Annotated in this window: 71 protein-coding genes (1 of these 71 only partly in view); 27 read left to right on the top strand and 44 right to left on the bottom strand. The window is 69.7% G+C overall.

What is annotated here, in order from left to right; genetic code table 11:
- A protein-coding gene (locus ACSVC7_RS12605) for a Calx-beta domain-containing protein (RefSeq protein WP_483508339.1) crosses the window boundary here: on the top strand, positions 1-7410 show its 3' portion. The gene continues 4011 nt to the left of window position 1, outside the view; the window shows 7410 of its 11421 coding nt (coding positions 4012-11421); its start codon lies beyond the left edge, outside the window; it ends in the stop codon at positions 7408-7410.
- Between the two features lie 155 nt (positions 7411-7565).
- On the opposite strand, the gene ACSVC7_RS12600 is transcribed toward ACSVC7_RS12605, so the two are convergent.
- Together ACSVC7_RS12600 and ACSVC7_RS12595 are read right to left on the bottom strand one after the other, a co-directional pair.
- A complete protein-coding gene (locus ACSVC7_RS12600; protein WP_448205882.1) occupies positions 7566-8345 on the bottom strand; it encodes an anti-sigma factor family protein in 780 nt (259 codons plus the stop codon).
- Positions 8335-8907: a sigma-70 family RNA polymerase sigma factor gene (locus ACSVC7_RS12595; protein ID WP_448205881.1), complete on the bottom strand. Its 573-nt coding sequence runs from the start codon at positions 8905-8907 to the stop codon at positions 8335-8337. The genes ACSVC7_RS12600 and ACSVC7_RS12595 overlap by 11 nt, the downstream gene beginning before the upstream one ends.
- A gap of 186 nt (positions 8908-9093) precedes the next feature.
- Here ACSVC7_RS12595 and ACSVC7_RS12590 point away from each other — a divergent pair, with 186 nt between their 5' ends.
- Entirely contained in the window at positions 9094-10053 is a 960-nt protein-coding gene (locus ACSVC7_RS12590; protein ID WP_448205880.1) for a metallophosphoesterase family protein, read from the top strand.
- A 16-nt stretch (positions 10054-10069) separates the two neighbouring features.
- Positions 10070-10429, top strand: a complete 360-nt coding sequence (locus ACSVC7_RS12585; protein ID WP_448205879.1) for a cupredoxin domain-containing protein — start codon at positions 10070-10072, stop codon at positions 10427-10429.
- Positions 10430-10473: 44 nt separating this feature from the next.
- On the opposite strand, the gene ACSVC7_RS12580 is transcribed toward ACSVC7_RS12585, so the two are convergent.
- Positions 10474-13023, bottom strand: a complete 2550-nt coding sequence (locus ACSVC7_RS12580; RefSeq protein WP_448205878.1) for a methyl-accepting chemotaxis protein — start codon at positions 13021-13023, stop codon at positions 10474-10476.
- 232 nt (positions 13024-13255) lie between these two features.
- Here ACSVC7_RS12580 and ACSVC7_RS12575 point away from each other — a divergent pair, with 232 nt between their 5' ends.
- Together ACSVC7_RS12575 and ACSVC7_RS12570 are read left to right on the top strand one after the other, a co-directional pair.
- Entirely contained in the window at positions 13256-16615 is a 3360-nt protein-coding gene (locus ACSVC7_RS12575) for an ABC transporter substrate-binding protein (RefSeq protein WP_448205877.1), read from the top strand.
- A gap of 257 nt (positions 16616-16872) precedes the next feature.
- Positions 16873-17076 carry a YgaP family membrane protein gene (locus tag ACSVC7_RS12570; RefSeq protein ID WP_448205876.1) on the top strand — a complete coding sequence of 68 codons (204 nt, stop codon included), beginning with the start codon at positions 16873-16875 and terminating at the stop codon, positions 17074-17076.
- 156 nt (positions 17077-17232) lie between these two features.
- On the opposite strand, the gene ACSVC7_RS12565 is transcribed toward ACSVC7_RS12570, so the two are convergent.
- On the bottom strand, positions 17233-18159 hold the full coding sequence (locus ACSVC7_RS12565) for a LysR family transcriptional regulator (RefSeq protein ID WP_448205875.1): 927 nt from the start codon (positions 18157-18159) through the stop codon (positions 17233-17235).
- Between ACSVC7_RS12565 and ACSVC7_RS12560 the strand changes: the two genes are divergently transcribed.
- Entirely contained in the window at positions 18137-19081 is a 945-nt protein-coding gene (locus ACSVC7_RS12560; protein WP_448205874.1) for an NAD(P)H-dependent oxidoreductase, read from the top strand. The two genes, ACSVC7_RS12565 and ACSVC7_RS12560, sit on opposite strands and share 23 nt — an antisense overlap.
- Before the next feature lie 104 nt (positions 19082-19185).
- On the opposite strand, the gene ACSVC7_RS12555 is transcribed toward ACSVC7_RS12560, so the two are convergent.
- The 12 genes from ACSVC7_RS12555 to ACSVC7_RS12500 all read right to left on the bottom strand — a co-directional run bounded on the left by ACSVC7_RS12555 (position 19186) and on the right by ACSVC7_RS12500 (position 31689).
- The gene (locus ACSVC7_RS12555; protein WP_448205873.1) at positions 19186-20289 is read right to left on the bottom strand and encodes a branched-chain amino acid ABC transporter substrate-binding protein; all 1104 of its coding nucleotides are present in this window, start codon (positions 20287-20289) and stop codon (positions 19186-19188) included.
- A gap of 118 nt (positions 20290-20407) precedes the next feature.
- Positions 20408-20767: a DUF6867 family protein gene (locus tag ACSVC7_RS12550; RefSeq protein ID WP_448205872.1), complete on the bottom strand. Its 360-nt coding sequence runs from the start codon at positions 20765-20767 to the stop codon at positions 20408-20410.
- Complete coding sequence (locus ACSVC7_RS12545; RefSeq protein ID WP_448205871.1) at positions 20767-21477, bottom strand: ABC transporter ATP-binding protein; 711 nt, start codon at positions 21475-21477, stop codon at positions 20767-20769. Before ACSVC7_RS12545 ends, ACSVC7_RS12550 begins: the two co-directional genes overlap by 1 nt.
- Before the next feature lie 4 nt (positions 21478-21481).
- Positions 21482-22369 (bottom strand): ABC transporter ATP-binding protein, encoded by an 888-nt coding sequence (locus tag ACSVC7_RS12540; RefSeq protein WP_448205894.1) that lies wholly within the window; start codon positions 22367-22369, stop codon positions 21482-21484.
- Between the two features lie 11 nt (positions 22370-22380).
- A complete protein-coding gene (gene livM, locus ACSVC7_RS12535; protein ID WP_448205870.1) occupies positions 22381-23871 on the bottom strand; it encodes a high-affinity branched-chain amino acid ABC transporter permease LivM in 1491 nt (496 codons plus the stop codon).
- Positions 23872-23875: 4 nt separating this feature from the next.
- Positions 23876-24781, bottom strand: a complete 906-nt coding sequence (locus tag ACSVC7_RS12530; protein WP_448205869.1) for a branched-chain amino acid ABC transporter permease — start codon at positions 24779-24781, stop codon at positions 23876-23878.
- Positions 24782-24889: 108 nt separating this feature from the next.
- Entirely contained in the window at positions 24890-26158 is a 1269-nt protein-coding gene (locus ACSVC7_RS12525) for an NAD(P)/FAD-dependent oxidoreductase (RefSeq protein WP_448205868.1), read from the bottom strand.
- Positions 26155-27084 carry a bifunctional Delta(1)-pyrroline-2-carboxylate/Delta(1)-piperideine-2-carboxylate reductase gene (lhpI, locus tag ACSVC7_RS12520; RefSeq protein WP_448205867.1) on the bottom strand — a complete coding sequence of 310 codons (930 nt, stop codon included), beginning with the start codon at positions 27082-27084 and terminating at the stop codon, positions 26155-26157. Before lhpI ends, ACSVC7_RS12525 begins: the two co-directional genes overlap by 4 nt.
- A gap of 54 nt (positions 27085-27138) precedes the next feature.
- Entirely contained in the window at positions 27139-28485 is a 1347-nt protein-coding gene (locus ACSVC7_RS12515) for a DUF3422 family protein (RefSeq protein ID WP_448205866.1), read from the bottom strand.
- Between the two features lie 34 nt (positions 28486-28519).
- Positions 28520-29515: a pyrroline-5-carboxylate reductase gene (proC, locus tag ACSVC7_RS12510; protein WP_448205865.1), complete on the bottom strand. Its 996-nt coding sequence runs from the start codon at positions 29513-29515 to the stop codon at positions 28520-28522.
- A 97-nt stretch (positions 29516-29612) separates the two neighbouring features.
- Positions 29613-30872 carry a Glu/Leu/Phe/Val family dehydrogenase gene (locus tag ACSVC7_RS12505; protein WP_448205864.1) on the bottom strand — a complete coding sequence of 420 codons (1260 nt, stop codon included), beginning with the start codon at positions 30870-30872 and terminating at the stop codon, positions 29613-29615.
- Between the two features lie 415 nt (positions 30873-31287).
- A complete protein-coding gene (locus tag ACSVC7_RS12500; protein ID WP_448205863.1) occupies positions 31288-31689 on the bottom strand; it encodes a 6,7-dimethyl-8-ribityllumazine synthase in 402 nt (133 codons plus the stop codon).
- Positions 31690-31930: 241 nt separating this feature from the next.
- Here ACSVC7_RS12500 and ACSVC7_RS12495 point away from each other — a divergent pair, with 241 nt between their 5' ends.
- The 5 genes from ACSVC7_RS12495 (at position 31931) to ACSVC7_RS12475 (ending at position 41335) form a co-directional block, all read left to right on the top strand.
- Complete coding sequence (locus tag ACSVC7_RS12495) at positions 31931-32914, top strand: LysR family transcriptional regulator (protein WP_448205862.1); 984 nt, start codon at positions 31931-31933, stop codon at positions 32912-32914.
- A 131-nt stretch (positions 32915-33045) separates the two neighbouring features.
- Positions 33046-33822 (top strand): alpha/beta hydrolase, encoded by a 777-nt coding sequence (locus ACSVC7_RS12490; protein ID WP_448205861.1) that lies wholly within the window; start codon positions 33046-33048, stop codon positions 33820-33822.
- Positions 33823-33826: 4 nt separating this feature from the next.
- Positions 33827-35026, top strand: a complete 1200-nt coding sequence (locus tag ACSVC7_RS12485; protein ID WP_448205860.1) for an efflux RND transporter periplasmic adaptor subunit — start codon at positions 33827-33829, stop codon at positions 35024-35026.
- A 143-nt stretch (positions 35027-35169) separates the two neighbouring features.
- Positions 35170-38349: an efflux RND transporter permease subunit gene (locus tag ACSVC7_RS12480; protein WP_448205859.1), complete on the top strand. Its 3180-nt coding sequence runs from the start codon at positions 35170-35172 to the stop codon at positions 38347-38349.
- A 145-nt stretch (positions 38350-38494) separates the two neighbouring features.
- Complete coding sequence (locus ACSVC7_RS12475; RefSeq protein WP_448205858.1) at positions 38495-41335, top strand: S8 family serine peptidase; 2841 nt, start codon at positions 38495-38497, stop codon at positions 41333-41335.
- A gap of 51 nt (positions 41336-41386) precedes the next feature.
- Here the strand turns inward: ACSVC7_RS12475 and ACSVC7_RS12470 are convergent, their stop codons facing one another.
- Positions 41387-42967 (bottom strand): patatin-like phospholipase family protein, encoded by a 1581-nt coding sequence (locus ACSVC7_RS12470; RefSeq protein ID WP_448205857.1) that lies wholly within the window; start codon positions 42965-42967, stop codon positions 41387-41389.
- Positions 42968-42997: 30 nt separating this feature from the next.
- The gene (locus tag ACSVC7_RS12465) at positions 42998-44203 is read right to left on the bottom strand and encodes a hypothetical protein (RefSeq protein WP_448205856.1); all 1206 of its coding nucleotides are present in this window, start codon (positions 44201-44203) and stop codon (positions 42998-43000) included.
- A gap of 1037 nt (positions 44204-45240) precedes the next feature.
- Here ACSVC7_RS12465 and ACSVC7_RS12460 point away from each other — a divergent pair.
- Together ACSVC7_RS12460 and ACSVC7_RS12455 are read left to right on the top strand one after the other, a co-directional pair.
- Positions 45241-45597 (top strand): hypothetical protein, encoded by a 357-nt coding sequence (locus ACSVC7_RS12460; RefSeq protein ID WP_448205855.1) that lies wholly within the window; start codon positions 45241-45243, stop codon positions 45595-45597.
- Positions 45598-45651: 54 nt separating this feature from the next.
- Entirely contained in the window at positions 45652-46164 is a 513-nt protein-coding gene (locus ACSVC7_RS12455) for a tetratricopeptide repeat protein (RefSeq protein ID WP_448205854.1), read from the top strand.
- A gap of 46 nt (positions 46165-46210) precedes the next feature.
- Here ACSVC7_RS12455 and ACSVC7_RS12450 read toward each other — a convergent pair whose 3' ends face one another.
- Together ACSVC7_RS12450 and ACSVC7_RS12445 are read right to left on the bottom strand one after the other, a co-directional pair.
- Positions 46211-46831: a response regulator transcription factor gene (locus ACSVC7_RS12450; RefSeq protein ID WP_448205853.1), complete on the bottom strand. Its 621-nt coding sequence runs from the start codon at positions 46829-46831 to the stop codon at positions 46211-46213.
- A 4-nt stretch (positions 46832-46835) separates the two neighbouring features.
- A complete protein-coding gene (locus ACSVC7_RS12445) occupies positions 46836-48269 on the bottom strand; it encodes a histidine kinase (protein WP_448205852.1) in 1434 nt (477 codons plus the stop codon).
- Between the two features lie 308 nt (positions 48270-48577).
- Here ACSVC7_RS12445 and ACSVC7_RS12440 point away from each other — a divergent pair, with 308 nt between their 5' ends.
- Positions 48578-50896 carry a TonB-dependent receptor gene (locus ACSVC7_RS12440; protein ID WP_448205851.1) on the top strand — a complete coding sequence of 773 codons (2319 nt, stop codon included), beginning with the start codon at positions 48578-48580 and terminating at the stop codon, positions 50894-50896.
- Positions 50897-50944: 48 nt separating this feature from the next.
- Positions 50945-51697, top strand: coding sequence for an energy transducer TonB (locus ACSVC7_RS12435; RefSeq protein ID WP_448205850.1), 753 nt, complete (start codon positions 50945-50947; stop codon positions 51695-51697).
- Positions 51698-51812: 115 nt separating this feature from the next.
- Here the strand turns inward: ACSVC7_RS12435 and ACSVC7_RS12430 are convergent, their stop codons facing one another.
- From ACSVC7_RS12430 to ACSVC7_RS12385, 10 genes are all read right to left on the bottom strand, one after another.
- Positions 51813-52670 carry a ParB/RepB/Spo0J family partition protein gene (locus tag ACSVC7_RS12430; RefSeq protein WP_448205849.1) on the bottom strand — a complete coding sequence of 286 codons (858 nt, stop codon included), beginning with the start codon at positions 52668-52670 and terminating at the stop codon, positions 51813-51815.
- Positions 52660-53724, bottom strand: coding sequence for an AAA family ATPase (locus ACSVC7_RS12425; protein WP_448205848.1), 1065 nt, complete (start codon positions 53722-53724; stop codon positions 52660-52662). The genes ACSVC7_RS12430 and ACSVC7_RS12425 overlap by 11 nt, the downstream gene beginning before the upstream one ends.
- A gap of 6 nt (positions 53725-53730) precedes the next feature.
- Positions 53731-54627 (bottom strand): ParB/RepB/Spo0J family partition protein, encoded by an 897-nt coding sequence (locus ACSVC7_RS12420; RefSeq protein ID WP_448205847.1) that lies wholly within the window; start codon positions 54625-54627, stop codon positions 53731-53733.
- Between the two features lie 179 nt (positions 54628-54806).
- A complete protein-coding gene (locus ACSVC7_RS12415; RefSeq protein WP_448205846.1) occupies positions 54807-56165 on the bottom strand; it encodes a replication initiation protein in 1359 nt (452 codons plus the stop codon).
- Positions 56166-56889: 724 nt separating this feature from the next.
- Positions 56890-58980, bottom strand: a complete 2091-nt coding sequence (locus ACSVC7_RS12410; protein WP_448205845.1) for a beta strand repeat-containing protein — start codon at positions 58978-58980, stop codon at positions 56890-56892.
- Positions 58981-59599: 619 nt separating this feature from the next.
- Positions 59600-60937: a TRAP transporter large permease gene (locus ACSVC7_RS12405; RefSeq protein WP_448205844.1), complete on the bottom strand. Its 1338-nt coding sequence runs from the start codon at positions 60935-60937 to the stop codon at positions 59600-59602.
- A complete protein-coding gene (locus tag ACSVC7_RS12400) occupies positions 60937-61512 on the bottom strand; it encodes a TRAP transporter small permease (protein ID WP_448205843.1) in 576 nt (191 codons plus the stop codon). Before ACSVC7_RS12400 ends, ACSVC7_RS12405 begins: the two co-directional genes overlap by 1 nt.
- 13 nt (positions 61513-61525) lie before the next feature.
- Entirely contained in the window at positions 61526-62548 is a 1023-nt protein-coding gene (gene dctP / locus ACSVC7_RS12395; RefSeq protein ID WP_448205842.1) for a TRAP transporter substrate-binding protein DctP, read from the bottom strand.
- Between the two features lie 366 nt (positions 62549-62914).
- Positions 62915-63091 carry a hypothetical protein gene (locus ACSVC7_RS12390; protein WP_448205841.1) on the bottom strand — a complete coding sequence of 59 codons (177 nt, stop codon included), beginning with the start codon at positions 63089-63091 and terminating at the stop codon, positions 62915-62917.
- Between the two features lie 232 nt (positions 63092-63323).
- The gene (locus ACSVC7_RS12385) at positions 63324-64412 is read right to left on the bottom strand and encodes a CBS domain-containing protein (protein WP_448205840.1); all 1089 of its coding nucleotides are present in this window, start codon (positions 64410-64412) and stop codon (positions 63324-63326) included.
- A 484-nt stretch (positions 64413-64896) separates the two neighbouring features.
- On the opposite strand from ACSVC7_RS12385, the gene ACSVC7_RS12380 reads away from it, so the two are divergent.
- The 4 genes from ACSVC7_RS12380 (at position 64897) to ACSVC7_RS12365 (ending at position 71738) form a co-directional block, all read left to right on the top strand.
- Positions 64897-65130, top strand: coding sequence for a hypothetical protein (locus tag ACSVC7_RS12380; protein ID WP_448205839.1), 234 nt, complete (start codon positions 64897-64899; stop codon positions 65128-65130).
- 411 nt (positions 65131-65541) lie between these two features.
- Complete coding sequence (locus ACSVC7_RS12375; protein WP_483508331.1) at positions 65542-70539, top strand: Calx-beta domain-containing protein; 4998 nt, start codon at positions 65542-65544, stop codon at positions 70537-70539.
- Positions 70540-70673: 134 nt separating this feature from the next.
- Positions 70674-71192: a hemerythrin domain-containing protein gene (locus ACSVC7_RS12370; RefSeq protein ID WP_448205837.1), complete on the top strand. Its 519-nt coding sequence runs from the start codon at positions 70674-70676 to the stop codon at positions 71190-71192.
- 42 nt (positions 71193-71234) lie between these two features.
- The gene (locus ACSVC7_RS12365) at positions 71235-71738 is read left to right on the top strand and encodes a DUF2249 domain-containing protein (protein WP_448205836.1); all 504 of its coding nucleotides are present in this window, start codon (positions 71235-71237) and stop codon (positions 71736-71738) included.
- Between the two features lie 69 nt (positions 71739-71807).
- Here the strand turns inward: ACSVC7_RS12365 and ACSVC7_RS12360 are convergent, their stop codons facing one another.
- Together ACSVC7_RS12360 and ACSVC7_RS12355 are read right to left on the bottom strand one after the other, a co-directional pair.
- Positions 71808-72914, bottom strand: a complete 1107-nt coding sequence (locus ACSVC7_RS12360; RefSeq protein ID WP_448205835.1) for a ferritin-like domain-containing protein — start codon at positions 72912-72914, stop codon at positions 71808-71810.
- A 45-nt stretch (positions 72915-72959) separates the two neighbouring features.
- Positions 72960-74741 carry a hypothetical protein gene (locus ACSVC7_RS12355; RefSeq protein WP_448205834.1) on the bottom strand — a complete coding sequence of 594 codons (1782 nt, stop codon included), beginning with the start codon at positions 74739-74741 and terminating at the stop codon, positions 72960-72962.
- Between the two features lie 323 nt (positions 74742-75064).
- Here ACSVC7_RS12355 and ACSVC7_RS12350 point away from each other — a divergent pair, with 323 nt between their 5' ends.
- On the top strand, positions 75065-76258 hold the full coding sequence (locus ACSVC7_RS12350) for a 3-dehydroquinate synthase (RefSeq protein WP_448205833.1): 1194 nt from the start codon (positions 75065-75067) through the stop codon (positions 76256-76258).
- Between the two features lie 399 nt (positions 76259-76657).
- On the opposite strand, the gene ACSVC7_RS12345 is transcribed toward ACSVC7_RS12350, so the two are convergent.
- From ACSVC7_RS12345 to ACSVC7_RS12315, 7 genes are read right to left on the bottom strand one after another with little or no spacing between them, the layout of a single operon-like run.
- On the bottom strand, positions 76658-77755 hold the full coding sequence (locus ACSVC7_RS12345; RefSeq protein ID WP_448205832.1) for an ABC transporter substrate-binding protein: 1098 nt from the start codon (positions 77753-77755) through the stop codon (positions 76658-76660).
- 44 nt (positions 77756-77799) lie between these two features.
- Positions 77800-78951, bottom strand: coding sequence for an NAD(P)/FAD-dependent oxidoreductase (locus ACSVC7_RS12340; RefSeq protein ID WP_448205831.1), 1152 nt, complete (start codon positions 78949-78951; stop codon positions 77800-77802).
- Positions 78948-80330: an FAD/NAD(P)-dependent oxidoreductase gene (locus ACSVC7_RS12335; protein ID WP_448205830.1), complete on the bottom strand. Its 1383-nt coding sequence runs from the start codon at positions 80328-80330 to the stop codon at positions 78948-78950. The genes ACSVC7_RS12340 and ACSVC7_RS12335 overlap by 4 nt, the downstream gene beginning before the upstream one ends.
- Positions 80327-80635 (bottom strand): (2Fe-2S)-binding protein, encoded by a 309-nt coding sequence (locus ACSVC7_RS12330; protein WP_448205829.1) that lies wholly within the window; start codon positions 80633-80635, stop codon positions 80327-80329. The genes ACSVC7_RS12335 and ACSVC7_RS12330 overlap by 4 nt, the downstream gene beginning before the upstream one ends.
- 28 nt (positions 80636-80663) lie before the next feature.
- Positions 80664-81458, bottom strand: coding sequence for an ABC transporter permease (locus ACSVC7_RS12325; RefSeq protein WP_448205828.1), 795 nt, complete (start codon positions 81456-81458; stop codon positions 80664-80666).
- Between the two features lie 7 nt (positions 81459-81465).
- Positions 81466-82386 (bottom strand): ABC transporter permease, encoded by a 921-nt coding sequence (locus tag ACSVC7_RS12320; protein WP_448205827.1) that lies wholly within the window; start codon positions 82384-82386, stop codon positions 81466-81468.
- The gene (locus ACSVC7_RS12315) at positions 82383-83471 is read right to left on the bottom strand and encodes an ABC transporter ATP-binding protein (protein ID WP_448205826.1); all 1089 of its coding nucleotides are present in this window, start codon (positions 83469-83471) and stop codon (positions 82383-82385) included. Before ACSVC7_RS12315 ends, ACSVC7_RS12320 begins: the two co-directional genes overlap by 4 nt.
- Before the next feature lie 201 nt (positions 83472-83672).
- Here ACSVC7_RS12315 and ACSVC7_RS12310 point away from each other — a divergent pair, with 201 nt between their 5' ends.
- Entirely contained in the window at positions 83673-84458 is a 786-nt protein-coding gene (locus tag ACSVC7_RS12310) for an IclR family transcriptional regulator (RefSeq protein ID WP_448205825.1), read from the top strand.
- A 153-nt stretch (positions 84459-84611) separates the two neighbouring features.
- Here ACSVC7_RS12310 and ACSVC7_RS12305 read toward each other — a convergent pair whose 3' ends face one another.
- From ACSVC7_RS12305 to ACSVC7_RS12290, 4 genes are all read right to left on the bottom strand, one after another.
- Positions 84612-85295 carry a hypothetical protein gene (locus ACSVC7_RS12305; RefSeq protein ID WP_448205824.1) on the bottom strand — a complete coding sequence of 228 codons (684 nt, stop codon included), beginning with the start codon at positions 85293-85295 and terminating at the stop codon, positions 84612-84614.
- Positions 85288-85932 (bottom strand): ParA family protein, encoded by a 645-nt coding sequence (locus ACSVC7_RS12300; protein ID WP_448205823.1) that lies wholly within the window; start codon positions 85930-85932, stop codon positions 85288-85290. The genes ACSVC7_RS12305 and ACSVC7_RS12300 overlap by 8 nt, the downstream gene beginning before the upstream one ends.
- Before the next feature lie 183 nt (positions 85933-86115).
- Entirely contained in the window at positions 86116-87912 is a 1797-nt protein-coding gene (locus ACSVC7_RS12295) for a tetratricopeptide repeat protein (protein ID WP_448205822.1), read from the bottom strand.
- A complete protein-coding gene (locus ACSVC7_RS12290) occupies positions 87909-89078 on the bottom strand; it encodes a glycosyltransferase family 4 protein (protein WP_448205821.1) in 1170 nt (389 codons plus the stop codon). Before ACSVC7_RS12290 ends, ACSVC7_RS12295 begins: the two co-directional genes overlap by 4 nt.
- Positions 89079-89372: 294 nt before the next feature.
- Here ACSVC7_RS12290 and ACSVC7_RS12285 point away from each other — a divergent pair, with 294 nt between their 5' ends.
- Positions 89373-91166, top strand: a complete 1794-nt coding sequence (locus ACSVC7_RS12285) for a tetratricopeptide repeat protein (protein WP_448205820.1) — start codon at positions 89373-89375, stop codon at positions 91164-91166.
- On the top strand, positions 91163-93085 hold the full coding sequence (locus ACSVC7_RS12280; RefSeq protein ID WP_448205819.1) for an O-linked N-acetylglucosamine transferase, SPINDLY family protein: 1923 nt from the start codon (positions 91163-91165) through the stop codon (positions 93083-93085). Before ACSVC7_RS12285 ends, ACSVC7_RS12280 begins: the two co-directional genes overlap by 4 nt.
- On the opposite strand, the gene ACSVC7_RS12275 is transcribed toward ACSVC7_RS12280, so the two are convergent.
- Complete coding sequence (locus ACSVC7_RS12275) at positions 93063-94466, bottom strand: tetratricopeptide repeat protein (protein ID WP_448205818.1); 1404 nt, start codon at positions 94464-94466, stop codon at positions 93063-93065. The two genes, ACSVC7_RS12280 and ACSVC7_RS12275, sit on opposite strands and share 23 nt — an antisense overlap.
- Before the next feature lie 408 nt (positions 94467-94874).
- Between ACSVC7_RS12275 and ACSVC7_RS12270 the strand changes: the two genes are divergently transcribed.
- The 4 genes from ACSVC7_RS12270 (at position 94875) to ACSVC7_RS12255 (ending at position 114927) form a co-directional block, all read left to right on the top strand.
- A complete protein-coding gene (locus tag ACSVC7_RS12270; protein ID WP_483508325.1) occupies positions 94875-109541 on the top strand; it encodes an Ig-like domain-containing protein in 14667 nt (4888 codons plus the stop codon).
- Positions 109542-110121: 580 nt separating this feature from the next.
- On the top strand, positions 110122-111405 hold the full coding sequence (locus tag ACSVC7_RS12265; RefSeq protein WP_448208344.1) for an ABC transporter substrate-binding protein: 1284 nt from the start codon (positions 110122-110124) through the stop codon (positions 111403-111405).
- A 3-nt stretch (positions 111406-111408) separates the two neighbouring features.
- Complete coding sequence (locus ACSVC7_RS12260; RefSeq protein WP_448208345.1) at positions 111409-112836, top strand: di-heme oxidoreductase family protein; 1428 nt, start codon at positions 111409-111411, stop codon at positions 112834-112836.
- Between the two features lie 45 nt (positions 112837-112881).
- The gene (locus ACSVC7_RS12255; protein ID WP_448208346.1) at positions 112882-114927 is read left to right on the top strand and encodes a TonB-dependent receptor plug domain-containing protein; all 2046 of its coding nucleotides are present in this window, start codon (positions 112882-112884) and stop codon (positions 114925-114927) included.
- Positions 114928-115343: the final 416 nt, after the last annotated feature.

Below are 115343 nucleotides of genomic sequence, written 5' to 3'. Positions count from 1 at the left end.
GCCGGGAACGACACGCTCGACGGCGGCGACGGCGACGACGCGGGCATCCCGGCCAACGGCTACCAGGGCGGCCTCTACGGCGGAGCGGGCGACGACAGCATCCTGGGCGGCGCCGGCAACGACGACATCTACGGCGGCGACTCCTCCGGCGACGAGGCGGACGGGAACGACACCATCGACGCGGGCGACGGCCAGGATCAGGTCTATGCCGGCGGCGGGGCGGACCTCGTCCGTGGCGGAGCCGGAAGCGACGTCCTCTACGGCGAGGCGGGCGACGACCGGCTGGAGGGCGGCGACGGTGCCGACAACCTCTACGGCGGCCTTGGCAACGACACGCTCGACGGCGGCGACGGCGATGATCAGTACCTGTCGGGCGAGGACGGCAACGACCTCGTCCTCGGCGGCGCCGGCAACGACCGCCTCTACGGCGAGGCAGGCGACGACCGGCTGGAGGGCGGCTCCGGAAACGACACGCTGGACGGGGCCGCCGGAAGCGACACCCTGCTGGGCGGCGATGGCGACGACGACCTGTCGGGCGACGGCGCCTATGCCGACGCCAGCGGCACCGCCAAGGGCAACGTCCTGGACGGCGGGGCCGGCAACGACACGCTGCGCCTGCAAAGCGCCGGAGCGACCGTCGGCGACACGCTGACCGGTGGGACCGGCGACGACCTGTTTGTGATCGAGACTCGATCCGGCCTGTCTGTTTCCGGTCTGTCCGTCTCCGGTCTTGGCGCGCCAAGCCTCATCACCGATTTCGAAGGGGCCGGGGTTGCCGGCGGCGATCGCCTGAAGATTTCGGTCTACCAGAACTATTCCAACATTCCCGTCGCCCAGCCGCTGGTCTGGGCCGGCGAGTCCTCCTTCGGGGCGGACGGACGGACGCTCGGCAACGGCGGCGACGGTCTGATCGACGTCCTGTACGAGCACCGCGACGGGCAGACGCTGCTCGCCGTGGACGTGGATGACGACGGCACGCTCGGGGCCGGCGACCTGCTGGTCCGGCTCGACGGCATGCTCACGCTGGCCGCCGACGACTTCACCGACAGCTTCACCGCCCAGCGCGGGGGTGCCGGCGACGACAGTCTGGTCGGCACCGCCGAACCCGACATCCTGTATGGCGTCGGTGGCGACGACACGCTGGTCGGCGGCGCCGGCAACGACACGCTGAACGGCGGGGCCGGCAACGACAGCCTGGACGGTGGCGACGGGCGCGACCGGCTCGACGGCGGCAGCGGCAGCGACAGCCTGTCGGGCGGCGCGGACCACGACACGCTGAACGGCGGGGACGGCAACGACAGCCTGGATGGCGGCGACGGCATCGACGACCTGCACGGCGGGGACGGCGACGACCTCCTCAACGGCGGCGACGGGGACGATTACGCCTACGACTACGCGTACCAGCCCATCGGCCTGCACGGCGAGGCCGGCAACGACACGCTGAGCGGCGGCGGCGGCAACGACTGGCTGGACGGCGGGACCGGCGACGACCGCCTCAACGGCGACGACGGCAACGACTGGCTGGTCGGCGGCGAGGGGCGCGACACGCTGGACGGCGGCGCGGGGGCCGACCTCCTGTCGGCCGGGGACGGCGACGATCTCCTCACCGGCGGGTCCGGGAACGACGACCTCAACGGCGGGTCCGGCAACGATACCCTCCACGGTGGGGACGGCGACGACGACCTGTCCGGCGACGAGGGCGACGACGCCGTCTATGGCGAGGCGGGCAACGACGTGCTGCGGACCGGCGGGGGCCGGGACAGCCTGGACGGCGGGGACGGCAACGACACGCTGGAAGGCACCGGGACCGGCGGCGGCCGTCTGACCGGCGGTGCGGGCAGCGACCTGTTCCGCATCAGCGACTACGGCGCACCCTACGACCCGTCCACCGGCAACGCCTCGCTGGTCATCACCGATTTCGACGAGTCCGCGGGCGGCGACGCCCTCACGCTGACCGTCTCGTCGGCGGCGAAGCTGGCCTTCGCCGGCGAGGGGACGATCGACGCGGGCTACGCCAACGACGGGCTCGTGGACGTCGCCTATCACATCGTGGGCGGCAACACGCGGGTCGAGGTGGACCTCAACGACGACGGCGTGATCGGCAGCGCCGACGCGGTCTTCGAGCTGGAGGGGGTTCACACCCTCACCGAAGCGAACTTCCGCGACACCTTCGTCGTCCGGCGCGGCACGGCCGGCGCCGACAGCCTCGTCGGCACCGGCGGCGGCGACATCATCTACGGCGTCGGCGGCGACGACACCCTCGTGGGGGCCGACGGCTCCGATACGTTGATGGGCGGGGCCGGGAACGACAGCCTGGACGGCGGCAACGACGTGGACCTGCTGGAAGGCGGCGACGGCGACGACGTCATCGACGGCGGCGCGGGCGCCGATCAGTCCTACTGGTCGAACATCCAGCACCGCTACGGCCTGTATGGCGGGGCCGGCAACGACACCCTGCTGGGCGGGGCGGGCGACGATCAGCTGGACGGCGGGACGGGCGACGACAGCCTCGACGGCGGCACGGAGAACGACCACCTCGACGGCGGGGCCGGCAACGATACCCTGCTGGGCGGCGACGGACGGGACCTCCTGTCCGGCGGGGCCGGGGACGACAGCCTGGACGGCGGTGACGGCGCCGACAACCTGTCCGGCGACACCGGCGCCGACCTCGTATCCGGCGGCACCGGCAACGACACGCTCTACGGTGACGAGGGCAACGACACCCTGCTGGGCGGGGACGGCGCCGACCGCCTCGACGCCGGCGTCGGTGACGACAGCCTGGACGGCGGGGCGGAGAACGACAGCCTGGACGGCGGGGCCGGGGCGGACGTTCTGCTCGGCGGGGCCGGCAACGACACGCTCGATGGTGGCGCGCACCAGGGCTACTACGGGACCGACGGCGCGGACACCCTCGACGGCGGCGACGGCGACGACCTGCTGCTGGTGTCCAATTCCGGCGGCGGCGACCGGCTGACCGGCGGGGCCGGGGCGGACGTCTTCCTTTTCCGCGAGCCCCGGTCCCTGGCGGAGGTCAAGGCCTCCACGGCGATGCAGGCGGTGTCGCCGGCGGGCAACCCGGCGACCATCACCGACTTCACCTCCGGCACGGACACGCTGAAGATCGCCGTCACCGGCGGCAACCTTGCCTTCGCCGGGCGCATTCCCTTCGACATTCCCGTGGGCGGGGCCAGCACCGGCCTGCCCACCGCGGACGACGGGCTGGTCGATGTCTTCTACGACTGGTTCACCGCGGACGGCGCCGCCATGACCCGCATCGGCGTGGACATGGACGACGACGGCGTGATCGCCGCGGGCGACATGGTGATCCAGCTGCAAGGCCAGCACAGCCTGACCGCCGCGGATTTCACCGAGACCTTCTACGCCCAGCGCGGAACGGCGGGCGACGACTCGCTGCGCGGCACGACGGCGGCGGAAACCGTCTATGGTGTCGGCGGCAACGACACGATCGACGGTCTGGCCGGGAACGACACGCTGTTCGGCGGCGCCGGCAACGACAGCCTTCTCGGCGGTGAAGGCAGCGACGCGCTGGACGGCGGCGCCGGCGACGACACGCTGGACGGCGGCGAGGGCAACGACGCCCCGGCCTACTATTACGGCGAGCGCTCCGCCGGGCTGTTCGGCGGCGCCGGCAACGACCTTCTGCGCGGCGGTGCGGGCGACGACGCACTGTTCGGCGACGCGGACAACGACACGCTGAAGGGCGAGGACGGCGACGACGCCCTGGACGGCGGCGACGGGGCGGACCGCCTGGAAGGCGGCTTCGGCCTTGACCGGCTGGACGGCGGCGCCGGCAACGACAGCCTGGACGGCGGGGCCGACAACGACGCGCTGAGCGGCGGATTCGGCGACGACTCCCTGTTCGGCTCGGTGGGTGACGACCGGCTGTCGGGCGATGCCGGCAACGACACGCTCGACGGCGGGCTCGGCCGCGACAGCCTCTACGGCGGCGACGGCATGGATGTTTTCGTCTACCGGTCGCCCGACGACGGCGGTGACGAGATCACGTCCTTCGACACCGGCATCTTCGGCGACACCATCGACCTGATGCCCCTGCTGGCGGGACTGGGCTACGGCGGCACCGATCCGCTGGGCGACGGCACGATCCGCCTGACCGACGCCGGCCCGGGCACCGTGTCGGTCGAGGTTCTGTCGAACGGAAGCTATGTGCAGCTCGCCTCCGTCATCAGCTATGGCGGCGGGTTCTCCGCGCAGACGCTGAAGGGGAACCTGCGCTTCACCGCCAACCAGGCGCCGCAGGCGGAGGCCGACCGCAAGGTCACGGTGGTCGAGGATTCCGCGGCGGTCGCGCTGAACATCGCCGGCCCGACCGACGCGGACGGCGACGAGCTGGCGGTGCTGATCACCGGGCTTCCCGGCTACGGCCGCGGAACCGTCCGGCTCGCGTCCGGGGAGGAGGTCTCCTACAACGACGTGCTGACGCCGGCACAGCTGGCCGGCCTGACCTTCACGCCGTCGCCGAACATGAACGGCGCCGCCGGTGCCCTGACCTACTTGGTCGGCGACGGCAAGGGGGGAGCGGCCACCCAGACCATCACCCTCGACATCCAGCCGGTCAACGACCTGCCGGTGACCGCGGGCGACACGGAGCTGACCGTCTCCCCTGACCAGCCGGTGGTCTGGATGGGCATCGGCTATCCGAGCGACGCGGACGGCGACGAGCTGACGGTCAAGGTCACCGGCGTGCCGACCGCCGGGACGGTGCAGCTGTCCGACCGCGTCCTGGCGGTCGACGACCTGCTGACGACCTCGGAGCTGGGCGCGCTGACTTTCAAGGTCGGGGAGAAGACCGGGCGCGCGGCCGGGCGCTTCACCTACGACGTGCAGGACGGCCATGGCGGCCAAGCCACCGGCTCCGTGGCCATCACGGTGGACATCCCCCTGCCGACGCTGGACATCGCCGCCACCGACGCCGTCCGGAGCGAAGGCACCGGGGCTGCGACGACCTTCACCTTCCGGGTCACGCGCAGCGGCGACGTCTCGGACGAATCGTCGGTGGACTGGTCGGTCGCCGGCTTCGGCCTCGACAGCGCGAACGCGGAGGACTTCGGCGGCACCGTTCCGTCCGGCACGGTCCGCTTCGCCGCCGGGGAGACCGCGAAGACCATCTCCATCACCGTGACCGGCGACAGCGACGTGGAGCCGGACGAGAATTTCGTGGTCGACCTCGCCAACCCGGTCGGCGCAACCATCGCCGGCTGGACGGCCACCGGCACGATTTCCAACGACGACGCCCCCACCGGCGACGGTTCCACTGGCGACGCGGCGACGACGCTGGGCATCGCTCCGGAAACAGGCACGGTGGCGCGCGGTGACGAGGGCACGACGCTGACCTTCCTCGTCACGCGCTCCGGTGACCTCAGCGGGTCGACGACCGTCGCCTATGCGGTGGCCGGCACGGGTCCGGCGCCGGCCACCGCCGGCGACTTCGCCGGCGGCACCCTGCCCCAGGGTACGGTGACCTTCGCGCCGGGCGAGGAAACGGCCCGCATCACCGTCGCCGTCCCGGCGGACGGCGCGGTCGAGAGCGACGAGATGTTCACCGTCACCCTGACGGACGTAACGGGCGGAACGATCCGCATGCCCTACGCCGTCGGCATCATCCGCGACACCGACACCGCGCCCGCGGTCCCGACGACGGTCGCCATCGCGGCGGAGGCGGGCGGGGTGGCCTTTGAAGGCAACCAGGGCACGGTGCCCTTCACCTTCCTCGTCACCCGCTCCGGTGACCTAAGCGGTGTTGCAATCGTCGCCTACGCGGTGGCGGGCGCCGGCCCCACGCCGGCCGCGGCCGACGACTTTGCCGGCAACACCCTGCCGCACGGCACGGTGACCTTCGCGCCGGGACAGGAGACGGCCCGCATCATCGTGGCGGTCCAGAGCGACACCGTCGTCGAAAGCGACGAGACCTTCACCGTCACCCTGACCGACGCGTCCGGTGCGACGATCCACACGCCGTCCGCCACGGGCACGATCCGCAACGAGGACATCCCCACAACTGGCCCCACAGGCAACTCCACCGGCAGCCCCACCGGCGGCGGCAGCCAGCCGATCGGCGTCGAGACGATCGGCACTGTCGTCGTCAACACCCGCCAGGAAACGGCGCCCAGCGGGATCGACCTGCCCTTCGTCGCGACGGCCATCGACCAGGACGTGCCGAGCGACGGCAACGGCGTCACGGTCGCGCTGATGCGGGACGGCGGGAACGCGCCGCTATTGCAGGCCACGGTGTCGACGGGCAGCCGCATCACCGCCTATGGTCCGCAGTCGACGGTGGACAGCGCCCAGCTGACCGGCATCGTCGACGGCATGCTGGCGGCCTACCTCCCCGCCGAACAGAGCGCGGCGATCAAGGATACCATCCAGGGCTTCGCCGCCGGGGCCGGCAACGGCGTTCCGATGACCGTGCGTGCCCTGACGCCGACCGGATCGGGGACGATCACCGTCACCGGGTCTTCCGGCAGCGGGGCGCCGCGCGAAGCGCTGATCTTCAACATGGGCAGCGCCCCCGGCGGTTCGGTCGTCCTGAACGAGGTGGATGTGGTGGTGGTGGTCGGCAGCGGGTCCTTCACAGGCGGGGCCGGCAACAGCCTGACCATCGGTGATTCCTCGTCGCAGTACATCAATCTCGGGCCGGGCGACGACACGACCCGCGGCGGCGGCGGCGACGACGTGGTGGCCAGCACCACCGGCCGCGACCTGCTGTCGGGTGACGAGGGCAACGACACCGTCAATGGCGGTGCCGACGAGGACACCCTGCTCGGTGGCGACGGCAACGACGTCGTGGGCGGCGGGACCGGCGACGACCTGATCAGCGGCGATGCCGGCAACGACATCCTGATCGGGGAGGACGGCAACGACACGGCCATCGGCGGTCTCGGCGACGACGTCCTGTTCGGGATGAGCGGGGCCGACCTGCTGACCGGAGATGCGGGCGCCGACACCCTGCTCGGCGGGGACGGCAACGACTCCGTCCTCGGCGGAGCGGGCAACGACATGATCGGCGGTGGCGACGGGGACGACCTGATCGACGGCGGCGAGGGCAACGATGCGCTGATCGGCGAAGCGGGCAATGACACGCTGTTCGGCGGCGCCGGGGACGACGTGCTGTGGGGCTTCGGTGGCGACGACTGGCTCATCGGCGGCGATGGCCGTGACACCTTCGCCTTCACGCTCGGCGGCGGGAACGACCTCGTGTTCGGCTTCAATCCGGACGACGACCTGCTGGGCTTCGCCGTCCCGGGCCTGGATCTCGCGCGGTTGGCGGCGGACGCGCGGACCGTCAACGGCAACACGGTGTTCACGCTGTCCGACAAGAGCACCGTCACCGTCGTGGGCGTCACCGGCGTGACCAACGCCTGGTTCAGCTGAGGCAACAACAGGAGACGTTGGCGCAAAAAGCCGGACCGGGACGTAAAACCGGCGGTGGCGGGGTTATGGGACGGCATGACGCCGCCCCCGATCCCCGCCACGCCGGCTGCCGCCATGCCGCCGCGAGCATTGCGATGGCGGATTGTCTGCCTGATCTAAGGAGTGGACCGGCTCGCCTGGGACCACAGCCGCTGGAAGTCCTCCAGTTCCCCGCGGTTGAGGTCTGAAACCGCCCACGCGTCCAGGTCGGGGCTGGTCCAGTGCAGCACGTTGAAACCATGCTCATCGCGGTGGCGGGGCGTGTCGGGCGCCCACATCGGTCCGGGCCAGACGAACAGGTTGATCACATGCCGGGCTCGCCGGTAGACCAGCACCGCCACCGGACGCCCTGCCACATAGTCCAGCCGGCCACCGACCAAGGGGAAGCCCTGTTCGGCCAGATCCGGCACCGGCGGGGACAGGTCGACCCGGCCGTTGAACCATGGCTTGACCGTGTGGCGGTCGGACGACGCGACGTCGGTCAGGTGGTCGGCCATCAGGGACCGCACATGCGAGGCGACGAGGTCCCGCTCCAGCGCCTCGTCACGGCCGGGCTGCGCGATGATCAGGGTCAGGACGACAGCCAGCGCCGCCGACGCCAGCGACAGGCCGCCGGTCACCCAGCCCCACCACCGGCGCCGGACAACCGTCGGTGCCCGGCTTTCCATCGGTGTCGCCTCCGGCAGCGCGGCAAGCAGGCGGAAGGCCAGATCGTCCGGCGTGGTGAAACGGTCGGCCCCGGCGCGCACGCGGCGGACCAGCGCCCGGCGTTGGGCGTGCGCCTCCCGGCAGGCGGCGCAGCCGGCCATGTGGGCCTCCAGCGCCAACTGGGTCGGGAGGTCCAGTTCCCCGTCGATGGCGGCGTCGATCAGGTGCCGGGTGTCGTTACAGTCCACGAGGACCCTCCGTTGTGTTCGCCGCGGCCCAGCCCGCCTGAAGCATGTGCCTTGCCCGCGACAGGCGCGACATGACGGTGCCCAGCGGCACCCCGGCGATCTCCGCGATCTCGCGGTAGGACAGGTCGTCCAGTTCGCGCAGGACGACCACCTCGCGGTAGGCGACCGGCAGGTCGGCGATCAGGCGGTTGAGGAGACGACGCTCCGCCTCCTTCATGGCGACCGTCTCGGGATCGTCGGGCGGATCGTGGAAGACGTCGGCCGTGCAGGCCTCGCCGAAGGAACCGCCCCCCGGCGGCTGGTCGTCCAGGCTGCTCAGCTCCGCCGGACGGTTGGCGCGCAACCAGTCGTAGGCCGCGTTGCGCACGATGCGCAGGAGCCAGGGCCGGGCGTCGCCTGGACGGCAGCCGGCGAAGAACCGGTAGGCGCGCAGGAAGGCGTCCTGCATCACGTCCTCCGCGTCGTGATGGTTGCGGGTCAGCCAGCGCGCCAGATTGTACGCGGCGTCGAGATGCGGCAGGACCGCCTCCTCGAAGCGCGTGGCTTGGCTGCGGTTCGGCAAGGGCGGGTTCCTCGGTCTGTGCGCGGGCGGGTCGTCCTGTCCTACCGGCGGCGCCTCGCGCTTATTCCCTCGCGGCCACCCTACCGCGGGCCGACAGGCCGTCCCAACGGCCCAAGCGGGGAATATTCCCGCGGCGACGCCGGTAGGACCGGGTGCGATGTCCGCAACCCGGAGGGAGGACCGATCATGTCCCGCGACGACGATCATTCGAAAGCCGAACAGGCACAGGGCCTCAGCCGCCGCACCGCGCTGACCTGCATGGCTTGGGCGGGCACGGGGGTGCTGTGGACGGTGACCGGCGGCGTGCCGCGCTCCGTCGGCCTGATTGGCGAGGCCATGGCCGCTGCGCCCGAAGGCTTCCGCTTCGTGCAGATCAGCGACAGCCACATCGGCTTCAACAAGGAGGCCAACCCGGACGTCGGGGCGACGTTGCGCGCGGCGATCGACGGGATCAACGCGCTGCCCGTTCCGCCGGCCTTCGCGGTCCACACCGGCGACGTCACGCACCTGTCGAAGCCGGAGGAATTCGACACCGCCGCCCAGCTCCTGACCGGGATGAAGGCCGGCCCGCTCCACGCCGTGCCGGGGGAGCACGACGTGCTGGACGACACCGGCGCGGCCTTCCGCCAGCGCTATGCCCCCCGCGACGCGCGCGGCCACGGCTGGTACAGCTTCGATGAGGGCGGCGTGCATTTCGTGGCGCTGGTCAACGTCATGGACCTGAAGGCCGGCGGCCTCGGCAACCTCGGCGAAGACCAGCTCGCCTGGCTGGCGGATGACCTGCGCGGGCGCACCGACAGCACGCCCATCGTGGCGCTGGCGCACATCCCGCTCTGGTCGGTCTATCCGGAGTGGGGATGGGGCACGGCGGATGCCGGGCGCGCGCTGACCATGCTCCGGCGCTTCGGATCGGTGACGGTGCTCAACGGCCATATCCATCAGGTGATGCAGAAGGTCGAAGGCAACGTCGCCTTCCACACCGCCATGTCCACAGCCTTTCCGCAGCCGGCCCCCGGCACCGCCGCCTCGCCGGGACCGATGAAGGTGCCGGCGGACAGGCTGCGCCGGATGCTGGGCATCAGCCATGTCGAGTACGTACCCGGCAAGGCGCCGCTGGCCCTCGTCGACCGGCCGCTGGCCGGCTGAGACGGAGGGCGCGACCATGTCCTTCCGTCATGTCCCGGAGAGGGCGCCGCCCGGCGTCGCCCTCTTCCCGGCCCTCGTCCTGGCGCTCGCCGTCATCGTCCCGTGCGGGGCCGGCGCGGCCGACCCCGTTCAGGTGCGGATCGACAACTTCACCTTCAATCCGCCGGTCATCACGGTTCCGAAGGGAACCGAGGTGACGTGGCTGAACGCCGACGATATTCCGCACAAGCTCGCCGGCAGCGGCCGGCCTTGGAAATCCCCCGTGCTCGACACCGACCAGCGCTTTTCATTCACCTTCACGGAGCCCGGAAGCTACCCATATTTCTGCTCGCTGCACCCGCACATGACCGGGACGGTGGTGGTGACCGGGGAGTGATGGGCGAAACCTCCGGGCGCTCTCCACGGCGAGCAAGGTCCCCGTCAGCGCCGGAAAAACGCAACGAGCTGGCGCAGGTCGTGCGCCTGTCCGGCGAGCGACTGGGCGGTCGCCGTGGTTTCCTCGACGAGCGCCGCGTTCTTCTGGGTCATCTCGTCCATCTGCGCCACGGCCGTGTTGATCTCGTCCAAGGCCGAAGCCTGTTCGCCGGAGGCCGAGGCCATTTCGGAGATGAGTTGCGCGACCTGCTGCACCCCCGACACGATGCCACCGAGCGCGCTTCCGGCTTCCTGGACCAGCTCCACCCCCTGGCGCACCTGACCATCGCTGTCCAGGATCAGCGATTTGATCTCCTTGGACGACTGCGCGGAGCGTTGCGCCAGTTGGCGCACCTCCTGCGCCACCACCGCGAAGCCACGGCCCGCGTCGCCGGCCCGCGCCGCCTCCACCGCGGCGTTCAACGCCAGCAGGTTGGTCTGGAAGGCGATCTCGTCGATCACCCCGATGATGTCGGTGATCTTGCGGCTGGATCCCTCGATGCGGCGCATCGCCTCGACCGCCGAACCGGCAACGGCGCCGCCGCTGTCGGCCGCCTTCTGGGCTTCGATGGCCATCCTGTTGGCGCGTTGGGCGTTCTCGGCGCTGGAACGCACGGTGGCCGCCAGCTCTTCCATGGCGGCCGCCGTTTCCTCCAGGCTCGATGCCTGTTGCTCGGTGCGCTCGGCCAGGTCGGTCGAACCCAGCGAGATTTCCGAGGAGGCGGTGCCGATGGTGTCGGACGTCTGGACGATGCGGGCGACGATGTCGCTCAGCCGTTCGGCGGTCCGGTTGGCGTCCTCCTGGATGCGGCCGAACATGCCGCGATGGTCGCCGGTTATGCGCTTCGACAGGTCGCCCCGCGCGAGCGCCTCCAGGAAGTCGACCACGTCCTGCAGCGAATGGGCCGAGGTCTCCGAAAGCGCGTTCATGCTCCGCGCCAGCTCCAGCATGAAGCCATCCTTGCCCGCCACGTCGACGCGGCGGGTGAAGTCGCCGGCGGCGGCGGCCTGCACCATGGTGCCGACCTCGTCCTGGATCCTCAGTTCGGCGGTGGCGTCGTGCCACTCGATCACGGTGCCGTGCTTCTCCCCCTGTTCGTCGATCACCGGGGTGGCGATCAGGTTGAAGGTGCGCGCCCCGACCTTGATCCGTGCCCGGTGCGGCGCGGCCAGCCGGGCCAGCATCTCGCGCTGGGTGGCCGGGTTGCCGTGCCACAGGTCGATGCTGGAGCCGAGCAGGCGGTCGGGCGAAAAGTGCGGAATCTGCTGGCGGATGTCGCTCTCGGCGCGCCGGAACATCTCCATGACCGCGCGGTTCGCGTAGATGATCCTGCCCTCCGTGTCCGCCATCAGCGTGTTGGCCGACACGTTGTCCAACGCCGTCTTGATCCGCATGGCCGCGACGCCGGCGGTGCGGATGTGGTGGATGGCGCGGGCGAGCGCGCCCACCTCGTCGCCCCGGTCCTCGCCGGGGATCGGCACCCGCACTTCGCCGGCGGCGATGCGCTCGGTCGCCTTGGTCAGGCCACTGATCGCCCCGGTGATCGAGCGCACGACGAGCAGCCCCGCGACCAGCGCCAGCGCCGAGCCGACGACCGCGACCACCAACACGATCGCGAAGCCCGTGGCCGCGCCATTGGCCTTGCTCTTGCCGAGCGACAGCAGGGCCGACGCGAGCGAATCCTCGACCGTCTTCATCTGGTCGATGCGTTCGGTGGTCTGGCGAAACCAGACGGGAGCGGAGGAGCCCTTGAGGTCGCCGCCGATGCCGGCATCAAGCGCCACCTTGCGCAACGCGGTCACGTTCTCCAGCACGCGCCCCTCGACCCGGTCGCGGAAGGCGGCCACGATCTCGGCCGGCGCGATGCCCCGGAAGACGGAAAAGAAGGTGTCCTGCGCGGCGATCAGCCCGGCCAGCCGCTGGTATTGCGCGGTGTCGAAGCGACCCGCCGCGAAGCCGGCGGAGCCGGTGGCACGTTCCTGCCCGGCACGCTCCTTGCCCTGCGCGAAGGCGCCGTAGGCGAACACGAGGTTCTTCAGGTCGGCGTCGTTGGTGATGCGGCTGACGACGTAGGTGGTGTCGAGCAGCCCGGCGATCACGCGCGTGTAGAAGGCGAAGGACTCCGGTCCCTTCAGGCCGAGCCGGTCGATCTCGCCACGCCGGCCGGACAGAGTGGCGAGCTGCCCCTCGGCGTCGGCGACGGCGGACAGGAACTCCTGGTACGCGTCCTTGCCGCGCAGGGGGGAGAGCACCTCGCCCAGCGCCTTCGCAGCGGCGTCGGACGCGTGGCGCTGTTCGTCCAGCTCGCGGCGGAACTCCTTGCCGCCGGAGCCGAGGAACAGGGCGCTCGCCCCGCGCTCCTTCTGCAACTCGTGCGCCAGCGAGCCGACGGCCGTGGTGGCGTTGATCAGCGTGTGCAGATGGGAGATGGCCGTCATCTCGCGCCAACGGTCGACGACGACGGCGGTCGACAGCGCGACGAGCGCCACGATGGCGACGGTCAGCGCGGCGAGGACCTGTCGGCTGATTGGCCAATGAGAAAGACGGATTGCCATGTTACCCCCCCAACAACGCACCTGCCCGGATTGGATGCGTTTTGATTAATATTTGAGCGACGAATGTTAATGTACGGTTGATAATTTCAGGACGAAAGAACCTTTCCAGCCTCGTTCCCACCCGCGCTTCGCGCTGCCGGACGGGGGGAAGCGATCACGAAAGCGATCACGGGGGGGTATTTTAGGATCTTTCGGGGTATGCTCGGCCATTCGACCTGTGGGAGCGTACCCGATGAAACGGTTCCTGATCGCCCTGGTGCTGGCGCTGGTCATCGGCGACGTGGCGGCGCGCCTGGTGGCGCAGTTCAACACCCGCGAGCCGACCTTCACCGGAAGCGTGCGGATCGCCTACGTCGGCCGGCAGGCCGGTGCCACCAACCGCAACGCCGGCGAGATGGCCGCCGCGGCGGGTGACCTCATCGAGCAGGTCAACGCCAAGGGCGGCATCGGCGGCCTGAAGGTCGAGCTGGTCTCCTTCGACGACGGCAACGACGCCGACCGCGCCCGCGCCGTGGCGCAGCAGATCGCCGCCGACCCGCGCATCGTCGCCGTCATCGGCCACAGCTCCTCCAACGGGTCGCAGGCGGCCGGGCCGATCTACGCCCAGGCCGGGATTCCCGCCATCACCCCGCGCTCCACCGCGCCGGACGTGACCGAGGGCAACCCCTGGTACTTCCGCACCATCTTCTCCGACGACCGCGAGGGCGAGTTCCTCACCTCCTACGCCCGCGACGTGCTCGGCGCTTCGGGCATCGCCCTGGTGCGCACGCCGAACCGCTACGCCGAGCGCATGGCCGGGGTGATGCACCGCGAGGCCGGGGAGATGGGCCTGCCGATCCTGGCCGACTGGGGCGGCGACCCGCTGGCCGCCGACGCTGCGGGCCGGCTGGAAGCGCTGACGCGAAGCCTGGCCGAACTGCCGCCGGACACGGTGGTCCTGCTGCTCGCCTACCAGCGCACGGCCGTGCCGCTCATCAAGGCGATCCGCGACGCCGGGATCAAGCTGCGCATCCTCGGCCCCGACCCGCTGGGCACCATCGAGCTGGCCAACGCCTTCGCCCGTATGCCGCGCGAACAGACGTCGCCCGGCTTCTACACCACCGGCCTGTTCGTCTCCGCCCCGTTCCTCGCCGACACGGCCAACGTCGAGGCGCGCCAGCTCATCCAGCGGATGGCGCAGAAGGTCGGCGCGATGGACAGCTGGAGCGCGCCCTACGCCTACGACGCCGCCAAGGTGCTGGTGGAGGCCATGCAGCGCGCCGGCTTCGGGCCGGAGATTCCGGCCGACGGACGGCGCGCGGTGCGCGACCAGCTGGCGCAGATGCGCAGCCCCGGGCTCGGCGTGCCGGGCGCCACCGGCGTCACCTGGTTCGACGAGCACGGCAACGCCATGAAGCCGGTGACCATCGGCCAGTTCTCGAACCTGCTGATGTCGTCGCTGATGCAGTTGCACCAGAACGTCCAGAACGACGAGCTGACGCGCGTGCCGGTGGTCTACAGCGGCCTGTCGCCGCGCCGGATCGAGCGGGTCGCCGACGCCCCCAATCAGGTGGACGTCGATTTCGACCTGTGGTTCCGCTTCCAGGGCGACGTCCCGGTGACCGACATCGGCTTTCTCGGCGCGGTCAGGCCCATAGCGCTGGGCGAGCCGGTGAAGTCCTCGTCCGTCGGTGGGATCGAGTACCGGCGCTTCCACGTCGTCGGCCGCTTCCAGATGGCGGCGGAGGGTGCGCAGGCGGCGCAGGGGCGCATCGCCGTGCCGATCGTCTTCCATCACCGCTCCCTGTCGCAGAACCAGCTGATCTACGTGCCGGACTCCACGGCGCTGCCGGCGCTGTCCGGCCCGCCGCTGGCGCGGCTGCTGTCGCGCACGGCCGTGCTGCCCGACGGCTTCACGGTCACCGGGGCGACGCTGTACGCCGACACGCTGGAGCGCTCCACCCTCGGCGACCCGACGCTGACCGTCGGGGCCGTCCCGGTGACCAGCGCCCCCGGCGTGGCGCTCACCGTCGAGCTGGGCCGCAGCGACCCAAGCCTGCGCCGGCAGTGGCTGACACCGGAAGCCGAGGCGGCGGCGCTGGCCCTGGCGCTCGCCTTCGCGCTGCTGCTGTGGCTGAGCGACACCGACTGGGCGAAGCGGCGGCCGCGTGGTGTGCTGCTGCTGCTGGCGGCGGCCACCGGCGGCGTGCTGCTGACCGGCGAATGCGCGGCCTTGCGGCTGCTCATCGACCTCGGGCTCGAACGCGCCATCGGCGAGGCGATCCGCTTCTTCGACCTGCTGTGGTGGCTGGCGTCCGGCGCGCTGCTGCTGGCCGCGACCGAGAAGCTGGTGTGGACCCCGCTGGAGGCGGCGACCGCCCGGCCGGTGCCGCGCGTCATCAAGACCTTCGTCGCCGGGGTTGTCCTGGTGCTGACGCTGTTCGGCATCGTCAGCAACGTCTTCGCCCGCGACGTCACCGGGCTGATGGCCGGCTCCGGCCTGGTCGCGATGATCGTCGGCCTGGCGGTGCAGAGCAACCTGTCCAACGTCTTCTCCGGCATCGCACTGAACATCGAGCGGCCGATCCGGCCGGGCGACTGGATCAAGATCGGCGACAACCCGGTGGCCCAGGTGGTCGACATCTCCTGGCGCGCGACGAAGGTGCGCACCTTCGCCAACACCATGCTGAACATCCCGAACTCGGTCGTGACCGGGGCGCGGCTGGAGAACTTCTCCTATCCCGAGCCGCATTTCCTGATCGAGCGCGCGCAGTACGTCCCCGCCGACCTCGACCCCGCCCGGGTGATCGAGCTGCTGACCGACGCGCTGCGCCTCGCCCGCCCGGTGGACGGCCGCCGCCACCTGGACGTGACCCGGGTCATGTACACCGGCGTGGACGCGATGGGCGCGCGCTACCTGCTCAAGTTCGACTGCACCGACCGCAGCAAGGCCGGCTCGCAGGAGCAGGCGGTGCTGTTGAGCGTCCACCGCGCGCTGGCGCGCGCCGGCATTCCGATGATGCCCCAGATGATCCCCGCGGCCGAACCGGAGATCGCACAGCCGTTGCGGCAGCCGGCGCCGGCGGTGCTGGAGGTGCCCGCCGACGCACTGCTGGCCGAGATGGAGCCCTTCGCCACGCTGCGGTCCGAGGAACGCCAGCGGCTGGCGGCGGCGGCACAGCGGCGCACCGTCGCCGCCGGCACCACGCTGTTCCGCGAGGGGGACGCGGCGGACGCGCTGTTCCTGGTGGCCTCCGGCGTTCTGGTCGCCGTGCACCGCGGGGCGGGCGGGGAGCGGGAGGTCGGCCGCTTCGGGCCGGGGGCGCTGGTCGGCATCGAGGCCCTGCTGGAGGGCGAGCGGCGCCTGACCACCGTCAGCGCGCTGGGCCGCGCCGTCGTGTACGCGCTGGCGCGCGATTCCGCCGCGCACACGCTGGAACCCCACCCGGAGCTGATGGACTGCGTCAGCGAGCTGATGACCCGCAACCAGTTGGCCGCGCAGGAGGTCGAGGCAGCGTCGGCCGCGGACGCGGGCGCGGCGGTGACGATCCGCAGCCGCATCCTGTCCCGCCTGGGCGGGCTGTTCTTCGCGACAAGGAACGAGCGGGTGTGACCACCGGACGGGGTGTCGGTGCCGGGAGAGCTTTCTCCGGAAGCCGGCAAGTGAGGCCATGTGAATCTAAAGCGAACGAAAATTCGCTTTAAGACCGCCGGAACCGGTGAGCGCGTCCCGCGTGGCGCCCGCCATTCCTTGACCAATATATAAGAATAAGCTAATTTATAGGCCGCGAAAAGATGCCGGCCGGAAATGCGCTGGCCGCGCCGCCCTTGCCAATTCAGCCCCCACACACCTGCCGGAGGACGTCCCCAATGACCCTTGATCGTGTCGTGCTCGCCTTTGCCGGAACCGTCGTTCTGGCGAGCCTCGCGCTGGCGCATCTCCACAATCCGGCCTGGCTCTGGCTGACGGCCTTTGTCGGGGCGAACATGCTCCAGGCCGCCTTCACCGGGTTCTGCCCGCTGGCGATCATCCTCAAGCGCCTCGGCGTTCCGCCCGGTCAAGCCTTCGCCTGACCGCAGGCGCATCGACCGGCCGCAAGCGCCGCAGCCCTCTGCGTCGAGCGGGGCTGATCCACGTTCGGCAGGTGCATCCTCCACCTCCGAAAGTGCGGTGTTCTTGTGTGCCGAGCCGGCGCGAGGATCAACTGGCGCGCGCGCGACGGCCCCCATTCAGCCCTCGCCGCGGGCCGCGCCTTTCTCGATTCCCGGTATTTGGCCGATCCTTTCGGTGAGAAAGTCCGCCAGCAGCCGGACGCGCGCGATGCCCGACCGTTCCGGCACGATCAGCATGTTGAGCGGGACCGGGGGCGGCGCATAGTCCGGCAACACCGCCACGAGCCGGCCGGCGGCGAGAAGATCCTCCACGAGCCAGAGGTGCGCGGGAGCGATGCCGCGGCCGGCGGCGAGCGCCTCGCGCGCGGCAAGTCCATGGTCGGTCTGCAACCGCCCGCCGAAGGGCACGACGTGGCGCTCGCCCCGGCCTTCGAGCACGAGCATGTCGCTTCCCGCGATGTTTGTCATTCGGATGCCTTCACGGGCGATCAGATCCCGCGGGTGCGCCGGCGTTCCGCCCACGGCGAGGTACTGCGGCGCCGCCGCCAGCAGGCGCCTCGATTGCCCAAGCGGCCTCAGCTTCATCGAGCTGTCGGTGAGCGGTCCCAGACGCAGCGCGATATCGACACCGTCGCGGACAAGGTCGATGCGCTCGTCACTGAGGCTGAGATCGATCGCGACGTCCGGGTAGAGATTCTGGAATTCGAAGATCAGCCGGCAGACGTGCAGCACACCGAGCGCGGCCGTGCAGGAAAGGCGGATCATGCCGGCCGGCGCGCCGCGGGTGCTGCGCGCTTCCTCGCCCGCCAAATCCACCAGCCGCAGGATCTGCACGCAGTGTGCGTAGTACCGGCTGCCCTCGTCCGTCATCGTCACCCGCCGCGTCGTCCGGCTCAGCAGCGGCACGCCGACGGCGGTCTCCAGCTTCCGCAGATGGCGCGTCACGGTCGATTGGCCGACCCCGAGTTCGCGCGCGACCGCCGACAGGTTTCCCCGTTCCGCGACGCGCACGAAAGTCCGCATGCGCTCGATCGTGACGTCCAATTTATCCGTTTCCCGGCATAATCCTATTCATTCCCTACATGTAGCGGATGACGGCTCCGGGTGCTACCTGCTGGACGGAATCGCCGACCAGTGGGAGCAAACCATGAAAGTCCTGCCAGCCATGAGAGTCTTGATCGTCTTCGCTCATCCCGAACCGCGCTCGCTCAGCGCATCGCTGCGCGATGTCGCCGTCCGGGAACTCGAATCGCAGGGCCACGAGGTGCGGGTGTCCGACCTCTATGCCATGGGCTGGAAATCCGAGGTCGATCGCGCCGACTTCCCGCCGCTCCCGGCCGATGCACCGTTGAAAGTGCCCGGCGCGTCCCGCGACGCCTTCGAAGCCGCCGCATTGACCCAGGACGTCAAGGCCGAGATCGAGAAGCTGCTCTGGGCCGACGCGCTGATCCTCCAGTTTCCGCTCTGGTGGTTCTCCATGCCCGCGATCCTCAAGGGCTGGGTCGACCGGGTCTTCGCCAACGGCTTTGCCTACGGCGTCGGTGAACACAGCGAACAGCGCTGGGGCGACCGCTATGGCGAGGGCATCCTGGCCGGCCGGCGTGCCATGCTGATCTTGACCGCCGGTGGGTGGGAGGACCATTACGCACCGCGTGGGATCAACGGGCCGATCGACGACCTGCTGTTCCCGATCAACCACGGGATCCTCTATTACCCCGGCTACGACGTCCTTCCGCCGTTCGTGGTCTACCGTGCGGACCGCCTTGATGAGGCCGGCTTCGAACCGGTCGCGGAGCGCCTGCGCGGGCGGATGCGGACGCTCATGGCGACACCGCCCCTCCCCTATCGGCGTCAGAATGGCGGCGATTACCGGATCCCGAGCATGCAGCTTCGGCCCGGCGTCGAAGATCCGGGCGCGACCGGCTTTGCGCTTCACCTGACGCGCGGATCAGTTGCGAAGTCCTGACGGAAACAAAGTTGGCGCGGCTTTGTGGGACCGGTGGGGGGACTGGAAAGGAGCCCGGTGGTCGACCACCGGGTCCTTCTCATCGTCGAACGAACCGGTGCGTCCTACTTCACCTGGGCGTACTGGCCGTTGCTCCAGCGGTACCAGACATAGGCCGGGGTGGTCACGTCGCCCTTGGCGTCGAAGCCGATCGAGCCGATCACGGTCTTGTGGGCGCCGCCCTTGTGCAGCGCCGCGGCGACCTTGGCCGTATCGGTCGACCCGGCGTCCTTGACCGCCTCGGCCCAGACCTGCAGGGCGGCGTAGGTGTAGAGGGTGTAGCCCTCCGGCTCGTAGCCGGCCTTGCGGAACTTTTCCACGGTTTCCTTGGCGTCCGGCACTTCGCGCGGATCCGGGCCGAAGGTCATCAGGGTGCCTTCGCCGGCCTGACCGGTGATGGCCCAGTACTCGTTGGTGACCAGCGCGTCGCCGGACACGATCGGGGCGTTCAGGCCCTGGTCCTTCATCTGGCGGGCCAGCAGGCCGGCCTCGGTGTGGTAGCCGCCGACATAGACGACGTCGACCGCTTCCTGCTTCAGCTTCGACACCAGCGCCGAGTAGTCCTTCTCGCCCGCGGTGTAGGCCTCGTAGATCTTCTCCTTCTGGCCGCCGGCGTTCAGCGCCTTCTGCGTCTCGTCGGCCAGGCCCTTACCGTAGGCCGACTTGTCGTGCAGGATGGCGATGTTCTTGCCCTTGTAGGTGTCCAGCAGGTACTTGCCGGCGAACTTGCCTTGCTGGTCGTCACGGCCGCAGATGCGGAAGATGTTCTTCAGGCCCTGCTCGGTCAACTTCGGGTTGGTCGCCGCCGGGGTGATGTTCAGGATGCCTTCCTCGGCATAGACCGCCGAAGCCGGGATCGACGAGCCCGAGCAGTAGTGGCCGTTGACGAACTTCACGCCCTTCCTGGCGAGGTCGTTGGCGACCGCCACGGCCTGCTTCGGATCGCAGGCGTCGTCGCCCACCTCCAGCTTCAGCTTCTGGCCCAGCACACCGCCGGCGGCGTTGATGTCCGCCACCGCCTGCTCCATGCCCTTCCTCATCTGCTCGCCGAAGGCGGCGTACTGGCCGGTCATCGGACCGGCGACGGCCACCGAAATGTCGGCCTTGGCGGCCGTGGCGGACAGGGCGGTCGCCGCAACGGCGGCCAGAAGGGTCAACTTGTGCGTCATGATGCCTTTTTTCTCCCAATTTTGCGTGATGTTGGCCTTGGACCGCCGCGTTGCGCGGCGGTCTTCCCTGATCGGCCGTCCTTCGTGGACGAGCGATTCCGTTGTTACCGATGCTGTTTTATGAAGCTCGAGCCGCCCCCACGCGCTCCCGCCAGCCGAAGGGGCCGGAGCGTTCGTAGAGCCACGGGTACTGGGTGACCATCCCGCGGACCACGGCCATGCGGTAGGCGGTCAGGGTGATCGCGCCGATCACGACCGTGTGCACCAGGAACCCGTGGAGCGACAGAAGCTGCCCGCCGAACAGGCCCCAGACCAGGAACCGGTCGCCCAGCCCCAGCAGCAGCGTGTAGGCCAGCGCCATCGGCAGCGGCTTCCACCCCTCCGCCAGCGTCTGGCCGGTCAGCACGCCGCAGCCGCCGAACACCAGCACCGTCAGCCCCAGGAAGACGGGCAGCGAGGACCCGAGAACGCCGTCCATCAGTGACCTCCCTCCAGATAGGCCGCGCGCACTTCCTCGTCGGCCAGCAGGTCCGCGCCGGTGCCGGACATGGTCACCTTGCCGTTCACCATCACATAGCCTCGGTGCGCCAGCTTCAGCGCGTGGTAGGCGTTCTGCTCCACCATGAAGACGGTCATGCCCTGTTCCCGGTTGATCTCCCGGATCGCCTGGAAGATCTGCTTGACCACCAGGGGCGCGAGGCCGAGCGACGGCTCGTCCAGCAGCAGCAGGCGCGGCTGGCTCATCAGCGCGCGGCCGATGGCGAGCATCTGCTGCTCACCGCCGGACATGGTGCCGGCGCGCTGGCCGATGCGCTCCTTCAGGCGGGGGAACAGCGTCAGCACCCGTTCCAGCTCGTGGGCGAAGCTGCCCGGCTTGGCGGTGATGGAGCCCATTTGCAGGTTCTCCAGCACGCTCATGCGCGGGAAGATGCGCCGCCCTTCCGGAGACTGCGCGATGCCCAGCCGCACGATCTCGTGCGTCGGCATCTGCGTGATGTCCTCCCCGTCGAAGAGGATGCGGCCCATGCGGGCGCGCAGGCCCCCGCAGATGGTCATCAGCAGCGTGGACTTGCCGGCGCCGTTGGCGCCGATCAGCGAGACGATCTCGCCCGCGTCGATGGTGATGTCGATGCCCTTCAGCGCCTCGATGGCGCCGTAGAAGGTGTGGACACCCGATACGGTCAGCATGGGTTCAGGCCCCTTCCCTTGCGCGCGCCGCCCCGGCGGGATCGTTGTGTTTGCGCAGATCGGCGGCGACCTCCGGCGGCAGGTCCTCGTCCTCCTCCTCGCCCAGGTAGGCGCGGATCACCGCCGGGTCGTTCTTCACGAACTCCGGAACGCCGTCAGAGATCTTGCGCCCGTAGTCGAGCACCACGACATGGTCGGAGATGCGCATGACCACGCCCATGTCGTGCTCGATCAGCAGCAGGCCGATGCGGTGTTCGTCGCGGATGAAGCTCAGCAGTTCGGCCAGTTCGGCGGACTCGCGCGGGTTCAGGCCGGCGGCCGGCTCGTCCAGGCAGAGCAGCACCGGTTCGGTGCACATGGCCCGCGCGATCTCCAGCCGGCGCTGGGCGCCATAGGGCAGGTTGCCGGCCTGCCAGTCGGCCAGTTCGGTCAGGCCGACGCGGTCGAGCCAGTATTTCGCCAGATCGATCGCCTGCCCTTCCGCCCTGGTGTAGCTGGGCAGGCCGAACAGGCCGGCGATGGAAAAGCCCGACGCCGCGATCAGCTTGTTGTGCTGGGCGACGACGAGGTTCTCCAGCACGCTCATGCCGCCGAACAGGCGGATGTTCTGGAAGGTGCGCGCGACGCGGGCCTTCTGCGAGATGCGGTAGCCCGGCATCCGCTCCAGCAGGAATTCCTTGCCGTCGGGGTGGCGCAGGGTCAGCCGCCCCTCGGTGGGGGAATAGAAGCCGGTCACGCAGTTGAACAGCGTCGTCTTGCCGGCGCCGTTCGGGCCGATCAGGGCGGTGATCTCCCCCGCCCGCGCGGTGAAGGACACGTCGTTGTTCGCCACCAGACCGCCGAAGCGCATGGTCAGGTGTTCGACCGTCAGCAGGGGCTTCTTGTCGTTCATCGTCTTGGCACTCATCGGGAAGCTCCCGCCGCGGCGGTCTTCTTGCCGTGGAGCAGGATCGTCGGGTCGCGGTGGGCGAGCAGGCCGCGCGGACGCCAGAGCATGATGACCACCATGCCGAGCCCGAAGGCCAGCATGCGGTAGTCGGCCAGTTCTCGGAACGCCTCCGGCAGGCCGATGACCAGCAGGGTCGCCACGACCACGCCGATCTGGCTGCCCATGCCGCCCAGCACGACGATGGCGAGGATGATCGCCGACTCGATGAAGGTGAAGCTCTCCGGGCTGATGAAGCCCTGGCGCGTGGCGAAGAAGGAGCCGGCGAAGCCGCCGAACATCGCCGCGATGGCGAAGGCGGCCAGCTTCATGTTGGTGCGGTTGATGCCCAGCGACGCGCAGGCGATGTCGTCCTCGCGCAACGCCTCCCAGGCCCGGCCCAGCGGCAGCTTGCGGATACGCAGCGTGAACAGGTTCACGACCAGCGCCAGCGCCAGGATCAGGTAGTAGAGGAAGACGATCCGGTGCAGCCCGCTGAACTCCAGCCCGAACAGCTCATGGAAGGCCAGCGTGCCCTCCGGCGGGGTGCGCACGAAGTCGGCGATGCCGAAGAAGCTGGGGCGCGGGATGCCGGAGATGCCGTTGGGGCCGCCGGTGAACTGGTACCAGTTGACCAGGATGATGCGGATGATCTCGCCGAAGCCCAGCGTCACGATGGCGAAATAGTCGCCGCGCAGGCGCAGCACCGGGAAGCCCAGCAGCACGCCGGAGCAAGCCGCCAGCAAGCCGGCCAGCGGCAGGCAAAGCCAGAAGCTGAGGCCGAAATAGTGGGCCAGCAGCGCGTAGCTGTAGGCGCCCACCGCGTAGAAGGCCACGTAGCCGAGGTCGAGCAGGCCGGCGAGGCCGACCACGATGTTCAGCCCCCAGCCCAGCATGATGTAGGTCAGCAGCAGAATGCCGATGTCCAGCATCTGGCGGTCGGCCAAGGGCGTCAGCGGGAAGCCCAGCGCCACCACCACCGCGATCGGACCCAGCCAGCGGGACGCGTGCTGCACCTTGGCGCCGATGCGGTCCATGCGCTGGTCACGCTCGGCCTGCGTCAGCTTGGAGCGGTGGGTGGTCGCGGCGATCAGCGCGCGCAAGGCGAGGACGCCGCCGCCGGTCATCAGCACGATGCCCAGCATCGGCGTCGGCAGCGGCACCAGGACGCCGGCCGCTACGGCGGCGAGGCTCAGCGCCAGAACCGGCAGGGCGAGCCCGGCGGCGATCATGCCCAGGCCGAGGCGGCCGAGGAAGACCAGCCCCACGGCGGCCAGCACCTCGCTCCAGCGGGTCTCCAGGCCGAGGCCGGTCGGACGGTCCACGGTGCGCAGGCCGACCATCGGCACGGTCAGCAGCAGCGCCACGAAGGCGGCCAGCGCCGCTTCCTTCACCAGGGCCGGCCAATCGACCGTGGCGGGCCGCATCCCGGCGGGGCGCGCCGAGGCGAGAACGGACGAGTTGCTCATGGGCTCACACCTTCTCGATTTCCGGACGGCCGAGCAGGCCGGTGGGGCGGAAGATCAGGACGAGGACGAGGATGGAGAAGGTGGCGACGTCCTTCCATTCGCTGCCCATGTAGCCCGACCAGAAGGACTCGATCAGCCCGATCACCACACCGCCGAGCATGGCGCCCGGCAGCGAGCCGATGCCGCCCAGCACGGCCGCGGTGAAGGCCTTCACCCCGGCCAGGAAGCCGATGTAGAAGTCGATCACGCCGTAGATCAGCAGCACCATCATGCCGGCCACGGCGGCCAGCGCGGCACCCATGACGAAGGTCAGGGAGATCACGCGGTCGACGTTCACGCCCAGCAGGCCCGCCATGGTCTTGTCCTGCTCGCACGCGCGCTGGGCACGGCCGAGCGAGGTGCGGTTGATGATCATGGTGAAGCCCACCATCAGCAGCAGCGTGATGACGATGGTCGCGATGCGGACGTAGCTGACCGACACCGCCCCATCCAGCAGCGTCAGGTTGCCCGGCAGAATCGGTTGCAGCGGCTTGCTGCGGGCGCCCTGAAGGATCTGCACGTAGTTCTGCAGGAAGATCGAGATGCCGATGGCCGAGATCAGCGGCGCCAGCTTGGGCGAGCTGCGCAGCGGCCGGTAGGCAACGCGCTCCACCGTCCAGCCGTAGACGCTGGTGAACAGCATCGACGCGGCCAGCATGATGACCAGGGCCAGCGGCACCCAGGTGATCCCCAGCGCCCCGATGGCCAGGAAGGTGATCAGCGCCACGAAGGAGCCGATCATGTAAATCTCGCCGTGGGCGAAGTTGATCATGCCGATGATGCCGTACACCATCGTGTAGCCGATCGCGATGAGGCCGTAGATGGCCCCAAGCGATAGCCCGTTTATGAGCTGCTGAGCGAAATACTCCATACTACCCTTTCCCGTGCTCCCGAGACGCACAACCCGTGAATGCCGCCCGCGAGGGCGGGTGATTGCCGTGAAGATTCCTCTGACTGTTTTCTTGCTTTTGTTGACCGGTCAGTAGCGCGAGGGACGAAGCGCCTCCGGTATGTCCGCCACGCCGGTGAGGTGGTCGCGCAGCAGCGCGCCGGTGGTCGCCGCCAGCGTCAGGCCGAGGTGTCCGTGGCCGGTGGCGAAGAACAGGTTGCGGCGGCGGGCCGAGGGGCCGATCACCGGGACCGTGTCCGGCACCGACGGCCGGTTGCCCATCCAGGCCGTCATGCCGGAGGTGTCGAGCGGACCCAGCATGGCCTGCGCCTTGTCCAGAAGGATGTGCGACCGCCGGTAGTCGGGTGCGGCGTCGCGGGTCGCCAGCTCCACGGTCCCGGCCAGCCGCAGGCCGCCGTCGGCCATGGGCAGGATCACGAAGCTCTCGGTCGCGTTCAGCAGATAGCGGCGAAGCGTCAGACCGGCCTTGGGCAGGGTCAGGTGGTAGCCGCGCTCGCTTTCCAGCGGCAGGGGCTGCCGGACCTGACGGGCGTAAAGATCGCTCCACACGCCGGCGGTGACGATGACGGCGCCGGCCTTCACCCGATCGCCCGAGGTCAGGCGCACACCGTCCACCGCGTCGCCCGGCCCGGTCAGTTCGGCCACGGCGTCCCGCCGGAACCGCCCGCCGGCGGCGACGAACCGCTCGAACAGGCCGAGGCTGAAGAGGTACGGGTCGTCCACGTGGGACCAGTCGGGAATGGCGACCGCGTGCTGCCACGGGGCGCGCAGCGCCGGCTCCTCCGTCGCCACGCGGGCGGGATCGCAGGCCTCCCAGCGCACGCCGAGTTCGCCCCGCTCCCGCCAGCGGGGCAGGTCGCGCGTCAGGGCCTCGCCGCTGGGATAGACGGCCAGCGCACCCCGGCGACGCCACATCGACGCCGGGGCGGCGTCCCCCAGCAGGGTTTCGACGTCGCGGTTGACGCGGCCCAGCAGCTCCGCCAGTTGCCGCGACAGCGCCTTAACCCGCGAGGGGCGGCTGGCCGCGACGAAGCGGGTCAGCCAGGGCAGAAGCGTCGGCAGATGCCGCCACCGCACCGCCAGCGGCCCCAGCGGATCCAGCATCCAGCCGGGCACCTTCATCAGCACGCCCGGTTCGGCGAGCGGAAGCACCTCGCTGACCGCGAAGGCCCCGGCGTTGCCGGAGGACGCGCCGGCGGCCGGCGGGTCCGGGTCGAGCAGAAGCACATCCAGCCCGGCCAGCCTCAAGTGCAGGGCGGTGGCGATGCCCACCACCCCGGCGCCGACGACGATGGCGTCGTTGCCCGTCGCCTCCTGACTCATGGAAATGTGGGTCATGGCTGGGCACCCAAGCCGAGGGTCGCCAGCGCGCAGCGGGCGGCGGCGAGGTCCCAGGCCGCGCAGCCGACGCTCTTGAACAGGCGGGGCGTGTCCATGGACGCGCGGCCCTCCAGCGCGTCGGCCAGGGAGCGGCCCTTGGCCCAGTCGAAGCCGGCCTGGATCAGGTCGCCGGCCTCGTGCCGCGCGCCGGCCGGGTCGTCCAGGAACACCTCGCTGCCAAGGACGGAGGTCGGGCCGTATTCCGCCATCTCCGGCTTGAAGGCGCCAACGCCGATCAGCAGGCGGTCCGGGCGGGGGGATTCGTCGTACACCGGCCGCTTGCTGGTGGTCAGGGTGATGACGACGGTGGCCGCCGGATCGACCGCACCGGGCGCCGGACGCAGGTCCAGCCCCACCCCCTCATGCGCGCGGCAGAAGGCCTCCGCCTCCTCGCGGTTCAGGGCGTGAATGTCCACGCGGACGCCGGGATAGAGCGCGGCCAGCGCCTTGGCGTGTTCGGAGGCCTGCTTGCCCGCACCGATCAGCGCGACGTGGCGCGGCGCCGGACGGGCGAGCGTGCGGATGGCCAGCATGGAGACGGCGGCGGTGCGGCGGCCGGTGACGGTCGGGCCGTCGAGGATCGCCAGCGGCACGCCGGTTGCGGCGTCGTAGGCGGCGACCACGCCATGGATGGTCGGCAGTCCACGCGCCGCGTTGTCCGGGCAGACGTTGACCAGCTTGTGAATCCCGATGTCCGGCGCCGTGGCCGGCATCGACAGCAGCACCCCGTCCCCGGCCAGCGGCAGCACCTGCCGTTCCGGGCTGGTGATGCGCCCGACGGCGTAGTCACGGGCGGCGCTCGCCACCGCGTCGCAGAGCGGGCTGAAAGGAAGACACTCGGCCGTCTGGTCGGCGGTCAGCATGGACAGGGTGGGCGCGGTCATCGCGGGGGCTCTCTCCTCAAACGAAACTTCCGGGATTAGCGGGGGTGGGGTCGATCACGCGGGATGCGGGTGGCCGGCCTCCCGTCGCATAAGCTTCCGGCGGAGCGACCGCCCCGCGACCCACACCACCAGCACCGTGGGCAGGACGAGCATGCCCTTCGCCGAATGCAGGTCCCGGTGCAGCACCGCGTCCCCCAGCCATTCCGCGAACTGGCCGAGCAGGCCGACGAGGTAGTAGGAGAGAACGATGGTCGAGAGCCCCTCGACGGTCTCCTGCAAGCGCAGTTGCAGCTGCGTGCGCCTGTCCATCGAATGCAGCAGGTCGCGGTTTTGCCGCTCCAGCGACACGTCCACCCGCGTGCGCAGCAGCTCCGTCGCGCGCATGACGCGCTGCGACAGGTCGGATTGCTGCGCGGCGATGGACCGGCAGAACTGCATGGCCGGGGCCAGCCGGCGTTCCATGAACTCGCCGATGGTGGGCACGCCCTCGATGCGGGACTCGCGCAGTTCGGCGATCCGGCTCTCGACGATGGCGTGGTAGGCGCGCGTGGCGTTGAAGCGGTAGCTGCCGGCGGCGATCAGCCGCTCGACGCGGGCGGCCAGTTCGGTGAGGTTCGGCAGCAGTTCGTGCTCGATCTCCCCGTGCGGGGCGTGGAGCATCCGCTCCGTCACCTGCGCCGTGCCCGCTTCCGCCGCCGCCACGTCGGCCACGGCGCGCCGCGCCATCGGCAGGGCCAGCAGCGCCATCATGCTGTAGGCCTCGATCTCCAGAATCCGCTGCACCAGCCGCCCGGCCTGCTGCTCGCGCAGGTTCGTGTCCCACAGCAGATAGCGGGAAAAGCCGTCGGGATAGATGCGGAAGTCGCTCCAGGCCATGGCCCCGTCGCCCAGCACGCGCGAGCCCGCCACGGGAACGCCGGAGAAGTGACGGGACATCGCCGCGACCGGGTCACCCTCCACCGGTCCCGTCCCGATGGCGACCTGCGCCGCCACCAGCACCCGCCCGCGCAGCCGCTTCCACCACGGCATCGGCACCCGCTGAAGCAGCCTGTTGTCGAAGGGCGTGTCGAACGGCCCCTCGCAGGACAGGGTGAAGGTCGTGAACTCGGTGTGGCGTTCCCACTTCAGCCGGACCCCGTCCGCCTGGGCGCTGAAATGGGCGCTGTCGGCGGGCGGCATCGGGACGTTCCACAGGCGGCACAGCTCGACCAGCATCGTGTGGCCGGTGGGCTCCCCGTCCGCGGTCTCCAGCAGGGCGATGTGGAGCACCCGCGCGGGGGCCTCCACCGACAGGAACGGGCGGGCGTGCAGTTCCTGGTTCAGGAGCCCGCGCAGGGGGTGGCTCTGCTCCCCGGCGGCGTTGGCGGCGGAATTGCTGCCCGCCAGATGGACGTCCGTCATCACCCGCCTCCCTCGGTGCTGCCTTGTCCCGCCGTCACTCGGCGGCGAGGCGGGGAATGATCGACGGCGCAGGCGGGAGATCCTGCCAAAGGATCGCCCCGCCGGCCCCGGCGCCGCAGGCCGCGCCGATGAAGGCGGCGGAGGCTTCCGGCGCGTTCCGAGAAACGGTGGTGGCTTGCAGGCCGCCCAGTTCGCGCGCGCGCAGCGCGGCCGCCCGCAGTGTGGCGTTCAGCAGCGATTGCAGGTGTCCGTCCGCCATCAGCGTCGAAAGCCCCGCCTGGGTCGTTCCTCCCGGCGACGTGACGCCGGCGCGCAGGTCCGCGGCGGATTGCCCGGTCACCCGCAGCAGCTCCCCCGCGCCCTCGACGGTGGCGCGCGCCAGACGCTCCGCCACGTCCGGCGGCAGCCCCACCTCAAGCCCGGCGCGGGTGAGGCATTCCACGAGGTAGAAGACGTAAGCCGGTCCGGAGCCGGACAGGGCGGTTGCCGCATCCACCTGCGCCTCATCGGTCAGCCACTCAAGGCTGCCGATTCCGGTCAGCAGTTGGATCGCCTGTTCCAGCTGCGGAGGCGGGCAGTTCGGGTCCGGGATGGCGACCGTGGCGCCCCGGCCGACCGCCGCCGCCAGATTCGGCATGGCGCGAACGAAGGAGCCGGCCTTTGGAAACAGCGCGCGCAGATCGGCCAGCGTCTTGCCCGCCATGATCGACACGACTAGGCTGTCCCGCGAAAGACGCGCTTGGATGCCCCGCGCCGCCGCCTCCACCATCTGCGGCTTCACCGCGACGACGAGCACATCCACCGCCCCGTTTGCCACCGGCCCGGTCGCGGCCGTATCGAGGCGCACACCCGTCTCAGCCGCCACGCTCAGAAGCTCGGGCGATGGGTGCGGGTCGACGACGGTGATCTCGTCGGCCGACACCCCGGTGGACAGCCAGCCGCGCAGCAGGGCCAAGCCCATGCGCCCGGCGCCGAGAAGGAGGATTGCGTGACGGCGGGGCGTCGCCCCCGCGGACATCGTGCTGGCCATCGCACACCTCGACAAAATCGTTGGGGGGACAAAATCGTTGGGGGGACAAAAGCGCTGAGGGAAAGGGGCGCGCCCGCAGCGCGCCCCACCGGTTCGATTACGGGAAGAGGCCGCGCGTCCGTTTGGCGTCGCGCACCTTGGCCACGCCGATGGCCATCGCCGCGTCGCGGTTCGAAATGCGCTGGCGGGCGGCGCGCTCCGTCACCTGCTGGAAGACGCGGTCGAGGTGGGTGTAGAGGCGGTCGATCACCTCGTCCCGGCCCCAGAAGAACTGCTGGAGGTCCTGAACCCACTCGAAGTAGCTGACGATCACGCCGCCCGAATTGCACAGGATGTCGGGGATCACGATCAGGTCATCGCGACGCTCGGCCAGCACCTTGTCGGCTTCCGGCGTGGTCGGGCCGTTGGCGCCCTCGGCCAGGATGCGGCATTGCAGGCGATGCGCGTTCTCGCCGGTGATGACCTGCTCCATGGCCGCCGGCACGAGGATGTCGCAGGGCTGGAACAGCAGCTCGTCCGGATCGGTGGCGAGTTCGGTCGAGAAGCCGGCCAGCACCCCGTGCTGCGCGGTGTGGCGCAGCAGGGCCGGAATGTTCAGGCCCTTGGGATCGAAATAGGCGGCGGTGTGGTCGCTGACGCCCAGCACGCGGACGCCGCGCTCGTACAGCGCCTCGGCCGCGACGCCGCCGACGTTGCCGAAGCCCTGCACGATGGCCGTGGCCCGCGCCGCCGGAAGGCCGATTTGTTCGAGCGCCCGGCCGACCAGATGCACCACGCCCAGACCCGTCGCCTCGCGCCGCCCCTCGGTGCCGCCGACCGCGACCGGCTTGCCGGTGACGATCTCGGTCACCGTGCGGCCCTGCTTCATGGAATAGGTGTCCATGAACCAGGCCATGACCTGCTCGTTGGTGCCCATATCCGGCGCCATCACGTCGGTGTGGGAGCCGACGAAGGGGATCATCTCCTGCATGTAGCGGCGCGACAGGCTTTCCAGCTCGCGCCGGGAGAGCGACGCCGGGTCCACCGTCACGCCGCCCTTGGCGCCGCCGTAGGGCAACCCGGCGAGCGCGCATTTCCAGCTCATCCACACGGCCAGAGCCGCGACCTCGCCGATGTCCACGCTCTTGGAAAAGCGCGTGCCGCCCTTGGTCGGACCCAGCGTCAGGTGGTGCTGCACCCGGTAGCCCTGGAAGACGGCGATCGACCCGTCGTCGCGGTGGATCGGGCAGGATACCGTAACCGAACGCTTCGGATAAAGTATACGGTCGCGCTCATCTTCCGGAATGTCGAGATGGTCCGCGATCTTCGCGAACTGCTGCCGACACATTTCGAACACAGGCCCGGTATAGATCGTCACTTTCCCTACCGCTCGACTTGTTTCTTGAAAGCTCTTCCGCACCGATACCTTCTGGCGTCTTTCCGTGCGTGGCAAAACAAGCTTAGCGGCAAACCTTCCGGGCTTCCATAGTTGCTTTTGGAGTTTTTCCGTTATAAATCCGGCTTTTAATACTATAGATCGGAAAAATCACGGACCTCAACCAGACGTACCGGCGGATCCTCTCGATCCTCGGGGCGGATGCCGCACATCCGCCGTCGCCGTGTTCGCCAACGGCACCCACCAGCCGATCGTCCGGAAATGGAAGCCGGAGGCCAACGCCATCGACGGCGTGACGTTGAACGATGAATTCGTGAACTGACGGAGTTTTGACCTGGAGGACCGGGCGACCGCCGCCGTTGCGGCAGCGGTCGCCTTTCCCGCGATGCGGCGATGCCTATTCGGCCAGCATCGTCGCGACCGCGTCCACGGCCGCCGCGGCGTAGGGGCGGACCCGGCTGGGAATCTGCGACGGATGAATGTCCGGCCCAAGAATGCCGACGCCGACCGGCTTCATGAACTCCAGCTGAAGGTCGATCAGGCTTTTGATCACCGCCTGACCCATGACCAGCCCGTGGGAGGTCTCGCCGCGCTCGATGATGCCGAGGGCCGCCACGCCGGCGATGTCGTTCCGCTGCAGCAGGCGCTTCACCGCCAGCGGCGTTTCCATCGAGCCCGGCACCCAAATTTCGGCAACGATCTGGAGCTTGGCACGGGCCGCCGCATCGCGCGCCTCCGCCAGCATCGCCTCGGCTTCTTCCCGGTGGAACCGTCCGAGCACCAGCCCAATCTGCGCCATACTCTTCCCCTCGAAAACCCATGTGATCCGAACGCCGCCACTGTAGGCAAGCGCGAGCGATCCGAAAAGCGCCGAACGCTCCGCCTGCCGGCCTCCGCGTTCCGACCGCGGTGTACCGCACACGAAGCATTCCCTTCGACGCCGCGAATGGTTAGCCTGTGGCGCGATTTGCATGACTTGGTTCGGGCTTGGTTCGGGCGTGTTCCCGCTACAGGCCCGTCACAGGAAGGTGGAGTCCGCGATGGACAAGCTTCACGCGATGCGCGTCTTCGTCCGCGTCGTCGAGGCGAACAGCTTCTCGAAGGCCGCCGAGACGCTCGGCCTGCCGCGCGCCTCGGTCACCACGACGATCCAGAACCTGGAGGCGTCGCTGGGCGTGCGGCTGCTGCAACGGACCACGCGGCGGCTCAACCTGACATTGGATGGTGCCGCCTACCTGGAGGGCGCCACCCGCATCCTGTCGGACATCGACGAGATCGAATCCACCTTCACCAGCGCCCGCAAGACGCCGCGCGGCCGGCTGCGGGTGGACATGCCCGGCTCCATCGGGCGGCTGGTCATCATCCCCTCGATCCACGAATTCCACGCCAAATACCCGGACATCGACATCATGATCGGGCTGAGCGACCGGCCCATCGACCTGGTGCAGGAGGGGGTGGACTGCGTCATCCGCGTCGGCGTGCTGGCGGATTCCAGCCTGGTGGCGCGCCGCATCGGCGCCATGCAGCCGACCACCTGCGCCAGCCCGGCCTACCTCGCCAAGCACGGCGAGCCCGCGTCCATCGAGGATCTCGATCGGCATGTGGCGGTGAACTACTTCGGCAGCCGCTCCGGCCGCAGCGTCGAGATGTGCTTCCAGCGCGACGGCGACGTGGAGGAGGTCGCCATGAAAGGCGTGATCTCCGTCAACGACGCCGACGCCTACGTGACCTGCGGCCTGGAAGGTCTGGGCATTCTCCAGCCCGGCCGCTTCATGGTGCTGCCGCACCTGCGCAGTGGCGCCCTGCGCGAAATCCTGCGGGACTGGCGGCCGCCGCGCATCCCGATTTCCGCCGTCTACCCGCACAACCGCCACCTGTCGCCCAAGGTCCGCGTGTTCGTGGACTGGGTCGCCGAACTGTTCGAACGCTGCCCCCTGCTTCAGGGCGAGGACATCCCCGGCGACGTGTGCACGGAAAGTGCTGCCCCCGCCGAGCGCGAGACGACCTGCGACTGTGTGGTGTGAGGCCCCTCCGGATCCCGATTGTTCATTCCAGATGAATTCTGTTCCCGAAAGGGGCGTATTTATCCCAACACGGCGCTCGGTCACCATCCCCAGCATCGCACTGCGGGAGGGGCGCTTGGCGCCGGCCTGGGATGGATCGTTCGCACGCATCACTGAAGGTTGAGGACCGCGAGGTCCGGCTGCGGCTCTTCCGGCCGGCGGTGGATGGTCCCCTGCCCGGCGTGCTGTACTTCCACGGCGGCGGCTTCACCACCGGCTCGCTCGACGAGGCGGAGGTGCCGGCCGCGGCGCTGGCCGAGGGCATTCCGGCGCTGGTGGTGGCCGTGGGCTACGCGCTCGCCCCCACCCACCCCTTCCCCGCCGCCGTCGAGGACGCGCACGCCGCCGCGCGGTGGTTGGCGGATCAGGTCAGCGCGCTGGGCGTCGCCGGTCACGATGCCGGCGGGCACGTCGCCGCCTCCCTCACCTTTCTCGCCCGCGACCGCGGCGGGCCGGACATCGCCGCGCAGGCGCTGCTCGGCCCGATGCTGGATCCCAGCCTGACGCGGGCGGGGGATGAACGGGCGCTCGGCTCCGACGTCACGGTGGCGGAGTGCGCCCGGTGCTACCGCGCCTACCTGCCCGAGGCGGCGTTGCGCCTGCATCCCTACGCCGCCCCGCTGGAATCGCGCCGGCTCGGCCGGCTGCCGCCGATCCTCATCGCCACGGCGCAGAAAGACGTGCTGCGGCCCGAGGCCGAGAACTACGCCGCCCGGTTGATCGACGCCGGGGTGCCGACCGAGGTCACGCGCTTCGCCGGCGTTTCCCACGCGGCGCTTGCCCGCCACCCGCCGGCCCTCGCGGCCGTCTCCGACTTCTTCCGGCGCCGCTTGTCCGGCGCCCGCTCCCTCCATCCGAGCCACAGGTAAAGTCATGTCCAGGTCCCGCAAGACACTCGCTCTTCTTCTCGCGGCCGGCGTGTCGGTGGCCGCCGTTGCCGGCGTCGTCACCACGCGCAGCCCGGCCGAGGCCCAGACGGCCCAGGCTCAGACCGCCGCCGCCGCGCCGCCGCCGGCCGAGGTGGACGTCGCCACCGTGCTCGCCCGCCCGGTCGTCGACTGGCAGTCCTACTCCGGCCGGCTGGAGGCGGTGGACCGCGTGGACATCCGCCCGCAGGTCCCCGGGACCATCGTCGCCGTCCATTTCCGCAACGGCGCCCTGGTCCGCCAGGGCGACGTGCTGTTCACCATCGACCCGCGCCCCTACGAGGCCGAGGTGGCGCGCGCCGAGGCGCAGGTGGCCGCCGCGCAGGCGCGCGTGCGCCTCACGGCGTCCGACCTCGACCGCGCGCAGAAGCTGGTGCGCGACGACACCATCTCGCGCAGCGCCATGGACCAGAAGGACAACGCCGCCCGCGAGGCCGCCGCCAACCTGAAGGCGGCGCAGGCGGCGCTGGAACTGGCGCGGCTGAACCTGGGCTACACCCGCGTCACCGCCCCGGTGTCCGGCCGCGTGTCGCGGGCGGAGCGGACGGTCGGCAACGTGGTGGCCGCCGGTGCGGCGGCGGAGCCGCTGACCACGCTGGTTTCGGTGTCGCCGATCTACGCGTCCTTCGACGTGGACGAGCAGACCTACCTGCGCCACATCGCGCCGGTGAAGGATTCCGGCGACATCCCCGTCCGCCTCGGTCTCGCCAACGAGGACGGGCACCCGCGCGCCGGCACGGTGGAGCATGTGGACAACCGGCTGGACAGCGTGTCCGGCACCATCCGCGTGCGCGCCAAGTTCGACAACCCGGACGGCCTGCTGGTCCCCGGCCTGTACGCCCGCATCCGGGTCGGCGGCACCACGCCCTACGACGCGCTGCTGGTGGACGACCGCGCCATCGGCACCGACCAGGACAAGAAGTTCGTTCTCGCCGTGACGCCGGAGAACGTGGTGGAGTACCGGCCGGTGAAGCTCGGCGCGCTCCAGAACGGGCTGCGGGTGGTGACGGCGGGCCTGTCGGCGGGCGAGCGCGTGGTGGTCAACGGCCTCCAGCGCGCCCGGCCGGGCATGACGGTCGCCCCGAAGACGGTCGCCATGGCCCCCGGTGAGTTCCGGGACGAAAAGACCCAGACGGCGCAGCGTTAAAACCCTAACAGCGTGCCCCCTCCCCATCCCTCCCCCGCCGTTGGCGGTGGAGGGGGCAGGACCCTTGCCGGCGTTCGGCGGCAGTCCCCTCCACCGCACAGCGGGGGAGGGCTAGGGAGGGGGCATCCCTTCGGAGAGCCCTCATGAACATCTCCAAATTCTTCATCGACCGGCCGATCTTCGCGGGCGTGCTGTCGGTGGCGCTGTTCCTGGCGGGGGCGATCGCGCTGTTCCGCCTGCCGATTTCCGAATACCCGGAAGTCGTGCCGCCCTCCGTCGTCGTGCGCGCCCAGTTCCCCGGCGCCAACCCCAAGGTCATCGCGGAGACCGTCGCCTCCCCGCTGGAGGAGCAGATCAACGGCGTGGAGAACATGCTGTACATGCAGTCGCAGGCGAACAGCGACGGCAACATGGCGCTGACCGTCACCTTCCGGCTGGGCACCGACCCGGACAAGGCGCAGCAGCTGGTGCAGAACCGCGTGGCGCAGGCCATGCCGCGCCTGCCGGCCGACGTGCAGCGCCTGGGTGTGACGACGGTGAAAAGCTCCCCCACCCTGACCATGGTGGTGCACGTCCTGTCGCCCAGCGACCGCTACGACATGACGTACCTGCGCAACTACGCCATCCTGAACGTCAAGGACCGGCTGACCCGCATCGCGGGGGTGGGCGAGGTGCAGGTGTGGGGTGCCGGCGACTACGCCATGCGGGTCTGGCTCGATCCGTCCAAAGTGGCGCAGCGCGGGCTGACCGCCACCGACGTGGTGACGGCCATCCGCGAGCAGAACGTGCAGGTGGCGGCGGGCGTCATCGGCGCCTCCCCCACCCTGCCCGACGTGCCGCTCCAGCTGTCCATCAACGCGCGCGGCCGGCTGAAGACGGCGGAGGAGTTCGGCGACATCGTGCTGAAGACCGGCGCCGACGGCGGCGTCACGCGCCTGCGCGACGTGGCGCGGGTGGAGCTGGCGGCGGCGCAGTACGGGCTGCGCTCGCTGCTCGACAACAAGCCGGCGGTGGCGCTGGGCATCAACCAGACGCCGGACGCCAACGCGCTCGCCATCTCCGACGAGGTGCGCAAGGTGATGGCGGAGCTGAAGGCCGACATGCCCGACGGCGTCGACTACTCCATCGTCTACGACCCGACGCAGTTCGTCCGCTCCAGCATCGAGGCGGTGGTGCACACGCTTCTGGAAGCCGTGGCGCTGGTCGTGCTGGTGGTGATCGTCTTTTTGCAGACCTGGCGCGCCTCGGTCATTCCGCTGCTGGCGGTGCCGATCTCCATCGTCGGCACCTTCTCGCTGATGCTGGCCTTCGGCTTCTCCATCAACGCGCTGTCGCTGTTCGGCATGGTGCTGGCGATCGGCATCGTCGTGGACGACGCCATCGTCGTGGTGGAGAATGTGGAGCGCAACATCGCCGCCGGCCTGTCGGCGCGCGACGCCACCGTGCGCGCCATGCAGGAGGTCAGCGGCCCGATCATCGCCATCGCGCTGACGCTGGTCGCCGTCTTCGTGCCGCTGGCCGCCATGACCGGCCTGACGGGCGAGTTCTACAAGCAGTTCGCGATGACCATCGCGATCTCCACGGTCATCTCCGCCTTCAATTCGCTGACGCTGTCGCCGGCCCTGTCGGCGGTGCTGCTGCGCGGTCACGACGAGCCGCAGGACTGGCTGACCCGCGCCATGAACCGGCTGTTCGGCGGCTTCTTCCGGCTGTTCAACCGGGCCTTCCAGCGGTCCGGAGAGGGCTATGGCCGCGGCGTGGCCGGGGTGGTGCGGCACAAGGGGGCCATTCTGGCGGTCTACGCCCTGCTGATTGGGGCGGCGGTGCTGCTGGGCCGCGCCGTGCCCACGGGCTTCGTACCCATGCAGGATAAGGAATACCTGATCAGCTTCGCGCAGCTTCCCAACGGCGCCTCGCTCGACCGGACCGAGGCGGTGATCCGCGAGATGACCGACATGGCGCTGAGCCGCCCCGGCGTGCAGAGCGCGGTGGCCTTCCCCGGCCTGTCGGTCAACGGCTTCACCAACAGCTCCAGCGCCGGCATCGTGTTCGTGACGCTGAAGCCTTATGCGGAGCGCGGGGACAGCGGCCTGACGGCCAACGCCATCGCCATGGACCTGCAAAAGCGCTACGCCGGCATCAAGGAGGCCTTCGTCGCCGTCTTCCCGCCGCCGCCCGTGATGGGGCTGGGCCAGCTCGGCGGCTTCAAGATGCAGCTGGAGGACCGCGGCAATCTCGGCTACGAGGCGCTGAGCGACGCCGTGGCCGCCTTCACCAAGCGCGCCGCGCAGACGCCGGAGCTGGGGCCGAGCTTCTCCGCCTATCAGATCAACGTGCCGCAGCTCGACGTCGACCTCGACCGGGTGAAGGCCAAGCAGCTGGGCGTGTCGGTGAACGACGTGTTCGACACCATGCAGATCTATCTCGGCTCCCTGTATGTGAACGACTTCAACGCCTTCGGCCGTGTCTATCAGGTGCGGGTGCAGGCCGACGCGCCGTTCCGCGCCCAGGCCGACGACATCGGCCTGCTGAAGACCCGCAACGCGCAGGGCACCATGGTGCCGCTGTCCTCGCTGGTGACCGTCAACCCGAGCTACGGGCCGGAGATGGTCGTGCGCTACAACGGCTACACCGCCGCCGACATCAACGGCGGCCCGGCGCCCGGCTATTCCTCCGGTCAGGCCGAGGCGGCGGCGGAGCGCATCGCGGCGGAGGTGCTGCCGCGCGGCGTGAAGCTGGAATGGACCGACCTGACCTACCAGAAGATCCTGGTCGGCAACGCGGGGCTGTGGGTGTTCCCGATCAGCGTGCTGCTGGTCTTCCTGGTGCTGGCCGCGCAGTACGAAAGCCTGACGCTGCCGCTGGCCATCCTGCTGATCGTGCCGATGAGCGTGCTGTCGGCGCTGGCCGGCGTGTGGCTGACCGGCGGCGACAACAACATCTTCACGCAGATCGGCTTCATGGTGCTGGTCGGCCTGTCGGCGAAGAACGCCATCCTGATCGTCGAGTTCGCCCGCGAGCTGGAGCAGCAGGGCCGCACCGCCGTGCAGGCCGCCATCGAGGCGAGCCGGCTGCGCCTGCGCCCCATCCTGATGACCTCCATCGCCTTCATCATGGGCGTGGTGCCGCTGGTGACCTCCACCGGTGCGGGGTCGGAGATGCGTCACGCCATGGGCGTGGCGGTGTTCTCCGGCATGATCGGCGTGACGCTGTTCGGGCTGGTGCTGACGCCGGTGTTCTACGTGCTGCTGCGCCGTCTGGCGGGCGCCGGCCGGCAGACGGCCGGGGCGCTCCCGCACGCCGCTGCTCACCCGGCGGAGTGAGCGACACGGAAACGGCGCGCGATGGCGCGCCGTCTCGCGCGAAAGAGGTATTCATCCCTGCCGTTTCGTCTATTTGACGAAAAACCGATTGCTTGCGATCCTCGCAATCGGCACGTCGCCATGAACAGCAGCGTGGGGAGGATGCATGCCGAAGAAGAAGTCAGCCGCGCCGGGCGCCCAGCCGGCGGGCGGGTACGGGACCCGCAATCTCATGCCGACCACCGCCGTCGTGGTCACGGCCGGCCCCGGCGTGCGCGCCGGAACCCCGGTCTCGGTCGATGGCGAGCCGGGCTTCCTGGCCGTGGGACGGCCGGGGATCGTCGAGGTGGGCATGCACCGCTTCGCGGTCAGCGACGGCGACGTCCGCCGCAGCGCCCGGCGTCCCTGCCCGCCGGGGCGCACGCTGGACGATCCTTTCCCCATCGACCTTTCCCAGGCGTGGCTGCCGGCCGAGCCGGCGCCGCTGGCGCCGACGGGCGTCACGCCGAAGGTGCGGTCGCTGCGTCCCCAGTCGGAAACGTCCTTCTCGGTGTCGCACGGCGCCCGGCCCGAGGCGGAGACCATCGTCTACATCCACGGCATCGGCAACAAGCCGCCGGCTTCGGTGCTGAAGTGCCAGTGGGACATGGCGCTGTTCGGCACCCGGCTGGGCGACCGCAGCCGCATGGCCTATTGGGTCAATCGCGATTTCTACCCCGTGCCGGAGGACGCCGGCTGCGAGGACAAGGACAGCGTCGCCATCGAGGACGACGAGGCCAGCTCCGCCGCCATCATGGCGCTGGCGGGCCGCGAGGGGCCGCAGGCCCTTGATGAGCGTGAGCATGAAGCGCTGGCCCGCGAGATCGGTAGCCTGACCCGGAACGAGGACGAACGCGCCTGGCTCGGCAGCCTCGCCCGCCGCATGCGGCAGGCGGCCGACGTGGACGAGGAGGCGATCCGCACCCATCGGGACCTGCTGATGTCCCACATCCCGCAAGCGCTCCGCGCTCCGGAGGACCGATACGCCGCCGCCCTCGCCGCACGCGACATGGAGCGGATCGCGCAGGGCTATTCCAGCCGGGTGCTGCCGCTTCCCGCCTTCATGCGGCGGCTCGTCACGTCGCGCATCACGCGCGCCTTCCTGCGCGACGTGCACGAGTTCTTCTATGTCCCGGAACGGCGCGCGGTCATGACGCAGAGCCTCGTGGACCGGTTGAACGCCGGCGGCGGCCCCTTCGTGGTGATCGCCCACAGCCAGGGCTCGATGATCGCCTACGAGGTGCTGCGCCAGCTGAAGAAAAGCGATTGCGACGTCCGCCTGTTCGTCACCATCGGCTCGCCGCTCGGGCTTCAGGAGGTGCAGGACGTCTTCCGGCAATGGGACCCGCAAGGTCTGCGCGTGCCGGCCTGCGTGGACCGCTGGGTCAACGTCGCCGACCGGCTGGACCCCGTGGCCTTCGACAGCGACCTTTCCGACGACGTGACGGCGCGGGCCGGCGGGCCGGCGGTCGAGAATGTGGCGGGCTGGGGCCTGAACGAGGATTCGCCGCGCCATCCGCATTCCGGCACCGGCTATCTGCGCACCCGCGCGGTCCAGGACGCCGTGCGCGCGGCGGTGGGCGGCGGCTTCGCCCAGCCGGTGGCGCGCGCGGTGATCGCCCGCGATCTGGTGGAAGGGATGGAGGATTCCCTGCCGGACGCCCCGCACCGCGTCCTCATCCAGCTGTCCGAGGACGCGTGGTCCACCGGGGCGCCGCGCGACCTCGGGGAGACCAGCCGCCAACTGGTCGAGGAAATCCGGGACATGGCCAGGAGCCGGTCGAACGGCCTGCCCAAGGACCCGCCCGTCGACGCGCTGCGGCGCTACGTCTCCGCCGAACTGACCCGTGCGGAGATCGAGCGGCTGCGCACCCGTTTCGCCGACCTGGACATCCAGCGGATCTGGCGCAACGCGCAGAAGCGGGCGCTGCTGCACGCCTCGGCCAGCACCGTGCAGGCCCGCACCGCCAACATGGGCTATCAGGCGCTGGGCCAGGACATCGGCTGGGCGGTGGTGGACACCGGCATTGCGGGCGACCACCCGCATTTCCAGACGCACCGCAACGTCGTTCAGCAATGGGACTGCACGGTGCCCGGCCAGCCCATCGCCATCAACCCGGGCACGCCCCATTTCGACCGGCTGGACGGCAACGGCCACGGCACGCACGTCGCCGGCATCATCGCGGGCGGCATGGACGGCGTGGCCCTGAACGGCCGCGCGGAGCAGTTCCACGGCATCGCCCCGCGCACCCGGCTGTACGGCTTCAAGGTGCTGGACGACCAGGGCTTCGGCCAGGATTCCTGGATCATCAAGGCGCTCGACCAGATCGCCGAGATCAACGAGCGGTCCAGCCGCCCGGTCATCCACGGCGTCAACCTCAGCCTGGGCGGCAACTTCGACCCCAGCGTCTACGGCGTCGGCCACACCCCGCTGTGCCAGGAGCTGCGCCGGCTGTGGGGCCAGGGCGTGGTGGTCTGCCTCGCGGCGGGCAACGAGGGATACGCGCTGCTCCAGGGGGAATCCGGGCTGATCCAGGCCAATCTCGACCTGTCCATCGGCGACCCGGCGAACCTGGAGGAGGCCATCGCCGTGGGCTCGGTGCACAAGACCAACCCGCACACCTACGGCGTGTCCTATTTCTCGTCGCGCGGCCCGACCGCCGACGGCCGTCCGAAGCCGGATCTCGTGGCGCCGGGCGAGCAGATCCTGTCGGCGTGGCACGACTATCCCCGTGGAACGTGGCAGCCCAGGGCGGATGATCTCTACGTGCAGATGAGCGGGACCAGCATGGCGGCGCCGCACGTCTCCGGCGTGATCGCCGCCTTCCTCTCGGTCCGGCGGGAGTTCATCGGCTATCCCGACCGGGTGAAGCGCATCCTGCTCGACAACTGCACCAGCCTCAACCGGGAGAGCTATTTCCAGGGCGCCGGAATGCCCAATCTGGTCAAGATGCTGGCCAACACCTGACGCCGGGGCCGGCGCGGGTACGGCGCGGCCGGCGCCGTACCCGTTCGCCGCTCAGCTCGCCTTGGCGCGCTTCTGCGCCTCGGCCCAGGCCCCAAGGCGGTCGCAGGCGCCCTGCGCCAGCGCCTGCCCCGGCCACGGCCCGCTTCCCGAAGCCGCCGGGCCTTCCGGCCCCCGGCCGTTGAGCTGCCGGACGAGATCCTGATACTGGGCCGAGGCGCGCAGCATGGCCGACCCCATGTCCAGAAGGCTGTCCACCACCGGATCCTCCAGGTGCCAGTTCGTTCCGATGCTCTGGAAGTCGCGGCGGCAGCGGTCGTCGCGGATCAGGTCGAAATCCACCGTGACGACGGTGACCTTCACCGGCTTTTCCCGACCCGCGAGGCTGGCGGCCACCTGCGGGAGCAGGTCGAGCTGGGCCTGAAGCCCCCCGGTCCGCCCGTCGATCGCCGCGTCGATGGACGTGGTCAGCATCGAGACCACCCCCGGCGTCGCGGTGTGGGAGTCGCGGTCGCTGTAGGATTGCGAGCGGCTGTTGACGACGATGAAGACCAGTTCCCGGATCGGGCCGTTGTTGATGCGGCCGCCGAAGCCGTCCACGCCCGCGGCGCTCACCATCCGCAACGGCTCGCCCAGCCCGAGATTGTCGGCGATGCCGCCGTCCAGCAGGTGCACGTAGCGCTTGCCGCTCGCCGGGGCGATCATCTCCTTCCGGCGCAGCGCCGGGCCGCGGCGCGCCAGTTCCAGCCCGCTCATCCCGACGAACAGCGCGTCGGACGCCTGCCGGCGCACGCCGTCGCCGGCGTCGGGGAACGAATGGAGGTCGTCGCCCACGTCCTCCACGACGTGGGAGATCCGGTCGGTCCATTCCGCGCCGCCGCGGGCCTTGCAGCCCGAGGGGTCCGTGTTGTAGTTGCGCAGCATGATCGGGGTCATGCCGACCGGGAATGCGGCCGAGGCGGCGACCGCGTCGGCCAGCCGGAACTGCGACAGGTCGGAGCAGAGCAGGTCGAACTGGCTCTGGGTGAAGGGGAAGGACAGGCCGCTGCTCATGTCTGCGGCGTTCAGCACCAGATAGGGCCGGCGGTCGCGGTCCCCGGCGGCGAGCAGGTCGGCGTAGCGGGCGCCGTGCAGGACCTCGCGGTCCAGCATGTCCACCAGCAGGTCGGTGCGCTGCCCATCCAGCAGGATGTAGCCGGCCTCGTTCACCGGGTTCAGCACGCCCAGGACGATCTCGCCCATGCCGTTGTGGCGCAGGAAGCCGCGCTCGAACGCGTCGAATCCCGTCGGGCCGTGCAGCGCGAAGTTGGCCGCCGTGACGCTGCCGCCCGACACGGAGGAGACGAGATCCACCTCGTCCGTCAGCCGGCGCGGGCGCCCGGCCCTGTCGGTGAATTCCGTCGCCGCCAGTTCCCGCAGCACCCCCTGCGCCAGCGCCGCGGCGCGCGTTCCGCCGCCGGAGAAGGTCAGGATGATGTGGCGGTCGGGAAGCGCCTCGCCGTCGCGCGACCAGGGCCGGTAGTCCTGCGCCGGCCGGAAATTCTGGTCGGTGATGGGGACGTTGCGTTCCTTGCTGGCGCACCCCGCCAGCAGGAGGCCGGCCGCGAGGGCGGCGCCCCAGGCTGCATGCTTCATATTCTTCCCCCCTTCCGTCGTGGTTCGGCGTCACGAGGCCGGCGACGGGTACCGGCAGCGCAGCGCGTTGGGTCCGAACACGGTGCCCACCAGCAGCGCCTCGCGCCCGCCGCGCCCGTCCCGGTAGGGTGCGGCGACGCTGATGGCCGGGGCCGCGCCGGTGTCGTCGCGGTGGATTTCGGTGACCTTGGGATCGGCGGTCGAGGCACCGGCGACGCGCAGGATCTGCCCCGGCGCGCTCCAGCCCGGGAAAAAGGCGTGGAGAAGGAAGCCGGTCGCGCTCGGATGGCCGGCCACCAGCAGCTCGTCCCCCGCAGCGATCTCGATGTTGTCGAGCCTCGTGCCCGTGGCCACGGGGGGCAGCGGCTCCAGCCGGTCGGGGGTCGCGGGATCGACGCGGTAACGGCGCAGCAGCCCGTCCGCCGACGAGCTGACGAAGAGGATGCCGCTGCGGGAATCCAGCGCGATCCCATTCGCCAGCGGGACGCGTTCGGTGAGCGGGGTGAATTGCCCCCCGTCGTAACGGGCGACGAAGCCGCGAAGCCCGAAGAGGGCCTCCGCCAACTGGCCGGCGGTTGACGGGCTGCCGGCCAGGTTGGTGACGTAGAAGCTGCGCGGCCCGGTCGCCACGAGGTCGTTCGGGCTGGGCATGCGCTCGGCGTCGATGATGGAATCGCCGTCGCGCGACAGCGTGCCATCCTCGGCGATCCGGAACACCTCGACCGCGCTGGCGCCCGCCGGCTGGCCGGTGCGGGCGAGTTCGGCGGGCAGCGGCCGGTGGTTGATGACGAACAGGCGGCGCTCCGCGCCGGTGCCGTGGACGCTGATGCCGTGCGGTTCGAAATCGGCCGTGGAGAAGGGCGCGGGCGTCACGTCCACCAGTTCCGGCGGCTCTTTGGCCAGATCGACGCGGTACAGATGGCCGATGCGCCGGTCTCCGGCCGCAGGCTCCCGCCGGTGGCTCTTGGCCCAGCGGTCCGTCGAGGACACGTAGGCCATGGCAGCGCGTCCGTCCGCCGCGGGCAGCACCGCCACGTCCTCCGCACCAGGGGAGCCGCCTGGGGAGCCGCCGCCGCCGGCCACCGGCAGGGGCGCGCAGGTCAGGCCGGCGTCCTCCCGGACCGCGCTGCCGGACGGCGGCATCAGGACGCAGCCCGCAACCCCGGCGGCGGCCAGCAGGACCGGAACGCTCCGCGCCGGACCGGTTGTCCCCCCGCCCTTTCCGAAACCCGCCATCGCCGTTCCTCCGCCAAGGGTTTTACGCCCAAGGGTTTTACGCCGAAACGAGTCGCCAAATCCGGCATCCCGCCACGCGTCACACCAGCATGACGAGCATTGCCGAGAAGAAAATCCCGGTCAAAAGGATTCTTGGGCCTAGGCCGAAGGTGCGTGCCTGCGGTTCTCCCAACGCCCCGAAAAGGTCACAGCGGTGCTTTCCGGAAAAGGACTTGCAGCCCTTCCCGACGATGGCCATATGCCCGTTCAGTCGTCAACAACCGAAAGGAGGTGATCCCGTGTCTCATTGTCTTTCTCTGCTGCCGTCGGACGCCGTGACCGGGTTCTCCTTCGTTGCGAAGGGTTCCCTCGTCTGATACGGCCGGAAAATGATCACTTCCATCATTTTCCGACCGTGAAACCCGGCAGATCAATGCTTTAGCATTGATCGAGAGGGGCATACCGACGGCATCTTCAGGTGCCGTCGGTATGACAAGGACGCACCGTGGTCCGATGGATTGCGGATTGACAATGGAAGGGCTGCCGGAAACGGCGGCCCTTCTTTGTTTTTCGGCCTGCCGGGGCGGCACCCTTTCGATCTCGAAAGCAACCGTTGCGCGGCATGCGCCATGGTAGAGCAACCCCTGACCGTGCCCCTCCGTGCGTGGGCGATCGGAACGGAAGAATCCCCAGCCGACACCGTCAGGCCGCCTCCGTCCACCGCGCCGACGCCCCCGCATACACGATTATGATGTGCGGGTGAGCCTCACCACCACGTTTGATACTTTCGAACGACCGGACTGCAATCCCGTTGACAGCGGGAAGCGCGTCGGTCAAACACGATATCAATGCACAACCGCCAGCACGCCGCTGAAGGCGAGTACATTGCGGCTCGTATTCTGGTGGTCCGGATCAGCAGTTCCTGACCGCGACTGAAAAGCCTGTGAAATTTTTTCGGAATACTGGCGGCATAGCTGAACGCATCGCCGTCATCGGCGGAGGAGCCCAAGATGCTTGGCAATTTTTCTCAGCACGCGGCGGATTATCTCCTTTTTCTAATGGTCATCACCACGTCCTTGTTTGCCCTGCCGATCTTCGTGGCACCCCTGACGTGGGCGCGGTTGATGATGTGGCGTGTTCCGGACGACCGTGACCTTGCCGTGTACTTCGGCCGGTGCCTCGGCGCTTTCATCCTGATCGTCGAGCTTCTGATGCTGCGGGCGGTGACGACGGGGACTGGTCTCAGCTACGTGTTCGACGTCCTGTTCTGCGTCTACGGCTTCATGCTGATCATCCACATCCACGGCGCGATCCGTCGCATCCAGCCCATCACCGAAACGCTGGAGATCGGGCTTTGGGCGGTTCTGCTGCTGCTGAACACCTGGTTCTACCCGGCTCCCTCGCTGACGCTTTAGCCGCTGGCCGACGGCGTCGACGCGGTGCTGAACGGATAAGCGAAAGGGAGCGCCATGAAGCGGATTTTGCCCGTCCTCGCCACGCTCGCCGTCTGGCCGGGGGTGATCAATGCCCAGACCAGCCCTGACGTCCAAACCACCGAACGTGCCACCAGCGATCTCAGCTACGAATCCTACATCGAGTCCGACAAGAGGTTTAAGTGCCTCTACGGGTACGCGGCCTCCAAGACCGGGGACCATGTGGCGGCGGCGCGGATCTTCGAGGACTGCATCCGGCGCTGGAACGACGTCTATTCGATGATCTGGCTGGCGGATCTGTATGAATCCGGCTTAGGCGTGCCGAAGGATTCGCAGTACGCCACAGACCTGATGCGTCGCGGCGCCGAACTGCACGATGAGGCGGGCTATTCCACCCTCGCCCGCTTCCATTACGGGGTCGCCTTGTACGAGGGGCATGGGGTGGACAAGGACAGCGCGGCCGGGCTGCGCTGGCTGCGCCAGGCCGCTTCGGAAAATCTGAAGGAAGCGCAGGAGTATCTGGACAGGATCGGCGCGCCTTCGCGCTGACGACGGACGGGTGGTCCGGACGGCAACGGAACGGAGCTTGCCGGCATCACAGATCGAAGCGCTGCTCGACGGCAAAGCGGATCAGCTCGCGCGTGTTCTTCAGGGCGAGCTTGTCCTTCATCTGGGTGCAGGTGTTCGCCACGGTCTTGTAGCTGATCCCCAGGCGCTCGGCGATGTCACCCAGAACCAGCCCCTGCCCCAGCAGGCGCAGCACGTCCAGTTCGCGCGGAGTCAGCGCGGGGCGACGGCCCGGCCCATGGTTCATCACCGCCAATTCCCGCGCCATGGAATGGCTGAGATAGACCTCGCCGGCCAGCACCGCCTCGATCGCCACGATCAGCTCTTCGGGCGCGTCGTTCTTGGTCAGGTAGCCTTTCGCCCCGGCCTGAAGCGCCCGCGCCACGAGGATCGGGTCGTCGTGCATGCTGAAGATCAGCACCCGGCAGCCGGGATCCCGCTCCAGGAGCCCGCGCAGGACCTCCAGCCCGCCCATCCCCGGCAGGCCGAGATCGAGGACGACCACGTCCGGGCGCCGCTCGCCGTATCGGGCGAACGCCTCCTCGGCCGTGGTGGCGTCGAGCACATCGTAGTCGCCGCCCCTGGACAGCAGGCGCCGGCAGCCGGCGATGACGATCCGGTGATCGTCGACGATGAGAACCGATCTCATGGCGTCACCGCTCCCCACAGGCGGTCTCGAACCGCATCGCGCTGGACTGTATGCCGGTGATGGGGGCGCCGGTGGGAATGACGGCGCGGACCACCGTGCCGCCGCCTTCGGACGGGCGGACGGTCAGGCTGCCCGCCAGGGCGTGCACACGCTCCGTCATCCCCGGGATTCCGAAGCCGCCGAGTGCGGAAGGCCCGGCGCTTCCCTGCCCGCCATGCTCGCTACGCCCGTCATCGCGCACCGACACCACGACGCATTCCCCGCCGGCCTCGGCCCGGCGCTCCGCCGACACGGCGATTTCCTGCGGACCGGCATGCCGGACGGCGTTCATGATGGCCTCCTGGATCACGCGGTAGACCGTCAGGCGGACCGGATCGCTGAGGTCGTCCAGCGGGCCGTGCAGGTCCAGACGCCACGCGATGTCGGGCTTCTGGCGCCGCCAGCGGTCGACCTCGTCGCGCAGGACGTCGCTCAGCGGAAGATGGTCCAGCACCGCCGGCCTCAGGCGTCCGAGCACGCGCCGGCTCAGCTGGTGGATGCTTTCGATGGCGGTCATCATCGCCTCGCCGCGTTCGTCGATCTGGTCCGGCGGCACCGCCTCCGGGCTGCGCGCCAGCTTGAGCAGCTCGCGCGCGTCGATCTTCAGGGCGAACAGGGACGGCCCCAGCTCGTCGTGGATGTCGCGGGCCAGCTCGCGCCGTTCCCGGTCCTCCACTTCCACGAGCTGGACGGCGAGGCGCCGGTTGTCGGACTGGGTGCGGGCCAGGCTGTCGCCCAGCGCGCGGATGCCGGCGGCGATCGGCGCCAGCTCCGGCACGGCGACCTGGGCGAGCTTGACGCCGAAGTCGCCGCGCTCCATGCGGGCCAGTTCGCGTTCGAACAGGCGCAACGGCCGCAACGCCTGCCCCACCGCCAAGGCCAGGAGAATCAGAAGCCCGGCCGACAGCACGGCGGCGCAGGCACCGAGATCGCGCACCGTCTCCCACACCTCCGCCGCCTCGTCCCAGGGTTCGGCCACCACGGCATAAGCCGCCGCCTCCCCGTTGGACGGCGGCAGGTCGATGCGGCGCGTCTGCGGCTGGGCGCCGATCAGGGCGGCGAACCAGCCCGGCACGTCGTCGCGCGCGCCGGAGGCGCCCGTCTCGCCGATCACCGCGCCGGAGCGGTCGAGCAGCCGGATCTGGACATGGCGCAGCTTGCGGGCGGGGACCAGAAGGGCGGACAGGGCGGCGACGTGCTCCGCCGGCGGGCGGTTGCGCAGGTCCGACGCGGCGGCGAGCCCGGAGGGGCCGACCAGCAGGCCGGCAAGGTCGAGGACTGATTCCATCTCGGCGTGAACGCGCTCGCGCGCATCGGCGATGATGACGCCGCTGCCGGCCCCGGCGAACAGCAGCAGGAACAGCGCGAACAGGGCGATCAACCGCCGCTTCAGGGACATGGTGTCAGCGTCATGCAAGCCTCCCGCGGCCGGCATGATAAAGCGCGGACGGTCGCCGGGCCATGATGCTTTGGAACCGCTTCCAAGTGATTTTCTCGAACAACCGCAACGAATTGCCGATTTTTCCCGGTTCAGGGCCGGGAATTCCTGGACGGTGCACGGGCAATGTTTCGTGCGCCCAATGGGCAACTGGCCGCTGGGGCGGGGCGCCGATCAAATACGGAAAATTTGGCCATGGGGGAAACATGCGACGCCGTGCGTTGGGAGCCTGGGTGATCGGCTCCTGCTCTATGGGGATTGGGATTGCCTTGGCGGCGGAGCCGGTGTCGCCAGCACCGGTGATATTGGCGCCCGTAAACGTCACCACCACGCCGCTGGTCGGGCCGGGGATCGAGGCGGACGCCGTGCCGGCCAACGTGACCAGCCTGACCAAGGACGACCTGTCGGAGCGCGGCGTGCCCGACCTGACCGGCACGCTGGAACGCCGGGTGCCGAGCGTGAACCTGAACGAGGCGCAGAACAACCCGTTCCAGCCGGACCTGCAATTCCGCGGCTTCACCGCCTCTCCCCTGGTCGGCAACGCGCAGGGGCTGGCGGCCTACCAGAACGGCGTGCGCGTCAACGAGCTGTTCGGCGACACCGTCAACCTCGACCTGATCCCCGACATCGCCATCGCCGACATGGACGTGGTGTCCAACACCCCGGCCTTCGGGCTGAACGCGCTGGGCGGCGCGCTGAACATCCGGATGAAGGACGGCTTCACCAGCCAGGGCGGGCAGATCGTCCTGCAAGGCGGTTCCTTCGGCCGGCGCCAGGGCGCCTTCGAGTATGGGCGGCAGGTCGGCAACGTCGCCGGCTACATCGCCGGGCAGGCGCTGCACGAGGACGGCTGGCGCGAGCATTCGCCCTCCACCCTGCGTCAGGTCTACGGCGACATCGGGGTGCGCGGCAGCCACGGGCAGCTCAACCTCAACCTGACCGCCGCCGACAACGACCTGACCGGCAACGGCCCGGCGCCGGTCCAGCTGGTGGCGGCGGCGCGCTCGCACGTCTTCACCCATCCGGACGAGACGCGCAACCGGCTGGTCATGCCGACGGTCCGCGCCGACTATCAGGTCAGCGACACGCTGTCCCTCCAGGGCACCGCCTACCTGCGCCATTACGAGCGCAAGACCCTGAACGGCGACACGGTGGACGCCGAAGGCTGCACGCTGACCGACCGCAACCGCGACGGCATCGACGACCGCACCGGGGAGCCGACGGCAAGGCGCCGCGGGCGGCTCTGCCTGAACGACACCGGCCCGATCCTCTACGACAGCCAAGGTCGCCCGATCGCCGATTTCCTGAACGACGCGCGCGGCGGCGTGCTGAACCGGACGAACACCACCACCACGTCGGGCGGCGGCACGCTCCAGGGCACGTTCCAGCAGCCGGTGTTCGGTCATCAGAACTTCCTGGTCGCCGGGGCCAGCCTGGACTACGGCGTGACACGCTTTAACGCCAGTTCGGAACTCGGCACCCTGACGGCGGACCGCACGGTGGCTCCGGTTGGCCTCCTCATCGCGCAGCCGGACGGGGAGATCGCCCCGGTGTCCCTGCGCGCCACCAACACCTATGCCGGCGCCTACCTGTCGGACACCGTCAACGTCACGGACGCCCTGGCCTTGACCGCCGGCGGCCGGCTGAACGTCGCGCGTGTTTCCACCGAGGACCAGCTGGGCAGCGCCCTGAACGGCACGAACACCTACACCCGCTTCAACCCGGCGGCGGGCGCCACCTACAGCTTCGCCAAGGGGCTGAGCGGCTATCTCGGCTATTCGGAGAGCAACCGCGTGCCGACGGCCGCCGAGCTGTCCTGCGCCGACCCGAGCCGGCCCTGCACGCTGACCAACTTCTTCCTGTCCGACCCGCCGCTGAAACAGGTGGTCGGCCGGACGTGGGAGACCGGGGTGCGCGGAAGCGGCGCGCCGGCCCTGGAGGGCGTCACCTTCACCTGGAACGCCGGGCTGTTCCGCACGGACCTCAGCAACGACATCCTGAACGTGGCCTCGGGCGTGCGCGGGCGCGGCTATTTCCTGAACGCCGGCGACACCCGCCGCCAGGGGATCGAGGCGGGGACGAAGCTGGCCGGCAAGGGCTGGGCGTTCTACGCCCAGTACGCCTACGTCGAGGCGACCTACGAGAGCGAGCTGCTGCTCAACAGCCCGGACAACCCGAACCGCGACCGGACGACCGGCACCGTGCGCGCCCATCCCGGCGACTCGCTGCCCGGCGTGCCCGCCCACCGCATCAAGCTCGGCGGCAGCTACAACGTGACGGACGCCTGGGTCGTGGGCAGCGCGCTGACCGCCTATTCCGGCCAGACCTACACCGGCGACCCGTCGGGTTCGGCGGGAAAGGTCAAGGGCTACGCCACGCTGGACGTCAACACCAGCTATCAGGTCACCGGCAACGTGCAGCTCTTCGGGCTGGTGAAGAACGTCACCAACGCCCAGTACGCAACCTTCGGCACCTTCGGCGGCGTCCGCGAAATCCCCATCGCGGAGGCGCCGGGCGCCACCGACCCGCGCTTCATCAGCGCCGCCCCGCCGCGCGCCGTCTACGGTGGCGTCCGGGTGACCTTCTAAGCCGTGGGCGCGGCGGCGAACTTGACCGCGGGCCGGAGCGGGCCTCGGGTGGAGGACCGTGTGGTCGGGGCGGCGACCGCCTCGATGCTCCTCCACGCCGCCGTGACCGCATGGCTTCTGATCCCCACGGCCGAGCCGGCGGCCGTCCCCGACACCATCGCCGTCGATCTCGTCCTGGAGGAGCCGGCGACGGCATCGGAACCGGCCACCGGGCATGCCTCAGAGGAGCCCACGCCCCCAGCCGCAACACCGGCCCCTCCGGCACCGGAACTCCCGCCGCCGGAGGAGCCGGCCACGGAAGCACCGGCCCTGGTCGCCATGCCGGCACCAGTGCCGGCGCCAATGCCGACGTCAATGCCGACGCCGTCGCGCAAGCCGCGGGTGCCCGCGGCGGTCGTTCCTCCGAAACCTGCGGCAACGGGCGCGCCCTCCCCCGCAACGCCGGGCACCGCGCCGGCAGCGGTCCCGCCCGTTTCGTCCGCCGCCCCGCCCGATCACGCCCCACCTGACCACGCCGCAACCGATTATGCCGCCACCATCAATGGGCGGCTCGAACGATCCAAGATCTACCCGCGGCTCGCCCGTGTGCGGCGTGAAGAGGGGGCGGCGCAGGTCCGTTTCACGGTTGCTCCCGACGGCACGGTAACGGCCTGCGCCGTGACCGCCAGTTCCGGCCACGAACTGCTCGACGAGGAAGCCTGCGCCCTGGTGTATCGGGCCTCACCCCTGCCCCCGCCTCCCGGTGCGGCGCCGAACACCCGATTGGACATGTCCGCGCCGATCCGGTTTTCGATGTCCTAGCAGGACGGCATGACGTTGTGGCAGCAAGGCTGGGGGTCGCACGGGATTTCGCCTCGGTTGCCACCATTCTTAGCAATAAAACCATTGGTTGCTTTCGAGATCGAAAGCCCCTGCCCTACTCGCCCAGCATCCCATCGATCCGGTTCCGCAGTTCGCGCAGCCGTTCACGGTGTTCGGCGCGCAGCGCATCGCCAACGGCGCTGATCGCGGCCAGATCCTTGTCGATCCGGTTGATGGCTTTTCCCAGCACGCGCAGAGGTTCCGGCGCCGACGGCTCCTTCCGCGCGCGCGCCTCGCGGACGGACTGGACGGTCAGGCCGCCCGTGCGGGCCGACTGCCAGAGGCGCCGCACCTCGGCCTCCTCCCCGACGAAGGCCAGCTCGACCAGGGCGGAGCGCGAGACCGCGTCCGGATTCTCCCGGTATTCCGCCAGGATGTCGGACGGCAGATCCAGCACCTTCAGACGCTTGGAGACCTCGGCCTCGGAACAGCCCACGGCCACCGCGACCTCGGCCTGGGTATAGCCGTGCGCGTCGATCAGCTGGGTCAGCCCGCGCGCCAGGTCCACCGCGTCCAAATCGACGCGCTGGACATTCTCGATCAGCGCGATTTCCTCGGGCTTGCCCTTGGTGATGATGGCGGCGATGGTCGGCCGGCCGAGCATCTGGTGCGCGCGCAGGCGCCTTTCGCCGGCCACCAGCCGGTAACGGCCCTTCTGCGCCGTCTCCTGCACCAGGATCGGCTGCTGGAGGCCGTGGCGCTCGATCGAGTCGGCCAGCGACCGCAGGGCGCCTTCGTCGAAGACGGTGCGCGGCTGGTCGGGGTTGGTTTCGATGGCGGCCACGTCCGCCTCGACAAGGCGGGGCAGGGCGCCGCTCAGGCCGAACAGGCGGTCGGTCTCGGGGGCGGGGGCGGCGGCCTTGGCCTGGATCACCGTAGCGGCCGTCTGCCGGGTCAGCTTCTTAGGCGGCATCGGCGGTCTCCCGGATCCGGCCCGCGGCCTTCAGCAGGGCGGCGGCGATGGCCGCGTAGCTCTCCACTCCCGGCGCGCCGATGTCGGCGTCGAGCGTGATGACGTTGGCCCCGGCGGCCTGGGCGTAGATCGTCGCGCGCGGCACCGGCGGGAAGACGCGGTGCTCATCCCCCCACAGCCGGGCGATGTCCTCCAGCGAGGAGCGGTCCTGGGTCTGGCGCGGGTTGTACATGGTCGGCAGGATGCCCAGCAGGCTGAGGCGCGGATTCAGGCGCCGCTGGATTTTCGCCACCGTGTCGAGGAAGGCGCTCACGCCCAGGATCGCGTGCGGTTCCGCCTGGCAGGGAACCAGGACATGGTCGGCCGCCGTCAGCGCGTTGATGGTGACCGCACCCAGGTTCGGCGCGCAGTCGATCACCACGAAGTCGTAGTCGGACTTCACGGCGTCCAGCATCTCGGCCATGGCGGTCTGGGCGTTGGTCAGGTTGCCCGGAAGCTCCGTGTCGGCGCTGGCCAGCGCGATGCTGGACGGGACGATGTCCAACCCCTCCACCGCGGTGCGCTGCACCACGTCGGCGAGCGCCGCCTTGCCCATCAGCGCGTGGTAGAGAACGCGGCCGGCCTCGGTCAGCGCGACGACGTCGGCCTGCGGCACGCCGACATGCACCGTGGCGTTGCCCTGGGGGTCGGCGTCGACCAGCAGCACGCGGCTGCCGGTCCGGGCCAGCATGTAGGCGACGTTGATGGAGGTGGCGGTCTTCGCGGTCCCGCCCTTCTGCAGGCCGACGGCGACGGTGGTGCCGGACCGGGGCGCCGTGGTGGGCGGCTGTTCCAGCGACAGCAGCAACAGCCGGCCGAGCACGTCGCGGGGCAGGGCCTCCTTGCCCGTTTCCCACTTGCTGAGCCGCTGCTTGTCGTACTTCCGCCCCGTCAGTTCGTTGACGGCCGCGGCCATCTGAGTCTGCGTAAGCCCGCGCCGCTCGCGCAGGGCCTTCAATTCGTCGCCGGTCACCGCTTCCTCCTGGACCACCTCGGTCGTGAAGGAAGCTAACAAGTCGTCTCAACCACCGCAACGGCTGTCTACCACTTCCGGGAGCCGCTCTTCCGAGGCGGAAAGGGGCGGCCCGTCGGCCCCCGCCAGCAAGCCGTCGATGCGTCGGCGCAACGCCAGCAGCGTCTCGCGGTCGGCGGGAGAGAGCGGGGCGGGTCTGGGATCGGCGGTGACGGCGGTGTCCAGCCGCTCGAACTGGCGCACGCAGCGGCGCGCCGCGCCCAGCACGCGCGGCAGGGTGACGGGTGCGGAGGCCGCAGCAGCAAGGCGGCGACGGCGCGCCTCGCGCACGGTCAGCGCGCCGGCCTTGGCGGTCTCCCACAGCGCCGCCTGGGCCGCCGGATCCCGCGTGCGCGCCACCTCCACCAGCACCGAGCGCGTCACCGCCCGGCGCACCGCCGGATACTCCGCCTTGATGCTGTCGGGCAGGGCGTTCAGGCTGAGGATGTCGCCGACCACGGTGCGGCTGCGCCCGATCAGCCGGGCCAGATCGTCGCGCCCATAGCCCTCCTCCTTCGCCAGCCGCTGCAGGGCCTCCGCCAGTTCCAGCGCGTCCAGCCCCTCGCGCTGCATGTTCTCCGCCAGCGACAGTTCACCGGCCCGGCCCGCGTCGGCCGGATCCACCAGAACCGCCGCGATCGCGCGCCGGCCGAGGAAGCGATGCGCCTCCAGGCGCCGCATCCCGGCCAGCAGCCCATAGCGCCCGCCGCCCAGCGCCCGCACCAGGATCGGCTGCAACAGTCCGTGCCGCTCGATGGACAGGGCGAGCGCGTCGAGCGTGGCGGGGTCGAGCCGTTGGCGCGGGTGGTCGGGCAGCGCGTCGATGCGCCCCACGTCGAGCGCCAGGACGGTGCCGGGCAGGGCGGATCCGGTGTCGGACAGGGGTTGGGGCATGGTGTGGGGCATGGGCGCGCGTCTCCTCGGGCGCGGTCCTGTTCGGGCCGCGCCGGTGGCTGGTCGATTGAAGAGAGAAGGGGAGGGGAGGGGGAGCGTGAAGTAAGGATGGGCGGACTCCGCCCCTGAACGGCCCGACGATGCCCGGCTATAGGAATAAAGTCAAGAGGCTTGCCCCGGCCCTTTTATCCTTACTTACCGTCGCTCTGCTTGGCGCGGCGGGCGGGGCCTTCGAAGGTCACGTCGGCGATCAGCCCGGCGGTCAGCGACGCCAGGGCCGACTTGACGGTCGGCCAATGGTTCATGCCCGCCGCGTCCGCCGTGGCCGCGGTCCGCGCCCGCAGGACCAGCCGGCGCACGCCCGGTGCCGCGTCCTCCACCCGCAAGGGCTCCAGCTCGTTCAGCAGGGGGGCCGGGACGCGTCCCTTCAACGCGTGCAGGGCGGCGGCCCACAGGGCGTTCACGTCGTCGGCGTCGGGCAGCGGCCCCGGATCCGGATCCGCCACCTCGGGCAGCGTCGCGAGCGCTTCGACCGTGCCCGTGCGGCGGGCGCGGCGGCCGGCGCTGTGCCGTTCGCGCTCCAGGAAGGTCTCGACGACCTCCTCCTCGTCCTTGGGCGCGAACTCCAGCGTCACCTTCTCGATCTTGCGGCCGCGCCGTTTCATCTTGTCGTCGGGCATGCTGACGCGGAAGGGGGCGAGCTGGTTGACCTCCGCAATGGCCCGATCGATGGTGCGGGTGCGCAGGATGCCGAAATCCTTGTAGGCCCCGTCGGGCACGTTCAGCAGCTTGCGCAGCGTGTCGATGTCCAGCTCCAGCGACGGGTAGTCCATCTGGTAGCGCTGCATCCCGATCTCGTACAGCTTCAGGGCATAGGTGCTGGTCACCTTGACCATCGCCGGGCCGGACAGCTTGGCCCAGAGCTGAGAGGTCCGCTGGATTTCCAGGAAGGCGTCGGTGAACTGGAAATGGATGTCGGCGGCGTCGCTGTCCTCTTCCTCCTCCGGCCGGACATAGCTGCTGAGGATGCGCAGTTCCGCCCGCGACCGGCGCCCGCGGAAGGGGCCGATCACCACGAGGCTGGAATCGAAGATTTCCTTCAGCGCGTCGAAGATGCGCTCGTTGCCCTTGTGATTGCCGCGCACCACGCGCTTGGGCAGCCGGTAGAGCTTGTTGGCGAAGTTCTGGCTGCCGGCCAGATGGATCATGAAGTTCAGCATCTTCTGCGCCGGCAGCGACAGCCGGGCGCCGTTGGCCGGGTAGCTGTAGACCGCTTCCGCCGCCTTGATCAGGTGCTTGTAGCCGTCGCGCTCGAAGGTGGCGCTCGCCACCCGCGCGGTGGAGCCGAGCGCAAGCGCCGTCTCGTCAGATCCGATGGCGGACCGCAGGGTGGCGGGCAAGGTGGAGGGTGAGCCGTCCTCGATGACGACCTCGCCGTCAAGCGCGCCATTGAGCGCACCCGGGGGCACGGTCAGCATGCCGCCGCCGACGGAGTCCGCCTGCGCGCTCTCCGTCTCCTGCTGCCCCTTCTTGCGCCGCGCTCCCGGCATGGACCATCCTCCCGCTCATCACGGGACGTTAGTCCAATCCTTACGCCCTGAACAAGTAAGGAAAGGGTTTTCGCGCCAAGGTCACGGCATCCTTACCTCCGGGGGGCGCACCCTTACGCCCTGGGGCGTGGGCGAAAAGCCCCCGTCCGGTAAGCGTCACGCCCCCAACTGGTAAGGATAAGGGCGGGCGACTCGTTGGAATCCCTTGCTTTTCAGGGACATGAATCTCTTTTGAATCGGAACAGAGTCAGATTTGGGTTTGTAGGTTGAGGACTCTGGCCGCTCGTATCGGACATCGATGGGGGCAGGGGAGGGCCGTTTTGGGTGCCTGAGCCGCGACTCGGGACAGTCGATCCTTACCTCCTGGGGGTACGGCACCGTTCGGATGCCCACCTTGCGGCCGAGTGGTGCCTCCGTTCCTTACCTCCTGGGGGCGTTTCAGTCGAAACACCGCCCCCAAGCGGTAAGGATGGCGACTCGGAACCGGCGTTGGTCCGCCCAACTGGCGGGGCAGAGGACTCGCGCCGCGACTCGCCCCCGAGACGTAAGGATCGCCGCCGCCGGCCTGTCCCCCAAGCGGTAAGGATAAGGCGGAACAGGGGCATTCCTTCCCAGGCGGCCTCTCCCAGGCGGCCTCCCCCAAGCGGTAAGGATGAGACAGCAGGCCGACGCGTTCGCCCCCCTCATGCCGACGGCGCCTTCCGGCACCGCCGGCATGGCCCTGTCAGAAGAAGGTGAAGAAGGCGTTCGTCACCTGATTGGCCGTGACGCCTTGCAGGATCACGCTTCCCGAATTGGAGAAGGTGACGACAGCGTTTCCGGCCCCGTTCTGGCTGACCGTGAAGGTCGTCCCGCCAAGCAGGCCGATGCGGTCTCCCGCGCCGAAGTTGAAGTCGGTGATGGTGTCGGACCCGCTGTTCCCGAGGAAGAGGTAGGTGTCCGCGCCGGCGTTCCCCGTCAGCGTGTCGTTGCCCTGCTCGCCGAGCAGGAAGTCGTTTCCCGCCCCGCCGCTCAGCGAATCGGCTCCGGCTCCTCCGAACAGGGTGTCGTTGCCGAGTCCGCCGAGAAGGGTGTCGTTCCCGGCATCGCCGGCCAGACGGTCGTTGCCGGCTCCGCCGGCGATGCTGTCGTTGTCGTTGCCGCCGGTCAGGCTGTCGTTGCCCGAACCGCCGATCAACGTGTCGTTGCCGGCCCCGCCGCTGGCCCGGACCTGCACGCCCGCGGAGCCGCCGTTCAGGCTGTCGGCCCCGTCGCCGCCGTTGAACAGCACCGCGGTCACCCCCGTGCCGCTCAGGTTGTTGACCGTGAACTGGTCGTTGCCGCCCTGGCCGTTCACCTGCAGCGTCTCGACGTCGTTGAGGGTGAGCTGGAAGTTGCCGAGGTTGGTGCGCTTGAAGACGGCGGCGCCGCCGCTCGCGCCGACGGTGAAGGTGTCGCCGGCTGCGGCGCCGTTGACGACCTGTGCGTCGTTGCCGACGCCACCATTCACCTGATCGGACCCGTCGCCGTTGTTCCAGACGAAGATGTCGTTGCCGTCGTCGCCGTTCAGCGTGTCCGCCCCGGTTCCACCAACCAGGGTGTCATTGCCTGTGCCGCCGTTCAGCGTGTCGTTGCCGACGCCGCCCAGGAGCGTGTCGTTCCCGGCATCGCCGGACAGCGTGTCGTTTCCAGCCCCGCCGGTGATGCTGTCGTTGTCGTTGCCCCCCGCGAGGCTGTCGTTGCCCGAACCGCCCTTCAATGTGTCATTGCCGTTGCCGCCGTTGGCCTGGAGTTGAACGCCGGCATTCCCTCCGTTCAGGCTGTCAGCCCCGTCGCCGCCGTTGAACTGCACCGACGTCAGGGTCGTGCCGCTCAGGTTGTCGATGGTGAGCTGGTCGTTGCCGCCCTGACCGTTCACCCGCAACGTCTCGACGTCGTTGAGGGTGAGCTGGAAGTTGCCGAGGTTGGTGCGCTTGAAGATCGCGGCGTTGCCGCTCGCGCCGACGGTGAAGGTGTCGCCGGCGGCCGCGCCATTGACGACCTGGGTGTCGTCGCCACCGCCGCCATTCACCTGATCGGACCCGTCGCCGTTGTTCCAGACGAAGGTGTCGTTGCCGTCACCGCCGCTTAACGTGTCCGCGCCGGTTCCGCCGACCAGCGAATCATTGCCGGCCCCGCCGTCCAGCACGTCGTTGCCGGCGTTGCCGAGCAGAGTGTCGTCTCCGGCGTCGCCGTTCAGCGTGTCGGCACCGGACCCGCCGGTGAGGCTGTCGTTGCCGTTGCCGCCGCTGGCCTTGAGGCTCACGCCGGTCGCGGCGCCGTTCAGCGTGTCGGCCCCTTCACCGCCGTTGAACTGCACGGAGGACAGAGCCGTGCCGCTCAGGCTGTTGACCGTGAACTGGTCGTTGCCGCCCAGGCCGTTCACCCGCAACGTCTCGACGCTGTTGAGGGTCAGTTGGAAGGGGACGAGGTTGGTGCGGTTGAAAACGGCGGTTTTGCCGCTGGCGCCCACGGTGAAGGTGTCGCCGGCGGCCGCGCCATTGACGATCTGGGTGTCGCCGCCGTTGCCGCCGTTCACCTGGTCGGAGCCGTCACCGTTGTTCCACACGAAGGTGTCGTTGCCGTTGTTGCCGTTGACCGTGTCGGCCCCGGTCCCGCCGATGAGCGTGTCGTTGCCGTTGCCGCCGTTCAGCGTATCGGCACCGGACCCGCCGCTGATCAGGTCGTTTCCTTGAAGCCCCGACAGCCGGTCGTTGCCGCCCAACCCGGATATCTGGTCGGCCCCGTTTGTGCCGTTGCGAACGTCGGGTCCCGGCGTGCCGATAATAACAGCCATCGTTTCCTCCTCATGTGACGGATGTGCTTTCCGGTGAATTGAAGGGGATGCAACCTGTCAGCCATCGTCCAGCGAAGGCCTGGCGGTTTGGCCGCGCAGAAAATCTCTGCCCGGCCGCAAAGCACCCGTTGCCATGCCCTAACACTTCACGATCCAAAGATAAATTGTCTTCAAAAACAGTCGCTAGCGTTATTACGAAAAGACGTCGATTTCGAAAGGTAAAAACCCCACTCAAAATCGAGTGGTTTTGCTTTCTCGCCGGAATAGCAACAGCCCACAACGTTGAAATATGTGGATTTCCTTGTTTTTATCCACACCTTTGAAAAGGAACAAAAGCAAGGTTTTGCCTATTTTGTTATAATAGACCAGAGCATTTTATGACGACGGAATGGCAGACACGCGCGTCGTCATTCATGGTTCGCCCATGGCTTGCCCATGGTTCGTCATGTTGGCGTGAACCGCGCTGGGTTTCCCGGAGGACCCACTGTCTGAGAGACTGGGTACGAGTGCGCGCAATTCGGATGGTGTTCGAGTGCGCCTCGCACTCAGCTTGCGCTGACGGCGTCAGGCGAATGCCTCCGGCTTCGCTGAGAGCCGGAGGAGGGCGAGGGGACTTCGCTCAGGTGCCGTAGATCCAGTCGGGCAGGGCGGTTGCGATGCCGGGGAACAGGCACAGCAGCAGCACGCACAGGATTATCAGCCCGACGAAGGGCATCACGCCCCAGATCACGTCGCGCAGCGGGATGTCCGGTGCGATGTTCTTGATGACGAAAAGGTTCAGCCCGACCGGCGGGTGGATCAGCCCCATCTCCATCACCACCATCATGATGACGCCGAACCAGATCAGGTCGAACCCGGCGGCGCGCAGCGGCGGCAGGATGATCGGGGCGGTCATCAGGATGATCGACACCGGCGGCAGGAAGAAGCCCAGCACCACGACCATCACCAGCACGGCGGCCAGCAGCACCCACTTGGACAGGTGCAGCGACACGATCCACTCCGCCGCGCCCTGGCTGATGTGCAGGTAGCTCATGACGTAGGAGTACAGAAGCGACATGCCGATGATCATCATCAGCATGGTCGATTCCCGCAGCGTCGCCGTCAGCATGGGGCCGAGCTGGTCGAGCCGCCACGCCCCGTACACCACGCCGACCAGCAGCAGGGCCAGCACGCCGCCCAGGCCCGCCGTCTCCGACGGGGTGGCGAAGCCGCCGTAGAGCGCCACCATGACGCCGGTCAGCAGCACGACGAAGGGCAGCACGCGGGGCAGCAGCGCCAGCTTCTCCCGCCGGGTGAAATGCTCCTCCTTCAGCAGCGGGGAGTCCAGCCGGCCCTCGGCCAGGGCGTTCCGCTTCTCGCGGGCGAAGCGGTTGACGGCGTAGGCGGCGAACAGCACCACCATCAGCAGGCCCGGCCCGATGCCGGCCAGGAACAGGCGCCCCAGCGACTGCTCCGCCGCCACGGCGTAGAGGATCATGGTGATGGAGGGCGGCAGCAGGATGCCCAGCGTGCCGCCGGCCGCGATGATGCCCGCCGCGAAGCCGCCGGAATAGCCGCGCTGGCGCATCTCCGGGATGTCGGCGCTGCCGATGGCGGAGCAGGTGGCCGGGCTCGACCCCGCCATGGCGGCGAACAGGCCGCAGGCGAAGACGTTGGCGACGCCCAGCCCGCCCGGCACCTTATGCAGCCAAGCGTGCAGCGCCGAATAGAGGTCGGCGCCGGCCCGCGACTTGCCGATGGCGGCACCCTTCAGGATGAACAGCGGGATGGTCAGCAGCGTGATGCTCGCCATCTCCTCGTAGACGTTCTGGGCGATGGTGTCGAGCGAGGCGGCCGGCATGAAGAACAGCATGAAGACCGTCGCCACGGTGCCCAGCGCGAAGGCGATGGGAACGCCGGCGAACAGCACACCGAAGGTCGCCGCACCATAGAGCAGGCCGATTTCCAGCGTGCCCATCACGCCCCCTCCCGGCCGGACAATTCCCGGCCAGACAGCAGGCGGTCGAGGACTTGCAGGAAGAGCTGCGCGGCCAGCAGAGTCATCCCCGCCGCCATGACCGAGTAGGGGATCCACAGCGGCGGTGCCCAGCTGGAGCTGGTGACCATGCCGTCGTCCCACGCCTCCTCGAACAGCACCCAGGCCTTCCAGGCGAAGAAGGCGCAGAAGGCGAAGGAGACGACGTCGGCGAGGAAGCGGCGGACCCGCTCCACGCCGGCCGGCAGGATCTCGGCCACGGCGTCGATGGCGACGTGGCCGCGCCGCTGCTGGACCCAGCCCGCCGACAGGAAGGTGGCGCCGACCAGCAGGAACACCGACAGCTCGTCCTGCCAGTCCGCCGGGTGATGGAAGACGTAGCGAACGAACGCCTCGTGCGTCAGCACCGCCCCCGCCGTCACGACGGCGACGGCGGAACAGACCATGACGACCCGGTTGATGAAGTCCAGCGCCGCGCCGACAAGGCGCAGCGCCGGAGCCCGCACCACCGGGGCCGCGGCCGTTCCCAGGATCAGGTCGCGCTCCGCCCCCGACATCAGATCTGCTCCATCAGATCTGCTCCGCCAGCTTCAGCAGGCGGGCGCCGTCCTTGGTGCGGTCGGCGAAGTCCTTCCAGGCGGTGGCGCGGGCGATGTCGGTCCAGCGCCGGACGGCCTCCTCCGGCATGTCCTGCACCTGGACGCCGGCCTTGGCGTAGATCTGCGCGACCTTCTCGTCGTCCTCGCGGGCGGCCTTGTAGCCGAAGGCCTCCATCTCCTCGCCCACGGCCTCCAGCACCGTCTGCTGCTCGGGCGGCAGGCTGTCGAAGATGGGCTTCGACATCATCAGCGGCTCCAGCATGTACCAGTAGCTCTTCTGGCGCGGGGCGGTCAGGTTCTTGGACAGCTCCTCCAGCTTGAAGGAGATCAGGCTGGTGGAGGAGGTGATGGCGGCGTCCACGGCGCCGGTCTGCATGCCGGCGTACAGCTCGTTCGACGGGATGGTGCTGACCGCGGCGCCGGCCTCCTTCAGCATCATGTCCATCTCGCGGCTGCCGCCGCGCACCTTCATGCCCTTCACGTCCGCCGGGTTGACGATGGGTCCGCCGCGCGACGCGGTGCCGCCGGCCTGCCAGATCCAGGTCAGCAGCTTGATGCCCTTGCCGTCGAGGATGCGGGTCAGCTCGCGCCCGATCTCCGCCTTGCGCCACTTCATGCCCTGGTCGTAGCTGGTGACCAGGCAGGGCATCAGGCCCAGGTTGGTCTCCGGCACTTCGCCGCCGGCGTAGGGCATGGGGTAGAAGCTGAGGTCCAGCGCCCCTTTGCGCATGGCGCTGAACTGCGCCACCGTCTTCATCAGGGACGAGTTGGGGTAGATGTCGAACCGCAGCGCGCCGTTCGTCCGCTTTTCCACCTCGGCGGCGAAGCGCCGGCACAGCCGGTCGCGGAAATCGCCTTCCTCCAGCGTGCCGCCGGGAAACTGGTGGGAGATCTTCAGCGTCCGGGCCTCGCCCGCCTGGCCGAGCCGGGCCGCCGCGACGATGGCCGGCGCCGCCATCATGCCGCCGAGGACGGTGCGTCGGGAAACGATCATGGAATCAGCCTCCTGTCAGGATGCGGGCAGTCCTGCATCCGTGCGCGGGCCTCGGCGAGGCTGCTGCGGGTTGGGGATGCCGCAGGAAATCGGGTCGAAAAGCGCGCGGAGCGGGGGTGTGCCCGCCCGGCCGTCGGCGGCGAGCCGGGCCACTCGGGCCGGACCGCTCAGGGAAGTGCGCTAGGTCGGGCTGAGCCGAACGTCTCTCTGGATCATGGCGTCCTCCCCCGTGGTCCTTTGCCGTGGCCCTTGGCGGGCTCATCCGTGCGTTTTTTCTGTGATTTGCATACCGCGAAATGTTGGTATGCGCAACAGATCAAAGGGCCGACGATTGGCGCGTCCCTCATCAAAAGTCATAGTTCCCCGTCACCATTTGGGAACCAGCGGAAGCAACAACGGGCGTGACGTTCCGGAAAGCACGCCGGCGTGATCGGAATTGCCCGTGTTTCGATGCGATAAAAGAATGAGAGCAAAAGCAACGGCCGCGATGAAGAGAAGCATCAAAGCAGCCGTCATGCCGATCCGACGGTCCTTTGCTTGCATGTTTGTCCCTCCCCCTTTCGTACCGGTGGACGCATGGTAATGGCATGCGCCACCCTGCGCCGGTTCGATTTCGGGTAAGGAGGGTGAGCAAGCTTTTCTTGTATCGTATCGGCCACATACCCCTTTCTATTGGGGCCTTTTTATCGGTCCCTTTCCATGCGTTCGGGGACCTGACCGGGAAGGGGCGGGAAAGAGCGCTGGCGCGACGGACCGTCGCCGCGCCAGTAAGTGCCTACCTCCGGCGAGCCCGAAGGCGCTGCGAATGCTGGCCGGTGTCGCGCGCGATGCCCGCCAGGGTCTGCCCGGCGGTTTCAGGCGACTGCCGCTCGGCCAGATCGCCGATGGAGACGATGCCGACCAGATGCTGGCGGCGGTCCATCACCGGAAGGCGACGGAGCTGCTGTTCGGCCATGAGTTCGGCAACGTGCTCGATCTCCTCGTCCTCGTAGCAGTACTCCACCTCGTCGGACATGATGTCGCGGACGCGCGTCTTGGCCGGATCCTTGGCGCCGCCGACCAGCCGGATGGCGATGTCCCGGTCGGTGATGACGCCGAGCACCCGGCCGTTGTCGGCCACCGGCAACACCCCGGTGTTCTCGCGGCTCATCAGCTGTGCGGCTTCCTGAACGGTGGCGTCCGGGCGCACCTTCCGGACCTCGCGCGTCATCACCTCCCCGATTCTGGGGGCGCGCTGCGGGCGGCGGCGCCGTCCGCGCTCGGCCTCGCTCGCCTGGGCCTGTTCCAGCGGGCGCACCGCCTCGTTCGCCAGCTGCTGCGCCGCCCGGACCATCTCGGCGCTGCCCTGGGTCATCGCCTGCAGATACTCGCGGATGAAGCGTTGCTGCCAGGACGCCATGCCGCCCATGTTGGCCTGCTGCACCAGCTCCTGCATGGCCCGGATGTTGGTCTGGACGATGCGTTCCAGCAGGCTGCTCGCCGCCTGCTGCATGCCGCGCAGCCCTTCGTTGGTGAAGGTCGAGAAGCTCACCATCAGGCGCGCGCTTTCGGCCGCGTCGCGCAGCGTGTCGGCCATCATGTCGCCCAGCCGTTCGAACTGGTCGGCGCCCGCCTCCGCGAGGTGCTGCGCCCCTTGCCCGACGCTTTCCAGGCTGCGGCGAGCGGTCTGCCCACCCGCTTCCATGCTCCGCTGTGCCGCCTGGGCGCTTTCCTGCAGGGTGCGTCCGATCACCTGTCCGCCGTCGCGAAGCGCCTCCGCTTCGGTCTGTGTGCCGGACCGTGTCGCTTCGCTCATGCGCTTGGCAAGGGAGGCGGCCGATTCAGCCTCGCCACCCGGCATGTCGTCCGGTCGTTGTTGTGCCATGTCATAACCCTCCGATTGTTCTTCATTGCCCACCGTTGAGAAGCCCGTTCGACAGAGATGAACGGCGGGTGGGAAGATGCCGACACAGCGCACCCGAGCACTGGAAATGTGGTGCACCGCGCGGACTATGGAAAGGTCGGTCTTTCACACGGCAACCGCAAGGCAAAATTCTTCGGATCATTTCAATATTCGGTATGGTCTCCTATTCGAAAATTGGCCTGAGTCTCACCGAAATCCGGCCTTTCCTTTGGTGTCGCGGCCGTCATTTGGGGAGATCCCATATCGGTTCGTGCGTGGAGCGGCGGTGCGGTCTCCTTTTTCCCGTTCCGCCGTTCCATCCGGGCCGCGAGGGTCACCCCGCCCGAAAGCCCTGCCCGGAAGTCCCGCCCAGAAGTCCCATTGGGATCATCTCGCCTTCGGGGCGCGGCGGTGCCATTCTTGAAGGGATCAGACGACCCTCGACCTATAGCCGGAGAGACGCCCGATGACGCCCCAAGAGATCCCGCTTCCGTTCGAGCGCACCTTCACCAGCTTCCTCCCCGCCGGGCTGGCGCCCTGGCTGTGCCGCCTGCTGCAGGTGAAGCAGGGCGTCCATTTCGTCATGGAACCGGACACGGCGGCCGGTTCGACCCGGCTGCTGGCCTGCAACCAGCAGATCATCCTCTGCGCCGCCTGCGCGGTGGCCGATCCCGACTACATGAAGCGGATCGGCGCCTGATTCCACCCGGTCGCGGCGCAAGACGCCGCCCTTGCGACCCTTCCGGACGGTACCGCGACGTTTTCCGCCGCCCGCCCCGCGAGCATCTCAAGGCAGTCTGGCGCCGTCATCGCGCCCGGCTCCCCGGCACAAGGCCCCGCCAATTCGGCGGGGCCTTTTCGTTTGGGCCGGCAGGGGCGTTCGCCGCTTTGACGCAAGACGGCAGCCATTAGGACATATATGTCCTTCGCCACGAACTATGGGTTGAATTGAACCGATTGCATTCGTATTAATCGCAATGTCGCGGCGTCAGAATATTGCCCTGGGAGAATGGGATCGGCTGAGTCGCGGCATGGTGGGGGAAAGATCCGGACGGGGGGCCGAGGACGCAGGCCCATCCGGCGCATCGGAGAAGCGCGGGGGAACGAGGACATGGCAGCGGGCATCACCATCGACGACACGCTCACCGGCGACGCGGCGATCGACACCGAATTGACCGGGGTGAGGTGGGCGACGGCCACGCTGACCTACAGCTTTCCCGGGGTGATCGGCGACCTGTCCGACTATCCGGCCGACAACGTCGTGGACCCCGACGTCTTCACGCCGCTGACGGCGGAGGAGCAAGCCGTCGTCCAATCCGCCTTCGATCGCTGGAGCGGCGTCGCCGACATCACCTTCACCCTCGCGCCCGCACCCGACCTTGGGGACATCCGTGTCTACTGGTACCGGGATCCGGGGAACCCGACCGCCCGTGCCTTCGATCTGGCCGGAGAGCAGCCGGACGCCGGCGACATCCAGATCGGCGACGGCGTGCCCGAGGACCAGGACGAGGCCTGGATCCCCGGCGACTATTCCTACATGACCATCGTGCACGAGATCGGGCACGCCCTCGGCCTGAAGCATCCGCACGAGGCCGAGAACGGCTTTCCCGCCGCCGACCCGAACCAGGATTCCGTCGAGCTCTCGGTGATGAGCTACCGGTCCTACGCGGCGGCGGACCCCGACGGCGGCTACGTCATCGCGCCCGGAAGCTATCCGGCCGGCCCGATGCTGAACGACATCGCGGCCATCCAGCACCTGTACGGCGCGAACTGGTCCACCAACGACGGCGACACGACCTACCGCTTCGACCCCGACGCCCCGGTGGTGTTCGACGCCATCTGGGACGGCGGTGGCATCGACACCTACGACCTGTCGGCCTACACCACCGACCTGTTCATCAACCTGGACCCCGGCGGCTGGTCCAGCTTCGGCGGCCAGTTCGCGGAGCTTCGGCCGGCGGATTGGGACGAACATGGCAATCCCACCGACGCGATCCACACCACGGTCAACATCGCCAACGCCTATCTCTTCGAGGGCAACACCGACTCGCTGATCGAGAACGCCACGGGCGGATCCGGCAACGACACGCTGCTCGGTAACCAGGCCGACAACCACCTCATCGGCAACGACGGCGACGACATCCTGCAGGGCGGCGACGGCGCGGACCGCCTGAGCGGCGGCAGCGGCGCCAACCTCATCGATGGCGGTGGCGGTGTCGACATGCTGATGCTGGACAGGGCGCCCGTGTCGGCGGAGCAGCAGGACGACGGGTCCTGGGTGATCGACACCGGCGACGGCATCGACAGGGTTTTTAGCGTCGAATTCCTCGCGATCGGGGACATGGCCCCCATCCGCATCGAAGACATCAACGCGCAGCCGATCCTCTCCATCGCCGCCTCCGGCGCCGCGAGGCTGGAAGGCAATAGCGGCGACACCGCCCTTGCCTTCACCGTGACCCGATCGGGCAACATCACCGTCGAATCCACGGTGAGATACACGGTGGCCGGATCGGGCGCGAACGCCGCCGACGCGGCCGATTTCGGGGGGACGCTGCCTTCCGGGACAATCCATTTCGCCGCCGGCGAGACGTTCGCGACCATCACGGTCAACGCGTCCGGCGATGGTCTGGCCGAAGCGGACGAGACCTTCACCGTCACGCTTTCCGACCCGACCGGAGCGGTGCTGGACACCGCCAGCGCGACCGGCACCATCCGGGACGACGACACGCCGCGGCCGGGCGGGGCGAAGGGCGTTCCCATCCCCGGGACGCCGACCGGCGTTCCGGCCATCGACACGGAGCTGTACGGCACGAAGTGGGACACCACCACGCTGACCTACAGCTTCCCCACCACGGTCGACGACCTGTCCGACTACACGTCGCCCGAGGACTTTGTCGTCGATTCCGCCTTCAAGCCCCTGGACACGCAGGATCAGGCGGCCGTCCGGTCCGCCCTGAACGCCTGGAGCGGCGTCGCGAACGTCACCTTCACCGAGGCGCCCGACTCCTTTCGCGGGGACCTCCGGCTCTACTGGTATCCGGGCCTCGCGTCCACCGCGCAGGTCGTCGATTTCCCGTCCGACAAGCCCGAAGCCGGCGACATCCAGCTCGGCAGCGCCGTCGCCGACGATGTCGACCAGAATGCCTGGGCCGCAGGCAGCTATGGCTACCAGTCCCTGATCCACGAGCTTGGGCACGCGCTCGGCCTGAAGCATCCGCACGACGCCCTCAACGGCTTCCCCACCGCCGACCCGGCCGCCGATTCCCTTGAGGTCTCGGTGATGAGCTACCGGTCCTATCCGGGGGCGGACGCTGAGGGCAGCGGCTACACGAACGGTCCGGGGAGCTACCCGGCCGCGCCGATGATGAACGACATCGCGGCCATCCAGCATCTGTACGGCGCGAACTGGTCGACCAACGCCGGCGACACGACCTACCGCTTCGATCCGGAAACCGCGGTCGTCTTCCAGACGGTCTGGGACGGCGGCGGCACCGACACCTACGACCTGTCGAACTACGCCACCGATCTGGTGCTCGACCTGCGGCCCGGCGGCTGGTCCGATTTCCGGGGCCAGCGCGCGCAGCTGGGTGAAGGAAATCCGGACGGGGGGAACCCCGGCGCCCCGATCCGCGCCGTCGGCAACTTGGCCAACGCGTATCTGTACGACGGCAACGCCGCGTCGCTGATCGAGAACGCCATCGGCGGCGCCGGCAACGACACGCTGACCGGCAACCAGGCCAACAACCGGCTGGTCGGCAACGACGGCGACGACGTCCTCTCCGCAGACTCCGGCGACGACATCGTTGCCGCGTCGGACACGCTGGAGGGTGGAAACGGCAACGACACGCTGCTGGGTGGCAAGGGCTGCGACTGGCTGGACGGCGGGGCCGGCGACAATGTGATCGACGGCGGCCTCGGCTACGACATGCTGGTGCTGCCGTCGGTTCCGCTGTCGGTGGCCTTGCAGAACGACGGATCGTGGCGTGTCGACACCGGCGCCGGCATCGACACGCTTCGGAACGTGGAAGCCCTCCAGATCGGTTCGCTGGACCCCTTCGGCATCGAGGAGTTCGGGAAGCCACCGTCGTACGGGATCAGCAGCGCCGAATTCCTGGTGGTGGAGGGTGATGGGGGCGTGGTGCCCTTCACCTTCGTCGTGAGCCGCACGGGGGACGTCACCCGGGCCTCCTCCGTGCCGTACGCGGTTGTCGGCGGCCACGGCAGCCCCGTCGATGCCGCCGATTTCGGCGGAATCCTGCCCAGCGGCACGATCGATTTCGCTCCGTTGGAGTCCAGGAAGACGCTCACGATCGGCATCTCCGGCGACAGCGCGGTCGAACAGGACGAAGACTTCGAAATCAGGCTGGGAGCATCGGGCCCGTCCATCACCGGCTTGATCCGGAACGACGACGCCAGCCTTTCCATCGCCGCAGCCGACGCCGCCAAAACCGAAGGGAGGGACGGTACCACCCGGCTCACCTTCACGGTGACGCGCACGGGCGACATTGAGAAGGCGTGCTCGGTGGACTACGCTGTGACCGGGTCGGGCAGCAACCCCGCCGACGCGGCGGACTTCGGGGGGGCGCTGCCCACCGGAACGGTCCGCTTCGCCGCCGGGGAGGGCGTGCGGACCATCACCGTCGCCGTCGCCGGCGACGGCATCCCGGAGCCGGACGAGGCCTTCGCGGTCACCCTCGCCAACCCGGTGGGGGCGACCCTCGCCACGGCCTCGGCGGTCGGCACGATCCTGAACGACGATGCCGGCGACGGCGGCGGCCTGCTGCCGCTCGGCGACACGCAGGTGGACGGCGTGGCGGTCCGCAACCGCCAGGGCACGACCCCCGCCGGGGTCGATGTGCCCTTCGTCGAAACCGCCATGGACCAGGACGTGCCGGCGGACGACCGGGACGGCGTGACGGTCGCGCTGATGCGGGGCGGCGGGAACGCGCCGCTGCTCCAGGCGAACGTCTCGTCGGGTGGCCGCATCACCGCCTTCGGGCCGCAGTCCACGGTGGACGGCGGGCGCCTCGCCACCGTCTTCGACGGCATGCTGGCGACCCTTCTGCCCGACGACCGGGGGACGGCGATCCGGGACACGCTGCGCGGCTTCGCGGCCGGGGCCGGCACCAACAGCCAGATGACCGTGCGGACGCTGACGCCGACGGGCACGGGGCCGGTCACCATCACCGGATCCTCCAGCGCCGATGCGCCGCGCGAGGCGCTGATCCTCAACATGCGCGGCAACCCCGGCGGCTCGGTCGTGCTGAACAACGTCGATTTCCTGGCGATCGTCGGCAAGGGCACCTTCACCGGCGGGGAGGGCAGCAGCCTGACCATCGGCGATGATGACGCGCAGGTCGTGAACCTCGGCCCCGACGACGACACCACGCGCGGAGGCGGCGGCGACGACGTGATCGCCAGCACCACCGGGCGCGACCTGCTGGCCGGCGACGACGGCAACGACACGCTCAACGGCGGGGCGGACAACGACACGCTGCTGGGCGGCGCCGACAACGACGTGGCCGGCGGCGGAACGGGCGACGACCTGATCAGCGGCGACGGCGGCAACGACACCCTGCTCGGCGAGGACGGCAACGACACCGCCATCGGCGGCACCGGCAACGACCTGCTGTTCGGCATGGATGGCGCGGACCTGCTGACCGGCGACGACGGGGCGGACACCCTGCTCGGCGGGGCCGGCGCCGATTCCCTCCTCGGCGGGGCGGGCAACGACCTGATCGACGGCGGCGCCGACGGTGATCTGGCCGATGGTGGCGACGGAAACGACACGCTGTTCGGCGGCGCTGGCAACGACACGCTGTTCGGCGGGGCCGGCGACGACGCGCTGTGGGGCGGCGAGGGCGACGACTGGCTGATCGGCGGGGCGGGGACGGACGTGTTCGGCTTCACGCTTGGCGGCGGCAACGACTGGGTGTTCGGGTTCAACCCGGACGACGACCTGCTGGGCTTCGCCGTTCCGGGCATCACCGTCGCCGACCTGAAGGCGGGCGCCCGGACGGTCGGCAACAACACGGTCTTCACGCTGTCGGACAAGAGCACGGTCACGGTGGTCGGCGTCACCGGCGTGACCGATGCCTGGTTCCGCTGACCGGCGGGGTTTCCGATCGGGGGTTTGGGGGAACGGATCAGCGCGACGGTGGCTTCCCGTGGCCGCTTGACCGCCGTCAAGGATAGTCCGACCGATTTGGTCAACTTTCCGTCTCGCCACAACCGAGACGCCCCATGCACACCGACAGCCGGACCGGCCAGCTTCTGCACGAGGATCATCACCGCGTCATCGACCTGCTGAACGCCCTGGACGCCTGCCTGGATGCGTGGCTGGAGGGCCGGACGGACGATGGCGCGGTTCCCGTCGCATCGGCGGCGGACCGCGCCCTTCTGGCCGCCCTGGCCAAGGAATTCGGCGAGGATCTGGAACGGCATTTCGCGCTGGAGGAGGACGCGCTCTTCCCAGCGATCGCCGCCGCGGGCGCCTACGAACTGACCACGGATCTGGCGGCCGACCACGAGGCCCTGCGCCCGGTCGCCCGGCGCTTCGCGCGCCTGTGCACGCTGGTTCTTCGCAACGACGCCGACGGGGGCTTCGACGAGGAAAGCTGGCCCCTCTTCCAGCATTTCAGCCGCCAGTTGAGCGAGGGTCTCGTCCTGCACATCCAGAAGGAGGAGACCACGCTGCTCGCCGCCATCGACGCCGTGCTGCCGCCGGACCAGGACATGGCCCTGGCGGGCGCCTACCGGTAACCCCCGCCCTTTCGATCCCTGATTACGGAGACTCCTCCCGCCATGCCGTCCGCCCAGAACACGCCGAACATCGACGTTCAGTCCATCCCGCCCTACCTGCGCCATCAGGTCATCATCGAGGCGGTGCAGGGGCTGGCGCCCGGCGATGCCTTCACCCTGGTCAACGACCACGACCCGCGCCCCTTGCACCACCAGCTGCGGGCGCTCTTCGCCGATTCCTTCGCGTGGGAGTATCTGGAGCAGGGGCCGGAGGTGTGGCGTGTCCGCATTTCCAGGCCGGAACAGGCCGCGTCCGCCACGACCAGCCACCGGATCCGGATCGAGCGGACCGGCCGGATTCAGGGTGCGGATGCGTCCGACCGGCTCGGACCGGCGGAGAACGGCGCGCTGGTCTGCGAGGTGACGGACTGCCCGCCGAACGCGACGCTGGACGACGTGCTCGACCTCATGCAGGGCGTGGTTCCGCCGGCCGGCGTGCTGAGCATCCCCTTCGACCGCCTGATGGCGCGCCGGAACGGCTCCTGCTGCGGCGGCATGTGCGGCTGATGCCGGAGAGCGCCGGCACGGGGGGGGGGGGGGGGGGGGGCGGACCGGACGACGCGCCGTGAACGGCCATCAGGGGATGTACTGCCAGGTCGGCGCCGCGAACTTGCCCGGCTGACCCGGCATCGGGATCGCCATCAGCTGCTTGGCCTGGATCTTCAGGTCGAACATCAGGCCGATGGCGTCGTTGATCTTGTCCGGGTTGCCGTTGAAGCTTTGGTCGAGCGCCTTCAGCAGGTTCGAGTAGTAGGTGTTGAAGGCCTGCGACTGCACCGCCGCGGCGGAACCGGACGGGTAGTCCGCCTGATCCGGATCGTCGATGATGGCCTGCACGCCGGTCGGGTCGAAGGGGACCTCCTGGTCCGTGAAGACCCAGCCGTCGGGTCCCTTCTCGATTTTGCGGCCTTTGTAGATTTCGTAGAAGGTGTAGTAGTGGGCCATCGTGCCGTCGGATTCCTCCGGCGTGGACGGGGTGCCCTCCCCCTCGCGGATGATGCGCGCGATCGCGGCCAGCGCGTCGTCGAGGCACAGGATCGGCGTCACGCCCAGCATGCCGACGACCTGCCCCTTGGCGGTGTGCGAGAACACCCCGTCGCCGAGCGCGGTCAGGGTCTTCGCGATGTCCTCGTAGAACTCGCCGATGGTGCGGTGGTTTTCGCGAAGGTCGGACGGGGCCGCCTTCGGAGCGGCGTCCTCGACGTCGATGGGGGTGGCCGGTTCCTCGATGATCATGAAGCAGTTCTCGACCTGATCCTTCGAGAAGGGCCTCAGATGCACCACGAACTCCGGCTGGCCGGGCTGCGTGCCGATGTTCCCGGGCAGGCCGCCGGGGTATTTCGGCACGAACTTCGGGTCGGCGATGGACGGCTTTCCGCCGATGGCGACCAGGATGTTGGCCGCCTGGCAGAAGTGTCCCATCTCCTGCATGGCCACGCCGACGATCATCCCGGCGATCATGCCGTTCTTCGATTCGTCGAGCGAGTAGGCGGCCTGGAGATAGACCGGCAGGGTGGCGTGCTCCACCTCGACGGCGAGCTGGAGCGCGTTGCGCACGTCGTCCAGCGTCTTCAGCGGGGCCGTTTTCACATAAAGGGAGGGACCGCGCTTGCGCAGGTCGGCGGCCTTGGCGCCGGCCACCGGGACCGTCGGCGCCAAGGCCAGCAGGGTATCAGTCGTCATGTCTGGTCTCCATCGACCGGATGGTGGGGGTGAAGGGGCGGCCCGTTACCAGTGCAGGGCCGACGTGACGGCCGCCAGCGCAGGCGATTCCTTCTTGGCTTTCGGCGCGGGCTCGGTGGGCTCGCCCCGCACGGGGTTGGTGGCCCATTTGAGGATCGCCGTCTTCTTGGCCGGCGACAGGTCGCGCACCGCCGGCATGTAGTTCGGGTTCTCCTCCGGCAGCGACATGGCGAACTGGAGCGCGTACAGGTGCTTGCACACGCTGTCGTAGTCGCCCATGTCGAGCACCGGCAGCATCACCGGGTAGAGGTTGGCGTATTGCGTGAGGATCGGCTTGATGTCGGCTTCCCAGGTCGGCTCCTCGGGAACGTCGTAGCCGCTCCACACCAGCACGCTGACGAAATCCGACGCGTTGTGGTAGCTGGTGGCGGTGGCGTCCGCCAGCGCCGGGCGCACGCCGTAGACCTGCCCGTCGATGTCGTCGGCCTTGCGCGGCTCGCCCGGATCCTGCGCGGTCAGGGTCAGGGTGGCCTTGCCCGCCGCGTCGGTTGTGACGGTCGAGGGGAACTGCAACGCGCTTTCCGGCGTGCCGACGGCCGGCACCCCGCCGGCACCCGGCGTCAGGCCGCTGGTATCGTAGGTGGACGCGACCGCGGCCCCGGCCAGCGGCTTGCCGAACCGGGTCGCCCACAGCGTCACCGGCGCCGTCTCGCCGGGGCTCATGCGGAAGACGAACTGGTCCGCGCGCACCATCTTGCCGTCGGGGGGTTCCTGCGCCAGCACGGTCTTGACCGCCGGGTCGTAGACGGCCAGCGGGCTGGACGCGATGGCGGCGAGCTGCGCGTCGGTCAGGGCGAATTCGCAGATGCCCGCCGTGCGCTCGTACCACGCGTTGTCGGGCTTGACCTCGCCCAGCGTCCGGAAGACCGGCGGGCTCTCGAAATAGCCGACCTGGAGCGTGTCCCCGACGATGGCCCCGCGCCAAGTCTGGAACGCGATGGAGTTGCCGAGGTCGATGGACAGCGACTTGCGCGCCTCGTTCACCACGGCGGTGGCGTAGTTGAAGGTGGAGTTCGACTGGGTCGGCTGGAGCTTGCGGCCGAGCGTGAAGAAGCGCGGCTCGTCGGCGGTCGCGATGCCGATGGTGCCGGTGATCAGGCCGGTCGTGAAGTCCGGCGGGTTCGGCAGGTAGCGCGTGCCGTCGCTGCCGATGTCGTAGCCGCCGTTGTAGCCGACCACGTTGAACTTGATCGACAGCAGCCCGGTCTTTTCGGCGGCCTCGCGCAGCGACGCCAGGAACGGCGACGGGCCGACGTCGCCCCAGGCCAGATCGGTCAGCACCGACTGCCAGCAGGCTCCCATCAGGCTCGGACTGTGCAGCGGATGCTCCAGCGTCGGGTCCTGCGCCAGCGTCCGCGTCCACAGATCGGTGAAGGACGCGACGGCGAAGTTGCCGCGAACCGCCTCCTTGCCGTCACGGCTGGCCAGCCGCAAGATCATGCCCCAGATGGCCGAGACCGACTGCTGTTCGGTGTCCAGATCGACCAGCTTGGCGGGCGGCTGGTCGTCGGCGTCGGTCACCGCCATGCCGAGGACGGGGTCGCCGGCCGCGCTGCTGCCGTCCGCGTTGACGGCGTTGGTCACCACGCAGTCCGTCAGCCGCCACACGCCCGTGCCGTAGGGGTTCCAGTAGCCGATGTTCCAGTCCGCGTAGTCTTCGGCGGTGTAGCGTTTCCGCTCGTAATTGTTCGGGTAATTGTTGACCGTCGAAACATCGGCGATGAATTTGCCCGTGAAATTCAGTCGCGGTCCAGTCAGATACGACATCCGGATCTCCCCCTTTCAGTGCGCAGAGCGCGGCGCGAAAGCCCAAGTAACCCACAAAAAGAATCGTGCAAAGCCCGGCATGGTCCCGTAATTATCGGCTTCGATAACGATAATTCGGCCTATATGGAAGTCATGCTCTCGTATTCGTCATGAAATCAACAATGAGTGCATATGGATGCTGCGGCAACTTTTGTTGTTATTCGGATATCAGAGAAATTTTCCATTGAACAGATCCATTGCGCCTCTGTGGATACATCTGTACGCTTCTGCGGCGAAAATCGCTTCTTTGTGCGGAAGACCCCCCAAAACCCAAGGCCGGCCTCATGCACCACCCGCCCTGCCCGGACGTTCGGACCCACATCCACCGCCAGCGCTTCACGGTGTCCTTCGAATACGCGGTCGCCTTCACGCGGCACGCCTTCGATCCCGGCAACCCGACCCTGGCCGACGCCATGGGGACGGCTGGGGCGGACCCGCGCCCGCGCTGCCTCGCCTTCGTGGACGCGGGCGTGCTCGCCGGGCACCCGGATCTGGCCGACGACATCGCCGCCCATTTCGCCGCCCGAAGCGACCTGCCGGTGCTGGTGGCGCCGCCGCAGCTTCTACCCGGTGGGGAGGCGGTGAAGAACGACCCGACGCTGATCGGCCGCATGCACGACGCCATTCTGGGGCACGGCATCGACCGGCATTCCTATGTGCTGGCGGTGGGCGGCGGCGCCTTCCTCGACGCGGTCGGGCTGGCCGCGTCCACCGCGCATCGCGGCGTGCGGCTGGTGCGGATGCCGACCACCGTGCTGGCGCAGAACGATTCCGGCGTGGGCGTGAAGAGCGCCATCAACCTGAACGGCGCCAAGAACCAGATCGGCACCTTCGCCCCGCCCTGGGCGGTGGTCAACGACGCCGCCTTCCTCGACAGCCTGCCGGAGCGCGACCGCGTCGCCGGCATGGCGGAAGCGGTGAAGGTCGCGCTGATCCGCGACGGCGCCTTCTTCGAATGGCTGGAGCGGTCAGCCGACGCGCTGACCCTGTTCGAGCCGGACGCGGTGGGCTATTCGATCCGCCGCTGCGCCGAGCTTCACATGCGCCAGATCGCCGAGGGCGGCGACCCGTTCGAGCAGGGCAGCGCCCGCCCGCTGGACTTCGGCCACTGGTCCGCCCACAAGCTGGAGACGCTGAGCCGCAACCATCTGCGCCACGGCGAGGCGGTGGCCATCGGGATCGCGCTCGACACCCGCTATTCGGTGCTGGCCGGCCTGCTGCCGGAGGGGGAGGACCTGCGCGTCGCGGTCCTGCTGGAGCATCTGGGCTTCCGCCTGTGGCACCCGGCGCTGGCGCGCCGCGACGCCGCCGGACGGCCGCTGGTGCTGGCCGGGCTGGAGGAGTTCCGCGAACATCTCGGCGGGCGCCTGACCATCACGCTGCTGGCGGGGATCGGCCGGGGAATCGAGGTGAACGCCATGGATCCGGCGCTGGTGGAAAGCGCCATCGCCTGGCTGGCCGAGCGGGAAGCCCGCTGACGCACCCGCCGGACAGCCGGGGCTCCCTGGTGCATCGAGCGTCCGGCGGGATTTTGCTCATACCCGAAGCGACCCTGTGAGCACAGCCATGCTGTGTCCAAAAACCCTGGAAGCTTTCCGTTTGCGTCATGCCCGGACTTGATCCCATAGGCGCTAAGTTTAGCCGCTGTGTGACTGAATCTGGTTTCCACGCCATTTCCATCGTCATCCCCGCGAAGGCGGGGATCCAGAAAACTTCGCGCTTAAGCACCTGATTTGGCTGGATCCCCGCCTTCGCGGGGATGACGGGATGGGACGGTGGTTGCCCATGGCAGGCCACTCCGAACGGCTAAAGTTAGCACCCGTGGGCTCGACCCGGCCATCCACGTCGCTCCGCGGGACACCGGCGCGGCGGGTGCTTCAGCGTTCGATTTCCTTGTTCCAACGCTGGTTCCACTCCGGGCGCTTCTCGTTGATGACGTCCCAGTCGACCAGAACGGCGTTCTTCATGTAGCCCTGGAAGGTTTCGACCAGCTTGGCCGTCTCGCCGGTCGGCTTGACCGTGGTGTTGGACGGGATCTGGCTGCCGTGCTCCAGCGCCTTGCTCTGCGCGTCGGCAGCCAGCAGGAAGGCGGCGAGCTTCTGGGACAGGTCCGGTTCGCTGTTGTTGGCGACCACGCATTCGGCGACCATCAGCACGGCGGAGCCTTCCTTCGGCTGCGCGTATTCCACGGGAATGCCCTTGTCCTTCAGGGCCCCCACGGCGGTCGGCGTAAGCGGGAAAAGCGCCGCCTCGCCCGTCTGGACCATCTCCGAAATCTTCGCGGAGCTGGGGATGTATTCCAGGACGTTCGGGCCGATGGTGCCGCGCCACGCCTTGAAGCCGGGCTCCACATTGGCTTCGGTGCCGCCCTGGATGCGGTTGAACATCAGGAAGGCGTGCAGGCCGAAGCTGCTGCTGGCCGCCGACTGCACGACGACCTTTCCCTTGTACTTGGCGTCGGCGAGATCCATCCAGGAGGTCGGGGGCGCCCAGCCCTTCTCCTGGAACATCTTGGTGTTGTAGGCGAGGCCGGTCATGCCCATGTTGACGCCGACCGCCATGTCCCCCTTCAGGCGGGCCGTCGGATAGACCTCGTCCAGCACCGGCGACGGCGCGGTCTTCTGGCACAGCCCCATGCCCATGGCGCGGTACATCAGCCCGTCGTCCAGGAAGACGACATGCATCTGCGGGTTGTCCTTCTGGGCCTGCAGCTTGGCCAGTATGTCCGACGACGTGCCCGGCACCACCACGACCTTGGCGCCCGTCGCCTTTTCGAAGGCGGGGAAGACGTGCTCGGTGTAGGTCTTCTCCATCGTGCCGCCGTTCATGCCGATGTACAGCGTCTTGGTCTGGGCCTCGGCGGTGCCGGCGGTCCCCGCGGCCAGCGCGGTGCACAGCAGGGCGGCGCGGAGGGCGCTGGTCGGGTGGGCGTTGGATGTGCGGGCGTTGGATGTAAGGGCGGGGGGCTGCGTCATGACGTGGTCTCCTTGTTCGTTGGTGATTGTTTGAGGGCTCGCGATCAGTGACCGGGCGTGTGGGCAAGGCCGGGAGCCGCGTCGGCGCTTGCGAAACGGGTGATGCGGAAGGCGTCCAGCGGCGCGGACGACCGGCCGTCGCGGACCAGTTCGGCCAGCGCCTCACCCACCGCCGGTCCGATCTGGAACCCGGCGCCGGAGAAGCCGAAGGCGTGGAACAGGCCCGGCGTGGTGGCGCTGGGGCCGATGATGGGGTTGCGGTCGGGGGTGTAGCCCTCCACGCCCGTCCAGCAACGGATGACGTGGGCGTGGCGCAGCTGGGGGAACAGATCCACGGCCTCGCCCATCAGGGTCAGCACGGCGTCGCGTTGCGGCCGGGCGCGATCGGCGTCCAGCGCGAAGCCGCGCCCCCCGCCGATCACCATGTTGCCACGCTCCACCTGCCGGCCGTAGACGCCACCGCCCTCCACCCCGATGTTGACGTCGAGGAAGCGCGGAACCGGTTCGGTGACCGCCATGCAGGGGTGGGCGGAGGTCAGGGGCACCGGTTCCCCGAAGGTTTCGGCAAGGCGCCCCGACCAGGCGCCGGAACAGTTCAGCAGGATGCGGGACCGCACCTCCAGCCCGTCGCCGCTGCGCAGGACGAAACGGTCGCCCGCGCGCTCCACGGCATCCACCGGGGTCTGCTCCCGCACCACGGCACCGGCGCGCGCCGCCGCGCGGGCGAAGGCGGGCGAGACGATGCGCGGGTTGGCGTGCCCGTCTTCCGGGCAGAGGGAGCCTCCGACCGCCCGGTCGCCCAGTTCCGGATAGCGCGCGCGGAAGGCGTCTCCGGCGATGATTTCCAGCCCCAGCCCGAAATCGGCGAAGCGCCGGTTGTAGGCGATCAGGGATTCCAGGTCGGCCTCGCTGCGGGCCAGCTTCAGGTGGCCGGAGCGCACATACTCCCCGTCCGTCCCGATCAGGGCGGGCAGTTGCCCCCAGATCCGATGGGCGCGCTGCGACAGCGGCAGCTGTTCCGGCGCGCGGCCCTGGCGGCGCACGCCGCCGTAGTTCACGCCGCTGGCCTTGGCCCCGCACCAGTCGCGCTCCAGCAGCACGACCCCGAATCCCATCCGGCGCAGGAACAGCGCCGCCGACCCGCCGACGATGCCGCCGCCGACCACGGCGACGTCGGTGTCCAGACGCTCGATCATGACGCCACCTCGTCGTCCCGCAGCCCGGCCGCGAAGGGAAGCGGCTTCACCGGCGGCTGCGCGCGCAGGCGTCCCACGCCATCCGGCCCCGTGCCGAGCGACTGGGCCAGCAGCTCCGTGGCCGTGGCCCCGCACATGCGTCCCTGGCAACGCCCCATGCCGATGCGGGTCAGCGCCTTCAGCCGATTGATCTCCATGGCACCGTCCTCCCGGGCGGCGCGGCGCAGTGTGCCGGCGGTGATCTCCTCGCACCGGCACAGCACCGTGTCGTCGGGCACCGTGGCGGCCCAGTCCACCGGAAAGGGGAAGGCGGCGGCCAGCGCCCGGCGGAAGCGCGCGGCGGCGGTCAGACGCTGCTCAAGCTGCGCCGCCCGCGCGGTGTCGAACCCGTGGCCGGCGTCCTCCAGCAGGGCAAGCGCCGCCCGTTCCCCGGCGAGTTCCGCGGCGTCCGCCCCGGCAATTCCTGCACCGTCGCCCGCCACATAGACACCGGGGACGGAACTGCGTCCGGCGGGCGTCCGTTCCGGCAGCCAGGCGCGGTCCATGGCGTCGAAGCGGAAGCGGCAGCCCGCCAGATCGGCAAGCTGGGTTTCCGAGCGCAGGCCGAGCCCGAAGGCCACGGCGTCGCAGGCGGTGCGCCTCTCCCGGCCGCCCTGGCGCCAGACCAGCGCCGCCACGCGCCGATCCCCCTCGACCCGCAGGGGCCGCACGCCGGTGCGCAGCGGCACGCCATGGGCGCGCAGCCACCCGACATAGTACAGACCCTTGGCGAAGGTCGCCGGGTCGCGCAGGAGGCCGGGTGCTGCCCGCGTCTGGTCCAGCGTGGTCGCGGTGTCGAGCACCGCCGCGACCGTCGCCCCCGCCCTGGCATACTGGTAGGCGACGAGATACAGCAGCGGCCCGGTGCCGAGGAAGGTCACGCGCTCGCCCACCGCGCAGCCCTGGAACTTCAGCGCCACCTGCGCGGCGCCCAGCGTGAAGACGCCGGGCGTCGTCCAGCCCGGAAAGGGCAGAACGCGGTCGGTCGCGCCGGTCGCCAGGATCAGATGCGTGAAGGGAAGGGTGTCCGACCGCCCGTCGCGGGTGACGTCCAGCGCCCCCGCCTCGACGTTCCACACGAGGCTGCGCGGGCGGTAGTCGACCTCCGTCCGGATCGCCGCCATGGCCCGGTGGAGGGCGTCGGCCTTCCCGGTCTCGAACCCGTAGAGCGCGCGCTTGGGCCGTTGGAAGCCCTCCGGCGGCTGGCGGTAGATCTGGCCGCCCCAGCGGGCGGCTTCGTCGATGACCACCGGGCGCAGGCCGGCGGCGACCAGCGCCTCGGCGGCGCGGACGCCGGCCGGGCCGGCGCCGACGATCACGGGACGCAACGGCGCGCTCATGACGGCACCCCCGTTCCGGACATTGCATCCGTCCCGGAGACAAGGCGCATGCCGTCCTCGATGAAGGTGGAACAGGCGCGCAGGCGTCGGCCGTCCTCGGTGCGCACCCAGCAATCCTGGCAGGCGCCCATCAGGCAGAATCCGGCGCGCGGCTGCCCGCTGAACTCGGACGCGCGCAGCCGGTCGCCGTTGATCAGCATGGCGGTCAGCACGGTGTCGCCCTCCAGGGCCTCGCACGGGCGTCCGTCCAGGAAGAAGGGCACCGTGCGCCGGCTCCGCTCGGCGATGCGCAGGAGGAGGGGCATGGGGATGGTCGTCTCCATGATGGGCCGGTCAGCGTTGACCGACCAGGATCCGGTCGAGGCCGTACACGCGGTCCAGCAGCAGCGCCGCCGCCGCGGTGATTGCGATGATCAGGGCGGACACGGCGGCCATCATCGGGTCGATGGATTCGGTGGCGTACATGTACATCCGCACCGGCAGCGTCACCGTGGACGGCGAGGTGATGAAGATGGACATGGTCAGCTCGTCGAAGCTGTTGATGAAGGCCAGCAGCCAGCCGCCGGTGACGCCCGGCAGGATCATCGGCAGCGTCACGCGCCGGAACACCGTCGCCTCGCTGGCTCCCAGCGAATAGGCCGCCTGCTCCACGCTGCGGTCGAAGCCGCTGATGGCGGCGACCAGCAGGCGCATCACAAAGGGCGTGACGATCACCACATGCGCCGCCACCAGCCAGCCGAAGCTGCCCGTGGCGCCGACCACCGCGAACAGGCGCAGCATCGCCACGCCCAGGACCAGATGCGGGATGATCAGGGGCGACAGGAACAGCGCGTTCAGGAACGCCCGCCCGCGAAACTCCCACCGGGTGATGGCCAGCGCCGCGGGCACGGCCGCCGCCACGGCGATGGTCGCCGCCAGGAAGGCCAGCCACAGGCTGTTCCAGAAGGACTGCACGAAGTCGGGGTGGGCGAACACCGCCTTGAACCAGCGCACCGACAGCCCGGCGGTCGGCAGGGTCAGCGTGTTTTCCGGCGTGAAGGCGACCAGGCACACGATGACCAGCGGCGCCAGCATGAACACCACGACCAGCGTGTGGAAGAGAAGCGCGATCGGACCGTTCCTCGTCATGGCGCCCTCACCCCATCCGCCGGCGGTAATGGCCGTCCACCACATGATGGTAGGTCAGCATCACGATCAGGTTGGCGAGCAGCAGGATGACCGCGACGGCGGCGCCCAGCGGCCAGTTCAGTTCGCCCAGATACTGGTCGTAGACGACGGTCGCCACCATCTTCAGCCGCCGTCCGCCGAGCAGGCCGGGAATGGCGAAGGCGCTGGCGCTCAGCCCGAAGACGATCAGGCTGCCGGACAGGATGCCCGGAAGGATCTGCGGGGCCACGACGCGCAGCATGGTCGTGGCGCGCGAGGCCCCGAAGGACAGGGCCGCCTGCTCCACCGCCGGGTCGAGCTTTTGCAGCGAGGTCCAGACGGGAATGACCATGAAGGGAAGCATGATGTGCACCAGCGCCACGACCACCGTGCCCTCGCTGTAGAGCAGGCGCGTGCGCCCGATGCCGACGGCCTGGAGGATCATGTTCACCACGCCCTCCGGCCCCAGCAGCATGCTCCACCCGAAGGCGCGCACCACCACCGACACCAGCAGCGGCGCCAGCACCACCAGCAGGAAGAGGGAGCGCCAGGGCTTGCCCATCCGGCTGAGGATCACCGCTTCCGGCACCCCGACGACCGCGCAGATCGCCGTCGCCAGGGCCGCCACCCGGAAGGTGCGCAGGAAGATGTCCAGGTAATAGCCGTCGCTCAGCACCTCGGCGTAGTGGGCGAGCGTGAAGCCGTGGGTGCGTCCCGTCGCGTGCTCGTACTCGTTGAAGGACAGCAGCAGGGTCAGCAGCAGCGGCGTCAGCACCAGCGTGGCGAACAGCAGCGCCGCCGGTCCGGCCATCAGGCCGGGGGCAAGCCGCTTCCAAACCGTGGGGGCCGCGGCCTGGGCGGAGTCGGGAGCGGGATCGGTGAGGGCGGGTTCGGTGGAGACGCTGCTCATTCCAACTCCTCCAGCGCCGGGGCGGCGGACAGCGCGCCGCGATGCACGCGCACCACGGACGCCGGCCAGTCGATTCCGACCGGGGTGCCGGGGTCGAGCGGCGGCTCCCCGTCGTTCGACGCCACGGCCATCAGAGGGCCAAGGGGACCGTCCAGGTGGTAGAGCCACTGGCTGCCCAGGAAGAAGCGGTCGGTTACCCGCCCGTCCATTCGTCCCCGCCCCGGATCGGTGAGGCGCATTTTTTCCGGACGGATGCACAGGACGACGGCGTCCCCGGCCGACAGGCCGTCGGCCCGGACCTCCACCGGAATGGCGGCGAGAGAAACGGCGGCCTTTCCGTCCGCCACCGCCGCCACGCTGCCCGGCAGCATGTTGGTCTTGCCCACGAAGCGGGAAATGAACTCCGTCTCCGGATGCTCGTAGATGCGGTAGGGCTGGTCGATCTGCGTGATCCGGCCCGCCTCCATCACCACCACGCGGTCGCTGATGGAGAAGGCCTCCGCCTGATCGTGGGTGACCATGATGGTGGTGGTGCCGACCTTGCGCTGGATGTCGCGCAATTCGAACTGCATGGCCTCGCGCAGTTTGGCGTCCAGGTTCGACAGCGGCTCGTCCAGCAGCAGGACCGGCGGGCGGATGACGATGGCGCGGGCCAGGGCCACGCGCTGCCGCTGGCCGCCGGACAGTTCGCGGGGATAGCGGCCGGCGTGCTTGTCCAGATGGACCAGCGCCAACGCCTCCTCCACCCGCGCCGCGCGCTCCGCCTTCGGGACGCGGCGCATCTCCAGCCCGAAGCTGACGTTGTCGGACACGGTCATGTGCGGGAACAGCGCGTAGCTCTGGAACACGATGCCCAGGCCGCGGCTGTTCGGCTTGGTCCGCGTGATGTCGCGCCCGTCCAGTTCGATGGTGCCGCCCGTCACCTCCACGAAGCCGGCGATCATCTGGAGCGTCGTCGTCTTTCCGCAGCCCGACGGCCCCAGCAGGGAGACGAACTCCCCCTTTTCCACCGAGAGGCTCACATCGCCGACCGCCTCGAACGAGCCGTAGCGCTTGGTGACGTTGCGCAGGGTAAGGAAGGACACGGGGTGGGTCTCCCTGAAGCGGACGTTTCACGTCTGCCGATGATCGTTTCCCCGCATTGCAGGGTCGGTCAACAAACTTTTCCATATGCGGAAAAGAATCTGCTATTCATTCCGATATCCGGAATTCCATGGGGCCGCGTGGCCGAACCCATTTCAACGGGGTGAACAATGACCAGCGATGATGCGGGTGCGAAAACGAGCTTGCAGCGTGGTCTGGCGATCCTGCGCGTGCTGGCGGCCTCGAACGAGAACGGCGCGCGGCTGACCGACATCGCCCGCGCGCTGGCCCTGACGCCGCCGACCGTCCACCGCATCCTGAAAACGCTGACGGACGAGGGCATGGTCGAGGCCGACAAGCTGACCAAACGCTATCGCCTGGGCATCGACTTCTTCGCGCTGGCGGCGCAAGCGGGGAACCCCGGCAACCTGCGGGACATCTGCCGGCCGATCATCCTGCGCCTGTCGGCCACCCTGCGGGACACGGTGTTCCTGCTCGTCCGCAGCGGCTTCGACGCCGTGTGCCTGGACCGCAGCGAGGGGCCGGTTCCCATCCGCTCCTTCACCGGAGACATCGGCGGGCGCGTGGCGCTCGGCATCGGGCAGGGCAGCCTCTCCATCCTCGCCTTCCTGCCGGACGATGAAAGGGAGGAGGTGATCCGCTTCAACCTGCCCCGCATGCACGGGTTGGGCTTTCTGGACGAGGTGTATCTGCGCACGGAAATCGCGCGGGTGCGGGACCTCGGCTACGCCAGCCGGTCCACCGGGCTGCTTCCCGGGATGGCCGGGGTGGCGGTGCCGATCCTCGACCTGCAAGGCCACGCCGTCGCCGCCATCAGCGTCGGCACCATCGCGGAGCGCCTGAACGACGACCGCCTTCCGGTCGTGGTGGACATCCTGAAACGCGAAGCCGCGGGCGTGAGCCGCCAGATCAACCCGTTCGACCCGGTGCTGCGCCGCCCGGCCGCCGTCCTGGGTGGTGGGACCTGACTGTCCGGTTGATGACGACCGGAACCGGAACAGGGCAACCCGCGTCGTTCGCTGGAGCGCGACGCGCTTTCACTCAGCCCTGCCTGCGAACGTGACGATGCCGGCAAGGCCCCAGCCAATCCGGCCAGAGTCCTTCGGCAAGGCGGCGGTGGTTTAATCGATTAAACGCGCCAGCTCGTCGTCGATCTTCCGGATTTCGAGAAGCAGCTTGGCCCGGCGCGCTTCCAGGTCCGCGCGCCGCGTGGCGGTCGAAGGCGGCGGGGTCCTGACGGCCTTCCAGAATTCGCGAATTTCGGATTGCCGGACGTCCGGGCGCACCAGGCCCCGCTCCGCCGCCTGCTGGCGTTCGGCATCGGTGAGCCGGGCCAGCATGTAGACGGTGCCGTAGCCGGCCGCCGCCAGTTCGGGCGGAACGACCTTGTCCCGAATGGCCCGGTACGCGCTCATGAGCTGGGATCGGGCCGATTTCCCGAAACGCCGGTTCAGCCCCTCGTGCAGCGCGGCGCGTTCCTCCTCGCTCAAACGCGTTTCCGCGATCGACAGCAGTTCCCCGATCCGCAGGAATCGCTGCTGCGCGTCTTCCCACAGTTCCGAGATCCGGGTCAGGAACTCGTCCACGGTCTGGGGGATGCGCCCTTCGGGAAGGGGCGGGAACAGGTCACCGTCCAGCGCCACCGGTTCCGGCGGCGGTTCGACCGGTGGCGCGGCCTCGGCCATCACCGTGGCGAGATAGGCCGACATCGCCAGGGAGGGCGGCGGCTCCTTCGGCTTTCGGGAGCGCGGCTTGCGCACCACCTCGAAGTCCTTTCCGGCGATCTTTTCCCCGCGCCTAGCCACGGAAGGTCTCCAGCAGCGCAAGGGCCTCCGCGCCGATGGCGTTGATATCATCGGCCATGGGGGAGTAGGGCGCCGGCTTTTGCGCAAAGCTGGCGTGGTTGATCGATGCCTTCAGCCCGAGGTCCGCCTTCAGCGTCGGGATCGACAGCCCTTCGAGCTGCCGGCGCGCGACCTGGTCGACCGTCGCGCGGCGGTCGATCTGCGACAGGACCGCCGCAGCCGGGATGAACGCCTTGGGGGAAAACCGCCGGGCCTTGGTGATGGCGTTGACCACATGCTGGTAGGTCCGGAACGCCTCCACAACGTCTTTCGCGTCGGCCTTGGTCGGGATCAGGACCAGCGACGAAATGTCGATCGCGTTGACCAGCGCCGTGCTGTTGGCGCCCGGCACGTCGATGAGCAGGAAATCGTGGCTGGCCGAAACCTCGTTGGCCACCTGCACGAGGTCGTCGGCCTGAACCACCCGGAACTCCACCATCCCGGTGGCGGACAGCCAGCCGCTCAGGTTCTTGTTCGGGTCGGCATCGATGCAGAAAACCGACGCCCCCCGGCGTTTGAGGAATTCGGCAAGCGCGTTGACGAGCGTCGTCTTTCCGACGCCGCCCTTGCTGCTGCCCACAGTGATGATCTGGCCCATTGCAACCCCTGCCGGATTCGCCGGACACGCCGGTGGCACCTTTGCCGCTCCCGAGACGGAGCTGGATGACGTCTTCGGGCGAAAGGTGCGTGAAAGGGCAGGGGGCCGTCAAGCTGTGAGGCTCGGCGACCGGCCGCTCATCCCCACACCGTCACAGGCGCTGCCCGTATCAGAAGGGGCATATCAGAAGGGGCGGGTTCGGGCGATGGCCTGGAGCGCGTTCCGGACGCGGGCCATGACCGGCGTCCAGTCGCCGCGCCGATCCTGGCGGAACAGGCGCATGGTCGGGTACCAGGGGGTGCAGAGACCGGCGTCCAGCCAGCGCCAGTCCGGGGCGAAGGGCAGCACCGTCCACACCGGACGGCCGAGCGCTCCCGCCAGATGCGCCGGCGCCGTGCAGGAACTGATGACGAGGTCCAGGTTGGCCATGATCGCCGCGGTGTCGGCGAAGTCGGCGATCTCCGGTCCCAGGTCGGTGAAGACATCCATGAAGGACGCCGGCAGCGGTCCGACTGTTTCCAAATCCCTGCGGCCCGGCCCCTTTTGCAGCCCGAAAAACGTGACGCCCGGTGTCTCCAGCAGCGGAAGAAAGCCTTTCAGGCGCGGCGAACGGATGCGGTCGGCCTTGAATTCGGGATTTCCCGCCCACACGAGCCCGACTTTAAGGTCGCGCGTGCCCGACAGGCGCTCCGCCCACGCCGCGGCCAGCGCCGGCTCGGGGCGCAGGTAGGGCACGTTGGCGGGGATGGTGTAGAGCATGGTGCCGAGCCGGTGCGGCAAACTCGCCAGCGCGACGTGGACGTCGTGCGGCGGCAGCGCGTCGAAGCGGCCGACCACGCCGGCGACGCCCGGCATGGCGGAGAGCAGGCGGACAAGCTGCGTGTTGCATTCGACGAACACGCGGATGCCGCTCGCCTGAAGCAGCGGGGCGTAGCGGGCGAGCATGATGGTGTCGCCCACGCCCTGCTCGTCGTGGACCAGCAGCGTCCGCCCGGTGATGTCGCGCCCGTCCCAGGCGGGCGAGGGAAAGCTGCGCCGGGGCGACGGGAAGTCGGCCATGCGCGAGCGCCATTCGTATTCCGCGAACCCCTCTTCCAGCTCGCCCTTGAGCAGCAGCCCGAAGCCGAGGGCGGTGTGGGCCTCCGCGAGCGCGGGGGCCAGCCGGACCGCGGTCCGCGCCGCGCCGACCGCCTCGTCGACCAGCATGGCGTCGCGCGCCGCGAGGCCGAGGTTGAGATAGGCGTGGGCGCCGTCCGGCTGGGCCGCGATGGACTGGCGGAAGCAGGCGGCGGCCTCATCGAGCCGCCCGAGATCCTGAAGCGTGACGCCGAGGTTGTTGAGCACGCCCGCGTCGCCCGGCGCGAAGCCGAGCGCGCAGCGGTAATGGCCGACCGCCTCCTCCAGCCGGCCGAGCCGGCGGCAGGCCAGCCCCAGGGTGGCGTAGGCGGCGGCCGACAGCGGAGTCATGCCGAGGAGCGTCATCAGCTCCTCCACCGCGTCCCCCGCGCGGCCGTCCAGGATCAGCGCCTGGGCGAGCGGCACCCTTGGTTCGGTCAGCAGCGGCTTGAGGCGGAGCAGCCGGCGCAGCGCGGTTGCGGCCTGGGCGTGCTCCCCCCGGTCGGTCAGGACGTTGGCGAGGTTGTTGAGGACGTCGCCGAAGCCGGGATCCAGCGCCAGGGCGCGCCGGCAGCAGGCCAGCGCCTCCCCGTGCCGGCCGAGCCTTCGCAACGCGCTGGCGAGGTTGGAGAGGCAGGCCGGATTGCCGGGGTGGTGGCGGATGGACTGCGCCATCAGGTCGGCCGCCGTCGCCGGCTTTCCGTCCTGGAGCGCCAGCACGCCCAGCAGGTGCAGCGCGTCGGGCTGGTCGGGCCGGGCGGCCAGCACCCGACGGTAGGCCGCTTCCGCCTCGACCCTGCGGCCGGCACCGTGGTGGGCCAGTCCCGCCGCGAGCAGCGTTGCCGGATCCGTCTCCCCCATCATGGCTGGGCCGCCGCCACGAAGGATTTGGCGAAGGCGCGCCACGTCCGCTCGCCGCGCAGGAACGCCTGCGCCTTGTCGGCGCAGGCGCGGGAAGCGGCCCGGTCGGTGTAGAGGGTCTCCAGCAGTTCGACCGCTTCCTCGACGGACGATTCACCCCAGCACCGGCGCCGGCCGGCGGGATCGGCCACCGGGGTCTGGTGGCTGAGCGGCAGGCAGTTGCCGTCGCGGATCAGGTCCAGATGGCCGGTGTTGGCCGACAGGATGACCGGCACGCCGCAGGCCATGGCTTCCATGGCGACGAGATTGGTGGCGCCTTCGCAGCGGTTCGGGAAAATGGCGGCGTGGCACTCCGCCAGGATGGCGGGGATCTGGCGGCGCTCCAGGAAGCCTGTGTCGACGAAGGCTTCCGGGGGAAGGCCGTTGGCCATCGCCCATTCCACGATGCGCAGCTTGCCATTGTCTCCCACGGCGGGGGCGGACGGCGTCAGCGGCGACTCCGCGATGTCCATGGAGGTGTGCGGCCAGGGATTGTGCCACGCGGTGATCAGCAGCGCGTCAGGGTGGCGTTCGTGGAAACGGCGGAAAGCGGCGAGCGCGATGTCCTGCCCCTTGCGGAATTCCAGCTTGCCGCCGGAGAACACGACGAAGCGGTCGCCGAAGCGCTTGGCCGGGGGCTCCGGCCGCATCTCGTCGACATCCACCCCCTGGAAGGCGCAGGCAACCCCGGTCACGCCCTGCTCGGCGAGCAGGTCCCGGTTGAAGGTCGAATGCACCACCAGCCCGTCGTAGCGCCGCGCGCGTTCCAGCGCGTCCCGGTTGAACAGGGTGTCTTCGAAGGCGATGACCCCGACGTTGCGGTCGCCGCGGAAGCGGGCGGAGGCGGGACCCGGCACGAAGCCGTTGCCGAGCGCGTGCAGGACCGTGCAGCCGTCAAGGCCGAGCACCCGGCCGTTGGAGCGGGCGGCGATGGCGGCGATCTGCCGGTGGCCGTCTTCCAGGTCCTTCAGCCTGTCCCGGTTTTCCGGCCGCAGGGTGGACATCAGCGGCTTTTCCAGCAAGAGCGGAGGGCGGCCCAACGCGACGAGATGGAGCGCCGTGTGGACGCCGACCAATCCCCAGCCGTGGATCTCGGAAAGCTGCCAGGTCAACGCCAGAGTCTGTTCCACGCACGACCTCGCCCAGCCTCGCCCAAGGCTTGAAATCCCCTCTCCCCTCTGGGGAGAGGGTTAGGGTGAGGGGGGTGGGCTTGTGCCGGACGTAACGCCATGCACGACCCCCTCACCGGCCCTTCGGGCCACCCTCTCCCCGGAGGGGAGAGGGCTAAACGGCCAAGTGCAATAGCCCTGCAAACCTTGCCCCCAACCTCGCCACATGGCGCCGGTGACGCTAGGATAGCAGAAGGCGCAGGCCGATACAGTCGCCGATACGCAGTCGCCGATTTACAGGGGGGAGGATCGGCCGTGACGGCCAGCATCGAGACGGCAACCCGGCTTTATCGCGCCGGTCGGCTTGATGACGCCATCGGCGCCTGCCGGGCCATCCTGGCGGACGAGCCCCGGCACGCCGACGCGCTCAACCTCCTGGGCGCCTCGCTGTTCTCGTCCGGCGAGGACGGCGCGGCGGTGGAGGTCCTGAACGAGGCGGTCCGGATCGCCCCCGGCCACACCGCAGCGCTGACCAACCTCGCCGTCGTGCTGCAACACCGGCGGGAGTGGGCGGCGGCCGGGCGGGTGCTGCGCCGGCTGGTGGCGTGTCGGCCCGAATCGCTGGAGGCTTGCAGCCGGTTAAGCACGGTGTCGATGGAAGCGGGGGATCTGGAGGGTTCCCTGCGGTTCTTCCGGCGGGCGGCCCGCCTCGACCTACGGGCGGGCGTGCATTGGCTCAACCTGGGCGTGGTGCGAAGTCTCGACGGCGATGTCGCGGGCGCTGTCGGCGACCTGCGCCGCGCCATCGGAATCACCCCCGACGGCGTCCTCGCCTATGTCAGGCTCGGCGAAGCGCTGCTGGGGCTTGGCCGGGTGACGCAAGCCGCCGGCGCGTTCCGCCGCGCGCTTCGGCTCAACCCGACCACTTCGGGCGCGCTCGACGGCATGGCGCGCTGCGAGCGCTACCAAGCGGCCATGGCGGCCGCTCCCCTTGCGACGGCGGAACGCGGGCTGGTCATCCGCGGCGCCTTCGCGAACAGCTCGGGCTATGGCTATGCCTGCCGACGCTTCATCCAGGCGTTGCGCGCGCGGGGCGTGCCGCTCCAGGCGATCGGGGTCAAGGGTCCGGAATCCTGGACGGCCGAGAACCTCGACCGGCCGGTGCCGGCCAGGGCCATGGTGAATTTCCTCATCCCGTCCGCGGTCGAGCGGGTGCCCGGCCTCGCCACGGTGACCTTCACCATGTTCGAGGGACCGAGGCTTCCCCCGGCGTGGCGACGGCAGAGCGACCTCAGCGACCTGATCGTTGTGCCCTGCGAATCGTCCCGCATCGCCTGGATGGCGGCGGGCTATCCGGAGGATCGCCTGCGGGTCTGCCCGCTGGGCGTCGATCCGCAAGGCGAACCGGGCGGCGACGGTCCGCTGACCCTCGTGGATCCGGGCGGACGGCCGGTGTCCAGCTATCGGCACCGCTTCCTCAACATCTCGGACTTCATTCCCCGCAAGAACATCGACGGGCTGCTGCGGGTCTGGCTGCGGAGCACGGTGCGGGCCGACGACGCGGTGCTTATTCTGAAGCTGGGCAAGGGCGGCAACCCGGCCCTGCGCGCGGAACTCGCCACCCTGGTCCGGCGGTCGGAATCCGCGGTGGGCCGGCGGTTGGCGGACGCGGCGCCGGTGGTGCTGGTCGATCACACCCTGACCGACGCCGACATGACGGCGCTGGTGCGCACGGCGACCCACTACTGGAGCATGTCGCACGGTGAGGGCTGGGATCTCCCCATGGTCACGGCGGGAGCCTTGGGGCTGGGCCTGATCGCGCCGCGCCATTCGGCCTATGTGGATTACCTGGACGACCGGGTCGCCCGCCTGATTCCGGCCAAGGTCGCACCCGCATTCCTGCCCTACAGCGATCAGCCCTTTCCGCCCTTCCACGGGCTCGACTGGTGGAACCCGGACGAGGACGCCGCGGCGGCCATCCTGGCCGGCATTCTTCGCGGCGATGACGCAGGCCGTCCGTCCGCGCGCGACCACCTGCTGCAAAATTTTTCCTGGGGCCGGGCGGCGGACCGCCTGCTTGCCATTCTCGACGAGGCGGGCCTGCGGTGACGGCCAGGACCGACGCAAACCAAACCGATGCAGCCTTCGCCACTGCCATGGCCGATCATCGGGCCGGCCGGCTCGACGCGGCGGAGGCCGGTTACCGCGCGGTCCTGCGCGCCGACCCCGGCCATGCCCACGCCAACAACAACCTCGCCATCCTGCTGCGCGCCACGGGGAGGGGGGACGATGCCGTCGCCTGCTACCGCCAAGCCGTCCGGACCTCTCCGGAAGACGCGGCGGTCCGCAGCAACCTGTCCTGCGCGTTGGCCGATCTGGGGCGGGTGGACGAGGCGGTCGTGGCGGTCCGCGTGGCGCTGGCCCTGCGCCCGGACTACGCCGACGCCTGGTTCAACGCCGGCAACCTGTGCCAAGCCGCCGGCGATGATGGGGAGGCATCATCCGCCTACCGCCGGGCGCTCCGGCTGAAGCCCGGCATGGGGGAGGCGCTCAGCAACCTGGGCGACGTCCACAAGCGGTTGGGGGAGTCGAGCCATGCCATCGACCTTTACCGGGCGGCCATCGCGGCGCGGCCGGACCTGCCGCAGCCCGTCGTCAACCTGGGCGAGGCCCTGAAGGGGCAGGGGAGGGTCGAGGAGGCCATCCAGGTCCTGCAAAGGGGGCTGGAGCGCCATCCCGGTCTCGCCCTGCTGCATTCCAACCTGCTGTTCGCCCTGCATTACACGCCCTGGGTGCCGCCCGAGGTCATCGCGCGCGCCCACGCCTTCTGGAACGAGCGGCACGCCCGGCCGCTCATGCCGGAGGCCAAGCGCTTCGCCAACGACCGCAGCCCCGGCCGTCGGCTGCGGGTGGGTTATGTCTCGCCCGACTTCCGCGCCCACGCCTGCGCCCATTTCATCGAAGCCCTGCTGCGGGGGCACGACCGCGCGGCGGTGGAGGTGATCGGCTATGCCCTGTCGCGGCGCGAGGACGCCGTGACCGACCGGCTGAAGGCGCTGGCCGACGGATGGCGGTCGCTGTCCAGCCTGGACGACGCGGCGGCCGCCGCGCTGATCGAGCGCGACCGCGTCGACATCCTGGTCGATCTGGCCGGCCACACCGCCGGGGGCCGGCCGCTGCTCTTCGCCCGCAAGCCGGCCCCGGTGCAGGTCGCCTGGCTGGGCTATCCCGACACCACCGGCATGCCGGTGGTCGACGCCCGCCTGACCGACGGCATCGCCGATCCGCCGGGCCCGGCCGACGGCTGGCACGCCGAGAAACTGATCCGCCTGCCCAAGGGGTTTCTCGCCTACCGGCCGCCGCAGGGCATCGACGCGCCGCTGGACCCTCCGGCGCTGGCCGGCGGCATCGTCACCTTCGGTTCCTTCAACAACGCCGCAAAGGTGACTCCGGAGGTGGTGCGGGTCTGGTCGGCCATCCTGGCGCGGCTGCCGTCCGCCCGGCTGGTCCTCAAGAGCGGCGCCTTCACGGACCCGCCGACGCGCGCCCGCTATGCCCGGCACTTCGCGGACCGGGGCATAGCGCCCGCCCGGATCGACCTGCTGCCCCCCCTGCCCGAGGCCGACGATCACCTGCTGGCCTACGGCCGCATCGACATCGCGCTCGACCCGTTCCCCTACAACGGCACCACCACCACCTGCGAGGCGCTGTGGATGGGCGTGCCGGTCGTCACGCTGGCCGGCCGGCACCATGTGTCGCGGGTGGGCGCCAGCCTGCTGACCCAATGCGGGCTGCCGGACCTCGTCGCCGCGGACGAGGCCGGCTATGTCGAGGCCGCCGTCGCCCTGGCACGCGATCCGCAGCGCCTCGCCGCGTTGCGCCGGGGCTTGCGGGGCATGCTGGAGCGCTCCCCCCTCCTCGACCACCGGGGCTTCGCGGAGGCGGTCGAGGAGGCCTACCGCGGCCTGTGGCACGGTTGGATCGGCCCGGCCGGGACCGAATCCACTACCGCCCTGTCCTCCGACTGACCTCGTCGCGCAGGGCCTCCGCCGCCGCCGCGAACACCGGCCCCCAGTCCAGGTCGCGCCCCTGGCGGAACAGGCGCATCGTCGGGTACCACGGCGTGTGCTCGCCGGAACATCCGTAAATCCAATAGGGGACGTGCTGCACGAGGTTCCAGACCGGCGTGCCGAGCGAACCGGCGAGGTGCGCGACGGCGCTGTCGGTCATGATGACGAGGTCGAGCTGTTCCAGGACGGCGGCCGTGTCGGCGAAATCGTCCAGCTCGGGGCCGAGCGGCGTCACCAGACGGCCGCCCGCCCCGAGGTCGGGCAGTTCGGCCTCGGGCGGCCCCTTCTGAAGGCTGTAGAGCCGCACGCCCGGCACCTCGGCGAACCGCAGGAAGCGGGAGAGGCTGGTGGCGCGCCGGCCGTTGTCGGCGAAGGTCACCCGGCCCGACCACACGATGCCGACGCGCAGGGTGCCCGGCTCCCGCGCGCCGAGGCGACGGGCGGCCTTGTCGCGGGCGTCCTGCGGGATGGCGAGGCGCGCCGGCGGCGGAACCGAGGCCAGGGTGGTGCCGAACAGCCCCGGCAGGCTCATCTGCGACGCCTCCACGTCGAAGGGCGGCGCTGCTGCTCCCGGCGGGACGAAGCCGTCCACCTCCAGCCCCGACAGCACCCGCCGCAGTTCCGGATGGCACTCGTACAGCACCCGGCCGCCCCGTGCCTTGACCAGCGGCACGTAGCGCGCCATCAGGAGCGCGTCGCCGAATCCCTGCTCGGCGGACAGCAGGATGCTGCGTCCGTCCAGCGGGCCGCCGTCCCAGACCGGCCCCGACGGCGTCCTGCCGTGGAAGGCGGACAGCCCCCGGCGGGCCTCGTAGTCCGCGAAGCCGTGGACGTAGTCGCCGACCTGAAGCCGGGCGAGCGCGCGTTCCCACAGCAGGTTGGCCCACAGCAGGTTGGCCCACCGCGGCTCAGGCGTCGCGGCCCGCTCCTCCGCCGCCTGACGGATGAAGGCCTGGTCGATCAGGGCGAGCGCCTCCCGGAAGCGCCCCGCCTTGCGCAGCGCGATGACGCCGTTGTGAAGGACGGTCGCGTTGTCCGGATCGAGCCGGAGCGCCTCGCCCTGTGCGGCCACCCCCTCGTCGAATCGGCCGGCTTCCGTCAAGGCGTTGCCCAGATTGCTCCAGATGCTGGCCCAGATACTGCGGTTGTCCGGCGCGAACTCCAGGCCCCGCCGGTGGCAGGCGATGGCGGCGTCCAGCCTCCCGGCGCGGCGCAGCAGGAGGCCGAGCGTGCTCCAGGCGCCGCCATCGCGGGGATTGGCCGCGAGGACGGCCTCCAGCCTGGCCATGAGCCCGTCGTCGTCGGGTTCCGATTCGCTGCTGCGGCTGTCTGTCGGCATGCATCCACGCTTGCGTGATCAAGAATCGGGTCGGACACCGATCCGGCGCCCGGTCCAGGATTGCGATTGTATCGGTTGTCCCGCCGCCAAGCCATCCGGCCCGCTCGGCTTTGATTCGGTGCCGGCAGGCTGTCCACCAAGCCCTGCGCGCGGCAGGGTGTCACAATTCAACCCAATTTATGCATTGTTTCGGATGGAGTGCCTTGCCACGTCAGGTGGTGAGGTCTTAGTGGGGAAATGGAAGAGCCCATCAACGGACTGAAAATCCTCCCACGTGCAGTTGTATGTGGACATACTATAATTTGGCTGGCAAGTATCGCGTATACTGATAATCATGTCTCGATGCCGTATCGATTTGTCTAAGGCCAGCGCCGGTGCCGGCCGCGTGAGGTAGGGAGCTGAACGAGCGTGGCGAATCCAACCTTCACAGTGATCGGCACCAACAGCTTCGGCCTCTCCAACAGTGGGACCGAGGGCGCGCCGGCGCTGGCGGATCTCGATGGCGACGGCGATCTCGACCTCCTGGTCGGCAACTCGGGCGGAGACACGGTCTTCTTCCGTAACAACGGAACGTCGCTGGCGCCGACCTTCTCGCTGGAGGGGACCGATCTCTTCGGCATCGCCAACCTGAGCCAGGGCGGCGCGCTTCCCGCCCTGGCGGACATCGACGGCGACGGCGATCTCGACCTGTTCATCGGCAACCACGCCGGCACCACCCTGTTCTTCCGCAACAACGGGACGTCGGCGCAGGCGCCGACTTTCTCGCTGGAAGGCACCAACCTTTTCGGCATCCAATCCAGCGGCGGTTACGGAGCGCCGAGCTTCGCCGACCTGGACGGCGACCATGACCTCGACCTCGTGATCGGCAACGCCGTCGGCGATCTGCTGTACTACCGCAACGACGGGACGTCGCTGGCGCCGACCTTCTCGCTGGTCGGCACCAACGTCTTCGGCATGCTTCGCGCTGATGAATACTCCGCGCCGGTGCTGAAGGACATCGATGGGGACGGCGACGTCGACCTCATCAACAAGAACCTCGTCTACATCAACACCGGGACGACGGCGTCCCCGACCTTTTCGCCGCCCGGGACGAACGCCTTCATGACGGGCGACCCGGGGGCGTACCCGCGACCGGCCCTGGGCGATCTCGACGGCGACGGCGACCTCGATCTGCTGTTCGGCATCGAAGGCGGCGACAAGACGTATTTCCGGAACGTCTCGCCGGTCACCGTGACGCTGGGCAACGGCGGCACCACGATCACGCTGTCGCAGGTCAACACCCTGACCGGCGGCGCCGGCACCGACGTGGTGACGCTCGGTTCCATCGGGGCGACCTTCATCGTCACCGGGGTCGAAACGCTGACCGGCGGCAGCGGCACCGACGTGGCGACACTGGGCAGCGGCGGCAACACGCTGCTGGTGAGCCGGATCGAGACGCTGATCGGCGGCAGCGGCACCGACACGGTGACGCTGGGCAGCAGCGGCAACACGCTGCTGGTGGGCGGCCTAGAAACGCTGACCGGTGGCGCCGGCACCGACGTGGTGACGCTGGCCAGCAGCGGCAACACGTTGAGGGTGACCGGCGTCGAAACGCTGACCGGCGGCATCGGCACCGACGCGGTGACGCTCGCCACCGACGGCAACACGCTGACGGTGGCGAAGGTCGAAACGCTGACGGGCGGCGCCGGCACCGACGTGGTGACGCTCAACTCCGGCGGCAACACGGTGCTGGTGAACGGCATCGAAACGCTGACCGGTGGCGCCAATACGGATTTCGTGACGCTGGGCAGCGGCGGCAACACGGTGCTGGTCCGGCTGGTGGAGACGCTGGCCGGTGGCTCCGGCACCGACGTGGTGACGCTGGGCAGCGGCGGCAACGCGATGCTGGTCCGGTTGATCGAGACGCTGGTCGGCGGTTCCGGCACCGACGTGGTGACGCTCGACAGCGTTGGCAACACGCTGGCGGTGAGCGGCATCGAAACGCTGACCGGCGGCATCGGCACCGACGTGGTGACGCTCGCGACCGACGGCAACACGCTGACGGTGTCGAAGGTCGAAACGCTGACGGGCGGCATCGGCACCGATGTGGTGACGCTGGGCAGCGGCGGCAACACGACGCTGGTGATCGGGATCGAGACGCTGACCGGCGGCTCCAATGTGGATTTCGTGACGCTGGGCAGCGGCGGCAACACGCTGCTGGTCCGGCTGGTGGAGACGCTGATCGGCGGGTCCGGCACCGACGTGGTGACTCTCAACACCGGCGGCAACACGCTGCGGGTGAGCGGCATCGAAACGTTGACCGGGGGTGCCGGCACCGACGCGGTGACGCTGCTCTCCGGCGGCAACACACTGTTCGTGTCGCTGCTGGAGTCGCTGTTCGGCGGTTCCGGCACCGACGTGGTGACGCTGGGCAGCGGCGGCAACACGCTGACGGTGCAGGCGCTGGAGACTCTGACCGGCGGCGTCGGCACCGATGTGCTGAACGTCACCGCGGGCGGCCTGACCGCTCTGGTGACCGGCATCGAAACGCTGAACGGCAACGCCGCTCAGGATTTCGTGACGCTCGGCGACAGCGGCGGCAGCACGCTGACGGTGTCGCGGCTCGACACGCTGGTCGGCAGCGCCGGCACCGACGTGGTGACGCTCGGCGGCACCTTCAGCAGCACGATGTTGGTGTCGTCCATCGAAACGCTGATCGGCAGTTCCGCCATCGAAATCGTGACCCTCTCCGACTCCGGCGGCAACACGCTGCAGGTGAGCGGAATCGACACGCTGACCGGCAGCAGCGGCACCGACGCGGTGACGCTGGGCGGCGGCGGCAACACGCTGCTGGTCTGGCAGGTGGAGACGCTGACCGGCGGCGCCGGCACCGACCGGGTGACGCTCAGCACCGGCAGCAACGAGATGACGGTCAGCGGCGTCGAGACTCTGACCGGCGGCAGCGGTCTGGATATCGTGACGCTGGGCAGCGGCGGCAACACGCTGACGGTCTGGCGGGTGGAGACGCTGACCGGCGGCGCCGGCACGGACGTGGTGACGCTCAACACCGGCGGCAACACGCTGCAGGTGAGCGGCATCGAAACGCTGGCCGGCGGCGCCAATACGGATTTCGTGACGCTGGGCAGCGGCGGCAACACGCTGACGGTGTCCGCGCTGGAGACGCTGGCCGGCGGCGCCGGCACGGACGTGGTGACGCTCGGCGCCGGTGGCAACACGCTGCTGGTGAGCGGCGTCGAAACGCTGACCGGCGGCAGTGGCACCGACGTTGTGACGCTGGGCAGCGACGGCAACACGGTGACGGTGTCCGCGCTGGAGACGCTGGTCGGCGGAACCGGCACGGACGTGGTGACCTTCTCCCCGCCCGGCAGCGTCGGGACCCTCTTCGTTTCCGGCGTCGAGACCGTCTACACGCCGTTCCAGACGTTGGCGCTGAACGGCACCGACACACTGATCGTAATTCCAGGCAGCCCGTCCACTCCGGTGCTCAACCCGGGTTCGGACAGCGGCGCGTCCGGCGACGCGGTGACCAATGCGTCGCAGCCCACATTGACGGGAACCGCCGACGCCGGCAGCGTCGTGCATCTGTACGGAAACGGTGTCGAGATCGGGACGGGGACGGCCAACGGCTCCGGCGCCTGGTCGGTGGTCCCCGGCACGGCGCTTGCGGATGGAGCCTGGACGCTGACCGCCAAGGTGATCGCGTCCGGAGTCGAAAGCGGGGCCTCGGGCTCTTTGCTCCTGACCATCGACAGGAGCGCGCCGTCGCTGGTCGCGGCCTCGGTCAACGAGACGTTATTGACGCTGACCTATTCGGAAGCGCTGGACGGGGCGTCCGACGCGGTGGCCTCGGCCTTCGCGGTGACGGTGGACGGGGTGGTTCGCGGCGTGACGGCGGCCGACGCCAGCGGTTCGACGGTGACGCTGACGCTCGCCGGCGCGGTGAGCAAATACCAGACGGTAACGGTGGACTACACCCCGCCGGGCACGGGCGCGGTGACGCGGGACGTGGCTACCAACGTGGCGGGTGCCGTCAGTGGACAGGCGACCCGCAACGTCACTCCGGGCGATCCCAATTTTGGCTTGCCGGTCTCGAACCCCTTCGGCTTCGCCAATGTCGCCAATTTTGCCAATCCGACGTTTGCGGACCTTGACGGCGACGGCGACCTGGATGTCCTCATCGGCAACTGGGCCGGCGACACGGTGTTCTACCGCAATGTCGGGACGAGCACCGCGCCCAGTTTCACGCTGGAGGGCACCGACCCCTTCGGCCTGGACAAAGTGAGCGATGTCGCCAGCCCGGTGCTGGTGGACATCGACGGTGACGGCGATCGCGATGTCTTCATTGGTGACGGCCTAGGCGACCACCTCTTCTATCGCAACGTCGGAACGACGGCGGCGCCCAGCTTCACACTCGAGAGCACCAACCCCTTCGGCCTCGGCAACGTCGGCAACAACGCCAGTTCGACGTTTGCGGACATCGACGGCGACGGTGACCTCGACATTCTCATCGGCAATCTCGACGGCAACCTGCTGTTTTACCGCAATATCGGAACGACGGCGGCGCCCAGCTTCACGCTGGAGGGCACCAACCCCTTTGGCCTCAACCTCGGTCTCGGCAGCGACGACGGCGACTCCAACCCGACGCTGGTGGACCTTGACGGGGACGGCGACCTCGACTTCCTCACCGGCGATTGGAACGGCAACCTGCTGTTCTACCGCAATGTCGGGACGGTGGCGGAGCCCAGCTTCACGCTGGTCGGCACCAACCTCTTCGGCCTGAGCAACGGCGGCTATGCTTCCAGGCCGACGGTGGTGGACATCGACGGCGACGGCGACCTCGACGTCATTACCGGGAATTTCGACGGCGCCCTTGTGGTAAACCTACAGATGCCGCCGCCGCCCACGCCGGGCGGCTTGGGTCTGAGCGCGGCGTCGAACGGTGGCTCGACCACCAACACCCTGACCAACGTTGCCACCCCGGCCATCACCGGTACGTCTGTGGCCTCCGCGACGGTGGTGCTGTACGACAGCGACGGCACAACCGCGCTGGGCACGGCGACCGCCGACGCATCCGGCCTGTGGACGGTCAGCGCAGCTTCGCTGTCCGACGGCGCCCACAGCCTGACCGCCAAGGCGATCAACGCCGCCGGCACCTCCGCAGCCTCCACGGCGCTGACCGTGAGCATCGACACGGAGGCTTCGGCGCCGACGGGCTTGGCCCTGGCGGTGGCGTCGAACAGCGGGTCCACGTTGGACACGCTGACCAGCGTCCCGGCCCCGGAGATCACCGGCAGCGTCGCCGAGGCGGGCACGGTGGTGCTGTACGAGGGGGCAACGGCCCTGGGCACGGCCACGGTGGCCTCCGCTGGGTCTTGGACCATCACCGCGGCCTCGCTGAGTGACGGCGTTCACAGCCTGACCGCGAAGGTAAGCGACGCGGCCGGCAACACCTCGTCCGCTTCGACCGCGCTGACGGTCAGCATCGACACCGGCGCGTTGGCCCCGACCGGGCTGGCCCTGGCCGCCGCGTCGAACAGCGGGTCCACCGCCGACACGCTGACCAGCGTCCCGGCCCCGGAGATCACCGGCAGCGTCGCCGAGGCGGGCACGGTGGTGCTGTACGAGGGGGCAACGGCCCTGGGCACGGCCACGGTGGCCTCCGCTGGGTCTTGGACCATCACCGCGGCCTCGCTGAGTGACGGCGTTCACAGCCTGACCGCGAAGGTAAGCGACGCGGCCGGCAACACCTCCGCGGCCTCGACCGCGCTGACGGTCAGCATCGACACCGGCGCGTTGGCCCCGACCGGGCTGGCCCTGGCCGCCGCGTCGAACAGCGGGTCCACCGCCGACACGCTGACCAACGTCACGGCCCCGGCGATCACCGGCACGGTGGCCGAGGCCGGCACGGTTGTGCTGTACGAGGGGGCAACGGCGCTGGGTACGGCGACGATGGCCGGCCCTGGTGCCTGGACGATCGCTGCGGCGTCCCTCGCCGACGGCGTGCACAGCCTGACCGCCAGGGCGACCGACGTGGCGGGCAACACCTCGCCAGGTTCGGCCGCACTGACCGTGACGATCGACACCAGCGTTCCGGCACCGGGTGCGCTGAGCCTGGAAGCCGGCTCGAACAGCGGGTCTACAGCCGACACCCTGACCAACGTCGCGGCACCGACGATCACCGGCAGCATGGCCGAGGCGGGCACGGTCGTCCTGTACGACGGGACGACAGCCGTGGGCACCGCGACCGTCGCCGCTCCGGGAGCCTGGACAGTCACTGCGGCGTCCCTCGCCGACGGCGTGCACAGCCTCACGGCCAAATCCTTCGATGCGGCGGGCAACACCTCTTCGCCTTCGGCCGCGCTGACGGTGACGGTGGATACCGCCGCCGCTGCCCCGAGCGGACTGGCGCTGGAGGCGGCTTCCAACAGCGGCTCCACGGCCGACACGCTGACCAACGTCACGACACCGACGATCACCGGCAGCACGGCCGAGGCGGGCACGGTCGTCCTGTACGACGGGACGACAGCCGTGGGCACGGCGACCGTCGCCGCGCCCGGCGCTTGGACGATCGCCGCGGCCTCCCTGAGCGATGGCGCGCACAGCCTGACCGCCAAGGCGACCGACGCGGCAGGCAACACCTCCGCCGCCTCCACCGCGCTGACCGTGACCGTGGACACCGGCGCTTTGGCCCCGACGGGGCTGGCACTGGCCGTCTCGTCGAACAGTGGCTCTACAGCCGACACGCTGACCAACGTCACAGCCCCGGCGATCACCGGCAGCGTCGCCGAGGCTGGTACAGTGGTGCTGTACGAGGGCAACACGGCCGTGGGCACGGCGACGGCCTCCACGGCCGGAGCCTGGACCATCACCGCCGCCTCGCTGAGCGACGGCACCCACAGCCTGACCGCCACGGCGACCGACGCAGCGGGCAACACCTCGTCCGCCTCGACCGAACTGACGGTGACCATCGATTCCGGCGCTTTGGCCCCAACGGGGCTGGCGTTGGCGGCTTCGTCGAACAGCGGCTCGACCGCGGACACGCTGACCAGCGTCACGGCCCCGGCGATCACCGGCAGCGTCGCCGAGGCCGGCACGGTCGTGCTGTACGAGGGCGCAAAGGCGCTGGGTACGGCGACGATGGCCGGCCCTGGTGCCTGGACGATTGCTGCGGCGTCCCTCGCCGACGGCGTGCACACGCTGACCGCCACGGTGGCTGATGCGGCGGGCAACACCTCTTCGCCTTTGGCCGCGCTGACCGTCACGGTGGATACCGCCGCCGCTGCCCCGAGCGGACTGGCGCTGGAGGCGGCTTCCAACAGCGGCTCCACGGCCGACACGCTGACCAACGTCACGACACCGACGATCACCGGCAGCACGGCCGAGGCGGGCACGGTCGTCCTGTACGACGGGACGACAGCCTTGGGCACGGCGACCGTCGCCGCGCCCGGCGCCTGGACGATCGCCGCGGCGTCCCTCGCCGACGGCGTGCACAGCCTGATCGCCAAGGCGACCGACGCGGCGGGCAACCCCTCCGCCGCCTCCGCCGCGCTGACCGTGACCGTGGACACCCGCGCTTTGGCCCCGACGGGGCTGGCACTGGCCGTCTCGTCGAACAGTGGCTCTACAGCCGACACGCTGACCAACGTCGCAGCCCCGGCGATCACCGGCACCGCGGCCGAGGCCGGCACGGTCGTGCTGTACGACGGTGCGACGGTGCTGGGTACGGCGACGATGGCCGCCCCTGGTGCCTGGACCATCACCGCCGCCTCGCTGAGCGATGGCGCCCACAGCCTGACCGCCACGGTGGCTGACGCGGCAGGCAACACCTCCGCAGCGTCCACCGCGCTGACCGTCAGCATCGACACTGGAGCGCCGTCCGTTGCCATCGCGCTGAGCAGGACGACGCTCGGGGCGGGGGAGACGGCGACCGTCACCTTCACCTTCAGCGAGGCGCCGGTGGGCTTCTCCACCGCCGCCGTCACCGTGCAGCACGGCACGCTGTCGAACCTGTCCGTCCTGCCCGGCAGCGACGGGCTGGTCTACACCGCCACCCTGACCCCGACCGTGGAGACGCTCGCCTCCGACAACCGGATCACCGTCGCCACGGGCTGGAGCGATGCCGCCGGCAACGCCCCGACGGCCGCGGCGGCCTCGGCCGGCTACGCCATCGACACCCGGAGTCCGCCCAGCAACACGGCCCCCGTCCTCGGCGGCGCCGTGGCCGGCCAGACGGTCGACGACACCGCCAGCCGTCGGCCCTTTTCCACTCTGACCGTTTCGGACGCCGAGGCCGCCCAGGCCCAGACCGTCGTGGTGACGGTGCGCGACACGGCTGGCGTCGGGGCCGGCACCGTCGGCGACGCCACCGGCGCCTTCACGCAGGCCAGCCTGGAGGCCAGCGGCTTCACCAAGACCGCTGGCGGCACCTACAGCCTGTCCGCGACCTCCGCCACGGCGGCGCAGGCCGCCCTTCGGCTGCTCGATTTCCAGCCGGCGGCCAACCGCATGGCACCGGGCGGGCTGGAAGCCACGGCCTTCACCGTGACGGTCACCGACGCGGACGGCGCGTCGGCGACGGACACCGTCACCAGCATCAGTGCCCTGTCGGTCAACGATCGTCCCGTTCTGGCCCAGACGCCCGGCACCCGCAACGTGGACCAGGGGCAGGCCTTTTCCTACACGGTCGCGGCCGGCACCTTCACCGACGCCGATACCGGCGACAGCCTCACCTTGAGCGCGACGAGCGGTGACGGGTCGGCCCTGCCCGGCTGGCTCAGCTTCGACGCGGCCACCGGCCGGCTGTCCGGCACGCCGGGCAACGCCGACGTCGGCACCCGGACGGTGCGCATCACCGCCACCGACAGGTCCGGCGCGGCGGTCTCCGGCCTGCTGACCATCCAGGTCGCCGACGTCAACGACACGCCGGTCGCCAGGAACGACGCGGGGGCCACCGACCGGCTCACCCCCGTCGCGGTGGCGGCGGCTGGAGGCGTGCTCGCCAACGACGAGGATCCCGATGCCGGCGACCGCCTGACGGTCAGCGCGGTGGCCGGCGACGCCGCCAATGTTGGCCGGGCCATCACCTTGTCCGGCGGTGGCAAGCTGACCGTCAACGCCGATGGCGGATACAGCTTCGACCCGGCCGGCGCCTACGGCACGCTGCACTTCGGCCAGACCAAGCAGGAGACGGTCGGCTACACCGTCGCCGACCGGGCCGGCGCGACCTCCACCGCCACGCTGACCATCACCGTCCGGGGCGTCAACTCCGCCCCGGCGGTGCAGGAGGCCAAGCGGGTCGCCATCGACCAGAACTCCAGCCGCGTCGGCCTGTCCATCGACAAGCCGGTCGATCCGGAAGGCGACCCGCTGACCATCACGGTCACCGGGCTGCCGACGGTCGGGCTGCTCCAGCGCTACGACGGCACGGCGCTCGCCGTGGGCGACACGCTGACGCCGGACCAGCTGGCCGCGGTGGTCTACACGCCGCCCTTTGGCGCCACCGGGGCCGCCGGGGCCTTCAGCTACGCCGTCTCCGACGGGACCAGCCTGATCGGCCGCGCGGTGACGATCAGCCTGACCCCGGTCCAGTGGCTGGGCATCAGCCCGACCAGCCTGTCCGGCGCGGAGGGCAACAGCGGCACCACAAACCTGACCTACACGATCACCCGGCGCGGCGACACGTCGGGGACGACCACGGTCAAATGGCAGGTCGATAGCGGTGGCCTGACCGGCAGCCTTGCCGACGCCGCCGACTTCGGCGGCACGTTGCCAAGCGGCACCGTCACCTTCGCCGCCGGCGAGACCAGCAAGACCGTCAGCGTTCCGGTCAGCGGCGACCGGCTGGTCGAGGGCAACGAGCAGTTCCGGGTCCTTCTCTTCTCCCCCTCGACCACGGTGGCCGACGCCAAGATCACGGTGGAAAGCGCGTCGGCGCTCGGCACCATCCTCAACGACGACCGCGCCGCCACCATCAGCACGGTGACCGGGCCGGGCGCCGGCCGCTATCTGGCGGCGCGCGGCGACACGCTGGACTTCACCGTCGCCTTCAGCGACGCGGTCAGCGTCTCCGGCACCGGCGCGCCGCGGCTGGCGTTGACCATCGGCACGCAGACCCGCTACGCCACCTTCCTTCGCGCCGAGTCCGGCACGCTGGTGTTCCGCTACGCCGTCGCCACGGACGACCTGGACAGCGACGGCATCGCCGTCGCCGGCACGATCGACCTGAACGGCGCGCAAATCGTCGACAGCGCCGGCAACACCGTCACCAGCCTCGGCTTCGGCAGCGCGGCGCCGGTCACCGCCCATGTGCTGGTCAACGTCCGCGGCGGCCACGCCATCGACGGCTACATCGCCGGCGCCACGGTGTTCGCCGACGCCAACGCCAACGGCCAGCTCGACGGCGGGGAAGCGTCGGGGACCACCAACGCGGTGGGAAGCTGGTCGATCCAGGGCGGATCCGGCCCGATCGTCATGGTCGGCGGCACCGACATCTCGACCAACCTCGCCTTCACCGGCGTCTACGAGGCGCCGGGCTCGGCCTCGGTCATCACGCCGCTGACCACCATCATCATGGGCATGGCGGGGCTCGCCGGCACCGACGCCCAGATCGCGGCGGCGGCGGCCGAGCTGAAGAGCAAGCTCGGCCTCGACGCCGGCCTCGACCTGCTGACCTACGATCCCATCGTGGCCGTGACGGCAACGGGGGCGGACGCCGCGGCCGTCGCAACCGCGCTGAAGACGCAGGCCGCGGCCGCCAGCGTCGCCAACGTGATCGTCCAGGGCAGCGCGGTGCTCGCCGGGGCGGTGATCGGCACGCCGCGGGCCAGCGGCGTGATCGGGCGGGCGCTGGTTGGCGCCATCGCCGACGCGGTCAAGGCTGTCCCGGCCGGCGGCACGATCGACTTTGCCGATCCTGTCGTCCTGGCCGCCATCCTGGCCGCCGCCGGCACCCGGATCGGGGCTGTGGACAGTGCCAAGCTGGCCGCGGCGACCAGTGGTGCGGCGAACGTCATCGCCGCGTCGAACGGCGCGGTGGTCACCGCCGGCACGACCAACAGCGGCGGCATCGACGGGCTGACCCAGATGGCCCAGGCCCAGGTGGTGGCGCAGGGCGCGGCGGCCGACCAGCTGCGCAGCGGCACCGCCGCCGGCGACGTGACCGGCGTGGTCACCGCCTTCACCGGCACCAACCTTCAGCAGCAGATCAGCACCGCCCAGGTGGCCGTCGTCGTGCCGTCGCGCCTCGCCATCGCCGCGACCGACGCCGACAAGCGCGAAGGCGACACCAGCTCCAAGGCCTTCACCTTCACCGTCACCCGTTCCGGCAACACAAGCGGCGCGCTGACGGTCGACTGGGCGGTCGCGGCCAGCAATGGATCCGGGGGGAGCACGCTCGACGCCGCGGATTTCGGCGTGGCGCTGCCCAAGGGCACCATCTCCTTCGCCGACGGCGAGGCGACGAAGGCCATCACCATCCAGGTCGCAGGCGACACGGGCATCGAACCGGACGAGACCTTCACCGTCACCCTGTCCAACCCGTCCGTCGCCGCGACGGCGATCGAGACGGCGTCGGCGACGGGCACCATCCGCAACGACGACCCGATCAACCCGAGGCTGACCCTGCCGGCCGCCCAGACGGTGGTGGCGGGGACGGCCGCGGCCATCGCCGGGCTGTCGGTGGCCGATGGCGACAGCGCCACCGTGACGGCGACTCTGACCCCGGGCAACGGCAGCGTGGTTCTTGCCGGGCCGGCCACCGTCAGCACGGCCCTTGATGGCACCGTCACGGTCAGCGGCAGCGTGGCCGACGTCAACACGACGCTGGCCTCACTGGTCTTCACCGGAACCAAGGGGCAGACGGCGGGCAGCGTCGCCGTGGTGCTGGCCGACGACGACCCGTCTACCCCCGACGCCTCCGGCACGTTGACCGTCGCCATCCAGTCGCCGCCAACCAACACGCTGCCGAGCAGCCCGACCCTGGTCGCCGGCACCGCCAGCGAGGTGCTCGGGCTGGAGATATCGGACGTCGACGGCGGCACCATGACCGTCGTGCTGACGCCGACCAACGGCGCCATCCGGCTGCCACTCTACGGCGGCGCCACGGCGAGCGACCTCGGCAACGGCGCGATCCGGCTGGCGGGCACGCTGGACGACGTGAACCGCACGCTGCAGCAGCTGGAGTTCACCGCGTCCCGCAACGTCACCAGCGCGTCGATCCGGTTCGACACGGCCGACGACCAGCCCCTGACCCCCGACGCCGGCAGCCTTCTCGTCATCGGCGTGCTGTCGTCGCCGGAGCAGACCTTGCCCGCCACCCTGTCGGCGGTCGCCGGTGTCGCGGCCAAGGTGAGTGGCCTTTCGGTCGGCGATTACGACAGCGCGACGCTGCAGGTCACGCTGGCCCCGACCGGCGGCACGCTGGCGCTGACGGCGCAGGGTGGGCTGACGCTGACGCAGCCGTCGGCGGGCGTCTGGCGCCTGCTCGGCACCCAGGCCGACATCGCGGCCACGCTGGCGACGCTGACCTTTACGGGCACGCCGGGGCAGACGTCCGGGACGATCCGGGTGACCACCAGCGACCTCGGCACGCTGACGACCGACGCCGACGCGACCATCGCGGTGACGATTGCCGATCCGGCGACGCTGATCGCCCCGACGCTCACCCTCCCGCAGCCGATCACCGTCGATCAGGGCCTGCCCACGGCCTTGGGAGGCATCCAGATCGCCGATCCCGACAGCGGTGCGGTGACCGTGACCCTGGCTCCGACCCGGGCGGCGCTGGGCGCCACCGCGGCGGGGCAGGCGAGCGTCGCGACGGCCATCGACGGCACGGTCACCATCACCGGTTCGGTCGCCGACGTGAACGCGACCCTGGCCAATCTGCGGATCACCGGTGGCGCCTTCCCCACGGCGACCATTGCGGTGGCGGTCAGCGATGGCGCCACCACGCCGGCGACCGGCACGCTGACGCTGCCGATGGTGGACCGCACGCCGCCGGGCAGCCCGACGATCACCGCGGCCACCACCGACGCCGCCGGCATGCTTTCGGTGACCACCACCAACCGCAACCAACTGTTCGTGCGCGGCACCGCCGAGGCCAACAGCCGCGTCGCCCTGTCCGACACCGGAAGGGTGGTGGCGACGGTCACCGCCGATGCCTCGGGAGCCTGGATCGCCGACCTTGGCGCGACACCGCTGGCCGACGGCACCCACGCCTTCACGGCAAAGGCCTCCGACGCGGCGGGCAACACCGGTCCGGCCTCCGGCGCCCTGTCGGTCGTCGTGGACACCGTGGCTCCATCGGCCCCTTCGATCGCTTTCAGCGGCGGCGCCCCCGGCGGCGTTATCGACCGCGCCAGGCAGACCAGCGTCGGCTTCGTCATCTCCGGCGGCGAGATCGGGACGACCTACCGCTGGGCGCTCACCTCCTCGGGTGGCGGCACGCCGCTGACCGGGACGGGGACGGTCCGCAGCGCCAGCGATACGCTCGGCGGGCTCGACGTCTCCGGTTTGGCCGACGGCACCCTGTCGCTGTCGCTTACGCTGACCGACGCGGCGGGCAACGCCTCGGCGGCCGCGTCGGCGACCGTGGCGAAGGCCGCAGGCACGCTGGTGGACGGCGCCCAGGTCCTGACATCCGCCGCGCAGGCGAACGGAAAGACCGTCAGCACGGTGGTGGTCCAGGCGCCCACCGCCGGTCGCGTGGAGGATCCCGGCACCGCGAACGCCGGCTTGGCCGACGTGCCGCTGGTCCGGGAGACGGTGACCGATCCGGCCAGCGGCCAGCCGGTGGTGGCGACCACCTTGCAGGTCGGCCTGCCGACCGGTGTCGGCGTGACGGCGAGCGGCCCGGCGAACCGCGAGGCGCCGTCCGAGACGCGGGCTGACCTGATCCGCGAGATCGAGGCGCGCACGGCGGCCGGATCGGCGGCGCGCACCGACCTGGCAGGCGGGGGCACCGGCTTCCTGAACGCCCTGCCGCAGCAGGCGTCCCTGCTGCTGCGCACGCTCAGCTTCACAACATCCGGCGGCGCACCGGGGACGGCGGTCCGTGTCACCGGCACCACGCAAGCGAGCATCACAGGGGTTGCCACGCCGACAGCCCTGGTCATCGACACGACCGGGGCCGCAGGGCCGCTGACCATCCAGCTCGACAAGGTGGAATTCGCTGCGGTGATCGGCGCGGCGACGCTGACCGGCGGCGAGGGCAATCAGGTGGTCTATGGCGACGCCAGCAGCCAGTCGATGATCCTCGGCCCCGGCGATGATCTTCTGTCGGGGGGTGGCGGCAACGACACGGTGGCCAGCACGCTCGGCAACGACACGCTGTACGGCGACGGCGGCGACGACCTGATGAACGGCGGCGACGGCGACGACCTGATGGACGGCGGCACCGACAACGACACGATGGGCGGCGGCGCCGGCCGGGATACCATGGGTGGCGGTGCGGGCAACGACATCCTGATCGGCGAGGACGGCGACGACGCGCTGTTCGGCGGGACCGGCACCGACAGCCTGTTCGGCGGCACCGGGAACGACAGCCTGTTCGGGCAGGAGGGCGACGACATCCTGGCGCTGGGGGCCGGTGCGGACATCGCCGACGGCGGCGACGGCAACGACACGCTGTTCGGGCAGGAGGGGGACGACACGCTGTTCGGCGGGGCCGGCACCGACATCCTGTCGCTGGGGACGGGCAACGATCTGGCCGACGGCGGGGCGGGCAACGACACGCTGTTCGGCGAGGACGGCAACGACACGCTGTTCGGCGGCGCCGGGGACGACGTGCTGTCCGGCGGGGCGGGGAACGACCTGCTGTTCCTCGACCAGGGAGCCGACACGGTGTGGGGCGGCGAAGGGGCGGACATCTTCGCCCTGGGCGGCTCTTCCGGCGGAGCGGCGGTGATGGACTTCACCGCCGGCACCGACCGGCTGGCGCTGTTCGACCCGTCGCTCGACCTCAAGAGCGTGATCGCGTCGGCACGGGTCGTGAACGGCAGCACCGTGATCGATCTGCGTCCGGGCGTGAGCGTCACCATCGTTGGTCAGACCGGCGATGTCTCTCGCTGGTTCGCCTGATCGGGTTTGCCTGATCCGGTTCGCCTGATGTGGAGCGGCCCGTCCCCGACTTGATCGGGGATGAGCGGCGCACCGCGCAACGACTCTCCTGTTCGGGGCCGCCGCTGAAAATTCGTACGCTGAAAAACCATAATAAAAATGCAGTTATTGGAATAGGTAAGCTCGACAATAAGAATGAGTGATGGGGCCGCGCAATACGCCCGACAAATCTCCGGAAGGCATAGCCGAAGCGTAGAATTTAGCCCGTTATCCAATAATAGCGCTGCGAGAGGCGTGCTACATCTTTTTAATTTATACTGAAGAACGCCGACGCCGATCATTCCACGGATTGGCCCAGGCCGAATGCAGTGAGCGGATCTGCGCTCTTTTTCCCGAAAACAAGGGGTTCCACGGTCCTGATTTTCGTTATATACCTATCGTATATAACGGCTTCGGCGAGGTCGGTTCGATGGAACGTGACATCACCCGGACGAACGGCGCGACGCCGGTTCGGAGGCGCGGACTGTCGAGAGAGTACCTCACGCGGCCGTGGGCACGCGGCCAAACCCTGCCCGGCCAATCTCTGACCGTAGGACCCGAGATGACCTTGCGCGCTCTTCTGCTGCTGGCTGTGGGGATTTTCCCGGTGGTGACTCCTGGCCTGGGCAGGGCGGAGGCGTTGGAGGAGACGCTTCTCGTGCTGACCAGTTACCCGGATGAACTGGTCGGGCGCTTCGAGGCGGCCTTCGAGCGCGCGAACCCCGGCACGGACGTCCAGGTTCTGTGGAAGACGGGACGCGAAGCCATGCCGATCCTGCGCCGCCCCGACCAGGGGGGCGTGGACGTCTACTGGACCCCCGCCCTGCGCAATTTCCCCGCCCTGCGGGACGAGGGGCGCCTCCGTCCGCTGGAGATCGACCGGGGGGCTCTGCCCGGCCGGATCGGCGCGCAGCCCCTGTCCGATTCCCAGGACCGGTTCGAGGCGTTCGAGGTCGCCGGCTACGGGATCGTCGTCAACACGCCCTATCTGGCATCCCGCGGCCTGCCGACGCCCCGCCGCTGGGCGGACCTCGCCGATCCGGCGCTGGCCGGGCATGTCGCCTTCCCCGTGCCGTCCAAGGTCGGCTTCGCACCGGCCCTGGTGGACATCATCCTCCAGGCGGAAGGCTGGGCGGCGGGCTGGACTTTGCTGCAAAGGATCGGCGCGAACGCCGAACTGGCGGAGCGCGGACCCGGCGTCGGCGACAGCGTCGCGGCCGGCCGGCGCGGCGCCGGCCCGACCATCGATTTCCAGGCGCTGAACGCCCAGGCCGATGGCAAGCCGGTGGACATCCTCTATCCGGAGCGCACCGCCTGGCTGCCCGCCCACATCGCCGTGACCGCCAGCGCGCCGCACCCCAGGGCCGCCGCCGCCTTCGTCGCCTTCGCCCTGTCGGAGGAGGGGCAGCGCCTGCTGTTCCACCCCGACATCCGGCGCCACCCCGTGCGTCCGGCGGTTTACAAGGACGCGCCAGCCGGCACCCGCAATCCCTTCGCGGCGGAGGGTGGCTTCGCCTACGACGCGGAGACGGGCGGGCGCCGCGAACCGGCCGTGGCGGCGCTGTTCGACGCGCTGATCACCCGCCGGCAGGACGAGCTTCGCGCCGTCCTCGCCGTCCTGGCGCGGGCGCAAGCCGCCGCGTCGCGCACGGGCGATCCGTCGCTGGTCGCGCGGGTGCAGGAGGCGCTGGCGCTCGCCACCGCCGTGCCGGTGAGCGAGCAGCAGGCGATCGGTTTGCGTGCGGAGCCCGCGCTGGAGCGGGAGTGGGCCGAGCGCATCGGGCAGGCCCGCGCGCAGGCGGCGGAAACCGCGCGCGCCGTGCTGGCCGCGGCCGGGGAGCCCTGAGCCATGCGTCGCCTTTCCGGTCTCATCGCGTTCGGGCTTGCCGCCGTTGCCATGGCCGCGCCCGTCCCGGCCGCGGCGCCGGTCAACCCGGCGCGCGCCGCTTTCGACCAGCCGTTGCCGCCGGTCGACGAGGATCAGCGCGTCCAGTTCACCATCGGCCGCATGCTGTTCAACCACGTCTGGACGCCAGGAGGCCCGAGCGCCGAAGCCGGGACCGGCGTGGGCCGCGCGCAGGCCGGGGGGCGGGCGCTGGTGCAGAACGGTTTCGGCGGGGAGGGCGGATTCCATGGCCTCGGCCCCACCTACAACCGGCTGTCCTGCGCCGCCTGCCACGTCAAGAACGGCCGCGGGGAGCCGCCGCAGGGGCCGGAGGATCCGCTGCGCGCGATGCTGGTCCGCCTGTCGGTGCCCGGCACGGACGACCATGGCGGGCCGAAGCCGCACCCCGCCTACGGCGACCAGCTGAACGACAACGCCATCCCCGGCGTTCCGGCGGAAGGGCGCGCCTTCTTCGCGTGGCGTGACCGCAGCGAACATTTGGAAGACGGCACCCCGGTGACGCTGCGCGCGCCGGAGCTGCGCTTCGCCAACCTCGCCTTCGGGCCGCTTGGCGATGACGTGATGACCTCGCCGCGCGTCGGTCCGCCGGTCTTCGGGCTCGGCCTGCTGGAGGCGGTGCCGGAGGCCGACATCCTCGCGCTGGCCGCGGCGCAGGCGGCGGAGGGCGTCGTCGCGGGCCAACCCAACCGCGTCTGGGACCGTCGGGCGGGCGCGCCGGCGCTCGGCCGCTTCGGGCTGAAGGCCAACCAGCCGACGGTGCGCCAGCAGATCGCCGGGGCCTTCGTCGGCGACCTGGGCATCACCACCAGCCTCTACCCGGCGCCCAACTGCCCGGAGGCCCAGGCCGCCTGCGCCGCTGCGGTCGTCGCGCAGGAGGGTCCGCAGCCCGAGCTGTCGGACGCGCTGTTCGAGACCATCCACCTCTACACGCTGGCGCTCCAGCCGCCGGAACGGCGCAACGCCGACGACCCGGCGGTGCGGCGGGGCGAGGCGCTGTTCACGGATGCCGGCTGCGCCCGCTGCCACGTTCCCGCGCTGGCGACGGCGGAGCATCCGATTCTGCCGGGCCTCGGCGGGCGGACGATCCACCCCTACACCGACCTGCTGCTGCACGACCTGGGCGAGGGGCTGGCCGATGGACGGCCGGACTACCAGGCCACGGGGCGGCAGTGGCGCACGGCGCCGCTGTGGGGGCTCGGCCTCGTGCCGCTGATCGCCGACGCGCCGTCCTATCTGCACGACGGCCGGGCGCGCACACCGCTGGAGGCCGTGCTGTGGCACGGCGGCGAGGCGGCGTCCAGCGCCGCCGCCGTGCGCGCCCTGTCCACCACCGACCGGGAGGCGCTTTTGGCCTTTCTCGCCTCCCTCTGACCTTTCCTCCTGACGCCGATCCCTTAGGAGCCCCCTAGGAGCCCAATGAAACGACTGCTGCTTGCCGCTGCGTCGTCGGCCGTGATGGCCGCCGCGCAGAACGCCCCCGCCTTGGCTGATGAACCGATCTACACGCTGGGCCAGATCAACGCGACGGCCCAGGCGGCCGGCGGTACGCCGGTCGGCGGCTCCGTCCTGCCGGCGGAGGACATCGCCCGCTTCAACCGCGAACGGCTCGACCGCGCGCTCGACTTGCTGCCCGGCGTCAGCATCGCCACGACGCGCGGACCCCGCAACGAGCGGTACGTCACCGTGCGCGGCTACGACCGGTTCCAGGTGCCGCTGTATCTCGACGGCGTGCAGCTCTATCTGCCGGCGGACAACCGCTTCGACCTCGGCCGCTTCCTGACCACCGACCTGTCGGAGGTGCAGGTGGCCAAGGGCTACGCCTCCGTGCTCGACGGGCCGGGCGGCCTCGGCGGCGCCATCAACCTCGTCAGCCGCAAGCCGACGCGCGAGCTGGAAGGGGAGGCGCGCACGGGCATGTACCTGGACAGCAGCGGGGCGCTCAGCGGCTACCTGACGAGCGCCAGCGTGGGCACGCGGCAGGAGCGCTTCTACGTCCAGGGCTCGGCCAGCCTGATCGACCAGGAATTCTTCCGACTGTCCGACGACTTCACGCGGTCGCGCAACGAGAACGGCGGGCGCCGCGAGGGCTCCGACGCCCGCGACTGGCGCGTCAACGCCAAGGCCGGCTTCACCCCGAACGACACCGACGAATACTCCTTCAACGTCCTGAAGCAGAACGGCTCCAAGGGCGCGCCGCTGCACGTCTACGACGACCCGTCCAGCCAGACCATCCGCTATTGGCGCTGGCCGGAATGGGCGGTGCAGAATCTGTCCTTCGCGTCGCGCACCCAGGTCGGCGAGGCGTCCTACGTCAAGACCCGCCTGTTCCACACCACCTTCGACAACCAGCTGCAGTCCTACGACGACCGCAACTACATCCGGCAAGCGACGTCGCGCGCCTTCAGCAGCATCTACGACGACCGCGCCTTCGGCGGCAGCGTGGAGGCCGGCACCAACCTGATCCCGCAGGACACGCTGAAGGCGGCCCTTCACATCCGCCGGGACGAGCACAAGGAGTACCAGTACCTCTACGCCCCGGTCCGCTTCCGCGAGCCCGACCAGATCAGCGTCGAGGACACCTATTCCGTGGCGCTGGAGAACACCTTTCACGCCACGAGCGCGGTCGACGTCGTGACGGGGGCGAGCTACGACTGGCGCGACCTGCGCAAGGCGCAGGACTGGGACGGCACCAACACCGGGCGCTTCGTCAATTACCCGACGAAGGACATGGACGCCTTCAACTGGCAGGGTGCCGTGATCTGGCGCTTCAGCGACACCGGGCAGAGCCACGCCAGCGTATCCCGCCGCACCCGCTTCCCGACGCTGTTCGAACGCTTCAGCTCGCGCTTCGGCGGGGCCGTGTCCAACCCGGCGCTGAAGCCGGAACGGGCGGTCAACTACGAGATCGGCGCGTCGGAGCAGGTCTTCGGCAACACCCGCCTGGACGGTGCGGTGTTCCTGAACGACCTGGACGATGCGATCCAGCAGGTCAACATCCTGTACAACGGGCAGTCGGTGACGCAGAGCCGCAACGTCGGCTCCGGGCTCGACCGGGGCTTCGAGCTGGCGGCGCGCACGCTGCTGCGGCCCGGCCTGGAGCTGGGCGGCAACTACACGCTGCTGGTCCGCACGCTCGACGGGCCGGGCAACCCGGCGCCGAAGGCGACCGGCACGCCGACCCACAAGCTGTTCGCCTACGCCGACTATCAGCCGATCGAGGCCCTGCACGTGGTGCCGTCGGTCGAGGTCGCCTCGACCCGCTGGACCAGCAACTCCGCCCAGACGCTCTACTACCGCACGGGCGCCTACGCGATCGCCAACCTGAAGGTCTCCTACGAGGTCGTGAAGGGGCTGGAGGCGGAGGCCGTCGTCCACAACCTGACCGACCGCAACTACCAGCTGATGGACGGCTACCCCGAGGAGGGACGCAGCTTCTTCGTGGGGGCGCGCTATCAGTTCTGACCTGACCATCGATGCGGTGCACGCCGGCCGGACGGGGCATCGTCGGGCGGGACGTCCGGCCGGCCCGCGGGAAGGGCAGGGGCCAGCGGCCCTTGCTCTCTCCGGCCTCGCCCACGCCGCGCTGCTGGTCGTGCTTGCCGCGCTGGCCGCGGCGGAGCGCTCGGCCTTGCCGCCGTTCCCGGTGGTCAGTGTCGATCTTATCCCCGGAGGCGCTGAGGCGGGAGAGGGTGGGGCGGGGGAGCCGGAACAGCACGCCGAGCAGGCGCCGTCCGAGCGGGCCGTCGTGCCAGAGCAGGCCGAGGACCCCGATCCGCGGGATTCGGAATCCTCGGCACACTCACCGCCCGTTCCATCACCAGAACCATTGCCAGAACCATTGCCATCGCCACCCGCGACGCCGGTGCCGGGCCGAAAGC

It is taken from the genome of Azospirillum mesophilum, from assembly GCF_053470405.2.
Note: the sequence above shows the minus strand (reverse complement) of the source record. Positions and strands in the feature narration are given on the sequence as shown.

Bases quoted from the DNA above. Each gene is read 5' to 3' on its own strand.
- ACSVC7_RS12390 (WP_448205841.1), bottom strand. From the start codon at position 63,091: ATGCAAGCAAAGGACCGTCGGATCGGCATGACGGCTGCTTTGATGCTT.
- ACSVC7_RS12350 (WP_448205833.1), top strand. From the start codon at position 75,065: ATGCACCACCCGCCCTGCCCGGACGTTCGGACCCACATCCACCGCCAG.
- ACSVC7_RS12540 (WP_448205894.1), bottom strand. From the start codon at position 22,369: ATGAACGACAAGAAGCCCCTGCTGACGGTCGAACACCTGACCATGCGC.
- ACSVC7_RS12375 (WP_483508331.1), top strand. From the start codon at position 65,542: ATGGCAGCGGGCATCACCATCGACGACACGCTCACCGGCGACGCGGCG.
- ACSVC7_RS12480 (WP_448205859.1), top strand. From the start codon at position 35,170: ATGAACATCTCCAAATTCTTCATCGACCGGCCGATCTTCGCGGGCGTG.
- ACSVC7_RS12260 (WP_448208345.1), top strand. From the start codon at position 111,409: ATGCGTCGCCTTTCCGGTCTCATCGCGTTCGGGCTTGCCGCCGTTGCC.
- ACSVC7_RS12330 (WP_448205829.1), bottom strand. From the start codon at position 80,635: ATGCCCCTCCTCCTGCGCATCGCCGAGCGGAGCCGGCGCACGGTGCCC.
- ACSVC7_RS12570 (WP_448205876.1), top strand. From the start codon at position 16,873: ATGACCCTTGATCGTGTCGTGCTCGCCTTTGCCGGAACCGTCGTTCTG.
- ACSVC7_RS12560 (WP_448205874.1), top strand. From the start codon at position 18,137: ATGCGCTCGATCGTGACGTCCAATTTATCCGTTTCCCGGCATAATCCT.
- ACSVC7_RS12255 (WP_448208346.1), top strand. From the start codon at position 112,882: ATGAAACGACTGCTGCTTGCCGCTGCGTCGTCGGCCGTGATGGCCGCC.
- ACSVC7_RS12495 (WP_448205862.1), top strand. From the start codon at position 31,931: ATGGACAAGCTTCACGCGATGCGCGTCTTCGTCCGCGTCGTCGAGGCG.
- ACSVC7_RS12490 (WP_448205861.1), top strand. From the start codon at position 33,046: ATGGATCGTTCGCACGCATCACTGAAGGTTGAGGACCGCGAGGTCCGG.
- ACSVC7_RS12465 (WP_448205856.1), bottom strand. From the start codon at position 44,203: ATGGCGGGTTTCGGAAAGGGCGGGGGGACAACCGGTCCGGCGCGGAGC.
- ACSVC7_RS12545 (WP_448205871.1), bottom strand. From the start codon at position 21,477: ATGCTGACCGTATCGGGTGTCCACACCTTCTACGGCGCCATCGAGGCG.
- ACSVC7_RS12525 (WP_448205868.1), bottom strand. From the start codon at position 26,158: ATGACCCACATTTCCATGAGTCAGGAGGCGACGGGCAACGACGCCATC.
- ACSVC7_RS12555 (WP_448205873.1), bottom strand. From the start codon at position 20,289: ATGACGCACAAGTTGACCCTTCTGGCCGCCGTTGCGGCGACCGCCCTG.
- ACSVC7_RS12405 (WP_448205844.1), bottom strand. From the start codon at position 60,937: ATGGGCACGCTGGAAATCGGCCTGCTCTATGGTGCGGCGACCTTCGGT.
- ACSVC7_RS12485 (WP_448205860.1), top strand. From the start codon at position 33,827: ATGTCCAGGTCCCGCAAGACACTCGCTCTTCTTCTCGCGGCCGGCGTG.
- ACSVC7_RS12450 (WP_448205853.1), bottom strand. From the start codon at position 46,831: ATGAGATCGGTTCTCATCGTCGACGATCACCGGATCGTCATCGCCGGC.
- dctP (WP_448205842.1), bottom strand. From the start codon at position 62,548: ATGATCGTTTCCCGACGCACCGTCCTCGGCGGCATGATGGCGGCGCCG.
- lhpI (WP_448205867.1), bottom strand. From the start codon at position 27,084: ATGACCGCGCCCACCCTGTCCATGCTGACCGCCGACCAGACGGCCGAG.
- ACSVC7_RS12580 (WP_448205878.1), bottom strand. From the start codon at position 13,023: ATGGCAATCCGTCTTTCTCATTGGCCAATCAGCCGACAGGTCCTCGCC.
- proC (WP_448205865.1), bottom strand. From the start codon at position 29,515: ATGGCCAGCACGATGTCCGCGGGGGCGACGCCCCGCCGTCACGCAATC.
- ACSVC7_RS12380 (WP_448205839.1), top strand. From the start codon at position 64,897: ATGACGCCCCAAGAGATCCCGCTTCCGTTCGAGCGCACCTTCACCAGC.
- livM (WP_448205870.1), bottom strand. From the start codon at position 23,871: ATGAGCAACTCGTCCGTTCTCGCCTCGGCGCGCCCCGCCGGGATGCGG.
- ACSVC7_RS12360 (WP_448205835.1), bottom strand. From the start codon at position 72,914: ATGACGACTGATACCCTGCTGGCCTTGGCGCCGACGGTCCCGGTGGCC.
- ACSVC7_RS12365 (WP_448205836.1), top strand. From the start codon at position 71,235: ATGCCGTCCGCCCAGAACACGCCGAACATCGACGTTCAGTCCATCCCG.
- ACSVC7_RS12585 (WP_448205879.1), top strand. From the start codon at position 10,070: ATGTCCTTCCGTCATGTCCCGGAGAGGGCGCCGCCCGGCGTCGCCCTC.
- ACSVC7_RS12370 (WP_448205837.1), top strand. From the start codon at position 70,674: ATGCACACCGACAGCCGGACCGGCCAGCTTCTGCACGAGGATCATCAC.
- ACSVC7_RS12320 (WP_448205827.1), bottom strand. From the start codon at position 82,386: ATGAGCAGCGTCTCCACCGAACCCGCCCTCACCGATCCCGCTCCCGAC.
- ACSVC7_RS12300 (WP_448205823.1), bottom strand. From the start codon at position 85,932: ATGGGCCAGATCATCACTGTGGGCAGCAGCAAGGGCGGCGTCGGAAAG.
- ACSVC7_RS12445 (WP_448205852.1), bottom strand. From the start codon at position 48,269: ATGTCCCTGAAGCGGCGGTTGATCGCCCTGTTCGCGCTGTTCCTGCTG.
- ACSVC7_RS12590 (WP_448205880.1), top strand. From the start codon at position 9,094: ATGTCCCGCGACGACGATCATTCGAAAGCCGAACAGGCACAGGGCCTC.
- ACSVC7_RS12550 (WP_448205872.1), bottom strand. From the start codon at position 20,767: ATGGACGGCGTTCTCGGGTCCTCGCTGCCCGTCTTCCTGGGGCTGACG.
- ACSVC7_RS12515 (WP_448205866.1), bottom strand. From the start codon at position 28,485: ATGACGGACGTCCATCTGGCGGGCAGCAATTCCGCCGCCAACGCCGCC.
- ACSVC7_RS12470 (WP_448205857.1), bottom strand. From the start codon at position 42,967: ATGAAGCATGCAGCCTGGGGCGCCGCCCTCGCGGCCGGCCTCCTGCTG.
- ACSVC7_RS12340 (WP_448205831.1), bottom strand. From the start codon at position 78,951: ATGATCGAGCGTCTGGACACCGACGTCGCCGTGGTCGGCGGCGGCATC.
- ACSVC7_RS12355 (WP_448205834.1), bottom strand. From the start codon at position 74,741: ATGTCGTATCTGACTGGACCGCGACTGAATTTCACGGGCAAATTCATC.
- ACSVC7_RS12275 (WP_448205818.1), bottom strand. From the start codon at position 94,466: ATGCCGACAGACAGCCGCAGCAGCGAATCGGAACCCGACGACGACGGG.
- ACSVC7_RS12400 (WP_448205843.1), bottom strand. From the start codon at position 61,512: ATGTCGGGGGCGGAGCGCGACCTGATCCTGGGAACGGCCGCGGCCCCG.
- ACSVC7_RS12530 (WP_448205869.1), bottom strand. From the start codon at position 24,781: ATGGAGTATTTCGCTCAGCAGCTCATAAACGGGCTATCGCTTGGGGCC.
- ACSVC7_RS12385 (WP_448205840.1), bottom strand. From the start codon at position 64,412: ATGGCACAACAACGACCGGACGACATGCCGGGTGGCGAGGCTGAATCG.
- ACSVC7_RS12335 (WP_448205830.1), bottom strand. From the start codon at position 80,330: ATGAGCGCGCCGTTGCGTCCCGTGATCGTCGGCGCCGGCCCGGCCGGC.
- ACSVC7_RS12415 (WP_448205846.1), bottom strand. From the start codon at position 56,165: ATGCCGGGAGCGCGGCGCAAGAAGGGGCAGCAGGAGACGGAGAGCGCG.
- ACSVC7_RS12430 (WP_448205849.1), bottom strand. From the start codon at position 52,670: ATGCCGCCTAAGAAGCTGACCCGGCAGACGGCCGCTACGGTGATCCAG.
- ACSVC7_RS12460 (WP_448205855.1), top strand. From the start codon at position 45,241: ATGGTCATCACCACGTCCTTGTTTGCCCTGCCGATCTTCGTGGCACCC.
- ACSVC7_RS12410 (WP_448205845.1), bottom strand. From the start codon at position 58,980: ATGGCTGTTATTATCGGCACGCCGGGACCCGACGTTCGCAACGGCACA.
- ACSVC7_RS12420 (WP_448205847.1), bottom strand. From the start codon at position 54,627: ATGCCCCACACCATGCCCCAACCCCTGTCCGACACCGGATCCGCCCTG.
- ACSVC7_RS12325 (WP_448205828.1), bottom strand. From the start codon at position 81,458: ATGACGAGGAACGGTCCGATCGCGCTTCTCTTCCACACGCTGGTCGTG.
- ACSVC7_RS12265 (WP_448208344.1), top strand. From the start codon at position 110,122: ATGACCTTGCGCGCTCTTCTGCTGCTGGCTGTGGGGATTTTCCCGGTG.
- ACSVC7_RS12345 (WP_448205832.1), bottom strand. From the start codon at position 77,755: ATGACGCAGCCCCCCGCCCTTACATCCAACGCCCGCACATCCAACGCC.
- ACSVC7_RS12475 (WP_448205858.1), top strand. From the start codon at position 38,495: ATGCCGAAGAAGAAGTCAGCCGCGCCGGGCGCCCAGCCGGCGGGCGGG.
- ACSVC7_RS12500 (WP_448205863.1), bottom strand. From the start codon at position 31,689: ATGGCGCAGATTGGGCTGGTGCTCGGACGGTTCCACCGGGAAGAAGCC.
- ACSVC7_RS12295 (WP_448205822.1), bottom strand. From the start codon at position 87,912: ATGATGGGGGAGACGGATCCGGCAACGCTGCTCGCGGCGGGACTGGCC.
- ACSVC7_RS12455 (WP_448205854.1), top strand. From the start codon at position 45,652: ATGAAGCGGATTTTGCCCGTCCTCGCCACGCTCGCCGTCTGGCCGGGG.
- ACSVC7_RS12575 (WP_448205877.1), top strand. From the start codon at position 13,256: ATGAAACGGTTCCTGATCGCCCTGGTGCTGGCGCTGGTCATCGGCGAC.